This window comes from Nonomuraea indica (genome assembly GCF_002850745.1).
GTDB classification, from domain to species: Bacteria; Actinomycetota; Actinomycetes; order Streptosporangiales; family Streptosporangiaceae; genus Nonomuraea; species Nonomuraea indica.
Genome location: NZ_KZ559472.1, coordinates 159,341 through 270,773 on the forward strand (window position 1 = coordinate 159,341; position 111,433 = coordinate 270,773).

General features: G+C 71.2%; 109 protein-coding genes, 1 tRNA gene and 1 pseudogene (2 of these 111 cut by a window edge). 59 read left to right on the forward strand and 52 right to left on the reverse strand.

Features of this window, described 5'->3' with window-relative positions; translation table 11 throughout:
- Positions 1–432 carry the 3' end of a Dyp-type peroxidase gene (locus tag CXR44_RS19445; RefSeq protein WP_101787497.1) on the forward strand. Its footprint begins 729 nt before the window's first position, so only the last 432 of its 1,161 coding nucleotides appear in the window; the start codon falls outside the window, past its left edge; its stop codon occupies positions 430–432.
- 23 nt (positions 433–455) lie between these two features.
- Here the strand turns inward: CXR44_RS19445 and CXR44_RS19450 are convergent, their stop codons facing one another.
- From CXR44_RS19450 to CXR44_RS19485, 9 genes are all read right to left on the reverse strand, one after another.
- A complete protein-coding gene (locus CXR44_RS19450; protein ID WP_101787498.1) occupies positions 456–962 on the reverse strand; it encodes an MSMEG_6728 family protein in 507 nt (168 codons plus the stop codon).
- Positions 963–1,068: 106 nt separating this feature from the next.
- Positions 1,069–3,831, reverse strand: a complete 2,763-nt coding sequence (locus CXR44_RS19455) for a DUF5682 family protein (protein WP_101787499.1) — start codon at positions 3,829–3,831, stop codon at positions 1,069–1,071.
- Entirely contained in the window at positions 3,828–4,940 is a 1,113-nt protein-coding gene (locus CXR44_RS19460) for an ATP-binding protein (RefSeq protein WP_101787500.1), read from the reverse strand. Before CXR44_RS19460 ends, CXR44_RS19455 begins: the two co-directional genes overlap by 4 nt.
- 22 nt (positions 4,941–4,962) lie before the next feature.
- On the reverse strand, positions 4,963–6,318 hold the full coding sequence (locus CXR44_RS19465) for a VWA domain-containing protein (RefSeq protein WP_101787501.1): 1,356 nt from the start codon (positions 6,316–6,318) through the stop codon (positions 4,963–4,965).
- Positions 6,315–7,700 (reverse strand): hypothetical protein, encoded by a 1,386-nt coding sequence (locus tag CXR44_RS19470; protein ID WP_101787502.1) that lies wholly within the window; start codon positions 7,698–7,700, stop codon positions 6,315–6,317. Before CXR44_RS19470 ends, CXR44_RS19465 begins: the two co-directional genes overlap by 4 nt.
- The gene (locus tag CXR44_RS19475) at positions 7,700–8,188 is read right to left on the reverse strand and encodes a hypothetical protein (protein ID WP_101787503.1); all 489 of its coding nucleotides are present in this window, start codon (positions 8,186–8,188) and stop codon (positions 7,700–7,702) included. Before CXR44_RS19475 ends, CXR44_RS19470 begins: the two co-directional genes overlap by 1 nt.
- Positions 8,189–8,394: 206 nt before the next feature.
- Entirely contained in the window at positions 8,395–10,473 is a 2,079-nt protein-coding gene (locus tag CXR44_RS19480) for a S9 family peptidase (RefSeq protein ID WP_101787504.1), read from the reverse strand.
- Positions 10,474–10,601: 128 nt separating this feature from the next.
- Positions 10,602–10,742, reverse strand: coding sequence for a hypothetical protein (locus CXR44_RS39520; RefSeq protein WP_180903569.1), 141 nt, complete (start codon positions 10,740–10,742; stop codon positions 10,602–10,604).
- 183 nt (positions 10,743–10,925) lie between these two features.
- Positions 10,926–11,759 (reverse strand): NmrA family NAD(P)-binding protein, encoded by an 834-nt coding sequence (locus tag CXR44_RS19485; protein ID WP_101787505.1) that lies wholly within the window; start codon positions 11,757–11,759, stop codon positions 10,926–10,928.
- Positions 11,760–12,003: 244 nt separating this feature from the next.
- On the opposite strand from CXR44_RS19485, the gene CXR44_RS19490 reads away from it, so the two are divergent.
- The 8 genes from CXR44_RS19490 (at position 12,004) to CXR44_RS19525 (ending at position 18,836) form a co-directional block, all read left to right on the forward strand.
- Entirely contained in the window at positions 12,004–12,972 is a 969-nt protein-coding gene (locus tag CXR44_RS19490; RefSeq protein WP_101787506.1) for an AraC family transcriptional regulator, read from the forward strand.
- An 84-nt stretch (positions 12,973–13,056) separates the two neighbouring features.
- Complete coding sequence (locus CXR44_RS19495) at positions 13,057–13,323, forward strand: hypothetical protein (protein WP_101787507.1); 267 nt, start codon at positions 13,057–13,059, stop codon at positions 13,321–13,323.
- 350 nt (positions 13,324–13,673) lie between these two features.
- Positions 13,674–13,961, forward strand: a complete 288-nt coding sequence (locus CXR44_RS19500; protein WP_101787508.1) for a hypothetical protein — start codon at positions 13,674–13,676, stop codon at positions 13,959–13,961.
- Positions 13,961–15,055 carry a bifunctional WXG100 family type VII secretion target/C40 family peptidase gene (locus CXR44_RS19505; protein WP_101787509.1) on the forward strand — a complete coding sequence of 365 codons (1,095 nt, stop codon included), beginning with the start codon at positions 13,961–13,963 and terminating at the stop codon, positions 15,053–15,055. The genes CXR44_RS19500 and CXR44_RS19505 overlap by 1 nt, the downstream gene beginning before the upstream one ends.
- 248 nt (positions 15,056–15,303) lie before the next feature.
- Complete coding sequence (locus CXR44_RS19510; RefSeq protein ID WP_101787510.1) at positions 15,304–16,638, forward strand: lanthionine synthetase LanC family protein; 1,335 nt, start codon at positions 15,304–15,306, stop codon at positions 16,636–16,638.
- A 183-nt stretch (positions 16,639–16,821) separates the two neighbouring features.
- Positions 16,822–17,424 (forward strand): DUF305 domain-containing protein, encoded by a 603-nt coding sequence (locus CXR44_RS19515; RefSeq protein ID WP_144070017.1) that lies wholly within the window; start codon positions 16,822–16,824, stop codon positions 17,422–17,424.
- A gap of 171 nt (positions 17,425–17,595) precedes the next feature.
- Positions 17,596–17,991 (forward strand): pyridoxamine 5'-phosphate oxidase family protein, encoded by a 396-nt coding sequence (locus CXR44_RS19520; protein ID WP_101787512.1) that lies wholly within the window; start codon positions 17,596–17,598, stop codon positions 17,989–17,991.
- Between the two features lie 47 nt (positions 17,992–18,038).
- Positions 18,039–18,836 carry an SAM-dependent methyltransferase gene (locus tag CXR44_RS19525; RefSeq protein WP_101787513.1) on the forward strand — a complete coding sequence of 266 codons (798 nt, stop codon included), beginning with the start codon at positions 18,039–18,041 and terminating at the stop codon, positions 18,834–18,836.
- Here CXR44_RS19525 and CXR44_RS19530 read toward each other — a convergent pair.
- Positions 18,833–19,210, reverse strand: a complete 378-nt coding sequence (locus CXR44_RS19530) for a DUF6223 family protein (protein ID WP_101787514.1) — start codon at positions 19,208–19,210, stop codon at positions 18,833–18,835. The genes CXR44_RS19525 and CXR44_RS19530 overlap by 4 nt on opposite strands.
- Positions 19,211–19,517: 307 nt before the next feature.
- On the opposite strand from CXR44_RS19530, the gene CXR44_RS19535 reads away from it, so the two are divergent.
- Positions 19,518–20,636 (forward strand): sensor histidine kinase, encoded by a 1,119-nt coding sequence (locus CXR44_RS19535; protein ID WP_101787515.1) that lies wholly within the window; start codon positions 19,518–19,520, stop codon positions 20,634–20,636.
- A complete protein-coding gene (locus tag CXR44_RS19540) occupies positions 20,633–21,295 on the forward strand; it encodes a response regulator (protein ID WP_101787516.1) in 663 nt (220 codons plus the stop codon). Before CXR44_RS19535 ends, CXR44_RS19540 begins: the two co-directional genes overlap by 4 nt.
- A 27-nt stretch (positions 21,296–21,322) precedes the next feature.
- On the opposite strand, the gene CXR44_RS19545 is transcribed toward CXR44_RS19540, so the two are convergent.
- Complete coding sequence (locus tag CXR44_RS19545; RefSeq protein ID WP_101787517.1) at positions 21,323–21,589, reverse strand: DUF1876 domain-containing protein; 267 nt, start codon at positions 21,587–21,589, stop codon at positions 21,323–21,325.
- 297 nt (positions 21,590–21,886) lie between these two features.
- Between CXR44_RS19545 and CXR44_RS19550 the strand changes: the two genes are divergently transcribed.
- The gene (locus CXR44_RS19550; protein ID WP_101787518.1) at positions 21,887–22,222 is read left to right on the forward strand and encodes a hypothetical protein; all 336 of its coding nucleotides are present in this window, start codon (positions 21,887–21,889) and stop codon (positions 22,220–22,222) included.
- 106 nt (positions 22,223–22,328) lie between these two features.
- Entirely contained in the window at positions 22,329–22,751 is a 423-nt protein-coding gene (locus tag CXR44_RS19555; RefSeq protein ID WP_101787519.1) for a pyridoxamine 5'-phosphate oxidase family protein, read from the forward strand.
- Between the two features lie 31 nt (positions 22,752–22,782).
- Here the strand turns inward: CXR44_RS19555 and CXR44_RS19560 are convergent, their stop codons facing one another.
- Positions 22,783–23,277, reverse strand: a complete 495-nt coding sequence (locus CXR44_RS19560) for a hypothetical protein (RefSeq protein WP_144070018.1) — start codon at positions 23,275–23,277, stop codon at positions 22,783–22,785.
- 203 nt (positions 23,278–23,480) lie between these two features.
- Here CXR44_RS19560 and CXR44_RS19565 point away from each other — a divergent pair, with 203 nt between their 5' ends.
- A complete protein-coding gene (locus tag CXR44_RS19565; RefSeq protein WP_342748567.1) occupies positions 23,481–24,311 on the forward strand; it encodes a universal stress protein in 831 nt (276 codons plus the stop codon).
- A 101-nt stretch (positions 24,312–24,412) separates the two neighbouring features.
- On the opposite strand, the gene CXR44_RS19570 is transcribed toward CXR44_RS19565, so the two are convergent.
- Entirely contained in the window at positions 24,413–24,853 is a 441-nt protein-coding gene (locus CXR44_RS19570) for a hypothetical protein (protein WP_101787521.1), read from the reverse strand.
- A 429-nt stretch (positions 24,854–25,282) separates the two neighbouring features.
- Between CXR44_RS19570 and CXR44_RS19575 the strand changes: the two genes are divergently transcribed.
- The 4 genes from CXR44_RS19575 to CXR44_RS19585 all read left to right on the forward strand — a co-directional run bounded on the left by CXR44_RS19575 (position 25,283) and on the right by CXR44_RS19585 (position 28,761).
- On the forward strand, positions 25,283–26,122 hold the full coding sequence (locus tag CXR44_RS19575) for a YihY/virulence factor BrkB family protein (protein WP_245899273.1): 840 nt from the start codon (positions 25,283–25,285) through the stop codon (positions 26,120–26,122).
- Between the two features lie 54 nt (positions 26,123–26,176).
- Positions 26,177–27,316 carry a hypothetical protein gene (locus CXR44_RS19580; protein ID WP_144070019.1) on the forward strand — a complete coding sequence of 380 codons (1,140 nt, stop codon included), beginning with the start codon at positions 26,177–26,179 and terminating at the stop codon, positions 27,314–27,316.
- Positions 27,317–27,864: 548 nt separating this feature from the next.
- Positions 27,865–28,041 (forward strand): hypothetical protein, encoded by a 177-nt coding sequence (locus CXR44_RS39525; protein ID WP_180903571.1) that lies wholly within the window; start codon positions 27,865–27,867, stop codon positions 28,039–28,041.
- A 129-nt stretch (positions 28,042–28,170) separates the two neighbouring features.
- On the forward strand, positions 28,171–28,761 hold the full coding sequence (locus CXR44_RS19585) for a DUF4240 domain-containing protein (protein WP_180903573.1): 591 nt from the start codon (positions 28,171–28,173) through the stop codon (positions 28,759–28,761).
- A 45-nt stretch (positions 28,762–28,806) separates the two neighbouring features.
- Here the strand turns inward: CXR44_RS19585 and CXR44_RS19590 are convergent, their stop codons facing one another.
- Positions 28,807–29,166 (reverse strand): hypothetical protein, encoded by a 360-nt coding sequence (locus tag CXR44_RS19590; protein ID WP_101787525.1) that lies wholly within the window; start codon positions 29,164–29,166, stop codon positions 28,807–28,809.
- A 220-nt stretch (positions 29,167–29,386) separates the two neighbouring features.
- On the opposite strand from CXR44_RS19590, the gene CXR44_RS19595 reads away from it, so the two are divergent.
- Positions 29,387–29,584: a hypothetical protein gene (locus CXR44_RS19595; RefSeq protein ID WP_101787526.1), complete on the forward strand. Its 198-nt coding sequence runs from the start codon at positions 29,387–29,389 to the stop codon at positions 29,582–29,584.
- 378 nt (positions 29,585–29,962) lie between these two features.
- Here CXR44_RS19595 and CXR44_RS19600 read toward each other — a convergent pair whose 3' ends face one another.
- The 10 genes from CXR44_RS19600 to dnaA form a co-directional block, all read right to left on the reverse strand.
- Entirely contained in the window at positions 29,963–30,217 is a 255-nt protein-coding gene (locus CXR44_RS19600) for a hypothetical protein (RefSeq protein ID WP_101787527.1), read from the reverse strand.
- 176 nt (positions 30,218–30,393) lie between these two features.
- Positions 30,394–30,467, reverse strand: a tRNA-Ile gene (locus tag CXR44_RS19605).
- 133 nt (positions 30,468–30,600) lie between these two features.
- Positions 30,601–31,272 carry a DUF3566 domain-containing protein gene (locus CXR44_RS19610; protein ID WP_101787528.1) on the reverse strand — a complete coding sequence of 224 codons (672 nt, stop codon included), beginning with the start codon at positions 31,270–31,272 and terminating at the stop codon, positions 30,601–30,603.
- Positions 31,273–31,275: 3 nt separating this feature from the next.
- The gene (gyrA, locus tag CXR44_RS19615) at positions 31,276–33,783 is read right to left on the reverse strand and encodes a DNA gyrase subunit A (protein WP_101787529.1); all 2,508 of its coding nucleotides are present in this window, start codon (positions 33,781–33,783) and stop codon (positions 31,276–31,278) included.
- 33 nt (positions 33,784–33,816) lie between these two features.
- Positions 33,817–35,760 (reverse strand): DNA topoisomerase (ATP-hydrolyzing) subunit B, encoded by a 1,944-nt coding sequence (gene gyrB, locus CXR44_RS19620; RefSeq protein WP_101787530.1) that lies wholly within the window; start codon positions 35,758–35,760, stop codon positions 33,817–33,819.
- Between the two features lie 850 nt (positions 35,761–36,610).
- Positions 36,611–37,108, reverse strand: a complete 498-nt coding sequence (locus tag CXR44_RS19625) for a DciA family protein (protein ID WP_342748568.1) — start codon at positions 37,106–37,108, stop codon at positions 36,611–36,613.
- Positions 37,098–38,330 carry a DNA replication/repair protein RecF gene (recF, locus tag CXR44_RS19630; protein WP_101787531.1) on the reverse strand — a complete coding sequence of 411 codons (1,233 nt, stop codon included), beginning with the start codon at positions 38,328–38,330 and terminating at the stop codon, positions 37,098–37,100. The genes CXR44_RS19625 and recF overlap by 11 nt, the downstream gene beginning before the upstream one ends.
- 184 nt (positions 38,331–38,514) lie before the next feature.
- Positions 38,515–39,456, reverse strand: a complete 942-nt coding sequence (gene gnd / locus CXR44_RS19635) for a phosphogluconate dehydrogenase (NAD(+)-dependent, decarboxylating) (protein ID WP_101787532.1) — start codon at positions 39,454–39,456, stop codon at positions 38,515–38,517.
- 74 nt (positions 39,457–39,530) lie between these two features.
- Positions 39,531–40,670: a DNA polymerase III subunit beta gene (gene dnaN, locus CXR44_RS19640; RefSeq protein WP_101787713.1), complete on the reverse strand. Its 1,140-nt coding sequence runs from the start codon at positions 40,668–40,670 to the stop codon at positions 39,531–39,533.
- Between the two features lie 521 nt (positions 40,671–41,191).
- On the reverse strand, positions 41,192–42,763 hold the full coding sequence (gene dnaA, locus CXR44_RS19645) for a chromosomal replication initiator protein DnaA (protein ID WP_101787533.1): 1,572 nt from the start codon (positions 42,761–42,763) through the stop codon (positions 41,192–41,194).
- A 484-nt stretch (positions 42,764–43,247) separates the two neighbouring features.
- Here dnaA and rpmH point away from each other — a divergent pair, with 484 nt between their 5' ends.
- The 8 genes from rpmH to CXR44_RS19685 all read left to right on the forward strand — a co-directional run bounded on the left by rpmH (position 43,248) and on the right by CXR44_RS19685 (position 49,574).
- Positions 43,248–43,385, forward strand: a complete 138-nt coding sequence (gene rpmH, locus CXR44_RS19650; RefSeq protein WP_043614899.1) for a 50S ribosomal protein L34 — start codon at positions 43,248–43,250, stop codon at positions 43,383–43,385.
- Between the two features lie 95 nt (positions 43,386–43,480).
- Positions 43,481–43,822, forward strand: coding sequence for a ribonuclease P protein component (rnpA, locus tag CXR44_RS19655; RefSeq protein ID WP_245899289.1), 342 nt, complete (start codon positions 43,481–43,483; stop codon positions 43,820–43,822).
- A 17-nt stretch (positions 43,823–43,839) separates the two neighbouring features.
- On the forward strand, positions 43,840–44,097 hold the full coding sequence (gene yidD, locus CXR44_RS19660; RefSeq protein ID WP_101787714.1) for a membrane protein insertion efficiency factor YidD: 258 nt from the start codon (positions 43,840–43,842) through the stop codon (positions 44,095–44,097).
- A gap of 4 nt (positions 44,098–44,101) precedes the next feature.
- Positions 44,102–45,052, forward strand: coding sequence for a membrane protein insertase YidC (gene yidC / locus CXR44_RS19665; protein ID WP_101787535.1), 951 nt, complete (start codon positions 44,102–44,104; stop codon positions 45,050–45,052).
- Positions 45,053–45,072: 20 nt separating this feature from the next.
- Complete coding sequence (locus CXR44_RS19670; protein ID WP_101787536.1) at positions 45,073–45,561, forward strand: Jag family protein; 489 nt, start codon at positions 45,073–45,075, stop codon at positions 45,559–45,561.
- A gap of 792 nt (positions 45,562–46,353) precedes the next feature.
- Positions 46,354–47,025 (forward strand): 16S rRNA (guanine(527)-N(7))-methyltransferase RsmG, encoded by a 672-nt coding sequence (gene rsmG / locus CXR44_RS19675; protein ID WP_101787537.1) that lies wholly within the window; start codon positions 46,354–46,356, stop codon positions 47,023–47,025.
- A 137-nt stretch (positions 47,026–47,162) separates the two neighbouring features.
- Entirely contained in the window at positions 47,163–48,092 is a 930-nt protein-coding gene (locus tag CXR44_RS19680; protein WP_219601917.1) for a ParA family protein, read from the forward strand.
- Positions 48,093–48,611: 519 nt separating this feature from the next.
- Positions 48,612–49,574 carry a ParB/RepB/Spo0J family partition protein gene (locus tag CXR44_RS19685; RefSeq protein ID WP_101787539.1) on the forward strand — a complete coding sequence of 321 codons (963 nt, stop codon included), beginning with the start codon at positions 48,612–48,614 and terminating at the stop codon, positions 49,572–49,574.
- 379 nt (positions 49,575–49,953) lie between these two features.
- Here the strand turns inward: CXR44_RS19685 and CXR44_RS19690 are convergent, their stop codons facing one another.
- The 3 genes from CXR44_RS19690 to CXR44_RS19700 form a co-directional block, all read right to left on the reverse strand.
- Positions 49,954–50,997, reverse strand: a complete 1,044-nt coding sequence (locus CXR44_RS19690) for a threonine aldolase family protein (RefSeq protein ID WP_101787540.1) — start codon at positions 50,995–50,997, stop codon at positions 49,954–49,956.
- A gap of 284 nt (positions 50,998–51,281) precedes the next feature.
- Positions 51,282–52,238: a D-alanine--D-alanine ligase family protein gene (locus CXR44_RS19695; RefSeq protein ID WP_101787541.1), complete on the reverse strand. Its 957-nt coding sequence runs from the start codon at positions 52,236–52,238 to the stop codon at positions 51,282–51,284.
- Between the two features lie 567 nt (positions 52,239–52,805).
- Entirely contained in the window at positions 52,806–54,038 is a 1,233-nt protein-coding gene (locus CXR44_RS19700) for an aminotransferase-like domain-containing protein (RefSeq protein ID WP_245899290.1), read from the reverse strand.
- 267 nt (positions 54,039–54,305) lie between these two features.
- On the opposite strand from CXR44_RS19700, the gene CXR44_RS19705 reads away from it, so the two are divergent.
- Positions 54,306–54,920, forward strand: a complete 615-nt coding sequence (locus CXR44_RS19705; RefSeq protein WP_101787543.1) for a GNAT family N-acetyltransferase — start codon at positions 54,306–54,308, stop codon at positions 54,918–54,920.
- A gap of 21 nt (positions 54,921–54,941) precedes the next feature.
- On the opposite strand, the gene CXR44_RS19710 is transcribed toward CXR44_RS19705, so the two are convergent.
- A complete protein-coding gene (locus CXR44_RS19710; RefSeq protein WP_101787544.1) occupies positions 54,942–55,580 on the reverse strand; it encodes a GNAT family N-acetyltransferase in 639 nt (212 codons plus the stop codon).
- Positions 55,581–55,640: 60 nt separating this feature from the next.
- Between CXR44_RS19710 and CXR44_RS19715 the strand changes: the two genes are divergently transcribed.
- A complete protein-coding gene (locus CXR44_RS19715) occupies positions 55,641–56,390 on the forward strand; it encodes a TetR/AcrR family transcriptional regulator (protein ID WP_101787545.1) in 750 nt (249 codons plus the stop codon).
- A gap of 238 nt (positions 56,391–56,628) precedes the next feature.
- Here the strand turns inward: CXR44_RS19715 and trxA are convergent, their stop codons facing one another.
- The 8 genes from trxA to CXR44_RS19755 all read right to left on the reverse strand — a co-directional run bounded on the left by trxA (position 56,629) and on the right by CXR44_RS19755 (position 65,680).
- Entirely contained in the window at positions 56,629–56,943 is a 315-nt protein-coding gene (gene trxA, locus CXR44_RS19720; RefSeq protein ID WP_101787546.1) for a thioredoxin, read from the reverse strand.
- Positions 56,944–56,952: 9 nt separating this feature from the next.
- Positions 56,953–57,885 carry a thioredoxin-disulfide reductase gene (gene trxB, locus CXR44_RS19725; RefSeq protein WP_101787547.1) on the reverse strand — a complete coding sequence of 311 codons (933 nt, stop codon included), beginning with the start codon at positions 57,883–57,885 and terminating at the stop codon, positions 56,953–56,955.
- Between the two features lie 141 nt (positions 57,886–58,026).
- Entirely contained in the window at positions 58,027–59,001 is a 975-nt protein-coding gene (locus CXR44_RS19730) for an anti-sigma factor family protein (RefSeq protein ID WP_101787548.1), read from the reverse strand.
- The gene (gene sigM, locus CXR44_RS19735) at positions 58,991–59,626 is read right to left on the reverse strand and encodes an RNA polymerase sigma factor SigM (protein ID WP_101787549.1); all 636 of its coding nucleotides are present in this window, start codon (positions 59,624–59,626) and stop codon (positions 58,991–58,993) included. The genes CXR44_RS19730 and sigM overlap by 11 nt, the downstream gene beginning before the upstream one ends.
- Before the next feature lie 17 nt (positions 59,627–59,643).
- Entirely contained in the window at positions 59,644–61,155 is a 1,512-nt protein-coding gene (locus tag CXR44_RS19740) for a protein kinase family protein (RefSeq protein WP_101787550.1), read from the reverse strand.
- 156 nt (positions 61,156–61,311) lie between these two features.
- A complete protein-coding gene (gene murJ, locus CXR44_RS19745; RefSeq protein WP_245899274.1) occupies positions 61,312–62,925 on the reverse strand; it encodes a murein biosynthesis integral membrane protein MurJ in 1,614 nt (537 codons plus the stop codon).
- Positions 62,922–65,111 carry a DUF6049 family protein gene (locus CXR44_RS38945; protein WP_144070020.1) on the reverse strand — a complete coding sequence of 730 codons (2,190 nt, stop codon included), beginning with the start codon at positions 65,109–65,111 and terminating at the stop codon, positions 62,922–62,924. Before CXR44_RS38945 ends, murJ begins: the two co-directional genes overlap by 4 nt.
- Positions 65,112–65,158: 47 nt before the next feature.
- Positions 65,159–65,680 carry an aminoacyl-tRNA deacylase gene (locus tag CXR44_RS19755; RefSeq protein WP_101787551.1) on the reverse strand — a complete coding sequence of 174 codons (522 nt, stop codon included), beginning with the start codon at positions 65,678–65,680 and terminating at the stop codon, positions 65,159–65,161.
- Positions 65,681–65,825: 145 nt separating this feature from the next.
- Here CXR44_RS19755 and CXR44_RS19760 point away from each other — a divergent pair, with 145 nt between their 5' ends.
- Positions 65,826–67,229, forward strand: coding sequence for a CCA tRNA nucleotidyltransferase (locus tag CXR44_RS19760; protein ID WP_101787552.1), 1,404 nt, complete (start codon positions 65,826–65,828; stop codon positions 67,227–67,229).
- A 57-nt stretch (positions 67,230–67,286) separates the two neighbouring features.
- Here CXR44_RS19760 and CXR44_RS19765 read toward each other — a convergent pair whose 3' ends face one another.
- Positions 67,287–68,570, reverse strand: a complete 1,284-nt coding sequence (locus CXR44_RS19765; protein ID WP_101787553.1) for an MFS transporter — start codon at positions 68,568–68,570, stop codon at positions 67,287–67,289.
- A 140-nt stretch (positions 68,571–68,710) separates the two neighbouring features.
- Here CXR44_RS19765 and idi point away from each other — a divergent pair, with 140 nt between their 5' ends.
- Entirely contained in the window at positions 68,711–69,295 is a 585-nt protein-coding gene (gene idi, locus CXR44_RS19770; RefSeq protein WP_101787554.1) for an isopentenyl-diphosphate Delta-isomerase, read from the forward strand.
- 69 nt (positions 69,296–69,364) lie between these two features.
- Here the strand turns inward: idi and CXR44_RS19775 are convergent, their stop codons facing one another.
- Positions 69,365–70,444, reverse strand: a complete 1,080-nt coding sequence (locus CXR44_RS19775) for an inositol-3-phosphate synthase (protein ID WP_101787555.1) — start codon at positions 70,442–70,444, stop codon at positions 69,365–69,367.
- A gap of 13 nt (positions 70,445–70,457) precedes the next feature.
- Entirely contained in the window at positions 70,458–71,042 is a 585-nt protein-coding gene (locus tag CXR44_RS19780; RefSeq protein ID WP_101787556.1) for a PadR family transcriptional regulator, read from the reverse strand.
- A gap of 133 nt (positions 71,043–71,175) precedes the next feature.
- On the opposite strand from CXR44_RS19780, the gene CXR44_RS19785 reads away from it, so the two are divergent.
- The 4 genes from CXR44_RS19785 to CXR44_RS19800 all read left to right on the forward strand — a co-directional run bounded on the left by CXR44_RS19785 (position 71,176) and on the right by CXR44_RS19800 (position 76,748).
- Complete coding sequence (locus CXR44_RS19785; RefSeq protein WP_101787557.1) at positions 71,176–71,589, forward strand: DUF5318 family protein; 414 nt, start codon at positions 71,176–71,178, stop codon at positions 71,587–71,589.
- Between the two features lie 235 nt (positions 71,590–71,824).
- A complete protein-coding gene (locus CXR44_RS19790; protein WP_101787558.1) occupies positions 71,825–74,329 on the forward strand; it encodes a transglycosylase domain-containing protein in 2,505 nt (834 codons plus the stop codon).
- The gene (locus CXR44_RS19795; RefSeq protein WP_180903583.1) at positions 74,326–75,666 is read left to right on the forward strand and encodes a glycosyltransferase family 87 protein; all 1,341 of its coding nucleotides are present in this window, start codon (positions 74,326–74,328) and stop codon (positions 75,664–75,666) included. Before CXR44_RS19790 ends, CXR44_RS19795 begins: the two co-directional genes overlap by 4 nt.
- Positions 75,663–76,748 carry a mannosyltransferase family protein gene (locus tag CXR44_RS19800; protein ID WP_101787559.1) on the forward strand — a complete coding sequence of 362 codons (1,086 nt, stop codon included), beginning with the start codon at positions 75,663–75,665 and terminating at the stop codon, positions 76,746–76,748. Before CXR44_RS19795 ends, CXR44_RS19800 begins: the two co-directional genes overlap by 4 nt.
- A 63-nt stretch (positions 76,749–76,811) precedes the next feature.
- Here CXR44_RS19800 and CXR44_RS19805 read toward each other — a convergent pair whose 3' ends face one another.
- On the reverse strand, positions 76,812–77,555 hold the full coding sequence (locus CXR44_RS19805) for a deoxyribonuclease IV (protein ID WP_180903585.1): 744 nt from the start codon (positions 77,553–77,555) through the stop codon (positions 76,812–76,814).
- A 74-nt stretch (positions 77,556–77,629) separates the two neighbouring features.
- Between CXR44_RS19805 and CXR44_RS39530 the strand changes: the two genes are divergently transcribed.
- Positions 77,630–77,806 (forward strand): hypothetical protein, encoded by a 177-nt coding sequence (locus CXR44_RS39530; protein WP_180903587.1) that lies wholly within the window; start codon positions 77,630–77,632, stop codon positions 77,804–77,806.
- Positions 77,807–77,877: 71 nt separating this feature from the next.
- Here the strand turns inward: CXR44_RS39530 and CXR44_RS19810 are convergent, their stop codons facing one another.
- Positions 77,878–78,096, reverse strand: a complete 219-nt coding sequence (locus CXR44_RS19810; RefSeq protein WP_245899275.1) for a hypothetical protein — start codon at positions 78,094–78,096, stop codon at positions 77,878–77,880.
- Positions 78,097–78,376: 280 nt separating this feature from the next.
- Here CXR44_RS19810 and rpsF point away from each other — a divergent pair, with 280 nt between their 5' ends.
- The 7 genes from rpsF (at position 78,377) to CXR44_RS19845 (ending at position 82,798) form a co-directional block, all read left to right on the forward strand.
- Complete coding sequence (gene rpsF, locus CXR44_RS19815) at positions 78,377–78,667, forward strand: 30S ribosomal protein S6 (protein WP_026214314.1); 291 nt, start codon at positions 78,377–78,379, stop codon at positions 78,665–78,667.
- 88 nt (positions 78,668–78,755) lie between these two features.
- Positions 78,756–79,313 (forward strand): single-stranded DNA-binding protein, encoded by a 558-nt coding sequence (locus CXR44_RS19820; protein WP_101787560.1) that lies wholly within the window; start codon positions 78,756–78,758, stop codon positions 79,311–79,313.
- Positions 79,314–79,375: 62 nt separating this feature from the next.
- On the forward strand, positions 79,376–79,612 hold the full coding sequence (gene rpsR / locus CXR44_RS19825) for a 30S ribosomal protein S18 (RefSeq protein WP_020543048.1): 237 nt from the start codon (positions 79,376–79,378) through the stop codon (positions 79,610–79,612).
- A gap of 14 nt (positions 79,613–79,626) precedes the next feature.
- Positions 79,627–80,073, forward strand: coding sequence for a 50S ribosomal protein L9 (rplI, locus tag CXR44_RS19830; RefSeq protein ID WP_101787561.1), 447 nt, complete (start codon positions 79,627–79,629; stop codon positions 80,071–80,073).
- A 248-nt stretch (positions 80,074–80,321) separates the two neighbouring features.
- Positions 80,322–81,191: an ABC transporter substrate-binding protein gene (locus CXR44_RS19835; protein WP_101787562.1), complete on the forward strand. Its 870-nt coding sequence runs from the start codon at positions 80,322–80,324 to the stop codon at positions 81,189–81,191.
- 9 nt (positions 81,192–81,200) lie between these two features.
- Positions 81,201–82,058, forward strand: coding sequence for an amino acid ABC transporter permease (locus CXR44_RS19840; protein ID WP_245899276.1), 858 nt, complete (start codon positions 81,201–81,203; stop codon positions 82,056–82,058).
- Positions 82,055–82,798 carry an amino acid ABC transporter ATP-binding protein gene (locus CXR44_RS19845; RefSeq protein ID WP_180903589.1) on the forward strand — a complete coding sequence of 248 codons (744 nt, stop codon included), beginning with the start codon at positions 82,055–82,057 and terminating at the stop codon, positions 82,796–82,798. The genes CXR44_RS19840 and CXR44_RS19845 overlap by 4 nt, the downstream gene beginning before the upstream one ends.
- Here CXR44_RS19845 and CXR44_RS19850 read toward each other — a convergent pair.
- Together CXR44_RS19850 and CXR44_RS19855 are read right to left on the reverse strand one after the other, a co-directional pair.
- A complete protein-coding gene (locus CXR44_RS19850) occupies positions 82,795–84,279 on the reverse strand; it encodes an APC family permease (protein WP_101787564.1) in 1,485 nt (494 codons plus the stop codon). The two genes, CXR44_RS19845 and CXR44_RS19850, sit on opposite strands and share 4 nt — an antisense overlap.
- Positions 84,280–84,348: 69 nt before the next feature.
- Positions 84,349–85,650: an MATE family efflux transporter gene (locus CXR44_RS19855; protein ID WP_101787565.1), complete on the reverse strand. Its 1,302-nt coding sequence runs from the start codon at positions 85,648–85,650 to the stop codon at positions 84,349–84,351.
- A gap of 283 nt (positions 85,651–85,933) precedes the next feature.
- Here CXR44_RS19855 and CXR44_RS19860 point away from each other — a divergent pair, with 283 nt between their 5' ends.
- The 3 genes from CXR44_RS19860 to CXR44_RS39535 all read left to right on the forward strand — a co-directional run bounded on the left by CXR44_RS19860 (position 85,934) and on the right by CXR44_RS39535 (position 90,629).
- The gene (locus CXR44_RS19860; protein WP_219601920.1) at positions 85,934–89,518 is read left to right on the forward strand and encodes a replicative DNA helicase; all 3,585 of its coding nucleotides are present in this window, start codon (positions 85,934–85,936) and stop codon (positions 89,516–89,518) included.
- A 72-nt stretch (positions 89,519–89,590) separates the two neighbouring features.
- On the forward strand, positions 89,591–90,499 hold the full coding sequence (locus CXR44_RS19865; RefSeq protein WP_101787567.1) for an aminoglycoside phosphotransferase family protein: 909 nt from the start codon (positions 89,591–89,593) through the stop codon (positions 90,497–90,499).
- Positions 90,480–90,629, forward strand: a complete 150-nt coding sequence (locus CXR44_RS39535) for a hypothetical protein (RefSeq protein ID WP_180903591.1) — start codon at positions 90,480–90,482, stop codon at positions 90,627–90,629. Before CXR44_RS19865 ends, CXR44_RS39535 begins: the two co-directional genes overlap by 20 nt.
- Before the next feature lie 93 nt (positions 90,630–90,722).
- Here CXR44_RS39535 and CXR44_RS19870 read toward each other — a convergent pair whose 3' ends face one another.
- Positions 90,723–91,508: an IclR family transcriptional regulator gene (locus CXR44_RS19870; RefSeq protein ID WP_101787568.1), complete on the reverse strand. Its 786-nt coding sequence runs from the start codon at positions 91,506–91,508 to the stop codon at positions 90,723–90,725.
- A gap of 97 nt (positions 91,509–91,605) precedes the next feature.
- On the opposite strand from CXR44_RS19870, the gene CXR44_RS19875 reads away from it, so the two are divergent.
- The 6 genes from CXR44_RS19875 (at position 91,606) to CXR44_RS19900 (ending at position 98,123) form a co-directional block, all read left to right on the forward strand.
- Positions 91,606–92,535, forward strand: coding sequence for a 5-dehydro-4-deoxyglucarate dehydratase (locus CXR44_RS19875; RefSeq protein ID WP_101787569.1), 930 nt, complete (start codon positions 91,606–91,608; stop codon positions 92,533–92,535).
- Between the two features lie 64 nt (positions 92,536–92,599).
- Positions 92,600–94,159, forward strand: coding sequence for an ABC transporter substrate-binding protein (locus CXR44_RS19880; RefSeq protein WP_245899277.1), 1,560 nt, complete (start codon positions 92,600–92,602; stop codon positions 94,157–94,159).
- Between the two features lie 11 nt (positions 94,160–94,170).
- A complete protein-coding gene (locus CXR44_RS19885) occupies positions 94,171–95,097 on the forward strand; it encodes an ABC transporter permease (RefSeq protein WP_101787571.1) in 927 nt (308 codons plus the stop codon).
- A gap of 14 nt (positions 95,098–95,111) precedes the next feature.
- Entirely contained in the window at positions 95,112–96,080 is a 969-nt protein-coding gene (locus CXR44_RS19890; RefSeq protein ID WP_101787572.1) for an ABC transporter permease, read from the forward strand.
- The gene (locus CXR44_RS19895) at positions 96,077–97,096 is read left to right on the forward strand and encodes an ABC transporter ATP-binding protein (RefSeq protein WP_101787573.1); all 1,020 of its coding nucleotides are present in this window, start codon (positions 96,077–96,079) and stop codon (positions 97,094–97,096) included. Before CXR44_RS19890 ends, CXR44_RS19895 begins: the two co-directional genes overlap by 4 nt.
- A complete protein-coding gene (locus CXR44_RS19900; RefSeq protein ID WP_219601921.1) occupies positions 97,089–98,123 on the forward strand; it encodes an ABC transporter ATP-binding protein in 1,035 nt (344 codons plus the stop codon). Before CXR44_RS19895 ends, CXR44_RS19900 begins: the two co-directional genes overlap by 8 nt.
- Before the next feature lie 45 nt (positions 98,124–98,168).
- Here the strand turns inward: CXR44_RS19900 and CXR44_RS42210 are convergent.
- Positions 98,169–98,298, reverse strand: a pseudogene (locus tag CXR44_RS42210) (IS5-like element ISMra2 family transposase); the annotation flags it as partial.
- A gap of 445 nt (positions 98,299–98,743) precedes the next feature.
- Here CXR44_RS42210 and CXR44_RS19905 point away from each other — a divergent pair.
- A complete protein-coding gene (locus tag CXR44_RS19905; RefSeq protein ID WP_219601922.1) occupies positions 98,744–100,213 on the forward strand; it encodes an alpha/beta hydrolase in 1,470 nt (489 codons plus the stop codon).
- A gap of 457 nt (positions 100,214–100,670) precedes the next feature.
- Here CXR44_RS19905 and soxR read toward each other — a convergent pair whose 3' ends face one another.
- Together soxR and CXR44_RS19915 are read right to left on the reverse strand one after the other, a co-directional pair.
- Positions 100,671–101,156 (reverse strand): redox-sensitive transcriptional activator SoxR, encoded by a 486-nt coding sequence (soxR, locus tag CXR44_RS19910; RefSeq protein ID WP_101787576.1) that lies wholly within the window; start codon positions 101,154–101,156, stop codon positions 100,671–100,673.
- Complete coding sequence (locus CXR44_RS19915) at positions 101,153–101,605, reverse strand: Lrp/AsnC family transcriptional regulator (protein ID WP_101787720.1); 453 nt, start codon at positions 101,603–101,605, stop codon at positions 101,153–101,155. The genes soxR and CXR44_RS19915 overlap by 4 nt, the downstream gene beginning before the upstream one ends.
- 65 nt (positions 101,606–101,670) lie before the next feature.
- Between CXR44_RS19915 and CXR44_RS19920 the strand changes: the two genes are divergently transcribed.
- A complete protein-coding gene (locus CXR44_RS19920) occupies positions 101,671–102,576 on the forward strand; it encodes an SMP-30/gluconolactonase/LRE family protein (protein ID WP_101787577.1) in 906 nt (301 codons plus the stop codon).
- On the opposite strand, the gene CXR44_RS19925 is transcribed toward CXR44_RS19920, so the two are convergent.
- Positions 102,577–103,311: an ABC transporter permease gene (locus tag CXR44_RS19925; protein ID WP_101787578.1), complete on the reverse strand. Its 735-nt coding sequence runs from the start codon at positions 103,309–103,311 to the stop codon at positions 102,577–102,579.
- Positions 103,308–104,213 (reverse strand): ABC transporter ATP-binding protein, encoded by a 906-nt coding sequence (locus CXR44_RS19930; protein WP_101787579.1) that lies wholly within the window; start codon positions 104,211–104,213, stop codon positions 103,308–103,310. The genes CXR44_RS19925 and CXR44_RS19930 overlap by 4 nt, the downstream gene beginning before the upstream one ends.
- 110 nt (positions 104,214–104,323) lie before the next feature.
- Here CXR44_RS19930 and CXR44_RS19935 point away from each other — a divergent pair, with 110 nt between their 5' ends.
- The 3 genes from CXR44_RS19935 (at position 104,324) to dnaN (CXR44_RS19945) (ending at position 107,566) form a co-directional block, all read left to right on the forward strand.
- Complete coding sequence (locus tag CXR44_RS19935; protein WP_101787580.1) at positions 104,324–105,757, forward strand: sensor histidine kinase; 1,434 nt, start codon at positions 104,324–104,326, stop codon at positions 105,755–105,757.
- A complete protein-coding gene (locus CXR44_RS19940; RefSeq protein ID WP_101787721.1) occupies positions 105,754–106,404 on the forward strand; it encodes a response regulator transcription factor in 651 nt (216 codons plus the stop codon). The genes CXR44_RS19935 and CXR44_RS19940 overlap by 4 nt, the downstream gene beginning before the upstream one ends.
- Before the next feature lie 61 nt (positions 106,405–106,465).
- Positions 106,466–107,566, forward strand: a complete 1,101-nt coding sequence (gene dnaN / locus CXR44_RS19945) for a DNA polymerase III subunit beta (protein ID WP_101787581.1) — start codon at positions 106,466–106,468, stop codon at positions 107,564–107,566.
- A 21-nt stretch (positions 107,567–107,587) separates the two neighbouring features.
- On the opposite strand, the gene CXR44_RS19950 is transcribed toward dnaN (CXR44_RS19945), so the two are convergent.
- Positions 107,588–108,046, reverse strand: coding sequence for a MarR family winged helix-turn-helix transcriptional regulator (locus CXR44_RS19950; protein ID WP_245899278.1), 459 nt, complete (start codon positions 108,044–108,046; stop codon positions 107,588–107,590).
- A 56-nt stretch (positions 108,047–108,102) separates the two neighbouring features.
- On the opposite strand from CXR44_RS19950, the gene CXR44_RS19955 reads away from it, so the two are divergent.
- Complete coding sequence (locus CXR44_RS19955; protein ID WP_101787582.1) at positions 108,103–108,408, forward strand: antibiotic biosynthesis monooxygenase; 306 nt, start codon at positions 108,103–108,105, stop codon at positions 108,406–108,408.
- Positions 108,405–109,250, forward strand: coding sequence for an SDR family oxidoreductase (locus CXR44_RS19960; RefSeq protein WP_101787583.1), 846 nt, complete (start codon positions 108,405–108,407; stop codon positions 109,248–109,250). Before CXR44_RS19955 ends, CXR44_RS19960 begins: the two co-directional genes overlap by 4 nt.
- A 264-nt stretch (positions 109,251–109,514) precedes the next feature.
- Here the strand turns inward: CXR44_RS19960 and CXR44_RS19965 are convergent, their stop codons facing one another.
- Together CXR44_RS19965 and CXR44_RS19970 are read right to left on the reverse strand one after the other, a co-directional pair.
- Entirely contained in the window at positions 109,515–110,189 is a 675-nt protein-coding gene (locus tag CXR44_RS19965; protein WP_101787584.1) for a FadR/GntR family transcriptional regulator, read from the reverse strand.
- A gap of 107 nt (positions 110,190–110,296) precedes the next feature.
- Positions 110,297–111,433, reverse strand: partial view of a helix-turn-helix domain-containing protein gene (locus CXR44_RS19970; protein WP_101787585.1) — the 3' portion only. 207 nt of this gene lie beyond the right edge of the window; only the last 1,137 of its 1,344 coding nucleotides appear in the window; the start codon falls outside the window, past its right edge; its stop codon occupies positions 110,297–110,299.

Consider the following 111,433-nt stretch of genomic DNA (forward strand, 5'->3'; position numbering starts at 1 on the left):
CTGGAGACCTGGGACGCCGCCGACCGGCCGGCCAGGGAGTTCACCATCGGCCGCCGCCTGGACACGGGTGCCCCGCTGACCGGGAGGGCCGAGCGTGACGAGCCCGACTTCGCCCGGCTCAACACGCTGGGCTTCCCCGTCATCCCCGAGTACGCCCACATCAGGCGGGCGCGGGTGGAGGATCCGGGGCAGCGCATCCTGCGAAGGCCGTACAACTACGACGACGGACTGACGGCCGGCGGGACGTCCGACTCGGGGCTGCTCTTCGCCTCCTACCAGGCGGACGTCGAGCGGCAGTTCGTCCCGGTGCAGCGCAGGATCGCCGACGGCGACCTGCTCAACGAGTGGATCACGCCGATCGGCTCGGCGGTCTTCGCCGTCCCGCCGGGCTGCGCGGCCGACGGCTGGATCGGCGACCGGCTGCTCGGCTGACAGTCAGGACCGGCGCCTTCGGCTCACCCGAACCGCCGGTCCGGCAGGCAGGCCGGCGGCCGGTCCGAGGGCGGCCAGACGTACGGGAGGTCGTCAGGCTCGGGGCCGAACAGGGGGGTGAAGAGGGGACCGTAGAAGTCGGGAGCCTTGCGCAGGAGGGCGGAGCGGTGGCTGCGGTGGAGGGCGGCGTCGCCGAGCCAGGGAGGCAGCTCGCCGGCCGCCGCCAGCGCGGGCTGGGTGCGGACGGTGTGCCGGTCGCAGCGGGCGGCCAGGTCGCGGGTGATGGTGTCGGCGCAGGTGTCGGTGCGGCCGGTGGAGCACCAGTGGTGGCACACGTCGAGGCCGTAGCGGGCCAGGGCCTCCTCGTAGCCCGCCCACATGCGGACGGCCGGGTGGTGGCGCCAGCCGTAGCCGGGGACGGTGAGGGCGCGCAGGATCTGCAGGGCCTCGACCCGCTGCTTGCCGAGGCGCAGCGGGTCGAGGGACTCGGCGCAGCGGGTGAAGTCGGGGAAGGGCAGGAATGTTTGCATCGGCTCGCCGTCTCGCCGTCGTGGGGCCGTCCGCCGGCAGGTCTCATCCGGGCCCTTCCCGCAGGCCGGGCCCGGATAACGTCCCTGCTCACGGACGCCGCGACCGTCAGGCGAGCAGGGCCGCGACGGCGGTGGCCGTGCTCGGGTGGCGGCTCAGCAGCTCGCCGGCCGCGCCGGAGGCGGGCGCCGCGCCGACGGCGCCCCAGCCCCCCTCGCAGCCGAGAAGCGCGGCGACGGCGTCGCACGCGGCCGGATGGGCGGCCAGCAGCGTGTTCGCCGGCCCGGCTGTCACGGGTCGCGCCGGGGCGGCCACCGTCGCCGGCCCGGCCGTCCAGGGCGGGGTCCAGGCGTCGAGGTCGGCCAGCGCGGCCGGGAACGTCCGGCCCGCCTCGCGCACCAGGACCGGCACCAGCTCCGCCGCCTCCTTGCGGAGGGTGGTGATGAGCTTGGGCAGCCAGGGCAGCAGCACGGAGTCGGGCAGCCGCGCGAACGCCTTGGAGATCACCTCCACCACGAACGGCCCCAGGGACGGCACCGACTCCAGCGCCTGCACGAAACCCGTGATGTAGAGCGGGAACGACGGGATGACGAGCGGGTTGGCGAGCAGGTCGTCGCAGCGGGCGCGCAGCTCGGCGAGCGGGAGCAGGCCGAGCTGCGAACGGGCCGCCCACAGCAGCGCCACCTTGGCGGGCGACTCGGGGTGCGACTGCTGGACGGCCAGCTCGAGCTGGGCCCGGTCGCAGCCGAGCGAGAGCGCCAGACTCTCCATCGAGAACAGGAACCCGAGCATGGCGCCCACCTGCCGGACCCCGGTGTCGTCGGCCACGAACGCGGACGGCAGCAGGGTGCAGTAGTGGGCGTAGCCGCCGGTCACGAACGCCTCGCACCAGCCGGGCAGCTCCGGCTCGGTGGCGCGGTAGTGGGCGAGCAGCCGCCGGATGCGGCGCAGCACCTCGGGCGCGTCGTCCACGCTCCGCTCGGCCGACAGCAGCTCCACGGCCCGCGCGCCCAGCTCGTCGGTGAACCGGCGGCTGCCGAGGAACAGGATCGAGTCCTCGACGGCCGACAGGGTGGTGGCCGCGGTCGCCTTCGGGTCCCAGACGGCGCGGCGCAGCCGCTGCTCCAGCACCTGCTCGACGGTGACGCCCTCGTAGCCCAGCTCGATGACGGCCCGCTGGTGCTGACCGATCGTCAGGTCCCAGCTCTCCTGGATGGAGCGCTCACCGAGCCGCCGCGACCCCATGATGGGCCGCACGGCCCCGTCGGGCAGCAGGTAGCGCAGCATCCACAGCAGCTGGGAGCAGGGCTGGAGGTGGGGGTCGGCGTCGAGGTTGAGCAACGCCCGCTGGACGGTGCGCTTGCTCAGGTCGAGGCCGAGCGGCTCGAGCCGGTCGTAGACGTCGCGGGCCAGCGGCGGCAGCGCGTCGTAGCCGACCTGGCCGATCCGGTCGCCGCCCAGCAGGATCTCGCACAGGTGGCGCACGTCGCGGCGGCCGGGGACGCTGTCCTTCTCGATGCAGGTGACGGCCGCGTCCTGGAAGTCGTACGGCGTGGGCCGGACCCGGTTGCGCATGCCGGCGAGCAGGATGGACGTCTCGTACACGGCGATGGCGTCGGCGGTGCTGGCCAGGTAGCCGTTGCGGCGGGCCAGCCGGACGATGTCCACGCACCAGCCGAGCAGCTCGGCCTCGTCGACGCCGTCCAGCTCGGGTGGGCTGGACAGGAAGCCCGTCAGCTTGTCGGTGACGGGCTGTGCCGCCGGGGCGGGCGGCGCGGCCTTGGCCTTCTTCTTGCGCGCGCCCTTCTGCCCGTCCAGCCGGTACGGCTGGACGCCGCCGCGTGAGACGGCCTTGGCCCAGGTGGCGGCGGCGATCGACACCGAGCCGGGAGCCAGCCCGAACTGGGCCTCGATGGCCGATTGGCTGGACGGGATGAGCCCGTACAGCCAGCGGGTGGCCGTGCGGGGGGTGATCTCGTAGTCCGTGCCGCCCGCCAGCCCGAACTCCTCGACCCGGCTGGCGGCGTGGAAGGCGCCGCACACGTACAGGCAGTCGGCGGGGTCGGCGCCGGTGGCGGCGAGGTGCTCGCGCATGCGGGTCCACATGTGGCGCTCGCGTTCCTCGTCGCGCGCCAGCCGGTCGCCCCGTTCGGGCGTCAGGCGGCGGAACAGGCTGCCGATCAGCACCATGACCTGGCGGTAGGTGTCGTAGTCGGCGCCGGCGAGCGGCTGCTCGACGTACTGGTCCCACCATTCGGACCAGTGGCGCACCTTGCCGTGGTGGAGCAGGTGCTCCTCCAGCTCGGCGAAGCGCGGGCGCAGGTCGCCGATCTCGATGCCGACGGCGTCGCCGTGCAGGCCGGCCTCCTCGCCGGCGGCGTGGCCGGCGGCGGCCTCCTCCTCGCGCGGCTGCCACTGGAAGACGTGGTCGGACGAGCGGTCGACCAGCACCAGCTCGACGTCCGGCGTCTCGAGGGCGTACGCGATGGCCTGGTACTCGGCCGACGCCTCCGTGATGGGCGCCACCACGCTGAGCGGCCCCCATCCGGCGGGGAAGCCGTCGAGGTCGGTCGCGAACGCCTGCAACGCCACCGGCAGGCGGCAGTTGCGCAGCTCGCCGAGCAGCGGCCCGAGGTCCTCGCACAGCTCCAGGTAGATGACCTTCGGCTGCTTGTCGCGCAGCCGCCTGGCCATGGCCAGGGCCGAGGCGGGCGAGTGGTGGCAGACCGGGAAGATCTCCAGCTCCTCGCGCAGCGCCCGGTCGACGTCGTCCACCAGGCCGGAGAGGATCTCCGGCACGGCGGCGGGGGCGTCGGCGAAGGCGTCCGCCGCGCCGAGGAGCTGTTCGCGCAGGGCGCCGAACGGGCTCATGACAGCGTCGAGATCGCCTGGCGGCCGCCTTCGAGGAAGTCGGGCCACTCGCCGCCGTCCTTCTTGCTGCGCGGCTCGACGACGCCGTGCCAGTACTTGTTGAGGATGGCCAGGTCCTCGGGGGTGCGCCGGGCCAGCGAGCCGATCAGGGAGCCGCCGAGGGTGTGGGCGGTCAGCGCGCGGTCGCCGAAGAACTGGCTGTGCAGGATGGCGTCCTCCAGCACGCCGATCTGCTCGGCGGTGGACAGCGCCGACTCCAGCCGCTCGTCGTCGCTGGAGGCCGAGGCGGAGGCGGCGCGCAGGTCGGCGAAGCTCTGCAGCAGGATGTCGAGCAGCGTCGGCGGGACGTCGAGCTCGATGCGGTGGCGGCGCAGCAGCTCGGTGGTGCGGAAGCGGACGATCTCCGCCTCGCTGCGCTTGTTCGTCACGACGGGGATGCGGACGAAGTTGAAGCGTCGCTTCAGGGCCGAGGACAGGTCGTTGACGCCGCGGTCACGGCTGTTGGCGGTGGCGATGATGGAGAAGCCGGGCTGGGCGAAGACGATGTTGTCGTCGTCGAGCTCGGGGATGGAGACGTACTTCTCCGACAGGATGGAGATGAGGGCGTCCTGCACGTCGCTGGTGGAGCGGGTCAGCTCCTCGAAGCGGCCGATCACGCCCTTCTCCATGGCCGTCATGATGGGCGAGGGGATCATCGACTGGCGCGACTGCCCCTTGGCGATCACCATGGAGACGTTCCACGAGTACTTGATGTGGTCCTCGGTGGTGCCGGCCGTGCCCTGGACGACCAGGGTGGAGTTGCGGCAGATGGCGGCGGCGAGCAGCTCGGCGAGCCAGCTCTTGCCGGTGCCCGGGTCGCCGATCAGCAGCAGGCCGCGGTCGGAGGCGAGGGTGACGATGCTGCGCTCGACGAAGCTGCGGTCACCGAACCACTTCTGCGGGATCTCCCGGTCGAGCCCGTCGGCACGCTCGGACCCGAGGATGAACAGCCGCACCATGCGGGGGCTGAGCCGCCACGAGAACGGCTTGGGGCCGTCGTCGATCGACTCCAGCCAGTCGAGCTCGTCGGCGTACTTCACCTCTGCGGGTGCGCGCAGCATCTCGGTCATTTCGCGGGTTCTCCTGGAGTGGTTAGGCGAGGAAGCTCTTGAGCTCGAACACGAGTTTGCGGATGTGGCCGGAGATCACGGGGGTGCCCAGGTCCTTCAGCTTCTGCCGGAACCAGGGGTCCACGCTGGCGTTGCCTGAACTGTTGACCGAGCCGACCGGGATGAACTTCACCCCTGAGCGGTGCACCGCCTCGAAGTCGGTGAGCAGCTCACGGTTGTCGTAGAAGTCGGAGATCCAGACCAGCACGGTGTTGCGCGGCTCGGCGATCTTGGGCCGGGCGAGCGCCATGGCGACGGTGCCGTCGGTGCCGCCGCCGAGCGTCGTGCGCAGCAGCACCTCGAACGGGTCGCTCACCCACGGGGTCAGGTCGAGCGCCCTGGTGTCGTAGGCGATCAGGTGCACGTCGACCTTGGGCAGGCCGGTGAAGATGGAGGCGAGGATGGTGCAGTTGACCATCGCGTCCACCATCGAGCCCGACTGGTCGACGACCACGATGAGCCGCTGCGGGGTGGTCTTGCGCGCCGTGTGCCGGTAGTAGAGGCGGTCGACGTAGAGCCGCTGGTCGTCGGCGTTCCAGTTGGTGAGGTTCTTCCAGATGGTGCGCTGGACGTCGAGGTTGCGGAAGACGCGTTTGGGCGGCACCGACCGGTCGAGCTTGCCGACGCTGGTCTTCTCGACCTGGGTGCGCAGCACCTCGGCGACCTCGTCGACGAACCGGCGGATCAGCGCCTTGGCGTTGGCCAGCGCGATGCCCGACAGGTTGGCCTTGTCGCGCAGGAGCTGCTCGATGAGCGACATGCTCGGGGTGAGCTGCCTGGCCAGGGCGGGGTCGGCGAGCACCTCACGCAGCCGCATGCGGCGCACGAGGTCGCCTTCGAGGCCGGCCAGGACGCCGCCCAGCTCGCTGTCGCCGGGCCGGCCGCGCAGCGCGCCGCGCTCGCAGCCGAGTGCCTCCTCGAACCAGCCGGCGTCCTGCTGCCAGCGGGCCAGGTCGGTCGCGGTGACGTTGCCGGAGCCGGTGGAGAAGACGTTGAGCAGGAGCTTGGAGACCAGAGCCGCCCGGCGCACCTCGTCGGCGCCGACCTCCGCCGGCCCCTGCCCGGTCTCCTCGCTCTCCTCCTCGGCGAGCAGGCCCTTCAGCTCGGCGCCCAGATCGGGGAAGCGCTGCACGAGGTTGTCGACGGACACGCCCGGGTCGAGCAGTGCGGGCGGCAGGCCCAGGTCGTCGACGACGGCGACGCTGGCCGCCTCCAGGGTGGGCTGCTCATCGGCGCTGAACAGCCGGGCCATGAGGCGCCAGTAGAGGACCTGGCGGCGGTTGGCGTCGGCGGAGACGGCGGGGCCCGTGCTCGGGTCGGTGCGGGAGTCGTCGGTCATTTGCGCAGCAGCCGTCCGGCTCGCTCCCGCAGCACGGCCACCACGTCACCGGCCTTGGCCTCGGCCTTGACCACCTTGGGGTCGGTGGGGCCGAGCGCCCAGTCGCCGGCGTGGGCGGTGACGGGCTTGCGCTTGACCGTCGCCTGCACGGCGAGCGGCTGCACCGACCAGCGGCCGGCGTCCCAGCGCACCAGGCCGATGCAGGCCGTGGAGGCCGCCACCAGCTCGGGGGTGAGCGGGCCGCACCGCGGCAGGCGGTCCAGCTCGACGGCGAGCGGGTGGCCGTCGAGGACCAGCGCCTCACCGTCGACCGTGTAGCCCTCCAGCAGGACGGGCTCGGCGATGCGCACCGGGTGGCGGTCGAGCGGCGTCACGGCGGGGGCGAGGGCGTCGGCGAGCTGCACGCGGGCCACGGCGAACGGGTCGGCCGGCTCGCCGGCCGCCGCCCGGTCGTCGTGCCACAGCAGGTCGCCGCTCGCGAGCAGCGGCATGCCGGTGAGGTCGAGGCTGCGGTGCTCGGCCAGCGCGCCGAGCAGGACGGGATGCGCCTGCAGCAGCCGCCACACGGCCGGGCCGGTGATGGTGTCGACCTTGGCGGCGGAGACGCTCGCGCGCACCAGCCGGGCGGCGCCTCCGCCGGCCGGCTCCAGGAGGCCGTGCACCTGCGCCTGGACGGCGGTGCCGTGCTCGTGCACGTCCACGCCGAGGACGAGCAGCCGGCCGGACACCTGCTCGGGGTCGGGATCGGCGGGCAGGCCCTGCGCCAGCAGGACGGCGCGGGCCCACAGGTCGGCCCAGCGGCGGGCCGGCACGCGGGGCGCCGTGGCGATCGGGCAGCACGCGGCCAGCTCGGCGGCCAGGCCGTCGAGCAGGACCGCGACGCGGCGCAGGCGGGGCTCGGCGAGCAGCGCCTCCACGGTCTGGCTGGAGGCGGAGACGAGGTCGTGGTCCACGCCGCGCCAGCCGGTGATGGCCAGCTCGTGCAGCCAGGAGCGGGCGGCGGCGAGCAGGTGGTCGGCGGCGGGCGCCGGGGCGGCCGCCGCCTCCCAGGCCGCCCTGGTGCGGCCGAGCGCGGTGTCGAGCCGGGCGAGGAGGGCGTCGTGCACGGCGCCGAGCAGGGCGGTGCGCGCCCCGGCCAGCGCGGTCAGGTGGTCTCCGGCGACGGACCCGGCGGTGATCTTGTCGACGGCCTCGCCGGCCCGGTCGCCCAGGGGGGAGGCGGACACCGCGCCGGCCAGGGCGGCCAGCGCGGCGGCCCGGTCGCCGCCGAGCCGGCCGAGCCCGTGGGTGAGCGCGTCGTCGAATCCGGTGACGAGGTCCAGCGTCTCGGTGACGCCCGGCGTCTCGCCGTCAAGCAGGGCGGACAGCTGCACGGCGAGCATCAGCGCGCCACCCCCGCCGGGAACCAGTGGAGCTCGGGCACCGGCGTGGTCGCGCCGGGCAGCTCCAGGTAGGTCAGGTGGCGCAGGAACCTGCTGAACACCATGGCCGCCGGCGTGCGCTCGACCCCGCCGCCGAGGGCGCCGATCAGGTCGCCGTCGTCTCCGACCTCGGCCCGCAGGTAGCCGGCGACCCGGTCGAGGCCGTACTGGATGACCGCCTCGTCCACGAGCAGGCGCAGGTGCTTGCACGGGGCGCCGTAAAGGCCGCCGCACGGGCGGTTGTTGTTGGTGCTGCAGTCATAGGTGTGGGTGCCGGCGGCGACGGACGAGACGTAGACCCGCCCGATGTCCGATCCGCTCGACACGACGCCCTGCAGCCGCCCGTCCGCCAGCTCGACGAAGGGCACCTTCGCCAGCTTGCGCGGCTGGACGGGCGACACGACCCGTGCCGTGCTGCGCTGCTCCCACGCGGGTGCGTCCGCGCTCACAACTCTCGACCTCCCCGGCCGGACGGCTCGCGGGACGCCGGAAAAAAGGAGGTGGCACCAACGCGAACGGCTGATCAATGAGTCGGTAATGTACCCCATCGCCCCGACAGAATCGGGGGCATCGACGATCTTGCCGACGCCGGCCGGACAGCGCGGGGAGCCGTGCGGGAAGGCCCGGACGCCCGAGGCCGAAGACCGCCTGACCGTCAGGGGGCCGAAGGCAGGCCGAGGGCGCGGCGCAGGAAGCCGAGCTGGTGCAGCAGGAGGTTCTCGGCCACCGACTCCTGCGACGGCAGGTGCGTGGTGCGGGACAGCGGCAGCACCTCGTGCGGGCGGCCCGCTTCCAGGAGCGCCTGCGAGAACCTCAGGGTGTGCGCCGGGACCACGTTGTCGTCGGCCAGGCCGTGGACGAGCAGCAGCGGGCGGGTGAGCGACGCGGCCTCCAGGATCGGGGAGCAGCGGTCGTACGCCTCCGGGTGCTCGTCGGGGTGGCCGAGGTGACGCTCGCGCCAGTGGGTGTCGTACAGGCGCTGGTCCATGACGGGCGCGCCGGCCACGGCGGCGTGGAAGACGTCGGGACGCCGGAGCACCGCGAGCGCGGCCAGGTAGCCGCCGAACGACCAGCCGCGGATGCCCACCCTGGCCAGGTCGAGCTCCGGACGGCGCGCCGCGGCCTCGCGCAGGCCGTCCACCTGGTCGGCCAGCACCGGGCCGGCCAGGTCGAGGTGGATCGCGCGTTCCCAGGCGGGGCCGCGGCCGGGGGTGCCGCGGCCGTCCACCGCGAGCACGGCGAAGCCCTCCTCGGCGAACCACTGCGAGACGTACGTCCACCACCCCTGCTCGGCGGTCACCTTGCGCAGGGCCGGACCGGCGTACGGGTCCATGAGCACCGGCAGCGGGCCGTGGCCGGGAGTGTGCCAGGACGGCAGGAACAGCGCGGCGCGCAGCGCGCGGGGGCCGAGCGTGAGCAGCTCCATACGGAGGTCGAGGACGGGACGTTCGGCGTACGAGGCGATCTCCACCGAACCGGCGCGGACCTTCGTGCCGGGCCGGGCCGGCGAGCGCGACTGGAGGATCGTGGTGCCGCCGCGGCCGGTGCCGGTGTGGACGCCGGGCTCGTCGCTCAGCCGCCGGACCCCGCCGGCCGGGTCGTAGGCCCACAGGTGGGCCTGCGTCGGCTCGTCGGAGGCGGTGAAGAGGACCGTCTCGCCGTCCACGGCGACGACCGCGTGCAGCTGGAGGCCAGGGGGAGTGACGGGGTCGCCGGCCACCAGGAGCCGGCGCGTGTCGTCCAGGTCGGCGCTGGTCAGCAGCCTGCCGGCCGCGTCGCGGGCGGGCAGCCCCGGGACCAGCTCCACCCAGGCGTCGTCGCGCTGCTCGGCCAGCACGCGGGTGGCGCCGGTGGCCGGATCGACGCCGAGGACGAGCAGGCGCCGCTGGTCGCGGCTCTGCACCGCGGCGTACGGCCCGGCGGCGTCCCAGCCGGCGCCGGTGAGGTACTCGAACGACGCGGCGTCCCAGTCGACCCGGACCGCCGGGGCGCCGGGTGCGGTGATCCACAGGCTGACCTCGGCGTTCGGGGTGCCGGCGGCGGGATAGGGGAAGCTCACCGGCGGGCGGGCCGGGTCGGACGGGTCGGCCAGGTGCCAGCGCCGCACCCGCGCCGTGTCCACCCGGGCGACCAGCAGCCGCCGCCCGTCGGGAGACCACCAGTAGCCGCGGTGGCGGCCCATCGACTCGGCGGCGACGTGCTCGGCGAGCCCGTACGTGACCTCGGGGCCGTCGGGCTCGGCCACCACCTCGTCCGTGACGCCGTCGGCGGTCACCACGCGCAGCGCGCCGCCGCTGACGTAGGCGACACGCCGGCCGGTCGGATCGGGGCGAGGGTCGAGCACCGGCCCGGCCGTGGGGATCAGGCGCACGGCCCCGTCGGCGGGCCGTACCGTCCACAGGCGGCCGGACAGGGTGAAGGCGAGCAGCTCGCAGGTGTCGTCGGCGGCGTGGCCGACGATGCCGGTGGACATCTCACCGGCGCGCAGGCGACGGGTCCGCTCCTCGGCCGGCAGTTCCTCCTCCGCCCCGGCCAGGAGGGCGAGCGGGTCGGCGAGCAGGCGTTCGCGGCCGGTGGCGACGTCCAGCGACCACAGGCAGGAGACGGGGTCGTCGCCGGCGCGGCTGCGCAGGAAGAAGACGGTCGCGCCGTCGGGAGAGAGGGTGAACGCGCCGGGCGCGCCGAGGGTGAAGCGCCGGGTGCGGGCGAGCTGGCGGGGAAGTGACGTGGTCAAGGCTGCTCCTTGGATGAAACGACTCCACCGAGCAGCGTGGCCGCCTCCGGTATCGGAGCGCGGCCTTGTCGAGGGACACTACAGCATCCGCGGCGCACCCGGCGCGCGCCACGGATGCCCGGCTCGTGTCACTCCTCGTCGGGGCGGGTCAGGTCCTCCACCGTCCGGCCGGACCGCGACAGTGCCTCTTCCATGGCGGCCTGGCCGGCGGTCTTCGGCTCGTCCCGGTCCTCGCCGGGCCCGGGCGTGTTCTCGTCGGGTGTGCTCATGAGGCGGTCGGTACCCCGCGTGGGCGGGTGAACACCTTGCGGCGCTCGCCGTACGGGAGCGCCGCCGTACGGGGAGCGCCGCCGACCGGCGTCGCGGGCCGACCGGTGTCGCGGGCCGACCGGTGTCGCGGGCCGACCGGTGTCGTGGGCGGGCGGCGGCGCCCTGGCCGGGTGCCGGTGGTGTCAGGACCAGGCGCCCGCTTCGGCGGCGCGGGCCGCGTAGGTCTCGAAGGCCAGCGGGTCCCGGCCGAGCACCCGGCGGACGCCGTCGACCGGTTCGGCGGTGTGGCCGGCACGGTGCAGGGCGAACAGGACGTTGAGCGCGTCGGCCGCGACCTCCGGGTACCCGGCGGCGAGCAGCTCGGCCCGGTACGCCTCGGGCGTCAGCTCCTCGTACCGGACGGCGCGGCCCGCCGCCCGGGCGATCGTCTCCACGGCCTCGGCGAAGGTCAGCCCGCGCGGGCCGGACAGCTCGTACACCTGCCCGGCGTGCCCGTCGCCGGTGAGGACGGCCGCCGCCACCTCGGCCACGTCCTCGACGTCGACGAAAGCCTCCGGCACGTCGCCGATGGGCAGCGCCAGCCGGCCCGACATCAGCGGCTGGTGCCACAGGTCCTCGTCGAAGTTCTGGTTGAAGTTGTTGGCCCGGAGGATCGTCCACTCCGCTCCCGAGCCGCGCACGGCCTCCTCGGCGGCCACCATGCCCTCGCCGAAACCGCCGCGGACGTGCTCGATGCCACGCCCGGACAGGACCGCGAACCGGCCCACGCCCGCCTCCACCGCCTGCTTGACGAAGTCGTTCACCGGCGCGGGGTCGTCCGGTGCCACGAGGTACACCGCCGAGGCGCCCGTCACGGCCGCCTGCCAGCTGTCCGGCCGGGTCCAGTCGAAGCGCGCCTCGCCCGTACGGGAGGCGGCCCGCACCGTCTCACCCGCCGCGCGCAGCCGCCGCACCAGCCGGCGGCCCGTCTTGCCCGTCGCCGCGAGGACCAGGATCTCGTTCGCATGTGTCGTCATGGCTTCGAGTCAACCGGCGGCCCGGCCGCGCGGCCATGGCCGTCCGTTCGCGCTCCATGTCCGATCGTCCGGGCACCGGCCGCCCAGGAACCGTCCGGAGACCGACCGTCCGGCGACCGGCCGACCGGAGACCGACCGACCGGAGACCGACCGACCGGAGACCGGCCGACCGGAGGGACCGCCCCGGCGTCCTGGGGTCGGCGGCTTTCGATGGGCCGGGAGGCGGCGCGCCTATCGTGGGGGCATGGACCCGTTCGACGATCTGTTGCGTGGTGTGCGGGCCGACGGCGCGATCTTCGGCCGGTCGGTGCTGACGCCGCCGTGGGCTCTGCGGTTCGCCGACGAGGCGTCGCTGACGCTGCTCGTGCTGCTGCGCGGCGAGGGCTGGATCGCCGGGGAGGCGGGCGGGGAGCCCCGGCGGCTGCGTACGGGTGAGGCGGCGATCGTGCGCGGGCCCGAGCCGTTCGTCTTCGCCACCGAGCCGCCCGGGGCGGGCTCGCCGGTGCGGGAGGTCCGCGCCGGCCGGACGCCAGGCGACGGCGGCGGACCTGGCGGCCACGGCACGGACCTGGTGGGACCCACCGTGCTGCTGGCCGGGGCCTACCACATGCGTGGACAGGTGCCGCGGCGGCTGCTCGGCGTGCTGCCGCCGCTGCTCCTCGTGCCGGACGAGCACGACTGCGCGTCCATGAACGACTACCTGGAGTCCCAGCTCATCGGGGCGCGGCCGGGCCGGCAGGTCGTGCTGGACCGGCTGCTCGACTGGCTGCTGGTGTGCACGCTGCGCGACTGGTTCGACCGGCCGGAGGCGGTGCGTCCGGGGTGGTACCACGCGCTGGGCGACGACGTGGTCGGCCCGGTGCTGCGGGCCATGCACCGGGCCCCCGACCGGCCGTGGACGCTCGCCTCGCTGGCCGCCGAGGCGGGGGTGTCACGCACCACGCTGGCCAAGCGGTTCGCCGAGCTGGTGGGCGAGCCGCCGCTCGCCTACCTGACGGAGTGGCGGATGGCGCTGGCCGCCGACATGCTGGCGGACTCGGCGGAGACGGTGGCGACGGTGGCGCGCCGGATGGGCTACGCCGACGCGTTCGGTTTCAGCTCGGCCTTCAAACGAGTCCAGGGGGTGAGCCCGAGCGAGTACCGGCGGCAGCGGGAAGGCCGGCCGGCGGCCCTGGGCTCCGGGCCGGAAGACGGGAGATCGGCCTCGGGCTGACGGCCGGCGGCGGAGGATCAAAGGCGGCGGCGATGGGTAGAGGGTGGGATGCCGCCCCGATCGCCACTGAAGGGGACCACGTACATGGTTGCCGCCGATCCCTCCGACACGTCGCCCAGGACGCTCCGGTCAGGTCGTACGGACCGGCTGGAGGAGGCACTGGAGACGCTGAGCCGCGCTTACACCGAGGCCGTCGCCGCCGTCACCTCGGCGACCGACCCGCAGGCCGTCTTCGCGGGCGCCGCCCGGGTGGGCGAGGTGCTGCGGGAGCTGGACGAGGACCTCGCCGCCAGACGGGCCAAGCTGTCCGCTGAGGTCCGGATGGGGCTGATCCAGTCGGCGGTGCGCTGATCGGCACGTTTTCGGGCGGCGCACCCAGGGGACACTGCATTCAGTGACAACTCGTCACTGTCCGTGATGCAGTGGGAAGTGCACCATGATCAAGGTAATACTCGTCCTCGGGGCCCTCGTCGCGGCCGCGACGGCGGTGACGTTCGGCGTCATGACGTTCCGCGAGGGCCCGCGACCGGCCCACGCGAGGGGGCGCCGCTCCTGACGGCGTCGCCCGGGAGGCGACCGCCAGGAGATCCACAGCCTTTCGATCACACCGGCACGGGCGCGCGGCTTTCGAGTATGGTGACGCTTGCGTGCCCGCGCGGATCTTCACGCGGGCGCCACGACGACTTCGGTGGACGGGTGTGATGGCAGGGCTTTCTCTCCAGTACCGAGCGCTAGAAGACGGCGAGGCCGCCGCCAACAGGCTGTCGAAGCACTTCAGGGAACTCGGGACCGGCTACCCGGCCGGCACCACGGCTTCCTCGATCTTCGGCGATCTCGACGACTCCTCCGCGCTGGCGGGACTCGTCAACGAGCTGGAGACCGAGGCGGGCGACGAGATGGGGGCGGCGCAGAGCAAGCTCTCCAGCGTCGGGTCCGCCCTGGACAAGGTGTGGACGTACGTCCGCAGAGCGGACACAGCGGACGTCTGATGGGTGTGAGTGAGGACCTCGCGACGTTACCCGGCGGCGGCGAGCTGGCCGGCATCCTGAAAAGCGTCAACGGCGATCCGGGCGCCATCCGCGGCATCGCGAAACGGTGGCGGGGCACGGCGAAGAGCGTCGGCGAGTACACCGGCACCCTGCGCAAAGCCGTCAAGGCCATCGACGCCGCCTGGGAGGGCGGCTCCGCCGACGACTTCGTGGGGCACATGGAGGGCTACCACACGGCCGGTGACGGGCTGCATGACGCGCTGACCAACTCCGCCACCGCTCTCGAGGCGGCGGCCACGGCGCTGGAGACGGCCGAGTCCGAGGTGCGCGGCCTGTGCAACGACGTCATCAGCCAGGCCAACGCCTTCCGCCTGAACAACCCCAAGGCGACGCAGAAACAGTTCGACGACGCCATGGCGCCGCTGGTGCGCCAGGCTGTCTCCGCCGCCAAGACCTATCTCAAGTCCGCGAACACGATGGTCGGCAACGCCAGGACGACGATCAGGTCCCAGCTCGACGGCAGGCGCAAGACCTTCGTGACCCTGACGCCACCGCAGGCCGGCCGCGACTGGCAGCCGACGCCCATCCCCGACTGGTCGAAGACCACGCTGGCGAGCACGAACGGCGGCGGCGGCCGCACCGGCGTCACCGCCGCGCCGGCCGGTTTCAGCGGCTACTCGGGCTCCGCACCCGCCGGCGGTCCCGGTGGCGACGGCGGCGCGCAGGCCATCCCGTACGTACAGGGCAACGGCACGGGCGCCGACATCATCGCGGCCGCCCGCAAGCACATCGGCAAGCCGTACATCTGGGGCGCCAACGGGCCGTCGGCCTTCGACTGCAGCGGCCTGGTCTACTACGCCCTGAACCAGGCGGGCATCGAGATCGGCGACACGACGGCGGCGGGCTACCAGAAGAGCGGCCAGCCCGTCACGGACCCGCAGCCGGGCGACATCGTCTTCTTCGGCCAGCCGGCCACCCACGTCGGCATCTACGTGGGCGATGGGCAGATGATCCACGCGCCGCGTCCGGGTGCCACCGTGACACAGGGCCAGGTGTCCGGCAACGCGCCGATCACATTCCGCCGCTTCACCTGACCCACCGTCCCACCCGACCCGCCGTCCCGCAGGACCCGTTCACCCGACCCGCCGTTTCACCCGACCAGCCGTCCGGTGCCGCCGGGGTCGCCTCCGGGGGCCGGCGCGCGGCCTTGCGCCTCGCCGTGGTGGCGGGCCTGCGGAAAGGCGCCCCGCCGCCTGTCCCCTGCCGGATACGCTCGAGTGAGGCCGCGTTCGACACGCGCCATAACCTTATTTCCCTACCAAATATGTGGGACAATCAGGTCATGAGTCGGGACGAGAACCGCCCGCGAGGCGCGGGCGCCGAGTCACCGCTGTCGGCGGCGATCCTGGCCGGCCGGTGGATCAGGTCCGCCGCGGTCGACGACGAGCGGGGCCGGTGGTGGCAGGCCAACCCGGATACGCGCGGCAGGTCCGCCGTCACCGCGGAGCCCTGGTCGCTGTACTCGGGGGCCGCCGGGATCGTGCTGTTCTTCCTGGAGCTGGCCACCGCGACCGGCCACGAGGCGTACCTCGACGACGCGCGGGCGGGCGCGCGCCGGCTGGCCGCGACCTGGCGGGAGCAGCACGACCTCTCCCTCTACCACGGCCTGACCGGCGTCATGATCGCACTGATGGAGGCCGGCTGGGCGCTCGGCGACGAGTCGTTCGAGGTCGAGGCACGGGCGATCGCGGACGCGATCGTCGCACGCGGGCGGGCGGCCGACGGCGGCATCGGCTGGTCGCCCGACCCGGCGCAGCGCGGCGACGGCGGCATCGTGCTCGGCCTGCTGCGCGCCGCCGCCCACCTGGGCGTGCCCGCCTACGAGGAGACCGCCGTGGAGGCGGGCCTGCGCATCGCGCGGCTGCCCGTGCCCGGCCATCGTTTCGGCGACTGCGCCGACCTGCCCGTCGACGCGGTCACGCCGGGCTTCCTGGCCGGTACGGCCGGCACGGCGTTCCTGCTCGCCCGCCTGTACGGTCTCACCGGCGAGCCGCTCTTCCTGCGGGCCGCGCGCAGCGGCGCCGACTTCGTACGCGAGGTCAGCACCGTCGCCGGCGGGTGCGCCGTCGTCCCGCACCACGTGCCGCAGGCGCGCACCCTGCACTACCTGGGCTTCTGCTCCGGTTCGGCCGGGGTCGCCCGGATGTTCTACGAACTGCACCAGGTGGCCGGCGATCCGGGCGACCGCGACTGGGTCGAACGGCTGGCCCGCGGCATCGTCCGGGCGGGCGTGCCGCACCGCAACAGCGAGGGCTTCTGGAACACCGCCTGCCAGTGCTGCGGCACCGCCGGCCTGATCGAGCTGTTCGTCGGCCTGTGGGCGGCCACCGGCCGTGAGAGCCACCTCGACTTCGCCCGGGTGCTGGCCGGGCACCTGACCGGCCGGGCCAGCGGCCACGACGGGCGGGGCTACCGCTGGTACCAGGCCTACCGGCGGCTGCGGCCCGAGGAGGTCAGCGCCGACACCGGCTACATGGTCGGCGCCGCCGGCATCGGTGCCGCGCTGCTCCACCTCGACGCCGCCGGCCAGGCCGACCGGCCCCGTCGCGTCATCCTGCTGCCCGACAACCCGTTCCCCGTCATCCCGCTGCCGACGTCGTCACCGCTCAGCCGGTAGCCGGGCGGGTTGCGCTGTCGCCCACCGGCGACCGAGGCTGGACGGGCGCCGTCACGCGGGCTTTCCGCCGGCGCCGTCACGCGGGCGTTCCCCTGGCGGCCGAACCGCACGGCGGGACGCCGCGTATCTCCCAGGAAGCGGCCGGTCCTGCGAGAGGCCGGCCCTCGGGTGGAAGGGGCCGACATGCTGGGAGTCTCCTGGCGATCGAGAAGGGTGAGCGTGGCGGTGGCCGGCGCCGCGCTGTGCCTGCCGCTGGCCGCGGGCTGCGCCACGGCGTCCGGCGAGTCCTCGCCCGCCGCGCGGACGACCACGGCCGTGGGTGCGGGAGGGACGGTCGGCTACCTGGAGGAGGACGTCCAGTTCTCCCTGCAGATGATCCCGCACCACCGGCAGACCATCGAGCTGGCCGAGCTGTCCGACGGCCGCACGTCCAACGCCTACGTCCGGCGGCTCAGCGAGGAGCTCATCGAGGACGAGCGGGCCGACATCACGCTGATGACGTCGTGGCTGACGTCCTGGAACGTGAGCCCGCCGCCGGAGCACGCGGCGGGGCACGACATGCCGGGGATGCTCGGCAAGACGCAGATCGCGGAGCTGAGGCGGCGTTCGGGAGCGCCGTTCGACCGCATGTGGCTGACCCTGCTGGCCAAGCACCTCGACAGCGGCGTGCAGATGGCCGAGGCGGTCCAGGGCAAGGGCATGCACGGCCCCACCGCCGAGCTCGCCGGAAAGATCATCACCAACCAGCGCGAGCTGATCGGCGAGATCGTCAAGCAGGTGGCATGACGTGCCGCAGCAGGGAGGTGTCCGTGACCCGGCCCCAGGCACGCGGTTCGGCCGCCTCGGGAGCGGGCCGGACTCCAGGCCCTCCGGCCGGGGTGACCAGGTAGGAGCCGCTTCCCGCGCGAGTGTGTGCCGGAGCATACGATATTGCCGCGCGAGTCCCCGAGGAGGCATGTGAATCTCGTCGATCGCGGTGACGGTTTTGCCGAGTTCTGGCGGGAGCGGCACCTGTGCACGCTGGCCACCGCCCGGCCCGACGGCCCCCCGCACGTGGTGCCGGTCGGCGCCACGCTGGACCTGGCCGCCGGCATCGCCCGCGTGATCACCTCCGGCACGTCGAAGAAGGCCCGGCTCGTCGCGGCGGCGGGGCCCGAAGGGGCGGAGGTGGCGCTCTGCCAGGTGGACGGGCGCAGATGGTCGACGCTGGAGGGCCGGGCCGTGCTGCGCGCGGGGGCCGACCAGGTCGCCGACGCCGAGCGCCGCTACGCCGGACGCTACCGCGAGCCCCGGCCGAACCCCTCGCGGGTGGTCCTGGAGATCCGGGTCACGCGCGTCCTGGGCAACGCGTGACCACCGACGTCGCCTAGAGTGATCACCGACGTGTCGAGGAGGCTGTCATGCGCGACCCCCTGAGCCCCGCGGTGAACCCGAACGTGCCCAGCGTCGCCCGGGTCTACGACTACCTGCTCGGCGGCAAGGACAACTTCGCCGCCGACCGGGCGGTGGGCGACCAGATCCTCGCGCTCAGCGCGCAGTCCCGGTGGGCGACGCTGGAGAACAGGTACGTCCTGGCCCGGGCGGTGCGTCACCTCGCCGCCGAGGCGGGCATCGACCAGTTCCTCGACCTCGGCTCCGGCCTGCCCACCCAGCGCAACGTCCACCAGGTCGCGCAGGAGGTCAACCGCGACGCCAGGGTGGTGTACGTCGACAACGACCCGATCGTGCTGGCGCACGGCCGCGCCCTGCTGGCCGAGAACGACCGGACCGCGGTCGTCCAGGCCGACATGCGCGACCCGGACGAGGTCCTCGCCCGCGACGAGGTCACCGCGCTCCTCGACCTGTCGCGTCCCGTCGGCGTCATCATGTGCGGGGTGTTGCACCACCTGGACGACGAGGAGGACCCGGCGGGCCTGGTCGCCTCCTACATGGCACGCGTGCCGTCAGGAAGCCGCGTGTTCGTCACCCACTTCGCCCGGTCGGGCCCGAACAGCGCCGAGGCCGAGCGCATCCTCATCGCGGGCATCGGCTCCGGCCGTTTCCGCACCGCCGCCGAGATCGAGGCCCTGTTCGGCGGCCTGGACCTGGTCGAGCCCGGCGTCGTCTTCGTGCCGCGCTGGCGTCCCGACGAGCCCCTCGGCGAGGAGCTCGAAGAGTGGCAGATGCTCCTCATGGGCGGCGTGGCGGTCAAGCCCTAGCGTCGCGGTCGGCCGGCGCGGCGCGAGCGGGCCAGGGCCAGGCCGCCGAGGACCACGGCGAGCAGCCCCACCGCCAGGGCCACGTAGCCGCCGACTATGCCGTAACCGGTGCCGGGACCGCCTTCGGCCGCGGCCACGACCAGCCCGCCGCCGACCGCGGCGGCCAGCCCCACCGCGAGCGCCACGAGCGCCCCTCGCCGCCCCGAGCCGGTGCCCGTACGACGGGATCGGGCCAGCGCCCACCCGCCGACGACCACGCCGGCGATCCCGACCAGCGCGGCCACCGCGGACCAGAGACGCCCGGAGGTCATGGCGTAGGCGCCGACGTCGGCCGGCTGGACCGAGGCGGCGGCGATCAGGTGGCGGACGGACATGAGACGCTCCTTCTGCTGCGACTTCTGTTACGGCTTCTGGTACGGCTTCTGGTACGGCTTCTGCTACGACATGTGACAGCTTCTGCTACGACGCGTGACGAGTTCCGCTGCGGCGGGACGTCGCCCGATCATGTCCGCCGGGCCCGTCGCCGGTCGTCGTGCGGGCGCAGGCAGTTCGTGCTGCCGCCGATGCCGTAACCGGCTGCCACGGGCGTCGCAGGAATTCCGTCGGTACCGCGGGCGCGGTAGGCGGCGGATGGTCCGTGTGCGGGATTCGCCCGCGTGAGCGTCCGGCTAGGGTGCACGCATGGCAAGGGGACGGATCGGTGTCGGGGACTGGGCGATCGCCGTCGGCGTGGCGACGGTCCTGCTGGTGACCGGGCTGTCCGGGCATCATCCCGTCACGGATCTCGGCCCGCTGGGCTACGCGCTGCTGCTGGCCGGCGCCCTGTCGCTGGCGGCGCACCGCCTGGCTCCGGTCGCGGTGCTGGCCGTGACCGGAGTGTCCGTGCTGGGCCACCAGGCCGTCGGCCTGGACGTGCCGGCCGTCGCGTACCTGGTCGCGGTGTACGCCACGGTCCGGGCCGGGCACCGCATCGTCGCGGTGGCGGGCTCGCTGGGCATGATCCTCGCTCTTCCGGTCGTGCTGCTGGCCTCCGCCCAGGACAGGCTCTTGGGGGAGGCGTTCACGCACAGCCGGGACATCCTCCAGGTGGCCTGGCTGGTCGCCGCCGGGGCGGCCGGGGAAGCGCTGCGGCAGGCCGAGCGCCGGGCCGACGAGGCCGAACGTACCCGGGAGGAGACCGCGCGGCGCCGCGCCGACGAGGAGCGGCTGCACATCGCGCGGGAGTTGCACGATTCGCTCACCCACCAGATCTCCGTCATCAAGGTGCAGGCCGAGGTCGCCGTCCACGTCGCCCGCAGGCGGGGCGAACAGGTGCCGGAGGCTCTGCTGGCGATCCGGGAGGCCGGTCGTGAGGCGGCCCGGGAGCTGCGCGCGACGCTGGAGGCGCTGCGCGACGACACCGGGAGCCCGCCGCATGGGGTCGAGCAGGTCCCGGCGCTGGTGGAACGCGCCCGGACGACCGGCCTGGACGCGACGCTGACGATCGGGGGCCACCGCGACGACGTGCCGGTCGCGGTGGACCGGACCGCTTACCGGATCGTTCAGGAGTCGCTGACCAACATCGCCCGGCACGCCGCCGCCACCACCGCGTCGGTCCGGATCGACTACCGTCCCGACGCCGTCGTCATCCGGGTCGACGACGACGGCAAGGCCAGACCGGACACCGCCCTGGTGCCCGGCGTCGGGCTGCTCGGGATGCGCGAACGGGTCACCGCGCTCGGCGGTCGCCTGCGGGCGGAACCACGCGGCGAGGGCGGCTTCACCGTCCAGGCCGAACTTCCCGTGGAGCGCCCGTCATGATCCGCGTCCTGCTGGCCGACGACCAGCCGCTCATCCGCAGCGGATTCCGCGCGCTCCTCGACCTCGAAAGCGACATCCAGGTGGTGGCCCAGGCCTCCAACGGCGCCGAGGCCCTCGCCCTGGCCCGCGAACACCTGCCCGACATCGCGCTCATCGACATCCAGATGCCCGTCGTGGACGGCATCGAGGCGACCCGGCGCATCGCCGCCGACCCAGCCCTGGCAGGGGTGCACGTCGTCATCCTGACCAACTACGGCCTGGACGAGTACGTGCTCAACGCGCTGCGCGCCGGCGCCGCCGGGTTCCTCGTCAAGGACATCGTGCCGGAGGACTTCCTGCACGCCGTACGCGTCGCCGCGCGCGGCGACGCCCTGCTCGCCCCGTCGATCACCCGGCAGCTGATCAACCGGTACGTCACCCAGTCGCCCGACATCGGCACCCGGGCGGTGCTGGAGGAGCTGACCAACCGCGAACGCGAGGCCGTCGCCCTGGTCGCGCGGGGCCTGTCCAACGACGAGATCGCCGCTCACATGGTGATCAGCCCGCTGACCGCGAAAACCCACGTCAACCGGGCCATGGCGAAGCTCCACGCCCGCGACCGCGCCCAGCTCGTGGTCATCGCCTACGAGTCCGGGCTGGTGAGCCCGCGCGACTCCTGACGCGTCACCAGCCGGAAGGAGGTCGCGTCACCGTTCGTCGACGGGCCCGCCCAGCCGGGCGACGTCGTCCACGGCGTCGCCGATCAGCTTGTCGGCCAGGTCCATCAGCGCCCGACCGGCCGCCAGCTCGTCGCCGATCTCCGGCACCGGGCGGTCGTGCGGGTTGCGCCGGGCGACCCCCACGCTCTCGTGCCACTTGCTGCCCAGGGCGTACAGGACGGCGCGCGCCTGCGTGCGCTCGTCGCCGTCGTCCTCGCTGATGTAGATCTGCACGGTCCACTGCTTGGCCTGCATGACTCCCCCTCGCTGCTCCCCTGACACCAGCATCCGCCGAGGGACGGGCCCTTGACCACCCCGGTGTGACGGACCGGCGGCCCGCCGAACCCGGAGAGGTGGACGGCGCCACCCGGGCCGTCCACGATCTCGTAGCCGCGCGCCGGCCCAGCCGCGTGGGCGGCTGCGGAGCCCGCGGCAAGGGTCGAAGGTCCCGGCTGCCGGGGACCTGAGCGGGTGCCGCCCCGCCCCCTGTCTCCCCTAACGTCATCCCGGGGAACCCCGGCCCCTGCCTCCGCCACCCGAAGGGAGTGCCTCGTGCCCTCACGGACCACGCCGCCTCCGCTCCCGGCGCCCTACGACAGGATGCTGTCGGCGTACGCCGCCGCGCTGGCCGGCTCCCGGCTGGCCGGGTCCAGCCGGGTCACGTACCTGTCCCGCACCCGGCGCTTCCTCGCCTGGACGGCCGGAACTGCGGCCGGCGACCCGCGCCCGCTCGCCGAGATGGCCGCGGCCGCGCGGACGGCCCGCGCCTACCGTCTCCACCTGGAGGGAGGCGGTTACGCCCGGGGCACGATCGCCAACCATCTCATCGCGATCGAGGACTTCTTCGCCCGCACGGGGCTCGGCTCGACCGGCCTGCGCCGGAGCTGACGAGCCGCCCCGGCTCCGGTGGAAAGGACTTTGGTCCCTGTTCCGGGCACCGCACCCGCCACCATCATGTTGGAGTGAACTCGACCTACATGGGCGGATCGTCGAGATGACGTCCCGCGATCTCGAAGAACTGTCAACGGCGGAGGCGCTGCGCCTGCTGGCCGGGGTGCCGATCGGCCGCATCGTGTTCACCCGGCACGCGCTCCCCGCGATCCGGCCGGTGAACTACCTCGTCGCCGACGGTCAGATCGTCATCCGGTCCAATCCGGGCACCGTGCTGAGCACGGAGGTGGCGCCGTCGGGCTCGGTGGTGGCGTTCGAGGCCGACGAACTGGACGCCGAACGCCGCCTGGGCTGGAGCGTGATCGTCACCGGCGTGGCCCGGCTGGTGGACGACCCGGAGGAGGCGGCGCGCTACAAGGCGAGGCTGCGCCCGTGGGTGGCGGGGGAGATGGACCAGGTGGTCCGCATCAGCCCCGAGATCGTCACAGGTTTCCGCCTGCGCCCCGCCTCACCCGCACTCACCTGACCCCCGCCGCCGCACCCCCCACCACGCTCGCTCACGCCCGGCGGCCGTCCCCGTCGGCGAGCAGCCAGGCCGCCGTGGCCGTCAGCGCCGCGCCCGATCCGGTCAGCAGCGTTCCAAGGCCGATGACCAGCGTCGTGACCTCCCACGCCTGGTAGGCGTTCAGCAGCGAGGCGCGCAGCATCTGACCGGTGAACGCGGTCTGCCGCAGCGCCGCGAGCTTCTCGTCCGTGCCCCCGGCGGCCATCAGGTCGGCGCTGACCTGGGCGTAGGTCCGGCCGCCCGTCGCCGTCCGCACGTTGCCCTCGATCATCTGCGCGTACCGGCGGGCCTCGGGCCCCGTCAGCACCTCCCTGCCCGCGTCGGCGTCGTGTCCCTTGTCCGGAAAGGTGATCGACTGCGCGCGCAGCTCGGCCTGGATCTCGGCCCGCCCCTTCCGGCCTCGGACCACCATGACCGGGCCCGCGGCCAGCATCGACGCACCGGCGGCACCCAGCAGCGCCACCGCCGTCCTCCGGACAACACTCATCTCCCACTCCTTCCGGCGGCCGCTCTTCGGGGCCGCTCTACGAGTCTTGGAGCAGCGGCCGCCCGGCGTGAGGGCCACTGGTCCCGGCGAAACGGCCCGAAGGTCCCGCGTGAGCGCACGGGAAGGCTCCGACGCGGCTGCCCGGCGACATGCGCTACTGAGCCGGTGCCCTTCGGGTAGTGGTCGTGGTGGGAGGCGAATGCATGATGGCTGGTCAGATCGTGGTGGGTGTGGACGGGTCCGCGCCGGCGACCGCTGCCGTGGAGTGGGCGGCGGCCGACGCCGGGAGACGCCGGCTCGGCCTGAGGCTGGTGCACGTGTGCGAGCAGTGGACGCCCGAACGGGGGGAGCCGGAGCACTGCGCCGGGGCGTTGGAGGCCGCCGCCGGCAGGGCGCGCACGCTCGCCCCGGGGGTGGACGTGGGCACCGAGATGCTGACGGGCCGGGTGATCAACACCCTGGTGGCGGCGTCGGCCGCGGCCGACAGCCTGGTCGTGGGGAGCCGGGGTCTCGGCGGGTTCGCCCAGCTGATCCTCGGCTCGACCAGCCTGGCCCTGGCCGGGCACGCCGCCGGGCCGGTGGTGATCGTACGCGAGGGGGAGATGGCCCGCCACGGGGAGATCGTGGTCGGCGACGACGGGTCGGAGCCCGCGAAGGCGGCCGTGGAGTACGCCGTCGAGCAGGCCCGCGCCCGCGACGCGCGACTGCGCGTGGTGTACGCCTGGCAGGCGCCGCTGCTGGCGCCGTACGCCGCCGCCTACAGCGTGCTGGACGACGAGGACTACCGGCAGGCGTCCCAGGCGGCGGCGCAGCGCGTGCTCGCCTGGCGGGAGCGGGCCCCGGACGTGTCGATCGCCGACGACCAGGTGTGCGACCATCCCGTCGCCGCGCTGATGAAGGCGGCGGCCACGGCGGACCTGGTGGTGGTCGGCGCACGCGGGCTCGGCGGGTTCGCCTCCACCGTGCTGGGGTCGGTCAGTCACGGCGTGCTGCACCACGTGACGTGCCCGGTCGCGGTGGTACGGCCGCGCTAGCACGTACGCACTCACCCGGCCGGCCGCCCGATACGCACGTACTCACCCGGCCGGCCGGCGGGCACGTACGCGCTCACCCGGCAGCGCTCACCCGGGAACGCTCACCTCTCCTCGTCCTCAGGCGGCGGACGGCCCGGTTCGCGGAACTCGGGCACCTCCGGCTCGGACGCGGCCGGCGTCGGGTTCAGCGCCTCCAGGGGAGTGTCGTCCCACGCGGCCCGCGCCGCCTCGGCGGTGCTCTCCACCGCCTCGATCGGCGGAGGCCTCTCCAGCAGGCCCAGCGTGTCCTGCCGGCCCCGGCCGCGGACGACGCCGTTGATCGCCTCGGCCATCTCGCGCCGGGTGTAGGCGCCCTCCGGCACTTCGTTGAGCTGCGCCAGCATGTCGGCGGTCAGGTGGACGTGGGCGGACGCGCAGGAGTAGACCTCGCGTACCGCGGCCCTGTCACGATCACGGTAGACCTCGTCGAGGACCTGCCGCATCTCCTCCAGCCAGACCTGGTCGGCCATCTCGTCCCCCTCCCAGCCGTTCGGACCGGTCACTGTCCCGTTCCGGCCTCATGATGCTCGACGGGGGAGTGCCGAAACCTGGCTCCGCGCCGTCGGTCCCGCCGGGCGGGTTCCTTCCCCAGCAGGTACGGGCTCGCCGGTGGCGCTGCCGGGAAGGGGATCGGCCCCTTGGCGCCGACCGTGACCGGCGGCGCCCATGACCTCGGCCCCGCCCTTTCGTGCTTCGTGCCGGGAAACCGGTGGAGGGATCGGATCCGCGTCTCGGGTAGTGTCGTTGCGCCCCGCCAACTTTCTCCCGACGGCACGGTGAGCCATCTTCTGCGAAACGACCGCGGCGTGCGACCACGGCCGCGTTCCGCCGACGTACCGGCCCCGGCCATGAGCGTCGCCCGGCGCTGGGCCGGCCGGATGTCCACAGGCTGGAGGCGAGCGCGAAGCCGGCACGGCTGGTTGGACCACACGGTGCGGGCCCTGGTCCGCTACGACAAGGCCGACGCCGGCCGGCTCTCGGCGGCCCTCACCTACTACTCCTTCTTCGCCACCTTCGCCCTGGCCCTGCTGGGGTTCGCGATCCTCAGCCGCATCCTCGACTACCCGCCGGCGCTGGCCGAGGTGCAGCGCTACCTGAGCGACACCTTCCCGCGCCTGGACGTCCAGGCGCTTCGCGACGCCGGCGGGACGGCCGGGCTGGTGGCCTGCGTGGCTCTGCCGCTGACGGGCCTGTTCTGGATGGACACCCTGCGCTCGGCGACCAGGGCGATCTGGCGGCTCGAGGAGTACCCGGGCAACTTCTTCCTGCGCCAGCTCATCGACCTGGGCGTGGTGGCCGGGCTCGGGCTGCTGCTCTCCCTGTCGCTCACCGTCGTCTTCGCCGCCGAGTCGGCCCTGACCTGGCTCGCGGTGCACACCGTGGGCGTGGACGCCACCCCCGCCCGGTGGGTGCTGTCAGCCGCGGCGTTCGTGCTCGGCATCGCCGTCAACACCCTGCTGGCCATGGCGCTGCTGACCGCGCCACCGCGGCTGCACCTGCCGCTGCGCCGGGTGATCGGCCCGGCGCTCGTCATCACGACCGGCCTGGAGATCCTCAAGACCCTGGGTCAGGCCGTGCTCAACCTCACCGCCGCCAACCCCGCCTACCAGGTCGTCACGGGAGCGGTGGCGATGCTGCTGTTCCTCAAGATGCTCAACCAGCTCATCCTGTTCGCCACCGCGCTGGCGGCCACCAGCCTCACCGGCGGCGTCACCGACCTGGCCACCCCGTCGAGCCGGCCACGTCCGGCCTCGACGAACGCCAGGTCATGATGGTGGTATACACGGGCGATGAACGAGCCGAATGCCGATGTGCTTCAACCTGCGATGCTCGAACGTCGAGTCGAGCCAAGCCGCTACGGGGGCGTGGTCCGGCCGGACAAGACCGTACGGTGGGCGAGGGACGAGCTCGATCAGGTCAGGCGGATGCGTGGGCGGTCCCCCGACGCGTGGCCCACGCCGACCGCCTTGCCCGAGTCGCTGGACCGGCTCGCCCAGCTGCTGACAGAGCTGGGATGGGACGACCTCGCCTGTCTGGCTCGCCGGGAAGAACTGGCGGTCTGTCGCACACTGTCCGCCGGCCGACCGGGCCTGTTCACCGACCGGGTCGTCCGTGCCCTGGTCGCGTTACGCGACAACCTCCTGGACTGCAAGCGGTACGAGGAAGCACTCGAGGTCGTCGAGGAGCTCCTGCGGCTGTCGGAGACCGACCGATCCGCGCGGGAAGAAGCCCCGCGGGCCCGCTACTGGCGGACGAAGTTCCTGACCAGGCTCGGCCGTGACCGCGAGGCGGTGGAGTCCGCGGCCGAGGCGGTGACCGAGATCCGCGAACGGCTCCAGCACGCCCGGGCCGCATCGGCCGGCGTCGAGCTCATCCACGCGTTGACGGCCTACGCGGACGGCCTGGACAGGACCGGCCGTGCCGCCGAGGCCGCCGAGGTGAGCGCCGAGATCACGGCGGCCTGGTGGCAACAGGACGACTGCACGTTCCAGTTCCTCGACGCGCTGGACCTGCGCAGCGAACGGCTCGTCCGCAGCGGGCAGCCCGAACAGGCGCACGCGTGCATCGTCGAGGGGATCGAGAAGATGCGGCGCCGCAAGCGCGAGACCTCCCAGGCAGAGGGCTGGCGCAGCCTCGGCGTCCGCCTGCTCGACCTGGGTGCGCCGGAAGCGGCGCTGACCGCCGTCGAGGAAGCGGTACAGCTCTACCGCCTCAGAGCGCGTGCTCGTCAGGAGGGGCACCGGCGGCTGGAGGCGGAGGACGACTGGGACGACGATCACCGCTTCTCCGAGGCCTACCTGCTGGAGCGGCGAAGCAAGGAGCTGAAGGCCACGCGGAAGGAGGTCCGTCGAGCCGAACGGGACCTGCGTGACGCCCTGCTCGCCTTGAGCGCCTGCCTGCGGCGGCTCGGCCGCGTCGACGAGGCTTCGGCGGCCGACGCCGAAGCCGCCACTCTTCCCGGTTAGGGTCGCTCCGAACGGCGACCTCCTGACGGACGGCGAGCCTGTCGTCCCTGATCGCTGTGACCGTCGGCGTCCTCTTGCGGCATTCTGGACCGAGCTCGGCGGCTCAGCCACGATGAGGGCATGACGAAGAACGGATCAACGCGGCCGCCGGCGGCTGCCGGGGGAGCAGGCTCACGCCCGAACTGGCCGGCCGTGAGCGCTCTTGCGGGGGCGATCGCCGCCCTGATCGCGCTGATCGCCTACCTGAGGCCGCCTGTCCCGCCCCACTCCAACACGACACTCCCCACCCCGGCCCCGCAGTCCTCGTCACCGGACCCGGGCAGCACCCCGTCCGCACCGCCGACCCCACTCCATCGCCCGAGTCCAGCACGCCCGAGCCACCGCCGCCAAGTTCCACGCGACCGGTTCCGGTTTCCCCCGCGCCGCTGCCGGCGATCCGTCCCGGCGGCTGCGACGAGGCGGCGGCGGCGCTGACCGCGTACCACCGGAACGCCGGGACCGTCCGCAGCAGCCAGGCAGCCGCGGCTCAGCAGACGTACCAGGACCTGATGGGCGCTGTCCTCGACGCGCAAGGAGTGGTGGGGGCGAAGATCAGCCGACTGGCCCGCGAGTTCCAGGAACTGAGCTTCCGCTTGTCCGGCATGGTCAACGCCGACCCCGAACAGGTGCTCGCGGATATCAACACCGACGCCGCGGAGCTCAGGAGGCTCTGCGAAGCCACCTGACCTGACGACACGTCACAACCGCACCGCCACTGTCGAGCGGGAGATCCACACGCACGAACGGGCCGTCACGGCACCCTCAACCGGGCGAAGAGCCGGCATTGTCGTCGGTCCATGCCAAGATCGGCCGTCATGGACATCGACGAGTTCTGGCACCTGATCGAGGAGTCCGCACGTGAAACCACCGGGAAGGTGGCACGCGCGCAATGGCTCCATGAGCGATTGGTGACCCGTCCAGCGGAGGACATCATCGATTACGCCTCATGGATGGAGGTCGCCCGACGCAGGGTGGACACACATCTGATGGGGGGCGCTGCGTCCGCCTTACACCTGGTGGGCGGTATGGACAGCGTCTGGTACTTCTACTCGTGGGTCATCAGCCTGGGCCGGGAGACCTTCGAACGGGTCACGAGCGACCCCGACACCCTCATGGACGTTCCAGAGATCCGCCGCTTCAACCTCATACAACGAGACCGCGCCCCGCGCACGGACGAGGACCTGCCGGAGTTCGAGGCGTTCGGCTACGTGGCAGGCATGGCGTGGGAGCAAGCGACAGGCAGGGACCGGGGCGCCCTTGACGCTGCCCTTGAGGCCCGCGGTCATGAGCTCCACGCCTTGCCCGATCCCACTGATGAGGAGTGGGATTCGGACGACGAGGAGGAGTCGGCACGCAGATTGCCCCGCACCAACCGCTACATCCGCGAGCTGTATGGCCGTGCCTAGATCACCGTTGCAGTACTCGCTGCAGTACGCGTCCGCCGGAACCCCTCACTGCCCGAAGGAGAACCGGAGCTGAGCGTTGATCAGGAAGTTGAGCCGGTGACGCAGACGACCGATCACGGCCTGTTCCGGAGCTTCCGCAGGTGTGAGCAGCGTCCAGCGCAGTGAGCACCCGCCATCATCGGCCGGCCGGAGGTCGTACCGGATCTCGTCATCGGGCCTTTCCGGCCACAGTGACGACCAGACCACGAGCTCCGGCTCCACCGCCCTCAGAATGCGTGGGCTGACTTCGTCGGGGTTCAGGTCCAGCCACTGCCGTCCGCCAGGTCGCCAGGGGTCGGTCAGGCTCTCCCACACGATGCGAGGGGGCGGCGGCTGCCTACGCTCTCGCGCACCCAGTTCGATCATTTCCGCAGTCTAGAAGGCAGCCGTCACACGGCCGTTGTCCACCAGGCACATGACCTCTGGACCTGCTGCGGCACAGATCAGCGTGACAGCCATCCTGCCCGCGCTTCCCCGCCACCCCGTCGTTGACCACCCTGACAGGCACGACCGCGACATCGACAGAAGTCAGTCTCAGGGCTTCGAGAGGATGGCCACATCCCGCCGACAGGGCAGACTCGAAACCATGACCCGGCACGGCATCGACCACAACAGGCTCAAGGTCACCTCCCGGCGGCAGATCGCCCACCTGCGCGCTCGACGCGCCCATGAACGTCAATGGCGCGACGTGCGCAAATTGGCCCGCCTCTATCGGCAGGTACGGCTCGCCGCGATCCTGATCGGCATCACCGCGACGATCGTCGTAGCCCTGCTGCGTACGTAGGACGTCCTGCCGCCGCGTCACATCGGGTCACGATGGAGATCTACACCCACATTGACGGCGCGAGCCAGGAGGACGCGATCGATAAGCTCGTGGGCCGTCCGCTGGTGGGGCTCCCAGACTCGAACCTGGGACCTCTGCCTTATCAGCACGATCGTTCACCGCGTCGTACGACTCCCGCCACGAAACCCCTGGTGTGGCGGACTGAATTCATGCGTGCTCGTTCGGCAGAGTTGCTGTCTTCGTTGCCGTCAACGTCCCCGGCCAGAACCCCGTGATCGCCTCTTACTTCCTCCCGTGCCAGGGCTTACGCCAGCCACTCGACCACTCGCCGTCACTCCGATTCCGCGATCATCCCGGAGCTGAGTCCCCACCGGAGGCTCACTCTTGCTTTAGTTTGCCGGCACGCCATGGATGATCCTTGTAGCGGAGAGCGTCAATCAGAAACCGGCTGTAACCGCTGGCCTGCACAACTTCGTCAATCTTCTCGGTGCGAGCATGCGGCGGTAACAGCTGCTGAATGAGGCGGGCGATCTGAGCGCGAGTCTGCTGGAGTTCGCCGGCCATGTAGCGCTCTTCTTCTCCTAGTCGGCGCAGCTCGGCATACCGCCCGTCGGTCTGTGTGCTGTCGGACATGCCGTCACTGTAAGGCCACGGTGGTTTGTCTCCTTGCGCGTGGCTCGCGCGAGACCGGCCACAGGCCGCATGCTCGCGTCTTTCCCGGCGAGGACTGAGAGGCATAGTCACTCACTTGGTCACCCAGAAGATCAAAAAGGCCACTTCCCGCGATGGGAAATGGCCTCTGAGCTGGGTGGGGCTACCAGGACTTGAACCTGGGACCTCTTCCTTATCAGGGAAGCGCTCTAACCGACTGAGCTATAGCCCCGCGCACACCGAACGTATCGCATCCCGCTCAGGGGCGCGAACCGGTTGCTCGGACGAGGAAAAGCTTACAGCCTTCCGGACCGTGCTTGCGCCGCACTCCGAGGGAATGCGGCGCAAGCTCGCGAATCCGGCCGCTACTCGGCCTCGCTGAAGGTCACCTCGACGCCGCCCACGAGGTCGGAGGCGACGTTGTAGATGACGGCCCCCAGCGTGGCGAGGGCCGTGATGAGCACCACGTTCACGGCGCCGATGAGCGCCGTGTAGCCCAGGATGCGGACCGGCTCGAACCAGGAGGCGATGTCGAGGGGCAGCGCCTGCTGCCCCTGCTCGCCCTTGCCGAGCTGGTTGACCAGGTCCACGAGCGAGTCGAACACGCCCAGAGCGGACAGCACGCCGTACAGGACGGCCACTGCCACGAACAGCACCACGAAGCAGACCAGTGACACCACGAAGCTGAACTTCATGGCCGACCACGGCTCGATGCGGCGCAGGACCAGATGGGCCTTGCGGGGGAGTCGGGCCCCCGACGAGTTGGAGCTCTTCTTCTTCGGCAGCTCGATCTTCGGGGGAGCCTCGGAGGTCAGGGAGGGGCGGATGCGGCCGCCGTCCTTGCCGTCCTTGGCTTCCTCCCTCGACGGGCCCTGCGAGGGAGGCGCCGGAGCGGCCGGCACGGGGTGCACGGCCGTGGCGTTGTCCTCGTCGGGCTTGTCGAAGATCTCCGTTTCGCTGGACTTCTTAGGCTGCTGCTTCCCGTTTTCCCGAGCCGCCTTGGTCCTGGCGCTGGCGCTGCCGCCCTGGGCGCTCATGACTTACTCTCCTCCCCCGTCTTCCTCGGTGTCCACCGCAGTCTCCATAGACTCGGCGTTGCGGGCGAGGGCCACCACACTGTCGCCATCGGCGAGATTCATCAATCGCACTCCCATGGTCTGGCGGCCGGACTGCTTGATCTCGCCGGCACTCGTCCGGATCACCCCACCGGCGGATGTGATCGCGAAGACCTCATCCTCTGGGTTGACCATGACGGCTCCGACCAGCTTGCCACGGGAACTCACGATTTTCGCAGTCAGCACGCCCTTACCGCCCCGACCTTGAACCGGATACTGCTCAACTGGGGTCCGCTTGGCGTACCCAGCCTTCGTGGCGATAAGCACATCTTGTCCGTCTGCGATCCTATTCATGGCGAGAAGTTCGTCGCCGTCCAAGAACCGCATTCCGATGACGCCGCTGGTCGCGCGGCCCATCGGGCGCAGCGCCTCGTCCGAGGCGGTGAACCGGATCGCCTGCGCCCCCTTGGAGACGAGCAGCAGATCGTCCTCCTCGGAGACGAGCCGGGCCCCGATGACCTCGTCGTCGTCACGCAGGTTGATCGCGATGAGACCGCCGGACCTGGGGGAGTCGTACTCCGACAGGCGGGTCTTCTTGACCAGACCGCTGCGGGTGGCGAGCACCAGGTAGGGGGCGACGTCGTAGTCGCGCAGGTCGAGGACCTCCATGACCGTCTCGTCGGGCTGCATCGCCAGCAGGTTGGCCAGGTGCATGCCGCGCGCGTCACGCCCCGAGTCGGGCAGTTCGTACGCCTTGACCCGGTAGACGCGGCCCTTGTTCGTGAAGAACAGCAGCCAGTGGTGGGTCGTGGTGACGAAGAAGTGGTCGACGATGTCGTCCTGGCGCAGCTGCGCCCCGCGCACGCCCTTGCCGCCGCGCTTCTGCGCCCGGTAGTGGTCGGTGCGGGTGCGCTTGGCGTAGCCGCCGCGCGTGATGGTGACGACGACGTCCTCTTCAGCGATGAGGTCCTCGATCGACATGTCGCCGTCGTAGGCGGTGATCTCGGTACGGCGGTCCTCGCCGTAGCGGTTGACCACCTCGGTCAGCTCGTCGCCGACGATCTGCCGCTGCCGGGACTCCGAGGACAGGATGTCCTGGTAGTCGGCGATCTGCGCCATGAGCTGGTCGTACTCGTCCTGGATCGCCTGGCGCTCCAGGGCGGCCAGCTTGCGCAGCTGCATGTCGAGGATGGCCTGCGCCTGCACCTCGTCGATGTCGAGCAACCCCATGAGGCCCTGCTGGGCCGCGGCGGCCGACTCGGAGGCGCGGATGAGGGCGATGACGTCGTCGAGCCGGTCGAGCGCCTTGAGCAGCGCGCGCAGGATGTGGGCGCGCTCCTCCGCCTTGCGCAGCAGGTAGCGCGTACGGCGGACGATGACCTCGATCTGGTGGGTCACGTAGTGCGAGATGAACTGGTCGAGCCGCAGCGTCCGCGGCACCCCGTCGACCAGGGCCAGCATGTTGGCGCCGAACGTGTCCTGGAGCTGGGTGTGCTTGTAGAGGTTGTTCAGCACGACCTTGGCGACGGCGTCGCGCTTGAGCACGATCACCAGGCGCTGGCCGACCCGGGAGGACGACTCCTCGCGCACGTCGGCGATGCCGGAGATCTTGCCCTGCTTGACCAGCTCGGCGATCTTGAGCGCGAGGTTGTCCGGGTTGACCTGGTAGGGCAGCTCGGTGACCACGAGGGCGTGGCGGCCCTTGTTGTCCTCCTCGACCTCGACGACCGCCCGCATCGTGATCGAGCCACGGCCCGTGCGGTAGGCGTCCTCGATGCCCCGGCGGCCCACGATCAGCGCGTGGGTGGGGAAGTCGGGGCCCTTGACCCGGGCCATGGCGGCCTCGAGGAGCTCCTCCTCGGTCGCCTCCGGGTGCTCCAGCGCCCACTTGACGGCCTCGGCCACCTCACGCAGGTTGTGCGGCGGGATGTTGGTGGCCATGCCGACGGCGATGCCGCCCGAGCCGTTGACCAGCAGGTTGGGGAAGCGCGCCGGCAGGACGACCGGCTCCTGGGAGCGCCCGTCGTAGTTGGGCTGGAAGTCGACGGTGTCCTTGTCGATGTCGCGCAGCATCTCCATGGCGATGGGCGCGAGCTTGCACTCGGTGTAGCGCATCGCCGCGGGCGCGTCGTTGCCGGGGGAGCCGAAGTTGCCCTGACCGTCCACCAGCGGATGGCGCAGCGACCAGGTCTGCGCCAGGCGCACCAGCGTGTCGTAGATCGACGTGTCGCCATGGGGGTGGTAGGACCCCATGACGTCACCGACGACGCGCGAGCACTTGAAGTAACCGCGGTCGGGACGGTAGCCGCCGTCGTACATCGCGTAGAGGACGCGGCGGTGCACCGGCTTGAGGCCGTCACGCACATCAGGCAGCGCACGCGAGACGATGACCGACATCGCGTAGTCCATGTAGCTGCGCTGCATCTCGGTCTGGATGTCGACCGGTTCGATGCGATCCGGCGACGGTGGAGGCGGAGTGTTCACTTCCGTCACGTGTGTAGATCCTTTTCTGATGTACGGCTGTCGCTACACGTCCAGGAAACGGACATCTCGCGCATTGCGGATGATGAAGGCCCTGCGTGCCTCGACGTCCTCACCCATCAGCACGCTGAACATCTCGTCGGCCTGGGCGGCGTCGTCGAGCGTGGCCTGCAGCAGGATGCGGGTGTCGGGGTTCATGGTGGTCTCCCACAGCTGGTTGGCGTTCATCTCGCCGAGACCCTTGAACCGCTGGACACCGTCGTGGGCGCGCGGGTCACGCTTGCCGCGGGCGATGCCCTCCTGGATGATCGCGTCACGCTCGCGGTCGGAGTAGGCGTAGGAGGCGTCCTCGCCCTTCCGGTCCCACTTGATCTTGTAGAGGGGCGGCTGCGAAAGGTAGACGTGGCCGCCCTCGATCAGCGGACGCATGAACCTGAACAGCAGCGTCAGCAGCAGCGTGGTGATGTGCTGGCCGTCGACGTCGGCGTCGGCCATGAGGATCAGCTTGTTGTAGCGCAGCTTGCCGATGTCGAACTCGTCGTGCACGCCGGTGCCGAGCGCCGTGATCAGCGACTGGACCTCGACGTTCTGCAGGACCTTGTCGACGCGGGCCTTCTCGACGTTGAGGATCTTGCCCCGGATGGGCAGGATCGCCTGGAACCGGGAGTCGCGCCCGCCCTTGGCCGAGCCGCCGGCCGAGTTGCCCTCGACGATGAACAGCTCGCACTTGTCGGGGTCGTTCCACTGACAGTCGGCCAGCTTGCCGGGCAGGCCGCTGCCCGACTCCAGCAGCGACTTGCGCCGCGTCAGGTCACGGGCCTGACGGGCGGCGAGGCGCGCCCTGGCGGCCTGCAGCGACTTGTTGATGATGTCCTTGGCCTCGCCGGGGTTGCGCTCGAACCAGGCGCGCAGATGGTCGTTGCAGGCCTTCTGCACGAACGACTTGGCCTCGGTGTTGCCCAGCTTGGTCTTGGTCTGCCCCTCGAACTGGGGGTCGGCCAGCTTGATCGACACGATCGCGGTCAGGCCCTCGCGGACGTCCTCACCGGAGAGGTTGTCGTCCTTGCCCTCCTTGAGGAACTTCTGCTCGCGCGCGTAGCGGTTGACGATCGAGGTCAGCGCAGCCCGGAAGCCCTCCTCGTGGGTGCCGCCCTCGGCCGTGTTGATCGTGTTGGCGAACGTGTAGACCGACTCGGTGTAGGAGTTGTTCCACTGCATGGCGATCTCGACCGAGATGCCGTCACCGTGCTCCTCGAAGTCGATGACCGACGCGTGGGCCGGCTCCTTCTTCGAGTTGAGATGGGTGACGAAGTCGGACAGGCCGCCCTCGTAGTGGTACTCGACCTTGACCGGCTCGCCGTTGACGTGGTCGGGCCGCTCGTCGGCCAGCGTGATCGTCAGGCCCTTGTTGAGGAAGGCCATCTCCTGGAACCGGCGCGAGAGCGTCTCGAAGTTCCAGGTGGTGGTCTCGAAGATCTCGGGGTCGGCCCAGAACGTGATCGAGGTGCCCGTCTCGTCGGTCTCCTCGCCCTGGGCGAGCGGCGCGGTGGGCTTGGAGTGCTCGTAGCGCTGACGCCAGTAGTGGCCGTTCTGCTTGACCTCCACGTCCATGGCGGTCGACAGCGCGTTGACCACGGCGGAGCCGACGCCGTGCAGGCCGCCGGAGACCGCGTAGGACTTGCTGTCGAACTTGCCGCCGGCGTGCAGCGTGGTGAGGACGACCTCGACGGCGGAGCGCTTCTCCACGGGGTGGATGCCCGTGGGGATGCCGCGCCCGTTGTCGACGACGCGCACGCCGTTGTCGGCGAGCAGCGTCACGTCGATGCGGTCGGCATGGCCGGCGAGGGCCTCGTCGACCGCGTTGTCCACGATCTCGTAGACGAGGTGGTGCAGACCGCGCTCACCGGTCGAGCCGATATACATACCCGGGCGCTTGCGAACCGCCTCAAGCCCTTCGAGTACGGTGATTGAGCTAGCGTCGTAGGACAAGTGCCAAATCCTCCTGCCGCGGACACGCGGCAGGGAGCGCGTGTGCCGGCTGCCCCTGCCGTGCCCGTCACCGTCGTGAGTGCCCCGTTGCGTGCGTCACCCAGGGGAGTCGGCGTCGCGCTGCGCGCCGGGGGTGACACGCAAGCGGACGTGTCCGGAATCCGGTTTCATTCTACCGGCTCTCAGGCGCCGTGGTGGCATTGAACGCGCCTGAAATGGCCTGTCGCTTGTTTTCCCCCCATGCGAGCCTTCCCCCACGCGGGTGGAGGGTCATCGCGTCTGCGGCTGTCTGATCGGTCCTCGTGCAGTGCGGCCGTCGGAAGCGTACGCCGCCCGACCGACAGAACGGCCCGCTCGGGAGGCGGCGAAACGGGATCCCGCCGCGTCCGGAATCGCGCCCTCGCCACGACGCCCGCGGCGTCCCCGGCCCGGCCCGGCGCCCATGGGGCGGCGGCGCGTGAGGATGGGCTCGTACGTGGGGCGCGAGCCGCCCCGGCACGGCCCGCGCCCGGCGCCCACCGCACAGGCCGTGAACGGCTCGGGCCGTCACCGCGCCTCGCCGTGCGAATCATCACCGCGCCTCGCCGTGCGGGCCATCACCGCTTCTCACCGTGCGGATCACCACCGCGCCTCGCCGTGCGGGCGGGCGCACGGGTCTCGCCGTGCGGGCGGGCGCTGGTCAGGTCCGGCGGCCACCGAGGTCCGCGGGCAGGGGCTGTGGCCTGCCGGGTGGGCGGGCGCACAGGTCGCTCCTGGGGCGTGCGGGTGGCACTCCGCGTGCTTGGGCGGCGCTCGACGGGTTCGTACGAGGGCTGCCGACAGCCGACCCGGGCCCGGAACGGCACGGGGATCAGCCGTAGGTGTCGCCGGGGCCCTTGCTGCCCCGCACCCGCAGGCCGCCCGAGCGGGGCCCGTGCTGGGGACCCCGCACCTTGACCCGGGTCACCGTGCCGTCGCCGAGCTCCTCGTTGAGGCGGCGGACGAGGGTGCGGGCGAGCAGGCGCACCTGCGTGGCCCACGCCGTGGAGTCGGCCGAGACGATCACCTCGCCGTCCTCGAACGTCTCCGGCTTGGTGTGGGCGGCCAGGTCGGGACCGACGATGTCGGCCCACCGGCCGAACACGCCGCCCACGGCCGCCGACCGCTGCCAGCCCCGGTCGGCCAGCAGGTCCATGATGGCGCGCCCGAACAGCTGGGGATCGCCGCCCTCACGACGCGGACCCGCCGCCCTGCGTCTCGGCTCGCGGCGGGGGAGCTGCCCGCGCCGGGCGGCGTCGGCCTTGGCCTGGGCGAGCTTCTCCCTGGCCATGGCCGCCCCGCGGGCCGTGGGGTTGTCGTCAGCGGACACGGGTCACTCTCCCCTCTGCGACGTCGAACCTGGCCCCGGCCAGCTCGGGGGGCACGTCGTCGGGCACGGCGGCGGTGATGAGCACCTGCTCGGCCGGCGCCACGATCTCGGCGAGGCGGCGTCGGCGCTGGCTGTCGAGCTCGGCGAAGACGTCGTCGAGGATGAGCACCGGGTCGCCGCCGTCGGCGCGCAGCAGGTCGTAGGCCGCGAGGCGCAACGCCAGGGCGAACGACCACGACTCACCGTGACTGGCGTAGCCACGGGCGGGCAGGTCGCCGAGGCCGAGGATCAGGTCGTCGCGGTGCGGGCCGACGAGCGTGACGCCACGTTCGAGCTCGGCCGAGCGCATCTCCAATAGCCGCTCGCGCAGACGTTCTTCAAGGGTTTTCCCCAAGTCTGTGGATAACGTCTGCGCATCGGAAGATCCCGTCTCACCGGGGGTTTCTTCCTCAGCCGTGTCCCCGCCTGTGGACAACGTGCTCCGATAGGCGAGGCTCGCGGGGGCGCTCGTGGGGGCCAGGGCGGCGTAGGCTCCGGCGACCAGCGGCCGCAGCGCCTCGACGAGATCGAGGCGGGCCCGCAACAGCTCGGCGCCGTGCCGCGCCAGATGGGCGTCCCAGACCTCCAGAGTGCTCGTCACGTCGCCCGCGCCCGCCGCCGCGAACCCGGAGTCACCCTCGGCCCTACGGGCGCTCCTGGAGCCTCTACGGGCCTGCGCGGCGGTGCGCAGCAGGGCGCTGCGTTGTTTGAGCACCCGGTCGTAGTCGGCCCGCACGCCGGCGAACCGCGGCGTCCTGGCCACCAGCAGGTCGTCGAGGAAGCGCCGCCGCTCCGACGGGTCGCCCTTGGCCAGCGACAGGTCCTCGGGGGCGAACAGGACCGTGCGCAGCAGGCCGATGACGTCGCGGGGCCGGGAGACGGGGGAGCGGTTGAGCCGCGCGCGGTTGGCCCGGCCGGGGTTGATCTCAAGCTCGACCAGGGCCCGCCGGTCGTCCCTGTGGACGGCGCAGCGCACGATCGCCCGGCTCGCGCCCTGCCGCACGAGCGGCGCGTCGGTCGCCACCCGGTGGCTGGACTGCGTCGCGACGTAGCCGAGGGCCTCGACCAGGTTGGTCTTGCCCTGGCCGTTGGGCCCCACGAACGCCGTGACACCCGGCTCCAGGCCGAGCTCCACGGAGGCGTAGGACCGGAAGTCGGTCAGCGACAGGTGGGCGACATGCACCCCACGAAGGTTAGTCGGCCACGCAGGTCACTGGCACAACCGGCGGGCCGCCTGTGGAAAACGAGACGGGTCCGCCGCCGGCTTGTGCACAACCGCGCCCGCGCCGGTGGCGTTCCCGTCCTCCACAACCCCGTCCGCAGGGGCTGTGGACACGCGAAGGGGGACGCGCGGCGCCGTCCCGGTGCTACTCGGCCTCGCGCGGCGGGGTGACGTCCGCGCCGGGGGAGTCGGCGCCCTTGGCCACGGAGCCCTCGGCCGCGGCCGTCGCGTGCCCGCCGAACTGGTTGCGCAGCGCCGCGACCACCTTCATCGCGGGCGAGTCGTCCTGGCGTGAGGCGAACCTGGCGTACAGCGCGGCGGTGATCACCGGCAGCGGGACGGCGTGGTCCACGGCCGCCTGGACGGTCCACCGGCCCTCGCCGGAGTCCTGGGCGTAGCCGCGCAGCCGCTCCAGGTGCTCGTCGTCGTCCAGCGCGCGCACCAGCAGGTCGAGCAGCCACGACCGGATCACCGTGCCGGTGCGCCAGCTGCTGAACGACCCCTTGACGTCCTTGACGACGTCGGAGGCCTCCAGCAGCTCCCAGCCCTCGGCGAAGGCCTGCATCATGCCGTACTCGATGCCGTTGTGGACCATCTTCGCGAAGTGCCCGGCGCCGACGTCGCCGGCGTGGACGAAGCCGTCCTCGCCCTCGGGCTTGAGCGTCTCGAAGATCGGCATCAGACGGTCCACGGTGGCCTTGTCGCCGCCGCACATGAGCGCGTAGCCGTTCTCCAGGCCCCAGACGCCGCCGCTCACCCCGCAGTCGACGAAGGAGATCCCCTTGTCGGCCAGCTCGGCGGCGTGCCGCTGGTCGTCCACGTAGTGCGAGTTTCCGCCGTCGACGACGACGTCACCCTCGCCCAGCAACCGCCCGAGCTCGTCAATCGTGTGCTGGGTGGGCTCGCCGGCCGGCACCATCACCCACACCGCGCGCGGCGTCTCCAGCCGTTCGACCAGCTCTTTCAGGCTGCCCACGTCGCTGAGCGCCGGGTCGCGGTCGTAGCCCACCACCTCGTGGCCGCCGCGGCGCAGCCGCTCGGCCATGTTGCCGCCCATCTTGCCGAGCCCGATCATGCCGATCTGCATGCTGATCTACCCCCTTGAGAGCTGCAAGGTGATCTACCCCCCTTGTCAGGGTTCCATCATCTCCGATGGCTTTTTCAGCCTGACAGACGGATCGGCATGATCAGGTAGCGGTAGTCAGGGGCTCCGCCGTCCTCCACAGGCTTGCCTCCGGTGAGGATGGCCGGCTTGGTGGAGGTCGTCATCTGCAGCCGGGCGACGTCGGAGTCGATGGCCCCCAGCCCTTCGAGCAGGAACTGGTGGTTGAAGGCGATGTTCATCTCCTCGCCGTCGTAGTCCACCGGCAGCACCTCGACGGCCTGCGCCTCGTCGCCGCTGCCGGCCTCGAGGACGACCTCACCGTTGCGGAACGCCAGCCGTACGGGGGTGTTGCGCTCGGCGACCAGGGCGACGCGCTTGACGGCCTCGACGAACGGGCCTGTGGACAGGTCGGCCCGGGCGGAGAACTCGGTGGGGAGCAGCGAGCGGTACTTGGGGAACTCGGGGTCGAGCAGCCGCGTGGTGGTGCGCCGCCCGGCGCTGGAGAAACCGATCATGCCTTCGCCGGTGCCTCCGACGGAGCTGAGGGCGATCTCCACCTCGGCTCCGGTCGAGCCGAGGGCCTTGGCCGTGTCGGCGAGCGTCTTGCCGGGGATCATGGCGACGGCCGAGAAGTCGGCCTGGCCGGGCTGCCAGCGCAGCTCGCGCACGGCCAGGCGGTAGCGGTCGGTCGCGGCGAGGGTGACCACGTCGCCCTCGATCTCCATGCGTACGCCGGTGAGCATGGGCAGCGTGTCGTCGCGGCCCGCGGCGACGGCGACCTGGCCGACGGCGGAGGCGAAGACGTCGCTGCCGACCCGTCCGGCGGCGGGCGGCATGGCGGGCAGCGACGGGTAGTCCTCCACGGGCATGGTCAGGAGGGTGAACCGGGCGCTGCCACAGGTGACGACCGCCTTGGCGCCCTCGACGACGACATCCACAGGCTGTGCGGGAAGCGCGCGCGTGATCTCGGCGAGCAGCTTGCCCGAGACGAGGACGACTCCGGGCTCGCCGGTGTGGAGCTCGAGCGTCACCTCGGCGGAGACCTCGTAGTCGAAGCCGGACAGCTTCAGCCGCTGCTCGTCGGTGACCTCCAGGCGCATGCCGGCGAGGACGGGCACGGACGGACGGGCGGGCAGGCTGCGTGCCGTCCATGCCACCGCCTCAGCGAGGACGTCTCGCTCGATTCGGAACATCACGGTCATCAGCCTCCTGAGCTCGTTGTCGATTCAAGTTTCGCCCCTCCCGAGCCTCGGGTCCGGGCGAACCCCTCTATGGGTCTTGAGTTCTTTGTAAGAGAGATAAGTGGTCATCACACTAGGTTCTGTGGATACTGTGGAAAACCTGTGTTTCCGCAGCTCAGACCGCCTGTTTTTATCCACTGCCCGTGTGGGTGACGCCTGGGGAGAACTTCGCCGCCTGGGGATGACGATCCGTTGCCCACAGGCCGTCCCCAGATCATGGGCCGTTCATCCACCGGTTATCCACTGGGTTTCAACAGGTTATCCACGGGGTAAACGCCCTCTCCGGCCGCCCTCTGACGACTGTGCACAGGGCATCCACAAGTCATCCACCGGATGTCCCCAGGTTGTCCGCAGGATGTCCCCACCTTTATCCCCAGGCCTTGTGGGCGAAATATCCGGGCATTGTGGGGCGCGAATCGGCCGTCCACGCGCGTTTCCCCTGGTCCACAGTGTTATCCACAGGCTGTGCATGACGGCTACGACCCGCGAGTTGTCTGCTTGATGCGCATTGTTAGCTCGTTGACCTGGTTGTACATCGACCTGCGCTCGGCGATGAGTGACCGGATCTTGCGCTCGGCGTGCATGACCGTCGTGTGGTCGCGTCCGCCGAACTGCTGGCCGATCTTCGGCAGTGACAGCTCGGTCAGCTCCCTCGCGAGGTACATCGCGATCTGCCGGGCGTTGACGAGCGCCCGGCTGCGCGAGCTGCCGCACAGGTCGTCGATGCTGATGCCGAAGTACTCGGCCGTCTTGGCCATGATCGTGGCGATCGTGATCTCCGCGCCCGACTCCGACGTGATCAGGTCCTTGAGCACGACCTCGGCGAGCTGCAGGTCGACGCCCTGCCTGTTGAGGCTGGCGAACGCCGTCACCCTGATCAGGGCGCCCTCCAGCTCGCGGATGTTGGTGGAGATGCGGCTGGCGATGTACTCGAGCACCTCGGGCGGCGCGGCCAGGCCCTCCTGGATGGCCTTCTTGCGCAGGATCGCGATGCGGGTCTCCAGCTCGGGCGGCTGGACGTCGGTGATCAACCCCCACTCGAACCGGTTGCGCAGCCGGTCCTCCAGCGTGATCAGCTGCTTGGGCGCGCGGTCGCTGGAGATGACGATCTGCTTGTTGGCGTTGTGGAGGGTGTTGAAGGTGTGGAAGAACTCCTCCTGCGTCTGCTCCTTGCCCTCCAGGAACTGGATGTCGTCCACGAGCAGGATGTCGATCGCGCGGTAGCGGCCGCGGAACCCGTCGGCCTTGTGGTCGCGGATGCTGTTGATGAAGTCGTTGGTGAACTCCTCGGAGCTCACGTATCTCACCCGTGCGCCGTCGTACAGACTCTGCGCGTAGTGCCCGATGGCATGCAGCAGGTGCGTCTTGCCCAACCCCGAGTCGCCGTAGATGAAGAGTGGGTTGTACGCCTTCGCGGGGGATTCGGCCACGGCCACGGCCGCCGCGTGCGCGAAGCGGTTGCTGGCCCCGATGACGAATGTCTCAAATGTGTACTTTTGGTTGAGACGTGCCGGTTCGCTCGGTTTATTGCTCTTGGCTTCCCACCGGTTCGGCGCCGACTCCGGCGCTTTCTCCACAGCCGGCTGGGCCTGTTCAAAAGAGAATCCGGGCTGTGGATATTCGGTGGACGACGGGCCCGGCTCCGCCTGTGGAGAGTAGAACTGCGGGGGCTCCGAAGCCTGGAAATGCTGGGGTGACGCGGGCTGTGCATAACGTGGCTGCTGCTCCGGACCCTGGGGATAACCTTGACCCACAGGCTGTGGATGAACATCCGGAGCGGGCTGCTCGGGGGCCGTCGTGTCGATCATCACGGCCAGCCGCATGGCCTTGCCGAGCTCCTGTGACAGCGCGTGGGCCACGAGCGGGCGCAGCTTGCCCTCGATGAGGTCCTTGAGGAAGTCGTTGGGGACGCCCAGCACGATCGTGTCGCCGGCCAGCGCGATCGGCCGGACCATGGACAGCCATGTGCGCTGCTGGATGGGCACGTTCTCGTTGAGGAAGTTGCCCAGCGCCCTCGACCAGACGGCGGCGAGGTCGACAGCGTTCATGGCGCGGCTCCCTTTCCCTTCTTTTCGCGGCCCCCCGCGATCGTTTATCCACACCGGGCACTGCCCGTGTGCCGATCGGCCCCGCCCGTCCACAGCGTGCTGCCGGGGCTTCGCCCCCACGGCATCCACAGGAGATCCACAGGATGTCCACAGCCCGGGGGTGGCCCCGAAGAGGCCGACAGTAGCCATGTGCACACCTGTGTACAAGACGTTGTCCACAGCCTAGTGGTAGCCGCGTGCACATACTGTGGACACGGCGGGGGCGGTGGAAAACCCGCATGTGGATACGTGGATAACCTCGCGGGCGGCCGGCCGGGACGGCGGGCGGGAAGTGCGCCGGTTTGACCTCGGCGGTGGTTGACCCGTAACGTACGACGGTCGGCTTGCCACGCGACGGCTATTTCGCGTGCCCTCGCTCCCCTGGCAGGCCAGCCATGTGTGTTGAAGCGCCCCCGTGGCGCACCATCAAGCCTGGAGCCCACCCGTGAGCAAGCGTACTTTCCAGCCGAACAACCGTCGCCGCGCGAAGACCCACGGCTTCCGGCTGCGGATGCGCACCCGGGCCGGTCGCGCCATCCTGGCCGCTCGTCGCCGCAAGGGCCGCGAGAAGCTGTCGGCCTGATCGCCCTGCGCCAGATAGCCCCGCCCGTCGGTGACATCCACCGGCGGGCAATAGGCGCATGAGGTGCAATTGCTGTGCTGTCCCGACATTCCCGCATGCGGCGCGGGGAGGAATTTCAGGCGGCCATCAAGCGCGGCAAACGCGCAGGCCGTCCCACTTTGGTGGCACATCTCAGCGTTTCCGGGGATGAGGCGCCACGGGTCGGATTCGTGGTCAGCCGGGCCGTAGGGGGCGCCGTGGTCCGCAACAAGGTCAAGCGTCGGCTTCGACACCTGATGCGAGACCGTCTCGACCGGCTGCCGCGAGGTAGCCTGCTTGTGGTACGCGCCAATCCACCGGCCGCGTCAGCGCGATCCGAGCACCTTGCCGCCGAGCTCGACCTCGCATTGGATCGTCTGCTGAGGCGGCGCGAGTCCGCGACGGATGGACACAGATGACGGAGCAGCCGCAGGGGATGCCGAGCCTCGCCGCTCGGGCACTCATCGTCCCCATCCGGTTCTACCGGGCGTTCATCAGCCCGATGCTCGGTCCACGCTGCCGGTTCTACCCGTCGTGCAGCGCCTACGGGCTCGAGGCGATCGCCGTACACGGAGCATTGCGCGGCACATGGCTGACTGCCCGGCGTATCGGGCGGTGCCACCCATTCCATCCCGGAGGTATAGACCCGGTGCCCCCACGCCCGGTTCGGTCCCACGAATTGCAAGGGAGATAGCTCGGTGGAGCTGTCCTGGCTCAGCTGGCTCTATGCAGCCGTCGCCCAAGTCATCATCTGGATCCATACCGGATTCAGCACGTTCCTGAACCCGGACGGCGGCCTGACCTGGGCGCTGACGATCATCACGCTGACCGTGTTCATGCGGGTGCTCATCTTCCCGCTGTTCCTCAAGCAGATGCGCTCGTCGCGGAAGATGCAGGAGCTCGCCCCCAAGGTCGCGGAGCTGCGCAAGCGCTACAAGAACGACAAGCAGCGCATGAACCAGGAGGTCATGGCGCTGTACCAGGGCGCGGGCGCCAACCCCCTCGGCGGGTGCCTGCCCATTCTGGCACAGTTCCCGATCTTCATCTCGATGTTCACCGTGCTGCAGGCGATGGCCAACGGCGAGCCCAAGTGGGGGATGACGCAGGAGCTCGTCGACAGCGCCCGCAAGGCCCACATCTTCGGCGCGCCGCTGCCGGCCAACTTCTTCATGTCGTCGGCCGACATCGAGGGCTTCGACGCCGGCGTCGTGCAGACGAAGGTCGTGCTCGCCATCTTCGTGGCCATCAGCTCGCTGACCACGTTCCTCACCGTCCGGCAGAGCGTCACGCGCTCCATGGCCCAGATGCCGGACAACCCCATGGCGCAGCAGCAGAAGATCCTCATGTACATCTCTCCGCTGTTCGCCTTCTTCAGCCTGAACTTCCCGCTCGGTCTGATCCTCTACTGGGTGACCACCAACGTGTGGACGCTCGGCCAGCAGCACTGGTTCTACAGCCGTCACCCGATGCCCGAGTTCGACGCCAAGGGCAACGTGGTCCCCGCCAAGCCCAAGCCCGGCCTGCTGGGCAAGATTCGCGGCACCACCCCCGAGGAGCAGGCGCCTCCCCCGCCGCCGGAGCCTAAGATCATCAGGCAGCAGCCCAGCCGCCAGCCCCGCAGCAAGCGCACCGGCAGCAAGAAGTCGTGAACACGAAGGAGAGGCCGGCCATGACCGAGGCCGAGCAGGACAAGGCTCCTGATCTCACCGCACTCGAGCAGGAGGGTGAGATCGCGGCCGACTACGTCGAGGGGCTTCTCGACATCGCCGACATCGACGGCGACATCGACATGGACGTCGAGGGCGACCGCGCGCTCGTCTCCGTCGTCGGCGTCAAGGGCAACGAACTGGTCGGGCCCGGTGGCGAGGTGCTGGAGGCCCTGCAGGAGCTGACCCGGCTGGCCGTCCACCGGCAGACGGGGGAGCGGTCGCGGCTCATGCTCGACGTCGCGGGTTATCGCGAACGGCGGCGCGCCGAGCTGACCAAGCTCGGCACCGAGGTCGCGGAGCAGGTCCGGGACAAGGGCGAACCCAAGTCGCTCAAGCCCATGACCCCCTTCGAGCGCAAGATCGTCCACGACGCGGTGGCCGCCGCCGGGCTCCGGAGCGAGTCCGAGGGTGAGGAGCCGCAGCGTTACGTGGTGGTCTTCCCCGCCTGACCACCTGCTCGGTACTCCCACGAACGGCCGTCAGCCCCGGTGCCCGGGACTGACGGCCGTTCGCGTACGACCCTTGAGGACCGGCGATGCCCGGCGTGCGATCCCTGTGACCGGCGGTGGCTGGCGTGCGATCCCTGGGGCCGCGTCGGCTCGCGGACGGCCCCAAGGACCGGCGGCGACCGGTGTGCGACCCCTGCGACGGACGGTGGTTCGCGTGCGACCTGGGACCGGCGGCGGCTCGCGTGCGGCCTCAGGGCCCAGGGGCGTTCGCGCACGACCTGGGACCGGTGGCGGCTCGCGTGCGGCCTCAGGGCCCAGCGGGCTTTCGCGCACGACCTCCGGCGCGGGCGTCGGTTGGCGTACGACCTCCGGCATGGGGCGTCGGTTGACGTACGGCTCTCAGGGCCGGCGTCGGCCGGCGTACGGCGATGGGGTCGGCGTCGGTTGGCGTGTGGCCGTCAACTTTGGCAGTCGTACGCGTACGGCACGAATGGGGAGGGTCGCGACGCCGCCGTACGCCCCCCACTCGGACAGCCGACCGCGGGTGTCCCGGCGGGAGCGGGAGTGCCCCGCCGGGCGGGGGCGGGGAGCCCCGGCGGTACGCGCGAGTGGGTGGCACCCGCTGGTCGTCCGGCGCGGTCCCACGCCCTAGCCTTGAGTGGGACACCGTCCCGGACCGCCCCCGGCGCGGCCCTTGACAGCCCGGCACCGGGGCCGCCCGGACACCGGTCAGTCAGCCTGTGCCGGCGAGCGTCATTCAGCGACCACGAACCCGAGAAAGGCCATCGACCAGTGAGCGAAGAGCTGCCTGCTCCGCCCGACATCGCCAGGGACGTCTTCACCGGCGAGGCGTGGGAGCGAGCGAACGCCTTCGCCGAGCTCCTGGCGGGAGCCGGGGTCGTCCGCGGACTGCTCGGCCCGCGGGAGGTGCCGCGCATCTGGGACCGCCACCTTCTCAACTGTGCCGTCGTCGCCGAGGCCGTTCCCCCGGACGTGCACCTCGTCGACATCGGCTCGGGTGCCGGTCTGCCCGGGCTCGTGCTGGCGATCGTCCGGCCGGATATCACGGTCACGCTGCTGGAGCCGCTGCTTCGCCGTACCGTATATCTGGAGGAGTGCGTGGACGCGCTCAAGCTGGACAACGTCGAGGTGCTGCGCGGCAGGGCGGAGGAGCTGGCCGGCAAGCGGGAGTTCGACGTCGCCAGCGCGCGTGCCGTCGCCCCGCTCGACCGGTTGCTGAAGTGGGCCATGCCGTTGCTCCGCGAGGGCGGCGAGCTGATCGCCATGAAGGGGGAACGCGCCGCGGAGGAGCTGGCCGAGGCCGGGCCCCAGCTACGGGCGAGCGGAGCCAAGACGGCCGAGCTTGTCACCGTCGGGCGCGGTAAGGTCGAGCCGCCCGCAACATTGGTTCGGGTGGTAGCGGGTCGCGCGCCGGAGACCGGTAGGCGGCGACGAAGGAGGTGACGGTTGTGCCAGTCGCGTCAAGCGGTCTTGGCTGGCCTGGCGAGCCTCCGTCCGAGAGTCCCTCGGGGGTCGGCTGGCCTGAAAAGGGCGTGTCGCGACGGCCACTTCCCGACCCCGGCATGCCTCTGGTTGAAAGGATGGCGATCGTGACCCAGACCCCACTGAACCCCGGCGATTCACCCCTGGTACGAGAGGCACTCAGCTCTGTGGTTTCACGTGAAACATCTGCGACTCAGGCGGCTGATCCGGCGGGGGAGACCTCCAGGGTCGTCGAGGGGGGCTGGCCGAGGCCGGCCAAGTGCAGAGTGATCGCCGTGGCCAACCAGAAGGGCGGCGTGGGCAAGACCACCACCTCCGTCAACATCGCCGCCGCCCTCTCGATGAACGGCCAGCGGGTGCTCGTTGTGGACCTCGACCCGCAGGGCAACGCTTCCACTGCGCTGGCCACCGAGCACCGTGGCGACGTGCCGGACGTCTACCAGGTGCTGGTCGACGATCTCCCCTTGGCGGACATCGTCAAGCAGGTGCCCGACATGCCGGGCCTCTACTGCGCACCGGCCACGATCGACCTGGCCGGTGCGGAGATCGAGCTGGTCTCGCTCGTCGCCCGCGAGGCGAGGCTGCGCCGGGCCCTCACCGCCTACAGCGCCGAGCTCGACTACATCATCATCGACTGCCCCCCGTCGCTCGGGCTGCTCACCGTGAACGCGCTGGTGGCGGCGGACGAGGTCATGATCCCCATCCAGTGCGAGTACTACGCGCTGGAGGGCCTCGGTCAGCTCCTGCGCAACGTCGATCTCATCAAGGTGCACCTCAACCCGACGCTTCGCCTGTCCACGATCGTCCTCACCATGTACGACGGTCGCACCCGGCTGGCGTCCCAGGTTGCCGAGGAGGTCCGAGCACATTTCGGTGAGACCGTGCTGAAGACGGTGATCCCACGCAGCGTCCGTCTGTCGGAGGCGCCCAGCTACGGGCAGTCGGTCATGACGTACGACCCGGGTTCGAGTGGCGCGATGGCGTACATGGACGCGGCCCGCGAAATCGCGCACCGCGCTCTCGTCTGAGGGAGACGGCCAGCCAGTCAGGTGGCTTCCGCTCAGGGGATGACCCCGGCTGGAGCGGACGGTCGTGACTGCCTGCTCCCACGGGCGAGGGCCGACTTCACCGCCACCACCGCCGATGATCAGATCCGCTCGGAAGGCGAGCGGACTTTTCGGCTCTGTGCTGTCGCGAGGCTCGCGTCCGCAGTGGACCGGGCGACCTGCTGTCAGCGCGTGCCCGCCACCGGATCTCCCGGTCGCGCAGCACTGCCAAGGCCTCGTCGACCCGCCGCGCGCGTCTCTGGCTTCTTCGCGCTGTCGATGGCGAGCAGCTGTTCGCGCTTGCGGCTGTGGGCCAGGCGGTCGTACGCGCGGCGCGGCCGGGGCGGATGGCTCACCTCGGAAGCGGGCGGGACGGGGTGTGCGGGGCCGTCGTGGTGTAAATCCGACACGCGCCCGTGTGGCGAGGCGGCACCCGGCTGCGTTCACGACGGTAACCTTCCCTGGAGTGACCGGAATCGGCCGGGTGGATGAGGAGACGCAGTGAGTCAGCAGCGGCGGGGATTGGGCAAGGGGCTCGGAGCACTCATCCCGACCGGTCCCACTGACGGCACGGGCTCGGCTGCCCCCGCCGAGGGGGCCACGGCGGAGACCGGCCCCAAGCCGATCGCCGGCGCGTACTTCAAGGAGATCCCGCTCGCCGCCATCGTGCCGAACCCGCGCCAGCCGCGTGACATCTTCGACGGTGAGCGCCTGGACGACCTCGCGGCCTCCATCCGCGAGGTGGGCCTGCTGCAGCCGATCGTGGTACGCCCCGTCGGTGGCGGCAGCTACGAGCTGATCATGGGGGAGCGGCGCTGGCGGGCGTGCAAGCAGGTCGGGCTCGACGCCGTTCCGGCGATCGTCCGCAACACCCAGGACGATGCCCTCCTCCTTGACGCCCTCATCGAGAACCTGCAGCGCGAGCAGCTCAACCCGCTGGAAGAGGCCGCCGCCTACCAGCAACTGCTGGACGACTTCCAGGCCACACACGACCAGCTCGCCAAGAAGGTCGGCCGCTCCCGGTCCCACATCACCAACACCCTCCGGTTGCTCAACCTCCCGCCCGAGGTTCAGACCTCCGTCGCCGCCGGCACCGTGAGCGCCGGTCACGCCCGCGCCATCCTCCGGCTGGACGACCCCGAAGAGCAGATCCAGCTCGCCAAGCGAATCGTCGCCGAGCTGCTGTCGGTCAGGGCCGTCGAGGAGATCGTCGCCCTCGGCAGCGCCCAGGCGGCGGCTGCCCCGAAGCCGCCCCGCGAACGCCGGCTCAACAGGCCGACCGCTCCCGGCCTCACCCATCTGGCGGACCGCCTGTCGGATCACTTCGAGACGAAGGTGAAGGTGGATCTGGGTCGGCGCAAGGGGCGGATCGTGGTCGAGTTCGCCACCATCGACGATCTCGAGCGCATCATCGGCACCATGGCGCCCGAGGCCGCCCGCGCCATGCGGGAGCGGGTGGAGTGACCGGCCGATGTTTCACGTGAAACCGCCGCGCCACGCCGGCCACGAGTGTTTCACGTGAAACATCGCCTGCGGAGGCGTCCGGCCGGGCCCTGTGGTTCAGTGCCCCCGCCGCCCGCCGCCCGCCGCCCGCCGCCCGCCGCCCGCCGCCCGCCGTCGGCTCTGCCCTCATCTCTGACCCGTGACCCGTGACCCGTGACCCGTGACCCGTGACCCGGGGCCGTGACCCGTGACCCGGTCATGCGCCGCCTGTCGCCTGTCGCCTGTCGTCGCTCGTTCGCCCGTAGTCCGTCGCCCGTCAGTTGGCTGGCCATCGCCGTCGGTGTGTTGTGCCTCGTTGTGGGACGGCGATGTTTCACGTGAAACCGTGCTCGGGCCAGTGTCAGGCGACGGCTTTGCGGAGGGCGTCCAGCAGGTCGTCCACCTCCTCTGGTGTCGTGTCGAAGGCAGTCATCCACCGGACCACGCAGGCGGCCTCGTCCCAGTAGTGGAAGAGGAAGCGTTCCTTGAGCGCGGCCGCCACGGCGGGCGGCAGGGCGACGAACACGGCGTTCGACTCGACGGGCTGGACGATCCGCGCGCCCGGCACGTCGGCGATACCCGCCGCCAGGCGCGCGGCCATGGCGTTGGCATGAGTGGCATTGCGTCTCCAGAGGTCGTCGGTGAGCAGTACGGTGAGCTGCGCCGAGATGAAGCGCATCTTCGAGGCCAGCTGGAGGGACTGCCTGCGCAGGAATGGCACGCCGGGCACGAGGGAGGCGTCCAGGACGACCACGGCCTCCGCGGCGAGCGCGCCGTTCTTGGTGCCGCCGAAGCTGAACACGTCCACGCCCACGTCCGTGGTGATCGCCCTCAGGTCACAGGACAGGTGCGCGGCAGCGTTGGCCAGGCGCGCGCCGTCCACGTGCAGCCGCATCCCGGAGCTGTGGGCCGCCTCGGCGAGGGCGGCCAGCTCGGCGGGGGAGTAGCAGGTTCCGAGCTCGGTCACCTGTGAGACCGAGACGACGCGAGGCTGTGACTCGTGGTGGACGCCCAGGACGCCACTGCGGCTGGTGATGTCGCCAGGCCGCAACTTCCCGTCAGCGGTGGGGACGGTGATGAGTTTGACGCCGAGCAGCCGCTCCGCCGCTCCGGTCTCGTGGGTGGCGATGTGTGCGCTGTCAGGGCAGATGACAGCGTCGTACCGGCCGAGCATGAGCGCCAGGCCGACCATGTTCGCCCCCGCTCCGTTGAGCACCGCGAAGCCTTCCGCCGCGTCCCCGAAGGCCTCCTTGGTTCGGCGCTCGAAGTCCGCCGTCCACCTGTCGTCCCCGTACGCCGGGGCGTCGCCGCGGTTGGCCGCCGTCATGGCGTCGAGGACGTCAGGGTGCACGCCGGCGTGGTTGTCGCTGGCGAAGCTCTTGGGGTACATGGAATCGGTCAGCACACGGCCAGGCTACTGAGCCGGCGTGCGAGCGCGGTCGTGGGCGTCCGGCGTTCTCGTACCGAGCCAAGCGGCGACGGAGGAGGCACGGGACGCCAGACGCGTGTGACGCAGGCCTACGCGTGAGGGCAGGCGCACGTGTGACGGGGCTACGCATGAAAGGGGGCCCGCGTATGACAGCGAGGCTGTGTGGGCGCGGGCCCGCGTATGACGGCGAAGTAGGGCCCAGGTGTGAAGGTGGGCTTCGCTCGCGGTGAGGGGCGTGGTCGGGGGAGGAGCGCGGGGCGTCAGTGGGTGGCGCGGGAGGCGGCGTTGCGGAGGAGGGCGCGGCAGACGTCGCCGAGGTCCTGGCCGGCAGACTCCACCGCCATCGGCAGCAGGCTCGTCTCAGTCATGCCCGGCGCCACGTTCACCTCCAGGAAGTGCGGCTGCCCGTCGGCGTCCACGATGAGGTCGGTGCGGGAGACGTCGCGCAACCCCAACGCGGTGTGCGCCTTCACCGCGGTCTCCGCGCAGGCGGCGGCGGTCTCGGGGGAGAGGCGGGCCGGTGCGAAGAACTCGGTGTGTCCGGCCGTGTAACGGGCGGCGTAGTCGTACACGCCCTCGTCGGGCACGATCTCGACGGCGGGCAGGGCGACCGGCCCGTTGCCGAGGTCGACGACGGAGACCGCCACCTCGACGCCTTCGACATACCGCTCGATCAGCGCCGTGTCGCCGTACGCGAAGCAGCCCACCATGGCGGCCGGCAGTTCCTCGGCGGTGCGGACGATGGAGGCGCCCAGCGCGGAGCCGCCCCGGGCCGGCTTGACGAACAGGGGAAGCCCGAGGCGCTCCACGATCCGCCCGAGCACCACGGTGGCCCCGAGGTCGTGGAAGGTCTCCTTGGGCAGCGTCACGGAACGCGGGGTGCGCAGGCCGACCGACCGCACCACCGCCTTGGCGGTGGGCTTGTCGAAGGCCACTCGGCAGGCGTCGGGGTCGGCGCCGACGTAGGGCACGTCGAGCAGCTCCAGCACCGACCGGATCGCTCCGTCCTCACCGGCGCCGCCATGGAGGGTGACGAACACGGCGTCCGGCGGGTCGGCCAGGATCGACGGCACGAGCGACGCGTCCGTGTCGCGGGTCTCCACGTCGATGCCCGCCGCCCGAAGCACCTCGCTCACCCGGCGGCCGGAGCGCAGGGACACCTCCCGCTCGTAGGAGAGACCCCCCGCCAGCACGAGCACGTGCCCCACATCGCTCATCACATCTCCTCAGCCGATCGAACGCTGTCCAACGGTACCGGCGTGCGGGGGCGAGGGTGTACGCCAGCCCTGCGTCAGGGGGTCGCGAGTCGAGCTCGGGCCGCCTGCCGCTCGGCGGTGTCGCGCGTCCGGCGGTGGCGTCGTCTGTCGTCCGGCGGTGTCGCGCGTCCGGCGGTGGCGGTCGCCTGCCGCTCGGCGGTCTCGCGCATTCGGCGGTAGTGGCGCCTGTCGCTTGAAGGCGCGGCGCGTCCGGCGGTAGTGGCGCCTGTCGCTCGAAGGCACGGCGCGTCGGTCCACTGGATGACGGTTCGCAGGATGATGGCCCGTCGCGCCGACGGGCCGGCGGTCGTCAGCCTTGTGCCGACGGGCCGGGCGGACGGCAGTGCAGGAGAGCGCCGGCGTCCGACCCGGACGGCCAGCTCCAACGCACGGCGTCCAACGCACGGCGTCCAGCGGACGGTGTCCAGCGGACGGTGTCCAACGCACGGTGTCCAGCGGACGTGGGCAACGCAGGCGGCCGGCGTTCCCTGAGGAGGGGACGCCGGCCGTTCTGGTGGAGATTGACGGTCAGGCCAGGTCGGGGCCCGGTGTGTCGACTCCGATGTGGCCACGCGTGCTGCCCGTGCCGAACGTGTCGCGGAGCTGGATCTCCTGCTCGATGACCCCGGCCAGCCGGCGCACGCCCTCGCGGATGCGGTCCGGCTCCGGGTAGCAGTAGGACAGCCGCATCTGCCGGGCCCCGCTCCCGTCGGAGAAGAACCCTGTGCCGGGCACGAACGCCACCCGCTCGGCCACCGCGCGCGGCAGGATGGCCTTGGAGTCGAGCCCCTCGGGCAGGGTGGCCCACACGAAGAACCCGCCACCCGGGCGGGTCCAGGTGACCTCGGGCGGCATGAGCGCGCCCAGGGCCTCCAGCATCGCGTCGCGGCGCTCGCGATAGAGCTCCCGGAACGTCTTGATCTGCTCCTGCCACGGCTGCGTGGCGAGGTACGCGCCCACGGCCAGCTGCGTGAAGGACGAGTGCGACAGCACGGCCGACTCCATGGCCAGCACGAGCTTGTCGCGGACGGCGTGCGGGGCCAGCGCCCACCCGACGCGGAACCCGGGAGCGAGCGTCTTGGAGAACGACCCCAGGTAGACGACGCCTTCGGGGTTGTCGGCCCGCAGGGCGCGCATCGGCTCGCCGTCGAAGCCGAGCAGCCCGTACGGGTTGTCCTCGACGATGAGCACCCCGGCGCGCTGGCAGATGTCGAGCACCTGCTGGCGGCGGGCGACGTTGAGCGTCACGCCGGCGGGGTTCTGGAAGGTCGGGATCGTGTAGAGGAACTTGATCGGCGCCCCGGCGGTCTCCAGGGCGTAGATGGTCTGGGCCAGGGACTCGGGCACGATGCCCTGGTCGTCCATGGCGATATGCACGACTTTGGCCTGATAGGCGGAGAAGGTGCCCAAGGCGCCCACGTAGGAGGGCCCCTCGGCCAGCACCACGTCACCGGGGTCGATGAAGATCCGGGTGATGAGGTCGAGCGCCTGCTGGGATCCCACCGTGACGACGACGTCGTTGGCCCCGGCGTTGATCCCCTCCATTCGCATGACCTCGCAGATCTGCTCGCGCAGGTGCGGATCACCCTGCCCTGAGCCGTACTGGAGCGCGACCGGGCCGCGCCTGGTCACCAGGTCGGAGACGAGCTCGCCGACCATGTCGAGGGGAAGGGCGGTGACGTACGGCATGCCGCCCGCGAGCGAGACCACCTCGGGCCTCGACGCGACGGCGAACAGAGCTCGGACCTCGGAGGCGACCATCCCGGTAGCTCGTGCGGCGTACCGATCGACGTAGGCGTCGATGCGCGACCCGTGGGTCGCGGGCGTCTGACCGTGATCCTGCTCATCCGTCACGGTCCACCTCCTAGGTGTCATGGAGACCTGGAATATCAGGTTACGCCAGTCGGACATGTCGCCCGTGACCGGGCTGGCGGCCGTGGTGCCCGCTGGCGGCGCCGTCACTGGGCTACGATGCCAGCTGGGGACGCGGTTTTCCCGCGCTTTTCGGGTCGACGATAGGGGCCGTAGTTGTCGCGCCGGCTGGTCAATATCACCCTGGACAACCTTGACGATCTTCCGCGCCGCTGCCGCCGGTGCGTCTTCTGGGAGCTCGACCCCGTCAACGGGGAGCGGGCCGTCCAGTCGGGCGACCCGGGCCTGGAGAAGGAGGCGTGGATCTCCGCCACGCTGCTCGAATGGGGGAGCTGCGGCAAGATCGTATACGTCGACGGGGTGCCGGCCGGGTTCGTCCTGTACGCGCCGCCGCTCTACACGCCGCGGTCGGTGGCGTTCCCGACCTCGCCGGTCAGCGCCGACGCGGTGCTGCTCATGACGGCCCACGTGATCCCGGAGTTCTCCGGCGGCGGCCTGGGGCGCATGCTCATCCAGGGGGTGGCCAAGGACCTCACGCGGCGCGGGGTCAAGGCGATCGAGGCGTTCGGGGACCTCAAGTGGGAGGAGCCGAGCTGCGTGGTGCCGGCCGAGTACCTCCTTTCGGTCGGGTTCAAGACCGTACGACCGCATCTGCGCTTCCCGCGGTTGCGGCTGGAGCTCAAGACGGCCGTGTCGTGGCGTGAGGTCGAGGTGGCCCTGGAACGCCTCCTGGGCTCCATGAGCCCCGAGCGCGCCCTGCGTCCCGTCTAGCCGTCCTGGGGCCGCGCGAGGTCACGGGCTCCAGACCATCGTCCGCTGGTGCGTCCGCCTGCCCTCGTGCCGGATGCCGGGGACCAGCGGTGTCGGGCCGTACGAGGTGAAGCCCATGCGGGCGAAGAACCGCACCGCCCGGGTGTTCTCGACCAGGGTCTGCAGGTGGCAGCCTGGCGACCCGGCCGTCCTCAGCCGGTCGAGCCAGCCACGCATCAGCGCGTCGGCGGCACCGGTGCCCCGTGCTTCGCGTGCGACGTTGATGTGCAGGTGCGCGGGCCATCGGGGGTCGTCGAAGTCTCCCGCGGTGGGCTCCTTCCTGAGCCCGGCCCACACCGCGTCGGCCAGGGCGCGGGCGAAGAAGGCCACCGGGCGGGCCCGGAACATCAGCCGGTGCCTCCTGATCGCCCGTTCCATGCGCTCGCTCTCGCGGGGGAACGCCGAGGTGTCGAGGCATCCCGCCAGGTAGCCGACCAGCGCCCCGTCGGCCACGGCGAGGAAGAGCGAATCTGGGGCCAGGTCCATGTACGGCTCCAGGTACACCGCCGCCTCCGACTCCACGTGCCCCCACAGCGACGCGGTCGGCGCTCCTTCGCCCGCGCGGGCGAACAGCTCACGCAACGCGGCGCGGTCGCTCTCCTCGAACGTCCGGATCTCCATCGACTCCCCTTACTGTGTATGATCTACTGTGTAGAACGTACAGTATTAGTGGGGAGTCCGATGACCGAGCTGCCGCCGGTGGTGGCACGGATGTGGGGGCGCGAGCCCGGGACGCGCCGGGGTCCGCGACCGCGCCTCGACCTGGCGACGATCACGGCCGCGGCGATCGAGATCGCCGACGCCGACGGGCTGGCCGGGGTCTCCATGAGCGGGGTCGCCGCCCGCGTGGGCGTCGCGCCGATGGCGCTGTACCGGTACGTCGGCAGCAAGGACGAGCTGCTGACCGTCATGGCCGACGGCGCCGTCCCGCCGCCGCCCGAGCGGGACGGCCGGTCCTGGCGCGACTACCTGGTCGCCTGGACCCGGGCGAACCGCGACCTGCTGCTGCGGCGCCCGTGGCTGCTGTCCCTGCCGGGCCTCGATCCGCCGATGGGGCCGCGGCGGCTGCGCTGGCTCGACCGGGCCCTGGACGCGCTCGGCGACACCCCGCTCGACGACGGCGAGAGGTTCAACGTCGTCACCGCCCTCACCGGGTACGCGCTGACCGACGCCACGCTCACGCACCGGATGAGCAGCGGCGGCCGGGGGCTCGACGACGCGGGGATCACCGGGGCCGCCGACTACGGCGAGGTGCTCGCCGAGGTGCTCGACCCGCAGGCCTATCCCGCGCTGACGGCCATGATGCGGGCCGGGCTGCTCCGGGAGTCCGAGGGGTGGACGGAGGACGCCGACTTCCGGTTCGGCCTCGATCTGCTGCTCGACGGCGTCGAGGCGCTGATCGCCCGGCGGGCGACCAACGCCGGCGCCTGAGCACGTCGGGCGACCAACGCCGGCGCCTGAGCACGTCGGGCGACCAGCCCCGGCGCTTGAGCGCGCCGGGCGGCGTCCGGACACGCGCAGAGCCCCCCGCGCGTACGCGGAGGGCTCTCGTGGACGCCTGGCGACTCAGGCCCGCTCGCTCACGGCCCGGTGCTCAGTGGTGGTCGCTCAGCCCGGCCGAACGAGCCCGGGTGAACGACCCCGGCCGAGCGGGCCCGGGTGAACGGGTCTAGATGATGCCGTCGAGCTCGCGCAGCAGCATCGCCTTCGGCTTGGCGCCGATGATCTGCTTGACGACCTCGCCGCCCTTGTAGACGTTCATCGTCGGGATCTGCAGGACGCCGTAGTCGCGCGGGACCTGAGGGTTCTCGTCGATGTTGAGCTTGACGATCTCCAGCTTGTCGCCGTGGTCGCGGGCGATCTCCTCGAGGATGGGCGCGACCTGACGGCACGGGCCGCACCACTCGGCCCAGAAGTCGACCAGAACGGGCTTGTCGCTCTTGAGGACCTCAGCCTCGAACGTGGCGTCGGTTACTGCCTTCACGGTGCGCTCCTAACTTTCCTGTGCGGCCAGCCAGCGCTCGGAGTCGAGCGACGCCGAGCAGCCGGTGCCGGCCGCGGTGATGGCCTGACGGTAGGTGTGGTCGACGACGTCGCCGGCGGCGAACACGCCCGGGATGTTGGTGGCGGTCGAGGGGGAGGTGACCTTGATGTAGCCCTCGTCGTCCAGCTCGATCTGCCCCTTGACCAGCTCGGTGCGCGGGTCGTGGCCGATCGCGAGGAACAGGGCGTCGGTGGCCAGCTCGCACTCCTCGCCCGACTTGACGTTGCGCAGCCTGACGGCCTCGACCCGGTTCTCGCCGAGGACGTCGACCACTTCGCTGTCCCAGACGAAGCGGATCTTGTCGTTGGCGAACGCCCGCTCCTGCATGATCTTGCTGGCCCGGAGCTCGTCACGCCGGTGCACCACGGTGACCATGCGCGCGAACCGGGTCAGGAAGGTGGCCTCCTCCATCGCCGTGTCGCCGCCGCCGACGACCACGATGTCCTTGTTGCGGAAGAAGAAGCCGTCACACGTGGCGCACCACGACACGCCGCGGCCGGAGAGCCGCTTCTCGTTCTCCAGGCCGAGCTCGCGGTAACCGGAGCCCATCGCCAGGATGACGGACTTGGCGTAGTAGGTGTCGGTGTAGGTCTTGACGACCTTGGGGTCGGCCGCGAGGTCCACCTCGACGACGTCGTCGGCGACCAGCTCGGCGCCGAAGCGCTCGGCCTGCTTGCGCAGGTTGTCCATCAGGTCGGGGCCCATGATGCCGTCGGGGAACCCGGGGAAGTTCTCCACGTCGGTGGTGTTCATCAGCGCACCACCCGCCGTGACGGAGCCCTCGAAGACCAGCGGCTTCAGCTCGGCGCGGGCGGAGTAGACGGCCGCGGTGTAGCCAGCGGGTCCGGACCCGATAATGATCACGTTACGAACGTCGCTCAACGCTCCCACGCTGCCTTCCTCGTCTGCTGTTGCCAGTGGCGTCAACAGATCCTAGGCCGCCGCCATTCCCTGCTCCCACCCGCGACACCGCCGCAAACCGAAAGAGCCCGCCGAAGCGGGCTCTGACGTGGGAGAACGATGCTACCAGCGGCCGATCGTCGGCTTGCGGAGGTTCTTGCAGCGGAACGGATCGACGATGTCGAGCCGGATCTTCTTGGCGTTCTCGCTCTTGCGCGAGGCCAGGATGACCGCCTCCTGGCCGTTGTACTGGCCCTGGTCCACCGCGAAGATGGTGAGCTTCGTCCGGCTGGACACCCGGTCCACGCACTTGGCCACCTGGGCGGCGTCCTCGGAGGCCCCCTTGAAGATGGGGGCCGGGCCGAAGAAGCCTTCGAGAGGCTGGCGCAGCTCGGCGTCGCTGTAGTTGTGGCCGCTGTCGGTCAGCGCGTACGGCCTGGCCCGCAGCGAGTCCTTGGCCGGCGTGGACGACTTGGCGGGCGTGGACGGCTGGGCGACGACCTGCCGCCCCGCGCCGTCCGTACCCGTGCCCGAAGCGAGCATCCCCGTCGAGACCACCGCCGTGCCGACCACGGCGGCAGCGGCGGCCGCGGCCACGGCGGGCATCGCCCACCGGCGCCGCCGGGACGCGCGCCGCTCGGTCAGCGCGGCCGGGACGATGGAGCCGTCGTCGGCCACCACCCCCAGGCGCACCGGCTCGGAGACCCGCTCGGCCGCGGGCTCCTCGACGGAGGGCTGCCCGGCGGCGGGCTCGGAAACGCGCCGGAACGCCGGCTCGTACACGGCCGCCGTCCGCTCCCACGGGGCGTCCCGCATGAGCTCGTCCCAGTCAGGTGTTTCCGCGAGGCCCACACCTCCCTTCCGGGACTCGGCCTCGGCGGCGAGCGCCTTGTCGATGCGCAGTGCGACCCCCATCGGCATGGCCGGGGTGGGAGTCGCCGCGAGCACCTCGCGAACCGCCGCAAGGTCGGCCAGGAGCTCCCCACATGGGTCGCATACCGCGAGATGGTCGCGGACCTGGCGGGCCTTGCCGGCGTCCAGGAGACCCTCGGCCAGATCGGCCAGGGTGTCCAGATCGTAGTGCGTATCACCCGTCACGAAGTTCTGCTCCCTTCGCGGATGAGACGCGAGTGAAGTCGGAACGGTTCCGTAGATGCGAAAGAATTGGGGCGAGTTTGGCTCTTCCCCGAGCGCAGCGGCTCTTCACCGTCCCGCTCGGCACCTGCAGCACCTGAGCTGCGTCTTCGACCGAATAACCCATCATGTCGACCAGGACGAGGGCGGCGCGCTGGTCGGCGGGCAGGAGTTTCAACGCGGCGGAGACCTCCATGGAGACTTCGCGCTCGCCCGTCTGGTCGGGCAGCGGCGTGTCGCGCTCGGCGGCCTCGATCAGCTCGTCGTCGGCGACCGGCCGGATGGACTTGCGGCGCATCCGGTCGAGGCAGGCGTTGACGACGATCCGGTGCAGCCAGGTGGTTACGGCCGCCTCACCCCGGAAGGTGGCGGCCTTGCGGTAGGCGGAGACGAAGGCGTCCTGCACGGCGTCGGCGGCCTCGTCGGGGTCGCCCAGCGTGCGCAGGGCGACGGCCCACATGCGGTCGCGGTGCCTCTTGACGATCTCGCTGAACGCGTGTGGATCCCCGTTGATGTGCGCGGTCAGCAGCTCGGCGTCGCTGACCGCCGGCCGTTCCGCGGATGAGGGTGTCTCGGGTGGGGAGTTCACAAGAGGGGTTCCTGAAATTATGCCGATCCGGGGGAGTGCACCACTACTTCATAGATGGTGCCACGGTACCCGTCCGAGTCGGCCGGAAGTTTCGTAAACCAGATCAAAACGTACTGGCCGCTTGCGGCTTCCTCGGGCGTCAGTGTGATCTTGCCAGAAGCGTCCTTGGCGCGGGCGACGGTTTTCAACGACGACAGCTCCGGCCTGTCGCCGACCTTGAGCTCGACCGTGGCCCCCGACGCCTTCGACAGCGTCGCCACCACGTCGCTGATCTGCATGGACTTGCCCATGTCGAGCATCAGGCCGACGCCGTCCTTGAGATTGCCGAACTCGGCGTTGGCGTAGGTGTCGGTCTTCCACAACGTGCTCGGCTTGCCGTCGAGGGTCAGCTCGGCGCCTTCGTTCTCCTCGTTGTCGCCGGGCGGGGGGTCGAAGGCCGCGGCCTTCTTCGGCTTGACCGCGTGCGGCGCCGCCTTGGGGGTGGCGGAGCCGGCCGTCGGCGAGGTCTGCGCCTCCGGCGTGTTCGGGCTGCCGAGGCTGCGCCCGATCGTCCAGGCGCCGACGCCCACCGCGGCGATGACGAGCAGCACCACGACGGTCATCAGCACCCGGTTGACCGTGCCGCCGTGCTGGACGGGCGCCGGTCGCTGCATGGTGGGGCGGGGCTGCGGAATCGCGGTGTGCCGGTCGGTGCCGGGCCCCTCGGAGGGGGACGCCGACGTCACCGAGGGCGGCGACGAGTGGTAGGGCAGCGGGATCGGCATGGGCCTGGCCACGCCCGCCAGCGACTCCGCGACTTCGGCCGGGCTGGCGAGCGCCGGCTGCCCCCTGCGCGACTCGGGCAGGCAGGCCCGCACGGTGACCGTGTCGAGATAGCTCGGCACCCCGGCGGTGACCTGGCGCGGGGTGCAGAAATGCCCGTCGTCCATGGGGGCGGCGGGCAGGCTGTCGTCCTCCTCGTCGCCGGGCCAGTGGCCGGTCAGCCCCGCGTAGAGGAGCCGGCCGAGGCCCTCGGCGTCGTCGAGCGCGGGCTGGTCGGTGGTGAGCCCGGACAGGGCGGCGTCGACGGCCACACCGAGCACCTTGACCGTGTTGCCGGTCGTCCAGATCAGATGGGACGGCCGCAGGCACAGGTGGTGGAGGTTGGCCTCGTGGGCGTGGGCGAGGGCCTCGGCCGCCTCGGCGACCAGCCCGGCGGCCCGCTCCGGGTCCAGCGGGCCGGAGGCCACCAGGTCGGCGAGCGTGTCACCGGTCACCCACTCGCTGACCACGTACGAGTGGTCGTCGTCCTCGGCCGCGTCGAACACCTGGGTCAGGCGCGGGTCGGTGAGCCGGCTGGCGGCCCGCGCGGCCGTGACGACCTCGTGGACGCGGGGGAAGTCGGGGGAGAAGGTGAGGACGGCGACGGGACGGGCGAGGATCTCGTCGATGGCCTTCCACAGGGTGGCGCCGTCGGACTCCGCGACGCGGTCTTCGAGCCGGAAGCGCTCGGCGAGACGGGTGCCGGGTTCGACCGCCGACGTGCTCACTGACTTACTCCGCTCGTGGGCGTGCTCATGACTCGTCTCACCTGCGTGGTGTCCCACGTAGGCACGCTATGCCGGGTGGATCCGCCCACGCCCCTCCTGCTTCCATTCGCGCGTGTGGGCACCATGCTAGTGCCGTGTCGGTTCCGCCCGTGTTCTTTACCGGCCTACCCGCCCGGCAACCGTCCCGACGATCGAGTTGACCTCCGGGATGCGCATCCGGTGGGCGACCCCCAGGTACAGCAGCATGCCGAGCCCGCCGCCGACCGCCAGGACGATCAGCGAGCTGACGAACCCGAGCCCGCCGAAGATCAGTTGTACCGCCCAGACCGAGGCCAGCGCCAGCGCGGCCGTGGGCAGCGCGGCGAGGTACATCCGGGTCAGCGCCCAGCCGATCTGCCAGCCGCCGAGCCCGCGGACGCGGCGGCTCGCCAGCCACCAGGCGCCCACAGCGCCGAGAGCATAGGCGACCGCGTAGGCGAAAGCCAGCCCCATCACGGTGTAGGCGAACGGCAGCAGCTGGTACATGATCCACATGAGCAGCGCGTTCACCGCCGTCGTGGCCGCTCCGATGTACACCGGGGTACGCGTGTCGCCGAAGGCGTAGAAGACCCGCAGCAGCAACTGGAAGATCGCGAACGGCACCAGCGCCAGGCCGTACACCTGGAGGACGTTGCCGATGTAGACGGCGTCCTGCACGGTGGTGACGCCGTGGGCGTAGATCGGCACGGTGATCGCCGGCCCGAGCACCATGAGCAGCAGCGACACCGGCACCATGATCGATGCGATCAGCCGCACGCTCGACCCGAACTCGCCGCGCACGTCGCCGAAGCGCTGCTCCGTCACCGCCCGGCTCATCCGCGGCAGCATGGCCGTGATCACCGAGACGCCGATGACGCCGTACGGGAGCTGGAAGAGCTGGAAGGCGAACGTGTACGGCGTGATGCCGTGGTTGGGCACCGCGTCACCCGCCGCGCTGGCCAGGTTGGTGGTCAGCATGAAGCCGAGCTGGGTGACGATCACGTAGCCGATCGTCCACACGCCGGCCTTGCCCATCTCGCCGAGCCGCGCGTTGCGCACGTCGAAGCGGGGGGTGAAGACGAACCCGGTCCGCTTCAGAGCGGCGACCAGGACGGCGGCCTGGGCCACGATGCCGGCGGTGGTGCCGAGGCCGAGCAGGGCGAGCTGGCCGTCGGTGACGCGGGAGACGTCGCCGTCCAGGTCGCCGGCCACCATCGCGAAGAGGAGCAGCACGCCGATGACCACGATGTTGTTGAGCACCGGCGCCCACATGGGCGCGGCGAAGCGGTCGCGGGTGTTGAGGATGGCTCCGGCGACCGCGCCGACGCCGAAGAACGCGAGCTGGGGCAGGATCAGCCTGGCCAGCAGCACCGCGACCTCGTACTTGCGGCTGCCCGGCTCCCAGCCGGTGGTGTAGAGGTCGATGAGCAGCGGGGCGGCGATCACCGCGAGCAGGGCGACGACGGCCAGCGCCACCGTGGAGAGCGTGAGCAGGCGCTGCTCGTAGGCCCGGCCGCCGTCGGGGTCCTCCTTCTGCGCCCGCACGATCATCGGCACCACGACGCTGCTGAGCACGCCGAGCAGGAGCAGGTCGAGGATGCTGTAGGGGATGGCGTAGGCCACGTTGTAGGCGTCGCCCAGCACGGCGGTGCCGACCGCGTACGCCAGCACCATGGTCCGCACGAAGCCGGTGACCCTCGACACCATGGTGCCCGCGGCCATGACGGCACTGGCCCGCAGCATGCGGCTCATACGGTCTCACTTTCCCGTGTCCTGGCGGCCCGCGCGAGCCGTCGCTGCGATCTGCGCCTGAGCACCCGCGTGACCACCGCGGCCAGCATCACCGTCAGCGCCGCCCCCACGATCACCAGGGCGATGCCGGTGTAGCCCGTGGTCCGGATGGTCAGTTTGACGGGCTTGCCGTACGCCTGGCCGTCGGACGTCCTGAGCTGCACGGTCACCGTGGCGTCTCCGCTGCCGCTCGGCGAGGCCGTCAGCGGGACCTGCAGGGTGCCGCTCTGCCCGTCGCCGCCGATCACCAGCCGGTTGGACGGCAGGCGCTCCACCCGCAGCAGCCGGGGGTTGTTGGAGGTGACCTCGACGTCGACCGTGACCTCGTCGGACATGGTGTTCTTGACACTGACGGGGACCACGCCGTTGGACCCCGCCAGGGTGAGGAGCCGGTCGGGGTCGGCTCCGGTGATCGACACCTTGTTCATGATGGCCTGCACCTTGCCGTCGACCGTACGGGTCACCGCGCGCCCGGCGCGCGTCTGGTTGCGCCAGGCCGACGAGGCCAGCCGCAGGACGGCGGCGTCGAAGGAGGACACCCGCTTGTCGGTCGTGATGAGCGAGGTGAGCTGCGCCTTCTCCCAGGCGGTCTTGATCGGGTCGAGGTACTTGCCGCCGAGCTCCTCCTTGCGGTCGGCGTCGGTGTAGGTCAGGCCGGCCCGCGGCGTCCGCGTCTTGGCGGGCTTGATCGAGTCGAGCGGGGTGAGGGTCAGCCACGGCAGGCTGCCCGCCGTCTTGAGCAGGGAGGAGACGAGCGTGGGGTTGGGGTCCCAGCGGCGTGACGGCGCCACCACGAGGGATCGCGGCCTCGTCTGGCCGGGCTCCGCCGCGATCGTCGCGGTCTCGGCGATGAAGCGCTGCCTGCTGAGCACCGTCGAGGTCGATCCGCCGGGCTCGAACGTGCGGCTCAGCCCGGCGTCGGCGACGAGCGCGGTGACGGGGCCGTTGACGGTGTCGAGCGTCGTGGCGGCGTCGGGGGTGACCGCGGGAATCGTGGCGGGCGTGCCGGCGGTGGCGGGCGTGGAGGTGGTGGTCGAGGTGGCGCTCTGGAGCGGCAGATTGGTCGCGTTGAGGAGCACCTTGCGCACCTGGGCGGAGCCCTTGCCCACGGCGAGCGCGTCGAGCGCGTCGGCGTCGATCAGGCCGTTCGGCGGCCAGTTGACGGACGTCTGCACGCCGGGCCTGAGCAGCTCGCTCGCCTTCTGGGCGCCGAGTTCGAGAGCCCTGCCGGTCAGCGCGTCGAGTCCCTGGTGCACGAGGCCGGTGACGTCGGGGTCGGCGTACGGCGTGGCCACGACCGGCGGCGCGGCCAGGGCCGAGCGCATGTCGGCCAGCCACTGCGCCGCCTCGGCGTTGGCGGGCCTGGTCTCCTCGCCGCTCTTGGCGGTGGCGACGCGGTAGCCCTTGACCATGGCGTTGACGTCGTCGAGCAGCGCCGGATCGACGAACCAGGTGACGGTCGGGGGCGCCGTCCTGGCGATGCGCGCCAGGTCGGCGAGCCGTCCCTTGCCGGTCAGCGCGGCGCCCAGCTTGTCGTCGGCGAAGGTGCCGTCGTCGGCGCGGTGCGGCTGGTCGATGACCGGCAGGACGACGGCCAGGCGGTTGCGCGGGAGCTTGGGCTGGGTCGGCGGCGCGTAGGTGAGGAGCGTGCGCTGCACCGCGAGCCGGGGCCAGCTCTGCTGCATGACCTCGACGGCGATGGGGTAGGCGCCGAACGAGGAGAGCAGCAACTGCGCCGGGGTGAGGGTGAACTCCCACGGCATGGAGGCTCCGGCGGCGAGCGTCGCGACGGACACGCTCGACTGGCTGGACACCTGGCCCGGGAGCGTCGCGTCGGTCTGGTCGGCGAGGTAGGTCTCGATCGCGGCCCGGTCGGGGAGCCGCTGGGACGAGTAGCGCAGCCGTACCGAAAGCTGGGAAAGGGCGGCGCCGGTGTCGTTGCGGATCGTGCCCGAGATTTTGATCACGTCGGCGCGGCTCTTGGCCCACTCGGGCGTGACGGCCGACACCGTGAGGCTGAGCCCCTGGCGGGCGCTCGCGGCGGTGCTCGTACGGGTCGTGGCGGCAGCCGTGCCAGGCGTCGTCGCGACCATGGGCGCGAGCAACGCGGTGGACAGAACGGCGAGCAGCGTGGCCTTCCGGATCACGCGTCCGCCCGGGCAGGAGTACGGCGCACGCCCGCAATGGTACGGGCTCAGTGCCGCGACGCGACCGCCACGCGGGGTCCTTCGGGGCGCGGGATCGTCAGGTCCACGGTCTTGCCGGGGAGGACGGACAGCAGGTCGAGGGCACGGATGCGGAGCGCGGTGTGTCGTTCGCCGGTGGCCGTGAAGATCGGCTCGGTGTCGGGCCGGAGGCGGTCGTCGATCAGGATCCTGAGCCCGGCGGGCAGCAGGAGCGGGCAGACCAGGCCGGCGGCGTAGTCGGTGGCGGCGTTGACCGTGAAGGCGGAGGCCGGGCGTACCCGGCGCACGCCCAGGAGTCCCCCCACGACGCCGGGCAGCGGCGGCGCCGCCACGGAGGAGACGACGGCGACGACCTCCTCCTCCATCCGCGTGGCGACCTCGAACGTCGTCACGGCCACGCACCTGCCGGGGGGTGCGGAGACGGCCCCGGGCAGTTCGTCCGCGCCTGTGATGGGACGGGGAAGGCGTACGATCTCATGGTGGACCTGGTGTGCGAGGAGCCAGCGGTGGATCGCGAGGGCGTCCTTCATAACACGCTCCTTCGTTCCTTGGCCCCCGACGGTCCTGTTGACCGACGGTAACCCGGACCTCAGGTGGCCCGGGGGATATGTTCCGGAATCGAAGGACCTACCCAGCTTGTCCGATTCAAATCTGACCGACAACCAGCAGCGGGCCATGACTGACCTGTTCCGAAAGATCGCCCCGGTGGCCGACGAGCTCGGCCGGCTCTTCGCCGACCACGGCCACGAGCTCGCCCTCGTCGGCGGCCCCGTGCGCGACATCCTCCTCGGCCGCGTCGGCAACGACCTCGACCTGACGACCGACGCCCACCCCGAGCGGGTCCTCGAACTCGTCCGCGACTGGGCCGACTCGGTGTGGACGATAGGCATCGACTTCGGCACGGTCGGGGTGCGCAAGGGAAGCTGGCAGATCGAGATCACCACCTACCGGAGCGAGTCCTACGACCCCAAGTCGCGCAAGCCCGAGGTGATGTACGGCGAGACGCTGGAGGCCGACCTGGAACGGCGCGACTTCGCGGTCAACGCGATGGCCGTGCGCCTGCCCGGACACGAGTTCGCCGACCCCTACGGCGGCCTGCAGGACCTCGCGGCCCGGCGGCTGCGCACGCCCGGCACCCCCGAGCAGTCCTTCGGCGACGACCCCCTCCGCATGCTGCGCGCCGCCCGGTTCGCCTCCCAGCTCGGGTTCTCGGTGGACCCGGCCGTGGTCGACGCGATGACCGCGATGGCCGAGCGCATCGAGATCGTCTCGGCCGAGCGCATCCGCGACGAGCTCGACAAGCTGGTCTGCGGCGCCAACCCCCGCGAGGGCCTGAGCCTGCTCGTCGACACCGGCCTGGCCGCCCACGTGCTGCCCGAGCTGCCCAAGCTGCGCCTGGAGATCGACGAGCACCACCGGCACAAGGACGTCTACGAGCACACCCTGACCGTGCTCGACCAGGCCATCGCCCAGGAGGAGGACGGCACCGCCGACCGGGTCCTGCGCTGGGCCGCGCTCATGCACGACATCGGCAAGCCCAAGACGCGGCGGCACGAGCCGGGCGGGCGCGTCTCCTTCCACCACCACGAGGTGGTCGGCGCCCAGATGACCAAGAAGCGCATGACGGAGCTGCGCTTCCCCAAGGACGTCGTGGCCGACGTGTCACGGCTGGTGGAGCTCCACCTGCGCTTCCACGGCTACGGCACGGGCGAGTGGACCGACAGCGCGGTGCGCCGCTACGTGCGCGACGCCGGCCACCTGCTCAGCCGCCTGCACAAGCTCACCCGGGCCGACTGCACGACCCGCAACAAGCGCAAGGCCGCCGCCCTGTCGCGCACGTACGACCAGCTGGAGCAGCGCATCGCCCGGCTGGCCGACGAGGAGGAGCTGGCCAAGATCCGGCCGGAGCTCGACGGCAACGACATCCAGCGGATCCTCGGCGTCGGGCCGGGCCCCGTCGTCGGCAAGGCGTACAAGTTCCTGCTCGACCTGCGCCTCGACAAGGGCGTCATCGGCAAGGAGGCCGCCACGGAGGCGCTGCTCGACTGGGCCCGCGACAACGGCGTCCCGGTCGCCTGACAGGCGGCCGGCGCCCCGATCCTCGGGCCCGGCGCCGCGAGTGCCCGGGAGGGCGGGTCAGGCCGAGGGCACCGAGGGCTTGGCGATCATCCGGTAGGCCAGCGCGGCCACCGGGTAGCCCACCGCGATGATCGCCACGGCCGGGTAGGACTTGCCGTCGGCCGGCAGGATCGCCGCCGCGACCGCCGCCGCGAGCACGTACATGCCGTTGAACAGCATGTCGTAGATCGAGAAGGCCCGGCCCAGGTAGGCGTCCTCGACGTCGCGCTGCACGGTGGTGTCGGCGCAGATCTTCACGCTCTGCCCGGCGACCCCCAGCACGAAGCCCGCCGCGGGCAGCCCCCACTCCTGGAACGGCATCACCAGCACGCCGGTCAGCACGCCGGCCGAGACGAGCGCCATCGGCACCCAGCGCTCGATCGTGAACCGCTCCGTGGCCCAGGGCGTCACGAGCACCGCGAGGAAGTAGCCGACCCCGGAGGTGGCCACCACCACGCCGATCCCGCGCAGCGCCGCGTCGGCGTCGCCGTCGGTGAAGTAGTAGCGGTAGAGGAGGATGCCCAGGGCCGTCGCCATGCCGTACAGGAACCGGTGCGCGGCCATCGCGCCCATCGTGGCGGCGGCGACACGGTGGCCGGCCAGGTGCCTGGCGCCGTCGAGCAGGCCGGCCACCACGTTGCGCACCGCCTCGCGGGCCTGCGGCCGGTCGGGGTCGTGGGACGGGCCGAGCAGCGAACGCTCCATCGTGCGGGCGATCAGCGCGCTCAGGCCGAACACCACGCCTGAGATGACGAGCAGCAGCGCCGTGCCCGAGTCGCCGCCGCCGAACACCTCGCGCAGCGCGAACCCGAGGCCCACCCCCACGAACGTCACCACCGTGCCCGAGGTCGGCGTGACCGCGTTGGCGGCCATCAACCGGTCGGCCGGCACCACGTGCGGCAGCGAGGCGCCCAGCGCGGCCAGGAAGAACCTGTTGACCCCCAGCACGCCGAGCGCGGCGCCGTAGAACAGCGCGTCGGGCGTGTCGGCCGCCACGAGCGCGGCGGCCACGAGCAGCAGCGTGCCGCGCACGACCGGCGCGATCACCAGGATCTGCCGCCGCGACCAGCGGTCGATGAACACCCCGACGAACGGGCCCAGCACGCTGTAGGGCAGCAGCAGCACGGCCAGCCCGGTCGCCACCGCGAGGGCGGTCGTCTGCTGCTCGGGGCTGAAGAACGCGAACCCCGTCACACCGAACTGGAAGATCCCGTCGGAGAACTGGGACACCAGCCGGGTGCCGAACAGCCGGCGGAAGTCCCGGCCTTGCAGGACAACGCGGAGATCGGCGACGAACGACACGCAGTCAGCCTAGCCGGGCGTCCGGGCGCGGGGCCCGCCCCGAGGCCGGCGCCGGGCGGGAACCGGGCAGGGGAGAGGTTGGCGCCGCAGGTTGCCGATCGGGGCCCTGAGCACCTACATGATCACGTACGCTTCGAAGCGTGACGTCTGATGAACTCGTGGTACTCGTCGACGACGACGGCCACGCGATCGGCACCGCGCCCAAGGCATCGGTGCACGGTCAGGAGACTCCGCTCCACCTGGCGTTCTCCAGCTATGTCTTCGACCGCGACGGGCGCGTCCTGCTGACCAGGCGGGCCGCCCACAAGGTCACCTGGCCCGGCGTGCTCACCAACAGCTGCTGCGGCCACCCGCTGCCCGGCGAGCCGCTCGACCACGCGGTCAGCCGCCGGCTCTCCTACGAGCTGGGCCTGCCGCCGGCTCCCACCGACCTGATCCTGCCGACCTTCGCCTACCGCGCGGTCATGGGCAACGGCATCGTCGAGCACGAGCTGTGCCCCGTCTACCGCGTCATCGTGGAGGCCCCGGCGGTGCCCAACCCGGAGGAGGTGGGGGAGGCGCTGTGGATGCCGTGGAAGGAGTTCGCCGACGGGGTGCTCAGCGGTGAGCTGGCCATCTCGCCGTGGTGCGCGGAGCAGGTGCCGCTCCTCGTGGCGCTGGGCCCCGACCCCATGGACTGGGCCCCGGCCCGGACGTCGGACCTGCCGCCGGCCGCCCGCGCCTGACCGGCACGCCGGACCGGCCCCCGGGGAGGGGGCCGGTCGCGGGAGGGAGCCGTCGCGGGCGGGAGCCGGTCAGCGCTCGACTTCGCCGCGGATGAACTTCTCCACGTACTCGCGGGCCTCGTCGTCGGAGTGCTGGACGGGCGGCGACTTCATGAAGTAGGACGACGCGCTGAGGATCGGGCCGCCGACGCCCCGGTCGAGGGCGATCTTGGCGGCGCGGACGGCGTCGATGATGATGCCGGCCGAGTTGGGCGAGTCCCACACCTCGAGCTTGTACTCCAGGTTGAGCGGGGTGTCGCCGAACGAGCGCCCCTCCAGGCGGACGTAGGCCCACTTGCGGTCGTCGAGCCACGGCACGTGGTCCGACGGGCCGATGTGCACGTCGGCCTTGCGCATCTCGTGCGGGATCTGCGAGGTGACCGACTGCGTCTTGGAGATCTTCTTCGACTGGAGGCGGGTGCGCTCCAGCATGTTCATGAAGTCCATGTTGCCGCCGAAGTTGAGCTGGTAGGTGCGCAGCAGCTCCACCCCGCGGTCCTCGAACAGCTTGGCCAGCACGCGGTGCGTGATCGTGGCGCCGACCTGCGACTTGATGTCGTCGCCGACGATCGGCACGCCGGCCTCGGTGAACTTCTCGGCCCACTCGGGGTCGGAGGCGATGAAGACCGGCAGCGCGTTGACGAACGCCACCTTGGCGTCGATGGCGCACTGGGCGTAGAAGCGGTCGGCCTCCTCCGAGCCCACCGGCAGGTAGGAGACGAGGACGTCGGCGCCGCTCTCGCGCAGCACCTTGACGACGTCGACGGGCTGCTCGTCGGACTCCTCGATGATCTCGCGGTAGTACTCGCCCAGACCGTCGAAGGTGTGTCCGCGCTGGACGGTCACCCCGGTCGGCGGCACATCGGTGATCTTGATGGTGTTGTTCTCGCTGGCGACGATCGCCTCCGAGAGGTCACGGCCGACCTTCTTGGCGTCCACGTCGAAGGCGGCGACGAACTCGACGTCCCCCACGTGGTAGTCACCGAACCGCACGTGCATCAGGCCCGGCACCCGTACGTCCGGGTCGGCGTCCTTGTAGTAGTGCACGCCCTGGACCAGCGACGCCGCGCAGTTGCCGACACCGACAATGGCCACGCGAACCGAACCCATCGCACTAGCTCCCTTACTCATCAGTTGACGTGGTCTCTTGCTCGGGCTCTTGCGAGGCCCGTCTCTCCGTCGCGATCAGCTCGTTCAGCCAACGCACCTCGCGTTCGACCGATTCGAGACCGTGACGCTGCAGCTCGAGCGTGTAGCTGTCGAGGCGCTCCCGGGTGCGCGCCAGCGCGGTGCGCACGCTGTCGAGCCGCTCTTCCAGACGGCTGCGGCGGCCTTCGAGGATGCGCAGGCGCACCTCTGCCTCCGTGTGCCTGAAGAACGCGAAGTGGACGCCGAAGCTCTCGTCCTCCCAGGCCGACGGCCCGGCCTGGGTGAGCAGCTCCTGCAGGCGCTCCTTGCCTTCGGCGGTCAGCTTGTAGACGATCTTCGATCGGCCGCCGACGATCGTCGTGGGAGCCGGCTGTTCCTCGGCGATGAGGCCCTGCGCGAGCAGGGACCGCAGACAGGGATACAGCGACCCGTACGAGAACGCGCGGAACATCCCCAGCAGGGCGTTGAGCCGTTTGCGCAGCTCGTAGCCGTGAAGCGGCGTCTCGTGCAACGACCCGAGCACGGCCAGCTCCAGCACTCTGCCCTGCCCGCTGGCCACGGGAACCGCCTCCTCTCGCGTCGATGTATCGCGCCGATACATCCTGAGGATACGTCCGCTCGCTATATCACCGCAATCAGCGACTTCACCGAGTCGTTGGGAGGACTGGGCAAAAAGCCGTAGTCTGGCGCTCATGTGGTCACAGAGAAAGGTGGTGGACGTCGGCCTCGCGAGGATCGCGACGGTCCGCATCCCGCGTGCCCGGCACGCGGACGTCTGTGACGCACAGCCCTTCCTTCCTGGGGGCCTTACCGGGGCATTTCCGGGGGTGGGTCTCGGGGCACGGCGCCCCGTCGGCACGCCGCACGCACGCCCCTGCCCCACGCGCGCACACGCGAACGCCCCGGACGCCGCCAATGTCCGCGGGCCACGGTCAGCACGCCATGCCGGTCCGGCAAAGGTCGCGTCAGAAGCCGTCAAGATGGTTCATGATTACGACGAGCACCGTGTGTGCGCCGTCGAGGTCTGCCAGGGTCGCTCCAGCGACCACCTGACGGTTTCGTTCGTCCTCGGCAACGGACCGCCGGACCTCGCCGGCCGAGTGTGAAGACCCGAGGACGGCGGGGCGTCTCACGCCCAATCCGCCGTGCTATCCGACGACGATGCGAGGACGTGTGAGTTACAGCAGCAGCGAGGGGACGGCCCGCCCGGGGAGGCGCCGTCGCTCCGGCTCATCCCGTTCCGTTCCCTACGGGGACGCACCGCAAACCGCCGACACCGGCTGGAGCCAGTCGGCCGGCCCGCCGCGTCGTCCGGAGGCCGCCTACGAGGAGACCGGCGCGATGGCCGCGCAGGCGTACGAGCCGGAGCCCGCCCCGCCCACCGCCCCGGCCCCGCCCACCGCCCCGGCCGCCGCGCCGGCCCCGCCCACCGGACGCCAGCGCCCCCAGCGGCGGCGCGGCGAGCAGGACCCGCGCGCCCGGGGCGAGCAGGAGACCGTGGTCAGCGAGATGCCGCGCCGGGCTCGCGGGCGCAACCCGGGCAGTGGCCCCGGCGGCCCCGCCGGCCCCGGCGGTCCCGACCGGCCGCGCGGCCGGGGAGGGAACGACGGCGACGGCGACAAGCCGAAGTGGCGCCGGTTCCTGCCGAGCTGGAAGCTCGTCGTGGCCGGTTTCGTGGTCTTCTCGGCCGGCATCTTCGGCATGATCGCCGTGGCCTACACCAACATGCAGGTGCCGACGCAGGACCAGGCCCAGGACTCCGTGGACGACCAGGGCAGCGTCATCTACTACGACAACAAGAAGGTGCTGGCCAAGCTGGGTGTGAAGCGCACCCTGGTGGAGTACAAGCAGATCCCCCGGCACGTCCAGGACGCGGTGGTCGCCGCCGAGAACGGCTCCTTCTGGGAGGACTCCGGCATCTCGTTCCCCGGCATGGTGCGGTCGGTGTGGAGCACGGTCTCCGGCACGCAGGTGCAGGGCGCCTCCACCATCACCCAGCAGATGGCCCGCAACTACTACGACGGGCTGTCCCAGGAGCGCACCGTCGAGCGCAAGATCAGGGAGATCTTCGTCGCGGTCAAGCTGAACAAGCAGCTGAGCAAAGATCAGATCCTCACCCAGTACCTCAACACCATCTACTTCGGCCGGGGCGCCAACGGCATCGGCGCGGCGGCCGAGGCCTTCTTCAAGAAGAAGGTGGAGAACCTCACGCCCGAGGAGGGCGCCTACCTCGCCGGTCGCATCCAGAACCCCGACGCCTTCGACCGGGCCGAGGCCAAGGGCGACCTGGGGCCCACGGAGTACCGCTACGACTACGTGCTCCGCGAGATGGCCAAGCTCGACCCCGCCAAGTACGGGAACCTGGCCGCCAAGTCGCCGACGGCCCCCAAGCTGAAGAAGGTCAGCAACCGCGACTACTTCGCCGGCCTGTCCGGCTACATGGTCGAGGCCGTGCTCAACGAGCTGAAGACCCGCGGGATCAGCCGCGAGGACATCGACAAGAACGGCTACAAGATCTACACCTCGCTGAACAAGCGACTCATGTTCGCCGCGAGGAACGCGGTGAACCAGCACACCAAGAGCATGAACCCGGAGATCCAGGTCACCCTGGCCGCCGTCGACCCGCGCACCGGCCGCATCCGCGCCTTCTACGGGGGCGACGACTACGCCAAGGACTCCTGGAACGACGCCTTCCTGTCGCGTAAGCAGGCGGCCTCGGCGTTCAAGCCGTACGTGCTGGCCGCGTGGCTCGACGCGGGCTACAGCCTGCGCAGCTACGTGCCGGCCAAGGGACCGGTCAAGCTGGAGGGCACCACCCCCATCGACAACGACCACGCCTCCAGGGCGTCGGCCGTCGACGTGCTCACCGCCACGGCCGACTCCATCAACACCGCGTACGCGAAGATGGGCGAGAAGGTCGGCCTCGACAAGGTGATCGACATCGCCGCCAAGGCCGGCCTCGACAAGAGCTGGCTGGAGAAGACCCGCAACAACCAGCACTACCTGCTCACCATCGGCTCCAGCGAGGTGACCGCGGTCGAGCAGGCCGGCGGCTACTCGATCTTCGCCAACGAGGGCAAGCACATCCCCAACCACCTCATCACCCGGATCGAGGACAAGAACGGCAAGCTCAAGTTCCCCGAGCTGAGGACGGCCACCAAGGTCATCTCGCCCGAGGCCGCCGCAGACGCCACAGCGGCCCTGCAGGCCGTGGTCAAGCAGGGCACCGGCACCGGCGCCGCGCTCTACGACCGGCCCGTCGCCGGCAAGACCGGCACGAACAACAACAACAAGGAAGCCTGGTTCGTCGGCTTCACCCCGCAGCTCTCGACCTCCGTCGGCATGTTCCGCCAGGAGTGCCGCACCAAGACCGGGAAGGTCGTGCAGCCGAAGAACGACATCTGCCCGGTGACCAGGGGCAAGAGCACCCGCTACAACGACCAGAACCCCTACAGCACGCCGTACGAGGTGCCGCTCGGCACCGGCTTCCAGGGCGGCAGCTACTCCGCGGCCATCTGGAAGACCTTCATGACCGAGGCGATGAGGAACGTGCCCGTCGAGCAGTTCCCCGAGCGGGTGGACTCCGGCGTCAACGAGGACCTCGCGCCCAAGCCGATCCCCACCCCGACGGCCACCAAGGACCCGCTCGACGAGGAGAACCTCGGGGAGGACTGCGAGATCGGCCCGTGCGACGACGGTGAGATCATCACGATCGACCCCAACGAGATGGGCACCATCACCGACGACGACGGCAGCGTGCTCGGCGGCGGCACCCTCGGCGGCGACGAGCACGTCTATCTCCAGTCGGCTCCGCCGACCGCGCCCACGCGGCGCGAAACCCGGTGAAGGCGGTTACGGAGGTGCGCCCGCCGCTGACCGCGCGGGTCGTGCCCTACCTGCCCCTGGGGCTGCTCGCAGCCCTGGGGGCGAGCCTCGCCTACGTCTTCCGGCTGCCCTGCCGGACGGGCGGCTGGAACGACCAGACCACCGTCTACACCAACTTCTGCTACACCGACATCTACCCGCTCTACTTCGACCGGCAGCTCGCGGTGGAGAACCCCTACTTCGCGCAGGTGCCGTTCGACAAGCACGTCGAGTACCCGGTGGTGCTCGGCGAGGTCATGCAGGCGTTCGCCTGGGTCGCCCGCCTGCTCAAGCCGGGCCCCCGCCCCCTGGTCGAGACGGCGCAGGCGACCCTGTTCTACGACGTCACCGTCGTCTTCCTCGGCCTCTGCCTGGTCGCCGGCGTGCTGCTGATGGCGGCGGTGGCCGGGCCGACCCGGCGCTGGGACGCCCTGTGGTACGCGCTGGCCCCCTCGGTGATCCTGGCCGCGTACATCAACTGGGACCTCGTCGCCGGCGCGCTGTCCATGGGCGTGCTGCTGGCCTGGGCGCGCAAGCGGCAGGTGCTGGCCGGCGTGCTGCTCGGGCTGGCGATCGCGACCAAGTTCTACCCGCTGATGTTCGTCGGGGCGCTGTTCCTGCTCACGTTGCGCACCGCGCGCTGGCGGCCGTTCCTCGTGACGATGGGCGCGGCCGCGGCCGCCTGGCTGGTGGTGAACGTCCCCTTCATGGTGTTCGCCTGGGACGGCTGGCGGCGGTTCTACGTGTTCTCGCAGGAACGCGGCGTCGACTGGGGCTCACCCTGGCTGTTCTTCCAGAACAAGGGCTGGCCGGTGCTCGGCGAGATGGACGTCAGCACGCTCGGCATGGCGTCGCTGATCGTGCTGTGCGCGGGCATCGCCGTGCTCACGCTGGTCGCCCCGCGCCGGCCGAGGCTCGCGCAGATCTGCTTCCTCGCGCTGGCGGCGTTCATGATGACGAACAAGGTGTGGTCACCTCAGTTCGTGCTCTGGCTGGTGCCGCTCGCCGTGCTGGCCAGGCCCAACTGGAAGCCGCTGGCGCTGTGGCAGGTCGCCGAGGTGTGGTACTTCTTCGCGATCTGGCTCTACCTGGTCGGCCAGTCGCCGCTCGACCGCGACGACCTGGGCATCGGTGACGACACCTACTTCACCGCCGTCTGGGGCCGGGTCATCACGATCGGCATCATGATGGCGTTCGTGGTCCGCGACATCCTGCGCCCGCACAAGGACGTCGTCCGGCAGGACGACGTCGACGACCAGGGCGGCGGCGTCTTCGACGGAGCCCCCGACCGGTTCACGCTGGTCACCGCCTCGCGGTGATCACCCGCTCGGCCGGCCGCGACGCCCTGTTGCTGTGGCTCGCCTCGCGGGCCGGGCTGCTGGTCGCGACGCTGCTCGGGGCCGCGCTGCACGACTACGTCGGCAGATGGAAGCAGTGGGACGCGGGGCTGTTCGTCACCATCGCCCAGTACGGCTACGACGGCGACCCCGCCGGGCCGCCCGATGCGGGGCTGCCCGCCTTCTTCCCCGGCTTCCCCATGATGCTGCGGCTGGCGCGCCTGGTGGTGCCCGACTGGACGGCGGCCGGGCTGGTCGTCTCGCTGGTGGCCGGGGCCGTCGCCATGGTGGCCCTGGCCCGGCTGGCCGAGTTCGAGGGCGCCTCCGGCTGGATCGCCGTGCTGGGGCTGCTGCTCTGCCCGACGGCCGTGTTCCTGGCCGCCGGATACAGCGAGTCGCTCTTCCTGGCGTTCGCGGTCCCCGCGTGGCTGGCCGCCCGGCAGGGCCGCTGGCCGCAGGCCGTGGTGCTCGCCGCCGGGGCCTCCTGCGTGCGGATCACGGGGCTGTTCCTGGCGGTCGCGCTGGTCGTGGAGTTCGTCGCCGGCCGGTCGCGGGGCGCCGTCGCCGGGCCGTCGTGGCGGCGGGCGCCGTGGCTGCTCGTACCGTTCCTGCCGCTGGTCGCGTACTCGGCCTACCATCACGCCCGGTCCGGCAACTGGTTCGCGTGGAAGGACGCCCAGGAGGCCGGGTGGGGGCGCGAACTGGTGTGGCCGTGGAAGTCCTGGAGCACGACCTGGAACGCGGCCCAGGGTGGCGGTGACTTCGCCGTGGCCTTCCGCATGGAGATCGCCGGAGCGGTCGTCGCCGTGCTGGTGCTGGTCTGGCTGGTGGCGCTGGGCCGGTGGAGCGAGGCCGTCTACACCGGGTCACAGGCCGCGGCGTTGATGACCTCGGCGTACTACCTGTCGATCCCGCGCTCGCTGCTGCTGTGGTTTCCGTTGTGGGTGGCGCTCGCCCGGCTGGCCACCGGGAGGCGGTGGGTGATCGTGGTGTACGGCATGGTGGCGGGGCCGCTCATGCTGCTGGGCACGCTGCGCTTCCTGAGCGGCGCCTGGGCCGGCTGATCTTCTTACCCACTTCCGGGGATCGGTAATCCAGGGAAGTTATCCACAGGCTGTGTGTTTTGCCTACAGGTTCTTCCGCAGGAAGGCGATGTCCTCGGCCTGCCCCTCGCCCGGCGTCTCCACCACGATCGGCGCCCCGGCCGTCCGGCACACCGCGAGGAGCAGCTCCGGGTCGATCCGCCCCTTGCCGAGGTTGGCGTGCCTGTCGGCGCCCGAGTCGAAGGCGTCACGCGAGTCGTTGCAGTGCACCAGGTCGATGCGTCCGGTGATCGCCTTGACCCGGTCGACCAGGTCGACCAGCTCCTCGCCGCCCGCGTGCGCGTGGCAGGTGTCGAGACAGAAGCCCACGTCGAACCCGTCGAGCGCGTCCCACAGGCGGGCGATGCGCTCCAGCTTGCGCGCCATCGCGTTGCCGCCGCCCGCGGTGTTCTCGATCAGCACCGGGATCGGGCACTCCAGCCGCTCGAACACCTTGCGCCAGTTGTCGAAGCCCGCCTGCGGGTCGTCGTTCTTGTTGACGTGGCCGCCGTGCACGATCAGGCCCTTGGCGCCGAGCCCGGCCGCCGCCTCCAGGTGCTGGGCGAGCAGCTTGCGGCTGGGGATCCTGATGCGGTTGTTGGTCGTCGCGACGTTGATCAGGTAGGGCGCGTGGATGTAGACGTCGACGCCCTCCACCGGCTTGGCCGGCAGCACGGGCTTGTCGTAGCCCTGGGGATCGCCGAGGAAGAACTGCACCACCTCGGCGCCGACCGCGGCGGCGTGGGCGGCGGGGTCGTCCTGGCCGACATGAGCTCCGATGGGCACCATGCACCGAGCCTATCCGTTTGGCGGGGCCGTACCCGGGCAGTCGCAGGGCACCCCCCGAACGAGGAGAACGAGAGATGTCCCGCTGGCGCGTGCGCTCCTTAGTCTTCCTGGTCTACGTCGCGATCGGCGTCTACGTGGCGTGGGTGTACGACTACATCACCCCGGCCGTCCTCAGGGACGTCGCCGAGGCGTTGCTCGCCGTCTTCCTGTGGTTCCTCGTCCTGCTGGGCGTGGACCTGAACATCGGCTGACGACCCGTGCGGTGGCTCGCAGGGGGCGGGCCACCGTACGGGTCGTCCCCGGCGACGGGCGCCGGGTGAGGTCAGGGCAGGAAGCCGCCGCGGGCGATGCCGAGCGCCACGCCGACGAACGCCGCCACCAGCCCGACGATGTTGACCGCGCGCTGCGCCGTGGTCGCCGAGACGTACTGGGAGTAGAGGCCGGTGCCGAAGCCGAGCGCGCCCGCCCACGACGCGACCACGTGACCGCCGGGGAAGAAGGTGGCGACGAACGCCACGAGGCCCAGGGAGAGTGTGGCCACCGCCAGGGTGTTCTCGACCGGGTGGGGTCGCCCGTCGGTGTTGAGCGTGGGCCTGAACCGCTCGTTTTCGGAAGGTTGAAGGATGTGTGGCACAACTATCACCCCCTTGTTTCTTGAGGCCTTCCCACCTGCGCACGGCTGGTAACCTGGTCAGGCTGCGCTGTGATGGGTGACCCGTCACCCCGGGGCCCGAAAGGGGCGCTCCGGGTCCAGCGTCAGCGTCCTCCTGTCACGGCAGAGCGTCGTGACCGCAAGAGTCCAGAGGAGGTTGGAGTCCCGCATGCGTCGTTACGAAGTAATGGTCATTCTGGACCCTTCGCTCGATGAGCGCACCGTCGCGCCGTCCCTCGACCAGTTCCTCACCGTGGTCCGCAACGACGGCGGCACCGTGGAGAAGGTCGACGTCTGGGGCCGTCGCCGTCTCGCCTACGACATCGACAAGAAGTCCGAGGGCATCTACGCCGTCATCGACCTGTCCGCGGAGCCCGCGACGGTCAAGGAGCTCGACCGCCAGATGAACCTCAACGAGGGCATCCTGCGCACCAAGGTTCTCCGCCCCGACGTGCACTAAGCAGTTCGTCACCCGGCTTTTTGTCGGGCGACGGCCGTACTCTGAGCCGTAACCAAAGCGAAGGCGTGCAGGAAGGCGAGCGCTGGCCATGGCAGCAGGCGACACCGTAATCACCATCGTCGGCAACCTTGTCGACGACCCGGAGCTGCGCTTCACCCCGACGGGGCAAGCGGTGGCCCGGTTCCGCATCGCGTCCACTCCGCGGTTCATGGACCGCCAGACCAATGAGTGGAAGGACGGCGAAAGCCTGTTCCTGACCTGCAACGTGTGGCGACAGGCGGCGGAGAACGCCGCCGAGAGCCTCCAGCGCGGCATGCGGGTCATCGTGCAGGGGCGGCTCAAGCAGAGGTCTTACGAGACCAAGGAAGGCGAGAAGCGCACGGTCTACGAGGTCGAGGTCGACGAGGTCGGCCCGTCCCTGCGCAACGCCACCGCCAAGGTCAACCGCACCTCCCGTCAGGGCGGCGGCGGTGGCGGCGGCTTCGGCGGCGGCCCCGCCGACGACCCGTGGGCGTCCGCGTCGCCCGCCCCGCCCCAGGGGGGCGGCGGCTTCGGCGGCGGCGGTGGCGGCTACCAGGGCGGCGGCGGCCAGCAGGGCGGCGGCTTCGGCGGCGGCAACGACTTCAGCGACGAACCGCCTTTCTAATTCCAGTTCACCAGCCCGAGTCCATTCCCGCTTGACGGCGGGGCTCTGAAAGGAGCACCACGATGGCTAAGCCGGCACTGCGCAAGCCCAAGAAGAAGGTTTGCCTGTTCTGCCACGACAAGATCTCCTACGTCGACTACAAGGACACGGCCCTGCTGCGGAAGTTCATCTCCGACCGTGGCAAGATCCGTGCGCGCCGGGTGACGGGCAACTGCACCCAGCACCAGCGCGACGTGGCGACCGCGATCAAGAACGCCCGTGAGGTGGCCCTGCTGCCTTACACGAGCACCGCGCGCTAAGGAGGTCTGTCGACATGAAGCTCATCCTCACCAACGAGGTCTCCGGCCTCGGCGCCCCCGGCGACGTCGTCGAGGTCAAGGACGGCTACGGCCGCAACTACCTCATCCCGCGCGGCTACGCCATGCGCTGGACGCGTGGCGCGGAGAAGCAGATCGAGTCCATCAAGAAGGCTCGTGACGCCCGCGAGATCCGCGACCTGGGCACGGCCAAGGAGGTCGCCGGCCAGCTCGGCGCCCTGCGCGTCCGGCTCACCACCCGGGCGGGCGACTCCGGCCGCCTGTTCGGCTCGGTCACCACGGGCGACATCGCCGACGCGGTCAAGGCCGCCGGTGGCCCCGCCCTCGACCGCCGCCGCATCGAGATCATCAACCCGATCAAGAGCGTCGGCTCGCACAAGGTCAGCGTCAAGCTGCACCCCGAGGTCTCGGCCTCGGTCGACGTCGAGGTCGTCGCCGGCTGACACCGGCACCGCCTGGCAAACGGCCTCCGTTCCCACCGAACGGGGGCCGTTTCCGTGTGCGGCGTGCGGCAGGCCGGTCTCGCTGCCCGCGGCGGCAGACGACCGGGAACCTGGCGTCCCCGGTCGTAGGGAGCGGCCATGACACGAGTCAAGATGGGTGGTATAGCCCCAGGTGGGGCGTATAGCCGATCGTGGCGGCCGTAGAATCAGGCTCGTTCTTCCCCGCGTTCCTTCTGGAGGCACCACCCATGGTCCGTCCCTCGACGCTGCTCGCGCTCGGCGCGCTGGCGGCGGCGGCCGTCGCGTGCGCACCCGCCGACAACACGGCGAGCCCCGCCGGCACCGCCAGCCCCGCCACGTCCACCGCGTGCGGCAAGGACCAGCTCAAGCTCGTCAACGCCGGCAAGCTGACGATCGGCACCGACAAGCCCGCCTTCGAGCCGTGGTTCAAGGACGACGACCCCGCCAACGGGCAGGGGTTCGAGAGCGCCGTGGCCTTCGCGGTGGCGGGGGAGCTGGGCTTCGACCGTGACGAGGTGCAGTGGACCACGGTCAAGTTCGACACGGCGTACGCCCCGGGGCCCAAGCAGTTCGACTTCGACATCAACCAGGTCTCCATCACCCCGAAGCGGGCGGAGGCGGTCGACTTCAGCAAGGGCTACTACACCGTCAAGCAGGCAGTGGTCGCGATCGACGGCGGCAAGTTCGCCGGCGCGAAGAGCCTCGCCGAGCTGAAGGACGCCAAGATCGGCGTGCAGGTCGGCACGACCTCGCTCGCCGCGGTCAAGGAGGTCATCAAGCCCTCCGCCGACCCCAACGTCTACAACGACCAGATCGACGCGGTCACCGCCCTGAAGAACAAGCAGGTGGACGCGATCGTCGTCGACCTGCCCACCGCCTTCTACGTGACCGCCGCGCAGGTCGAGAAGTCCAAGATCGTCGGCCAGTTCAGCGCGACGGGCGGCGCTCCGGAGGAGTTCGGGCTGGTCATGCAGAAGGGGAGCCCGCTGAAGTCCTGCGTCGACAAGGCCGTCGACGCGCTGAAGTCCAAGGGCGAGCTGGCCAAGATCGAGCAGCAGTGGCTCGGCTCGGCGGCCGGCGCGCCCGAGCTCGGCTAGCCGGTGCCGATGAGCGACATGCCCGCCGGCGTGGCCTGGGTCAAGAGCGACCGGCAGCGGGAGCGCGAGCGGGTCCGCAGGTCGCGGGCCCGCCGCTCGGCCTCGATCGCGACCGCCTCCACGTTCGTGTTCGCCGTGCTCGTCGCGGTGGTCGTGACCAACGCGCCGGGCTGGCCCCGGGTGCGGGAGAAGTTCTTCAACGGCGAGGTGTTCGCCGACGCGCTCCCCGACGTGGCGGCGGGCTTCCTGCTCAACATCAAGATCTTCCTGATCGCCGAGCCGTGCATCCTCGTCGTGGGCCTGCTGGTGGCGCTCGCCCGGGGCGTCAGGACGCCCGCCTTCTTCCCGATCCGGGCGCTGGCCACGCTCTACACCGACGTCTTCCGTGGCGTTCCGACGATCCTGGTGATCTTCCTCATCGGGTTCGGGCTGCCGGGGCTGAACCTGCAGGGCGTCCCCACCGACCTGGTCACCCTCGGCATCATCGCGCTCACGCTCTCCTACGGCGCGTACGTGGCCGAGGTGTTCCGGTCGGGCATCGACTCCATCCACCCCAGCCAGGTGGCCGCCAGCCGCTCCCTGGGCCTCAGCCACGCCAAGACCCTGCGCCACGTCGTCCTGCCCCAGGCCACCCGCCGGGTGGTTCCCCCGCTGCTGAACGACTTCGTCTCGCTGCAGAAGGACACCGCGCTGGTGGCCACGCTCGGCCCGCTGGAGGCGCTGCGCCAGGCGCAGATCCACGTCGCCGAGAGCTTCAACTACACGCCCTACCTGGTGGCGGCCCTGCTGTTCATCCTGCTCACCATCCCCATGGCCAGGTTCACCGACCACCTGGCCGAGCGCACCAGGAGGAGGCGGGGAGCATGAGCCTGCTGACCATCGACGGCGTGTGGAAGCACTTCCGCGGCAACAGCGTGCTGCGCGGCATCGACCTGGAGGTGCGCCCGCACGAGGTCGTCAGCCTGATCGGCGCGTCCGGCTCCGGCAAGTCCACGCTGCTGCGCTGCGTCAACCTGCTGGAGACCGTCGACGACGGGGTGATCCTGCTCGACGGCCGGGACATCACCGATCCGCGGGTGGACGTCGACGACGTGCGCAAGCGGCTCGGCATCGTGTTCCAGGCGTTCAACCTCTTCCCGCACATGACGGTGCTCGACAACGTCACGCTCGCGCCGCGCCGGGTGCACGGCGTGCCGCGGGCGCAGGCGGAGGAGCGGGCGCACGACCTGCTGACCAGGTTCGGGCTGGCGGCCAAGGCCCGTGCCTACCCCGACCAGCTCTCCGGCGGCCAGCAGCAGCGGGTGGCGATCGTCCGCGCGCTGGCCACCGAGCCGATGCTCATGCTGCTGGACGAGGTCACCTCCGCGCTCGACCCGGCGCTGGTGGCCGAGGTGCTGGAGATCATCAGAGAGCTCAAGCAGTCGGGCATGACGATGATCCTGACCACGCACGAGATGGGCTTCTGCCGCGACATCTCCGACACCGTGTGCTTCCTCGACGACGGGGTGGTGCTGGAGCAGGGCCCGCCGGAGAAGATCTTCGGTGATCCGGAGCACGCCCGTACCCGCGACTTCCTGCGCGTGGTGCTCGAAGCGCGCCGGCTCTAGCGTCGGTGCCGGCCCCGGCCCGGGGCCGGTTCGGGAGGCGGAGCCGGGCGCGGCGCGGCCAGCAGGCTGTGGCGCCGGCCGTACCCGAGGTAGACCACCAGGCCGAACACCATCCACAGGGCGAACCACACCCACGTGATGACGTGCAGGTTCACCATCAGCCAGAGCGTCGCGAGCAGCGACAGGCCGGGGAGCACCGGTGACAGCGGCACGCTGAAGCCGCGGTCGAGATGCGGCATCCGGTGACGCATCACGATCACCCCGGCCGCCACGAACACGAACGCGAACAACGCCCCCATGACGACGAGCTGCTCCAGCGTGAACACCGGCGCGAGCTCCGCCAGCAGGATCGCGATCCCGCCGATCACCAGCGTCACCCGCGACGGGGTGTGGTAGCGGCGGCTGATCGTCGCCAGCCTGCGCGGCATGAGCCCGTCGCGGGCCATCGAGAACATGACCCGGGTCTGCCCGACGAGCAGCACGAGGATCACCGTCGTCAGGCCCAGCACCGCGCCGATGTCGATGACGTGCACCATCCAGTCGACGCCCACGCCGCGGAAGGCGCTGGACAGCGGCGCGTCCACGGAGATCCGGGTGTACGGGATCATGCCCACCATGACCACGGCCACCGCGATGTAGATCACCGTGGCGAGGACGAGGCTGCGGATCATGCCCTTCGGCACCGCCCGGGGCGCGTTGACGGTCTCCTCGGCGGCGGTGGCCACGATGTCGAAGCCGATGTAGGCGAACGCGATGGCCGGAGCCGCGGCGAAGATGCCGAACCAGCCGAAGGCGTGGCTCTGCCCCACGAAGAGGTCGAGCACGGTCGTGGACGGCTCGGCCAGCGGCTTGGGGTCGGCGTGGAAGTCGTCGAAGTTGGCCGGGACGACGTGCACGGCGCCCACGACGATGACGGCGGCGATGGCCAGCAGCTTGGCCGCCACCATGACCCACAGCGCGCGCAGCCCGATCCGCGCGTTGAGCGCGACGACGCCGGTGAGCAGCACCAGGATGGACAGCACGAGCAGGCTCACGACCAGGTCGGGCGCGGGCAGGCGGACGCCGAAGTTGGCGATGGCCCGCACGGCCAGCTCGCCCCACGCCCGGGCGACGACGGCCGCGGCGAGCTGGAGTTCCAGGATCAGGGCCCAGCCGATGATCCACGCCCACACCTCGCCGAAGATCACGTACGTGAAGGTGTAGGCGCTGCCCGACGTCGGCATCGTGGACGACAGCTCGGCGTAGCACAGGCAGGCGAGCAGGGACGCGATGCCCGCGATCATGAAGGAGAGGATCACGCCGGGGCCCGCCATGGTGGCGGCCTGCCGGCCCGCGATGCTGAAGATGCCCGCGCCGATCGTCACGCCGAGGCCGAGCACCACGAGGTCGGCCGGCCGGTAGAGCTCGGCGAGACTGTGCCGGGCGCCCGTGCGCAGCCCTGTCGCCTCGCTCGGGGGAAGACGTCGGAGGATCGTGGACACCAGGCACTCTCCGCTTGTGGAATTCGCCCACAGTGCCTCACCACCCGTGCCACGGCAAGCACAGGACGGTTACGCCCCGGTCACCAGCCAGGCAGTGCCGGCGGCCCGCCGTACCAGTGTGATCAAACGTGCGAACATCCACAGGCCGAGCGCGCACCAAAGCGCAACGATGCCCAGATCGGCCGCCAGGAGAGCGGCCGGCAGGTAGGCGAGCGTCGTCCACACGCCCGCCCACGCGAGGTAGCGCTGGTCTCCCGCGCCGATGAGCACCCCGTCGAGCACGAACACCACGCCGCACAGCGGCTGGAGCAGAGCCACGGGCCACAGCACGGCCAGCAGCTGCTCCGTGACCTGCGCGTCCGCGTCGAACAGCCCCGGCAGCAGCGGCCTGGCGGCGACGACGAGCACGGCCAGCGCGACGCCCGACCAGACGCCCCAGCGCACCATGCGGCGGGTGGCCTCCCTGGTGGCCTCCGCGTCGCCCGCGCCGAGCGAGCGGCCGGTGATGGCCTGCCCGGCGATCGCGATGGCGTCCAGGGCGAGGGCCAGCAGCGTCCACACCTGCGTCGCGATGGCGTACGCGGCCAGCTCCGCCTCGCCCATCCTGGTGGCCACCACGGTGGCGACGACGAGGACGACCCGGAGGCAGAGGGTCCGGACGAGCAGCGCGACCCCGGCCGTGCCCGCCCGCCGGACCCCGGCCAGGTCGGGCAGCAGCCGCGTGCCGAGCCGTCGCGCCCCCTTGACGACCACGGCCACGTACACGACGGCGCCGAGCGTCTGCGCCAGCACCGTCCCCCAGGCGGACCCGGCGATGCCCCAGCCCATCCCGAGGACGAACCAGGCGTTCAGCAGCGCGTTGAGCGCGAACGAGCCGATCGCCACGACCAGCGGGGTCGCGGTGTCCTGCAGCCCGCGCAGCACGCCGGTGCCCGCCAGCACGACCAGCATGGCCGGCGCGCCGAGCAGGCTGATGCGCAGGTAGGTCACGGCCTCGGCGGCCTGGCCCGGCGGTGCGCCGAACATCCCGACGATGGCGGGGGCGGCGGGCCAGCAGACCACGACGAGCGCGATCCCGATGGCCAGCGCGAGCCAGATGCCGTCCACGCCGCCGCGCATGGCCTGTCCGTGGTTGCCGGCCCCGGTCTGTCTCGCCACGGAGGCCGTGGTGCCGTAGGCCAGGAAGACGCAGAGGTTGACCATCGTGGCCAGCACCGTGCCCGCCACGCCGAGCGCGCCCACGGCCGTGGTCCCGAGCCCGTGGCCGACGATCGCGTAGTCGGCCAGCAGGAACAGCGGCTCGGCGACGAGCGCGCCGAACGCGGGCACCGCAAGGCGGAGGATCTCCTTGTCCTGGCGTGTAATGGGCATTTGGCTATTATGCCCATTACTGGACATCTGGGGCCAACTTTCTTTTCTCCACAGCCGGTGGATGAAGTCGTGCCTGCTCAGAGGGGGTGCGGTGGATGATCTTCAGGGTTATCCACAGGTTTCGTCCACAGTGCTTTCACACCCTGGGGACAGTCATGCACAGGCTGTCCACAAGGTTATCCACAGGCCGCGTTGCCGACACCCGGCGAACCCGCGAAACTGTCAGCCGGGTCGACTACAAGTGGGGGTGGTGCGACCGCCGCAAGGTTGTCGAGGGGGCGCGGTGAGCATTGACGAAGAGACCAGTGCGGGTCCCGGCTTCGAGCGCACGCCGCCCAGCAACATCGAGGCGGAGCAGTCGGTCCTGGGCGGCATGCTGCTGTCCAAGGACGCGATCGCCGACGTCGTCGAGATCATCAAGGCCGACGACTTCTACCGGCCCGCCCACCAGATGATCTACGACGTCATCACCGACCTCTACGGCCGCGGCGAGCCCGCGGACGCCGTCACCGTCTTCGACGAGCTGCAGAAGCGCGGCGAGATGGCCCGGGTCGGCGGCGCCGCCTACCTCCACACCCTGACGGCCGTCGTCCCCACGGCGGCCAACGCCGGCTACTACGCCAAGATCGTCCGTGAGCAGGCCATCCTCCGCCGGCTCATCGAGGCCGGCACCCGCATCGTCTCCTTCGGCTACGGCGGCAACAACGAAGAGGTCGACGACCTCGTCGACCGCGCCCAGGCCGAGATCTACAAGGTCACCGAGCGCCGCACCTCCGAGGACTACGCCCCGCTGGCCGACATCATGCCCGGCGCCCTCGACGAGCTGGAGGCCATCGGCAGCCGCGGCGGCCAGATGGTCGGCGTCCCCACCGGCTTCCAGGACCTCGACCAGCTCACCAACGGCCTCCACGCCGGCCAGATGATCGTCGTCGCCGCCCGCCCGGCCATCGGCAAGGCGCTCGCGCTCGACACCCCCCTTCCCACGCCGGCGGGCTGGACGACCATGGGCGAGGTGCGGGTCGGCGACGAGCTCATCGGCGCCGACGGCAGGCCCACCCGCGTCGTCGCGGCCACCGAGGTCATGCACGGCCGGCCGTGCTACGAGGTGGAGTTCGACGACGGCACCGTGATCGTCGCCGACGCGCAGCACCAGTGGCGGGTCGCCGCGCCGGAGCACACCGCCACGACGGTCGCGCACGACGACGTGGTCACCACCGAGGAGATCGCCGCGGCGCTGCGGTGCGCCACGGGCGGCCGGCGCTCCGGCCACGCCGTCGCGGTCCCGGCGGCCTTCGAGCTCGACGAGCGCGACCTGCCGCTCTCGCCGTACGCGCTCGGTGTCTGGCTGGGTCGCGGGGAGACCTCCGCCCGCCCGGCCACGGTCGAGCCCGAGATCATCGCCGGCCTGGAGGACGAAGACCTCGGGGAGGGCGGCGTCGAGGGCGTCCTGCGCACCCTCGGCGTGCTCGGTGACAGGCACGTCCCACAGCCCTACCTGCGCGCGTCCAGGCGCCAGCGCCAGGACCTGCTGGCGGGCCTGCTCGACACCGGCGGTCACGTCGAGCGCTCCGGCCGGATCCGGTTCGCCGTGACCGGCCGGCGGCTCGCGTCCGACGTGCATGAGCTGATCCTCAGCCTCGGCCACAGGGCGACGATGAGCACCCGGCCGGTCGAGGGCCCGGCGGAGTCGCCCTCCACCTGCTACGAGATCAGTTTCACCACGGCGGAGCAGGTGTTCCGCCTGCCCTCCAAGGCGGAGCTGCAGGCGCGCACCGCGGACCCCGCCGCGTGCGTCCGTCACGTCGTGGACGTCCGCCCCGTCGAGTCGCGGCCGGTGCGCTGTGTCGAGGTGGACAACGCCGACCACCTCTACCTCGCGAGCAGAAGCTGCATCCCCACGCACAACAGCACCCTCGGGCTCGACTTCGCCCGGTCGGCCGCGATCAAGCACGGGATGACCACGGTCATCTTCTCGCTGGAGATGTCGCGCAACGAGATCACCATGCGTCTGCTGTCGGCCGAGGCGCGGGTGTCGCTGCAGTCGATGCGCTCCGGCATGATGAGCGACGACGACTGGACCCGGCTGGCGCGCCGGATGAGCGAGGTGGCCGAGGCGCCGCTGTTCATCGACGACTCGCCCAACATGTCGATGATGGAGATCCGGGCCAAGTGCCGGCGGCTCAAGCAGCGCAACGACCTGCGCTTCGTGGTCATCGACTACCTCCAGCTGATGAGCTCGCCGAAGAAGACCGAGAGCCGCCAGAACGAGGTCTCGGAGATCTCCCGAGCCATCAAGCTGCTCGCCAAGGAGCTCGAGGTCCCGGTCATCGCCATCTCCCAGCTCAACCGTGGCCCCGAGCAACGCACGGACAAACGCCCCCAGGTGAGCGACCTGCGTGAGTCGGGCTGCTTGACGGCGGATGCCCGGGTCCTGCGAGCCGACACGGGAGCCGAGGTGTCGATGGGCGAACTCCTGGAGTCGGGAGCGCGCGACATCCCCGTGTGGTCCCTGGACGCGAACCTGCGGCTCGTGCGGCGCACCATGACACATGTCTTCCCCAGCGGTACGAAAGAGGTCTTCAGGCTCCGGCTGGCCTCAGGCCGGGAGGTCAAGGCGACGGCCAACCACCCCTTCATGACCTACGACGGCTGGCGTCCCCTGGGAGAGATCGGCCCCGGCACCCGTCTTGCTGTTCCGCGGCATGTGCCGTCACCCAGGGACCCTCAGGAGTGGCCGGAGGAGGAGCTGATCCTCCTGGGGCACATGATCGGAGATGGTTCCTTCGTCAAGAACCAGCCGATTCGGTACGCGAGCAGGGACGAGGCGTGCCTGGAGGCGGTCACGAAGGCCGCTCTGCATTTCGGGATCAACGCGATCCGGGACGAGTATGCAGCCGCGCGGGTCACCACGCTGCGGCTACCCGCCCCTTACCGGCTCACCCACGGCAAGCGCAACCCCATCGCCGCCTGGCTCGATGACCTGGGGTTGTTCGGCCTTCGTAGTCACGAGAAATTCGTCCCTGAGCGGGTCTTCTCCTTGCCCAAGGAGCAGATCGCCCTCTTCCTGCGCCACCTGTGGGCGACCGACGGATGCGTCTGGTGGGACGACGATCTGGGCCAGTCACGCGTCTACTACAGCTCGACGAGTCGACGGCTGATCGAGGACGTCGCGCAACTGCTCCTCCGGTTCAATGTGATGACTCGCGTCAAGACGACGCAGAAGGGCGCCTACCGGCCGGGATATCAGCTGCACGTCTACGGCGCGGACAACCAGCTGCGGTTCCTGAGCAAGGTGGGCGTGCACGGTGCACGGGCCGAGCATGCCACGCGTTGCATCGCGGCTTTGCAGGCGGTCACGGGCAACACGAACCTCGACACGGTTCCGCGTGAGGTCTGGGACCGCGTACGTCACACGCTGGCGGAGAAGGGCATGACCCCCCGGGCATTCGCCGCCGAGTCGGGAACGCAGTTCTGTGGCAGCAGCCTGTGGAAGCATGCGCCCAGCCGTGAGCGCCTCGCCCGGGTGGCTGCGATCCTCGACGACGCCGGGCTGGAGATGCTGGCGACGAACGACGTCTTCTGGGACGAGGTGGCCTCCATCGAGAGCATGGGCCAGCAGCCGGTCTACGACGCCACGGTTCTGGACAGCCACAACTTCGTCGCCAACGGCATATCCGTGCACAACAGCATCGAGCAGGACGCCGACATGGTCATCCTGCTGCACCGGGAGGACGCCTACGAGCGGGAGTCGCCGCGGGCCGGTGAGGCCGACCTGATCGTGGCCAAGCACCGTAACGGTCCCACGGCGACCGTGACCGTGGCCTTCCAGGGCCACTACAGCCGCTTCGTCGACATGGCCCAGCACTAGTCCGCCGGGCCGGCTGCGGTCGATCGGATATTCACTCGCCTGTCAGGTCGTCCGGCGCGAAGATGCCTGGGTGTGACGCTTCATGAGAACGAAGTCCCCATCGACGAGGTGGTGGTCAGGTCGCTGCTGGCGGCGCAGTGCCCGGAGTGGGCCGGCCTGTCGTTGTCGCCGGCGGGCGCGGGCACGGACAACGTCATGTACCGGCTGGGTGACGACCTGCTCGTACGACTGCCGCGAACGGCCGACAACGCGCGGTCCGTACGGAAGGAGCAGGAATGGCTTCCCCGCCTGGCGCCGCTGCTCCCGCGTCCGGTCCCGGAGCCGATCCACACCGGTGCACCCACCCCCGCCTTCCCGCTCTCCTGGTCGGTCTACCGGTGGATCGACGGGCACGAAGCCCGGCGCGGCACCGTCCAGGACTGGGCCGCGTTCGGAGGCGACCTGGCGGAGTTCGTGCGCGAGCTCCACGGCGTCGACCTGATGGGAGCGGCCCGCGTGGGCGACCTCAGCTGGTACCGCGGCGGACACCTGCGGGAGTGCGAGCCATGGATCGGCGCCTGCTTCGAAGCCTGCCGGACCACCCTCGGCGCGAAGCTCGACGTCGAGACCCTGGAACGGCTGTGGAACGCCGCGCTCGCCCTGCCCGAGCCTCGCGGAGCGCATGTGTGGCTGCACGGGGACCTCAGACCCGCCAACCTCCTGGTGCGGGAGGGCAAGCTGCACGCGGTCATCGACTTCGGGAGCCTGTCAGTGGGTTTCCCCGACGCCGAGCACTCCACCGTCTGGGATCTGCCGCCCCAGGCACGACAGGCTTACTGGAGCGCCCTGGACCTTGACGAACTGACCTGGGCCCGCGCCAGGGCGTGGGCCATCGCGGTGGCCGTCAGCGGGATCTCGTACTACTGGCACACTTATCCCGCTTTCGTCGCCGAATGCCGAGCACGACTGCGAGCGATCCTCGATGACGTCGCAGCACGCTGAGCGGAGGCTGCGGGCGGCCGGAGACCAGAGTTCACCGGCCGCCGCGGGCGAGGCCGCCTCGGCGCCGTCACCGCAGGACAAGCCGCGGGTGGCGAGCAGGGCCCGGCTCGGCGGCCTCGGCCTGTCCTGAGCGCCGCACCGGACCTGCCCGGCCTGTCTTCGTCCACCGGGCTGCGCCGAACGCCGGATGCGCTCAGCCTGCCGCGCAAGGCCCGAGTGCCGCTCAGCGGACGATGCGGTCGCGCGCCCGGCGCAGGGCGGCCACGATCACCTCCTCGCGCTGGGGATCGAGGCGGACCATGGGGATGGAGCAGCTCAGCGCCTCGTTGGGGCCGGCTCCGAAGTCGAGGGCGACGGCGAAGCAGCGCAGGCCGATGGTCGACTCCTGCTCGTCCACGGCGTGGCCGCGGCGCCGGATCTCCTCCAGTTCGGCGCGGAACGCCGCCCGGTCGGTGATCGTGTGGACGGTCCGCGCCTCCAGGGTCTCCGGCAGGAGGGCGTCGACCTCCTCCCAGGGGCGTCCGGCGAGGATGGCCTTGCCGAGCCCGGTCGCCCAGCAGGGCAGGCGCCGGCCGGGACGGGAGACGACGGCGAGGGAGTGCCGGGAGATGTGGGTGGCCAGGTAGACGACCTCGGCGCCGTCGAGGCGGGCGAGGTGGATGGTCTCCCCGAGGTCGGCGTGCAGGGCGTCCATCACCGGCTGCACCCGCTTGACGACGTCGTCACGCTCGACGTACGACTCGCCGGCGCGCAGCGCGCGGATGCCCAGCCGGTAGCGGCCGGTCCCGTCGGTCTCGACCCAGCCCGTCTGCACCAGGGTGGTGAGCAGGGCGTAGCCGCTGGCGCGGGGCAGCCCTAAGGCGGTGGTCACCTCGCGGAGCGTGCACGGGTCCTTGGTCGCGCTGAGGTGTTCGAGAACGGCGATGGTTCGCTCGGCGGACTTCACGCTCCGGACACCGCCGGCCTCGACCGGGTCGGGGCCGGCCGACTGATCCGGGACGTATTGCACCAAATGTCACCTCTTGACGTCTGCGGAAACAGCGACTTAATGTCTCGGGCTACAAGCATAGACAGTGTCTCCATATGTAGACAAGAGGTTTCCGTTGATGTCCGCTGCCGTTTCGCGAGCCCCCTCCCTCTCCGGTCTGCTCGCGTTCCCCGTCACGCCGTTCACGGAGACGGGGGACCTGGATCTGCCCCGCTTCAAGGACCACCTCGGCGACATGCTCACCGCGAAGCCCGGCGCGATCTTCGTCGCCTGCGGCACCGGGGAGCTCGCCTCGCTGACCGCCGCCGAGCACGGCGACGTGGTCCGGGCCGCCGTCGAGCACGTCGCCGGGGCGACCCCGGTGTTCGCGGGAGTGGGCGGCGGCACGCGGACGGCCGTGGAGTTCGCCCGCGCGGCGCAGGCGGCCGGAGCCGACGGACTGCTGGCGCTCCCGCCGTACCTGCAGGTCGGCCCGCCGAGCGGGCTCGTCTCCCACTACCGGGAGGTGGCCGCGGCCACGGACCTCGACGTCATCCTCTACCAGCGCGGCACGGCGATCTTCTCGCCCGGCGCGGTGGCCGAGCTCGCCGAGATCAGCAACATCGTCGCCCTCAAGGACGGGTACGGCGACATGGAGCTGCTCCAGCGCATCCGCACCGCCACCGGCGGCCGGCTGGCCCTGCTCAACGGCATGCCGACTGCCGAGATCTTCGCCCGCGCCTACGCCGGCCTCGGCGCCCGCGCGTACTCCTCGGCGGTGCTGGCCTTCCTGCCCGAAGTCGCCGGCGCCTTCTTCACCGCGTTCGAGAACGGCGACGAGGCGACGCAGGACCTGCTGCTGCGCGAGTTCTACGCCCCGCTCGCCGAGCTGCGCGACACGACCCCCGGGTACGCCGTCGCCCTGGTCAAGGCCGGCCTGGAGATCCGCGGCCGCTCCGCCGGTCCCGTCCGCCCGCCGCTGGGCGACGTCGCTCCGGAGCACCGCGAGCGGCTCGCCCGCCTCATCGACCGTGGCCTCGCCGCCATCAGCGCGACACCGGTCGCCTAGCACGTGGCCTTTCCCGGCACCGGGAGCAGGCGATTTCGGAGGAATAATGATCAAAATCACGCGAGTGCCGAGCACCCCTCGCCGGCGGCAGGCGGCCTCCGCCTTGCTGGCGCTCGGCGCCATGCTGTCCGCCGGCGCGTGCTCGGTCGCCAACAGCGGCCCGGAGGCCCCGGGCGGCGGTGCGGCGGCGAACACCGTCCGCATCGTGCTCCCGGAGGAGCCGCCCACGCTGGAGCCGTGCGACGCGTCCCTCACCGCCACCGGACGCGTCACCCGGGCCAACATCACCGAGGCCCTCACCGAGCGTGACCCGAGCACCGGCAAGCTCCAGCCGGCGCTGGCGACCGAGTGGAAGCAGGACTCGCCCACCGAGTGGACCTTCACCCTGCGGCCGGGTGTGAAGTTCCACGACGGCACGGCCTTCGACGCCAAGGCGGCCGCCTTCTCCATCGACCGCACCGTCGGCTCCACGATCGACTGCAACGTCGACGGCTACGTCTTCGGCGGCATCGAGCTCACGGCCACGGCCGTGGACGACACGACGCTCAAGGTCAAGACGGCCAAGGCGGACCCGATCCTCCCGCTCCGGCTGTCGTTCGTCGAGATCGTCCCGACCACCACGAACAAGACCGGCAAGGTCCGCGAGCCCGTCGGCACCGGGCCGTACAAGATCGCGAAGTGGGACACCGGCCGCAGCCTGCGCCTGGAACGCTTCGCCGGCTACTGGGGCAAGGCCCCCGAGTTCGCCGCGGCCGAGTACGTCTGGCGTGCCGAGGGCAGCATCCGGGCGGCCATGGTCAAGAGCGACGAGGCGGACGTGGCCATCGGCCTCGCCCCCGAGGACGGCGCCGGCGACGCGGCCGTGCAGTACCCCAACAACGAGACCTCCTATCTGCGGATCGACGCCACCAAGGCGCCGCTGAACGACATCCGCGTCCGCCAGGCGATCAACTACGCCATCGACCGCAACGGCCTCGTCGCCTCCGTCTTCGCCGGGCTCGGCAAGCCGGCCGGCCAGCTCGTGCCCGAGGGCGTGACCGGGCACAGCACCGCCATCCAGGCCTGGCCGTTCGACATGGCGCAGGCCAAGAAGCTGGTCGCCGAGGCGAAGGCGGACGGCGTCCCCACCGACACCCCCATCAAGATCATCGGCCGGAACGGGATCTATCCCAAGGCCGCCGAGGCGATGGAGGTCGTGCAGAACGCCCTGATCGAGGCCGGGCTCAAGGTGGAGATCGAGATGCTCGACGTGAACGCCTGGCTGGAGTACCTGCTGCGCCCGTTCCCCAAGAACCTCGGTCCGACGCTGCTCCAGGCCCAGCACGGCAACCAGGCCGGTGACGCGGCCTTCACGATGGGCCAGATCTACGGCAGCAAGGGGGCGCAGAGCAGCTACGGCACCCCCGAGCTGGACGACTTGATCGGCAAGGCCGAGCAGGCCTCCGGCGAGGAGCGCCAGACGGCGTTCGCCGCGGCACTGGAGCACCAGAACAAGCAGGTCGTGCGGGACGCGGTCCTGGCGCACATGACCGGCATCCTCGCCCTGTCGCCGAAGGTCACCTACCAGCCCAACGCCGCCACGAACGACGAGATGCGCCTCGCCGACATGCACCCGGCCGGCTGAGAGGAACCAGTGTGCTGACCTTCCTGCGGCGTCGCATCACCTCCAGCGCGATTCCGCTGGTCGTGGTGATCCTCGGGGTGTTCGGCCTGGCGCGCCTCACCGGCGACCCGGCGAACCTCTACCTGCCCCTCAGCGCCACGCCGGAGATGCGCGCCGAGTTCGCCGCCCGGCACGGCTTCGACCAGCCCCTGTACGTCCAGTTCGTGGACTACCTGGCCCAGGTCGTCCGGCTGGACTTCGGCGAGTCGCTGCGGACGGCGGAGCCGGCGGCCGAGGCGGTGCTGCGGGCGTTCCCGGCCACGCTGCAACTGGCCGGCGCGACGATGATCCTGGCGACCCTCGGCGCGATCGTCGTCGGGAGCTGGGCGGCCTACCGGCCCAACTCGGCGGCCGACCGGATCGCCAGCTTCACCTCCACGACCGCGGCCAGCATGCCGGACTTCTGGTTCGCGATCATGGGCGTCCTGGTCTTCGCCGTGGCGCTCGGCTGGCTGCCCACCTCCGGCACGGTCGGCGCGCCGGCCTGGGTGCTGCCGGTGCTCACCCTGCTCATCCGGCCGTTCGGCGTGCTCGTGCAGGTGGTCCGCGGCGCCATGGTCAGCGCCCTGTCCGCGCCCTACATCAAGGTCGCCCGGAGCAAGGGCGCGGGAGAGGTGCGGGTGGTCTTCGGCCACGCGCTGCGCAACGCCGCCCCTCCCGCGCTCACCGTGGCCGGCGACCTCACGGTCGGCCTGGTCAACGGGGCCGTGGTCGTCGAGACCATCTTCGGCTGGCCGGGCATCGGCAAGCTGATGATCACCTCGATCCTGCAGCGGGACTTCGCGGTGCTGCAGGCCGCCGTCCTGGTGACCGCCATCACCATCTTCGCGCTCAACATCGTCATCGACGCCTGCTACGCGCTTCTGGACTCCCGGGTCCGCCAGGGCGTGACGACGTGACGAACGGAGATCTCATGTCCACTCAGGCCAAGGTCGAACGCCCCGCCGACACCCCCGCGGCGAGCCCGGCCGCCCGCCGGGCCACCTGGTGGCGGCTGCTGCTGCGGGACCGGTTCGCCTGCCTCGCGGTGCTGATCCTGCTGGTCGTGGCGGCCGGCGCCGTCCTCGGGCCGCTGCTGCTCGACGATCTGGCCACCCGGCAGAACCTGCGGGCGGTCAACCGGCCGCCCTTCAGCCTCGACGACGGCTGGGCGTTCGTGCTCGGCAGCGACTCGCTCGGCCGCAGCCTGCTGGCCAGGCTCGTCGTGGCGAGCGGCACGACGCTGTCCGTGGCGGTTCCGGCCGTCCTCATCTCCCTCGTCATCGGGTCGGTCTGGGGGATGTGGGCCGGATACCACCGAGGGTGGCGGGAGAGCATCTCGATGCGGATCGCCGACATCATCCTCAGCTTCCCGTCGCTGCTGCTGGCCGTGGTCGTGCTGTACGTCTTCTCGCCGAGCGCCGGGAACATCGTCCTCGTCCTCGCCATCGCGAGAATCCCCATCTACCTGCGTGCCGCGCGGGCCGAGTCGGCCGAGCTGCAGAGCCGGCTGTTCGTCGACGCGGCACGGACGTTCGGCACCGGAAGCTGGGCGATCATCGCCAGGCACGTGGCGCCGACCGTGCTCCCCACCCTGTTCACCGTCGCAACCCTGGACTTCTGTTTCGTGATGCTGACCGAGTCGTCACTGAGCTTCCTGGGAATCGGCATCCAGCCGCCGGACATGAGCTGGGGCCTGATGGTCGCCCAGGGCCGGCAGGTGCTGCAGAGCGCCTGGTGGATCGCCGTCTTCCCCGGCCTCGCCATCGTCGTGACCACCGTCTCGGCGACCGTGCTCGCCTCCTGGGCGCGCCTGGCGATGGACCCCGGCCAGCGGTGGCGGCTCACCCTCCCCCGCTCGCGGCGCAGTGACAAGGCCCTGGTCAAGGGGGTACGGGCATGACCGAGCGAGCCGAGACGAAGGTCGCGGCCGGCGCGTCCGGCCGGCCGGTGCTGGAGGTCGACGGGCTGGCGGTCGACATCCGGACCCCCGCCGGGACGGTCCGCGCCGTGCGCGAGGTCAGCTTCTCCGTCCGCTCCGGCGAGACGCTGGCGCTGCTGGGGGAGTCCGGCTGCGGCAAGAGCATGACCGCACAGGCCATCGCCGGCCTGCTCGACCCGGTGGCGCACGTCGCCGGCGGAGAGGTGCGCCTGGACGGGACCGACATCCTCAGCCTGCCGCCGGCCCGGCGCCGGAAGCTGGCCGGTCCCGGCCTGTCCATCGTCTTCCAGGACGCGTTGACCGCGCTGAACCCCGTGCAGACGGTCGGCGCCCAGCTCGCCGAGCCGTTCCGGATCCACGAGAAGCTGTCGCGCCGCGCCGCCAGGGAACGCGCCGTCGAGCTGATGGAACGGGTGGGCATCCCCGAGCCGCGCTCCCGCGTCGGGGCCTACCCGCACCAGTTCTCCGGCGGCATGCGCCAGCGGCTGCTCATCGCGCTGGCGGTGGCGCTGCACCCCAAGGTGCTGCTGGCGGACGAGCCCACCACCGCGCTGGACGTCACCGTGCAGGCGCAGATCATGGAACTGCTGCGCGAGCTGCGCACCGAGCAGCAGACGGCGCTGATCCTGATCACGCACGACCTCGCGGTCGTGGCCGAGCAGGCCGACCACGTGGCCGTCATGTACGCCGGATCGGTCGTCGAGACCGGGCGGGTGGCGGACGTGTTCGCCAGGCCCCGGCACCCGTACACGCGGGGGCTGCTCGACTCGGTGCCGGCGGAGGTGGCCCGCGGCGCCGCCCTGCGGTCCATCCCGGGCACCCCGCCGGAGCTGCACGCGGTGCCCTCGGGCTGCGCCTTCAGGACCCGCTGCGCGACGGCCGGCGACGTGTGCGCCGAGCGCCGCCCGCTCCTCGTCGAGTCCGGACCCGGACGCCTGTCCGCGTGTCACCACTGGAGGGAACTGGCCGATGACTGAGGCTGCCATGCCGGCGCTCGCGGCGGGGGAGACGGACGTCGCCCTGCTGGACGTGTCGGGGGTGACGAAGACCTTCCACGTGCCCCGCGGCGCCTCAGGCCGCAACCGCCTGCGCGCGCTGGACGGAGTCGACCTGCGCCTCGGGCACGGCGAGACGCTGGGACTGGTGGGCGAGTCCGGCTGCGGCAAGTCCACCCTCGCCCGGGTGCTGCTCATGCTGGAACGCCCGGACCAGGGCTCGGTCCGGTTCGAGGGCGTGGACCCGTTCGCGCTGCGCGGGAAGGAACTGCTCAGGTGGCGCCGCCGGGTGCAGATGGTGTTCCAGGATCCTTTCGCGTCGCTGAACGCCCGGCTGTGCGCCGAGGACATCGTGGGCGAGCCGTGGCGGACGCACCGTGACCTGGTGCCGGTGAAGGAGCGCGGCAGGCGGGTGGCCGAGCTCCTCGACATGGTGGGGCTGCGCGCGAGCGACGCGCGCCGCTACCCGCAGGAGCTCTCGGGAGGCCAGCGCCAGCGGCTCGGCATCGCCCGCGCGCTCGCCCTCGAACCGGACGTCATCGTCTGCGACGAGCCCGTGTCGGCGCTGGACCTCTCGGTGCAGGCGCAGGTGCTCAACCTGCTCACCGACCTGCAGGAGCGGCTCGGCGTGTCGTACGTGTTCATCTCGCACGACCTGTCCGTCGTCCGCCACGTCGCCGACCGGGTCTCGGTCATGTACCTGGGCAAGGTGGTCGAGACCGGGCCAACGCGGCAGGTGTTCGACCATCCGCGGCACCCGTACACGGCCGCGCTGATGTCCGCCGCGCCCGTGCTCGACGTCACCGGGGGAGCCCGCCGCGAGCGCATCCTGCTCAAGGGCGAGGTGCCCTCTCCGCTCGACCCGCCGTCGGGGTGCAGGTTCCGGACCCGCTGCTGGCGGGCCCAGGACGTCTGTGCCGAGGTCGTGCCGCCCCTGGAGTCGTCCGGCGACGAGCCGCTGCACGGCGCCGCGTGCCACTTCCCCCTCCAGGAGGTGCGAGGAGCCTAGGGCGCGTATCGAGTCGTGATCGACTGGTGATTCGGGTGAGGTCCTCACCCAGATCATTGAGGCGCGCAGGTGGAGGCCGGCGAGGTAGCCGTCCGGGTCGTGTCGTATCGGGTGCGACGCCTCGCCAAACCTTGAACCTGTTGAGCAGCCGCTCGACGGTGTTCCTCTCCTTGTGCTCGGGATACGGGCCGTAGTCGCCGATCGGCAGGTATGGCTCGATGAACTCCCACTCCGCGTCCGTCAGTTGCACTCGCGTCACGGAACAAGACCTGCCGGTCCACACGCGGTTGAACCGGCCGGTGCGCAGGGCGTCGGCGGGACTGAGCGGCAGGACAGGGGTCCCGGAGACGGGCCGGGGCTCGTTGAAGGGGCCGTACGCCTTCAGCAGGGACGCGCTCGGGACACGGCGCAGGCACGCCGCCACGTCCGCCTCCCCGTCGCAGCCGACCGCCTTGACCACGCGGTCGCTGTCGGCCTTCAATCGCCGGTGCCCCTCGTGCGCCCAGCGCCCGGATCTCCGCCGGGGCTCGAGTCGCGCGTCCGCGCGCGCTTCGTGACGATCCGACGCCCGCCACGGTGGTTACGCCAAGGTTATGACCGCCGGGCGAGGATCTGCGACCGTGAAAAGGATCAATCCACGTCGCCTAGTCTCGCTCTCGCTCGTGCTGGCGGTGACGACGGCGTCGCTTCCACTCGGCGCGGCGGAGGCCGCCGACGCCTCCATCGCCTGGAGCCCCTGCGCTCAGGACGCCACCGCTGAGTGCGGCACCCTGACCGTTCCCGTCGACTGGGACGACCGTGACGGGCCGACCATCGAACTCGCGCTGGCCAGGCGCAAGGCCACCGAACCCGCGGCCAGGATCGGCTCCCTCGTGATCAACCCCGGCGGTCCCGGCGTCTCCGGCGTGGACTACGCCCTCGCCGCGACGAACTACCTCAGTCCCGAGCTGACGAGGCGCTTCGACATCGTCGGCTTCGATCCGCGTGGCGTCGGCCGCAGTCACCCCGTCGTCTGCTCCTCCGCGCTGCTGCGCGAGATGCCGGGACCTGTCATGAAGAGCCAGGCCGACCTCGACGCCCGGCTCGCCTACAACAGGCGGCTCCGCCAGGACTGCAGGAACCGTACCGGCCCGCTGTTCGACCATGTCAGCACGCTGAGCGTGGTGCGCGACGTGGACGCGCTGCGCGCCGCGCTGGGCGACGACAGGCTGACCTACTACGGCGTCTCCTACGGCACGCTGATCGGCCAGCAGTACGCCGAGCGCTACCCGCGGCGGGTCAGGGCGGTGGCGCTGGACAGCAACTTCGACCACAGCCTCGGCACCGCCGCCTACCTCGAAACCGCGGCCGCCGGCGCCCAGCGGGCCTTCGAGCAGTTCACCGCCTGGTGTGCCCGCACGGCGAGCTGCGCCCTCCACGGCACGGACGTGCCCGCCTTCTGGGCACGCCTGCTGGCCAGGGCCGAGCGGGGCGAGCTGCACCAGCCTGGGCAGCCGGACACGCCGCTGACCGCCTATGACCTGATCGACTATGCGTTCGCCACCTTCTACGGCCCCAACTGGGCGGAACTGGCCCAGTGGCTCGTCGCCGTGGACCGCCGCGACGAGCAGCCCTCCGCCGCCGCCTCCCCGGAGACGGATCACTCCCAGGACGTGCGCCCGTTCCCGCGGCAGGTGTTCTGCTCGGACTTCCACCTGCCCGTCCGCGACCACCGGGAGTACGCCGCCCTGCTGCGCCGGCAGGCTGCCGTGGCCACAGACATGCGTTACAGCCCGGCCGCGCTCCACGCGGTCGCCGCCTGCCTGGGACGACCGGCACCCGTCCCCAACCCGCAGCATCGGCTGCAGGTGGACGGCACCCCGCCGATCCTGCTGGCCAACGCGCTCTACGATCCGACCACGGGACACCGTTGGGCAGCTGGCGTGGCCGCGCAGATCGGTGCCGAGGCCCGGCTCCTCACCTACGAGGGCTGGGGTCACGGCACGTACGGCCGCAGCGACTGCCTCACTGATGCGGTGGACCGCTATCTGGTCTCCCTCACCCCTCCGGCGAAGGACGCCCGCTGCGCCGCCGTGCCGCCGCCTGGCTAGAAGATTGATTTTTGGCTGCGGTCACGCAGCAGCAGGTGATCGAGAGGATCTGCGCTGGTGTGGCGCCCGCCGATGTGCTGGTTCAGTGCGCGCCCCGGGAGTTCGACGGGGTGCAGGTGCGGACGACCAAGGACGGAGCCGGCGGACTGAGCGGGGGGTGGGCGCTCCATCAGCGGATGGCACGCCGACTGGCCCGGGCTGGGTGGCACGTCGAGGCTGACTCTCACCAGGTGCTCGCCCGGCTGGAGCGCGTGGTCCCTGACCCACCGTATCCGCCTCCTGCAGGCGGCGCTGCGGGGGCGGCTGGCGGACTTCACGACCACGGCCGCCGATGCCGTCGCTGACGCGGCGCAGTCCGTGGTTGCCCACGTGCTCTACGGCTGGTGGAGGCTCGTCAGCCGCTCGGCGCGCGCGTTCTGGCGCCTCACCGACGGGTTCACGATCGAGGCGATGCCCGCTAGGCGGGCCGGCAGGCCTGGGGCGGGCAGACGCGGGTGTCCATGCGGCGGGCGCCCGGCCCCTCCTCGCCGAGGCGGTCGCGGGGGTTGGCCAGGGCGCACCGGTCGAGCGACAGGCACCCGCAGCCGATGCAGTCGGTCAGGTCGTCGCGCAACCGCTGCAGCTGCTCGATGCGGTCGTCCAGCTCGGCGCGCCAGGTGGCCGACAGCCGCGCCCAGTCGCCCCGCGTCGGCGTGCGCTCCTCCGGCAGCGTCGACAGGGCGTCCTTGATGGTCTTCAACGGGATGCCGAGCCGCTGGGCGAGCCGGATGAACGCCACCCGGCGCAGCGTGTCGCGGGTGTAGCGCCGCTGGTTGCCGGCGGTGCGGCGGCTGCTGATGAGGCCCTTGGCCTCGTAGAAGTGGAGCGCCGACACGGCCACTCCGCTGCGCTCGGCGAGCTGCCCGACGGTCAGCTCCCGGGTGTTCCACGCGGCCCTGGTCATAACCTCGACTCTACTTGAGGATCACTCGGCCGCTCGAAGAACGTCTCCAGCACCACGACCGTCTGCGTGCTGGTGACCCCCTCCACCTCGAACACCTGCCGCAGCACCTCCTGGACCTGGCGGGTGCCCGCCGTACGGACCTTGAGCAGGAGCGAGGCCGGGCCGGCGATGACGTGCGCCTCCTCGACGGCCGGGATCGCGGCGAGCCTGTCGGCCGCGTCGCCCATCCACGTGCTGCCGTCGACCAGCACGTACGCCACCACGTCGCGGCCGATCGCCGCCGGGTCCACCTCGATCGTGGTGCGCCTGATCACCCCGCGCTCGCGCAGCTTGCGCACCCGCTCGTGCGCGGCTCCGCCGGACAGCCCCACCTCCTTGCCGAGCGAGGCGTACGACCGGGTCGCGTCCTCCTGGAGCAGGCCGATCAACTTCCTGTCAATCTCGTCCATCGCCATATCGTATCCGGCGTTTACTGTGCTTGACCAAACAGCATCCTGTGCTGTTGGCTGCAGGCATGATGGACACCATCCCGACACGTTTCGAGGTGCTGGACGAGCGCTTCGCCGGGGTCGCCGGCGACGACGTCGTCGAGCGGCTCCACTTCGGCACCCGCTGGGCCGAGGGCCCGGTCTACTTCCCGGCCGGCCGGTTCCTGGTGTGGAGCGACATCCCCAACGACCGGATGCTGCGCTGGGACGAGCTGACCGGCGCCGTGGGCCCCTTCCGGCAGCCCGCCGGCTACGTCAACGGCAACACCCTCGACGGCCAGGGCCGCCTCGTCTCCTGCGAGCAGGGCAACCGGCGGGTCACCCGCACCGAGCACGACGGCTCCGTCACCGTGATCGCCGACCGGTGGCGGGGCAGGCGGCTCAACAGCCCCAACGACGCCGTGGTGCGCTCCGACGGCTCCGTCTGGTTCACCGACCCGTCCTACGGCATCACCAGCGACTACGAGGGGGTCAGGGCCGAGCCGGAGATCGACGGCTGCCACGTCTACCGCGCCGACCCGGTGACCGGCCGGGTCGAGATCGTCGCCGACGACTTCGAGCGGCCCAACGGCCTGGCGTTCTCCCTGGACGAGAGCCGCCTGTACGTGGCCGACACGCGGCGCAGGCACCTGCGGGTCTTCGACGTGGACGCGGGCGGCAAGCTGTCGGGCGGGGCGGTGCTCGCCGAGACGGAGGGCGGCAAGCCCGACGGGCTGCGTCTCGACGACGCCGGCCGCATCTGGGCGGCGGTCGGCCAGGCGGTGCACTGCCACGCCCCCGACGGCACCCTGATCGGCAGGCTGCACCTGCCCGACCACGTCGCCAACCTGGTCTTCGGCGGGCCCAAGCGCAACCGGCTGTTCATCGCGGCCTCGACCTCGCTCTACTCGCTCATGCTGAACGTGACGGGCGCCCGCCCGGTCTGGGCCTGATCACTCCCAGCGGAAGAACCGCACCGCAAGGACGCTGCACACCACGAGCCCGGCCCCCATGACGACCAGGTTCGCCGGCTCCGGCCACTGCCCGGCCCAGGTGGCGCGCAGCGCCTGCGCGAACGGCCCGGCCACCGAGTAGTCGCTGACCACCCGCAGCGCGTCCGGCATGACCTCGCGCGGGACCCACATGCCGGCCACGAACATCAGCGGGAACATCACCGACGTCCCGATGAGTGGCGCCGCCTTCCCCGAAGGCGCCAGGGCCGCGATCAGCAGCCCCATGGCCAGCAGCGCGGCGGCCCCGAGCAGGAACACCAGGACGAACCCGACCGGCAGCCGCGGCAGCGCCGTGCCCAGCACCAGCCGGCCGGCCACCACCAGCAGGACGACCGCCCCGACCCCCAGCACCAGGTTGATCACGAGCTGCGCCGCCAGCATCCGGCCGGGGTGCATCGGCGTGGTGGACATCCGCCTGAGCACCCCCTGCTCGCGGTAGGTGGCGAGGACGGCCGGCAGCACGGTGAACGCCAGGGTCAGCAGCGCGAGCAGCGTCATCATCGACGGCAGCTGCGTGTCGATCAGGCGCTCGCCGCCGAAGGCCGGATCCGGCTCCGACATCTGCGGGATGCTGCCGATGACCAGCAGCAGCGCCACCGGCAGCACGACGCTGAACACCACGGTCCCCACGTCCCGCAGGTGCAGCTTGGCCTCGACGAGGAGGATCTTCTTCACGAGAGCTTCCTTCCGGTGAGCGCGAGGAACGCGTCGTCCAGCGTCGCCTGCTCGATGCGCAGGTCGGCCGGGACGATGTGGTGTCCGGCCAGCGCCAGGGTGACGGAGGCGGCGAGGTCGCCGGTGCCGGAGACGGTGACGTGGTCGCCGCTCCGGGAGACCTCCCGCACCTGCGGCAGCGCGAGGAGCAGGGCGTCGTCCACGGGAGCCGACGGCCTGAACCGCACCCGCTGCTCGGCGTCCACGCGGGCGACGAGCCCGGCCGGGGTGTCGACGGCCACGACGCGACCCCGGTCGATGAGCGCGATCCGGTCGCAGAGCCGTTCGGCCTCCTCCATGAAGTGCGTGACGAGCACGATCGTCACGCCGGAGTCACGCACCTGCTCGACCAGCTCCCACGTGTCGCGGCGGGCCTGCGGGTCGAGGCCGGTGGTCAGCTCGTCCAGCACCGCCACGCGCGGCCGGCCCACCAGGGCCAGCGCGACCGACAGCCGCTGCCGCTGCCCGCCGGACAGCTTGGCGAACGCGGTGTCCCGCTTTTCGGCCAGCCCGACCCGCTCCATCAGCTCCCTCCAGTCGGCCGGGTCGGGATAGAAGGAGGCGTACAGGTCGAGCGCCTCCCACACCTTGATCTTCTCGGGCAGCGCGGCGCTCTGGAGCTGCACGCCGAGCACCCGGTGCAGCGCCTTGCGCTCGTGCCGCGGGTCCAATCCGGCCACCTGGACGGTGCCGCCGTCGGGGACGCGCAACCCCGCGACGCACTCGACGGTGGTCGTCTTGCCGGCGCCGTTCGGGCCGAGGATTCCGAAGATCTCCCCCTCGGCGACCTCGAACGACACGTCGTCCACCGCCACGTGGCCGGGGTAGCGTTTGTGGAGGTTCCTGACTTCGATCACCTTCATGCCATCGACGGTAGGAACGATGCCTTCTCCGGGGAATGCGGCTGGATGTCGGGCAAGGGTGTATCTAGGTGCAATGTCCGGGGCAGCCCGGCTCCCGCAGACTGGGAGGCATGCTGAGAAGGTACGGCCGGGTCCTGACCCTGCTCGGGCTGAGCGTCGTGCAGCTGGCCGTGACGCTGGTGGCCGCGACCTGCCTGCTGCTGTCGTTCGCGCTGGGCATGGTCTTCCTCTATCCGCCGCAGGTGCGGCTGGTGCGCGGGCTCGCGCAGGACGTCCGGCGGCGGGTCGCCACCTGGACCGGGATCTCGATCGACCCGCCGTACCTGCCGGAGCCGCCGCCTCCGCAGCCGGGGCCCGACGGCATGTACCTGTCCGAGCGGACGCTCTACCGAACGCCGCGCATCCCCGCCTGGAACGCCAGGTGGAAGTGGATGATGACCGATCCGGCTTCTTGGCGCGACTCGCTGTGGCTGCTGCTCGACCCGCTGATCAAGATCTGCCTGCTGCCGCTGCTGCTCGTCCTCCCCGGCCGCGGCCTGCGCGTGTACGCCCTGTGGTGCGAGCTGTTGCTCTCCCCCACCACGACCAGCCGGCTGGCCCGGCAGCTCACCCGGCTCAACCGGGTGCGCAACCTCGCGGCCGACTCCCAGGCCGCCGAGATGCGCCGCATCGAGCGTGACCTGCACGACGGCACCCAGGCGAGGCTGGTGGCGATCGGCATGACCCTCGGCGCCGTCGAGGAGCTGATCGACCGCGACCCCGCCTCGGCCCGGGCGCTGCTCGCCAAGGCCAGGGAGGCGTCCGCCGACACCCTGACGGAGCTGCGCCGGGTCATCCGCGGCATCCACCCGCCCGTGCTCGCCGAGCGCGGGCTCGCCGACGCCGTGCGGGCGCTCGCCATGGACAGCCCGCTCGGGGTGAGCGTGGAGGTGGACCTGCCGCATCGCCCGGAACCCCCGGTGGAGGCCGCGGTCTACTTCGCGGTCAGCGAGCTGCTGGCCAACGCCGCCCGGCACGGCGACGCCCGCACCGCGACGATCGACATCCGTGGCGACGACGCCGACCTGCGGGTGAGCGTGACCGACGACGGGTTCGGCGGCGCCGACCCGAGCAGGGGCAGCGGCCTGACCGGCATCGAACGCCGGCTCGCCGCCTTCGACGGCTTGATGGCGATCACCAGCCCGCCCGGCGGGCCGACCTCCGTGACCATGGTGCTGCCGCGCGCGCTGCCGCAGCACTGGGCGGGAAACCTGCCCACGATGCCGCGCTGGAAGGCCGCCCTGGTCGCCCTCCTCTGGCTGACGGCCTGGTGCCCCCTCTTTCCGCAGGGCATCGTCGCCGCCATCTTCAAGATCATCGACTTCGGGCACCGGTCGTGGTTCCTGGCGTTGTACCTGCCCGGACCCTGGCAGTGGCCGGCCATCCTGTTCATGATCGTTCTAGGGGTGGCCATGTACGTCCTGGCGATCACGATCCCCGCCGCCCACGCCAGGGAACGCTGGATGGTCCAGACGGCGCCGCCCCGTCTATGGTTCCGCCCATGAGCCGCGTACTCATCGCCGAGGACCTCTACCTGCTCCGCGACGGTCTGGTGCACCTGCTGCAGGCCCACGGCTTCACCGTCGTGGCGGCCGTGGAGAGCGGGCCCGAGCTGCTCGACGGGCTGGTCGAGCTGCGTCCCGACGTGTCCATCGTGGACGTGCGGCTGCCGCCCACGTTCACCGACGAGGGACTGCAGGCGGCGCTCGCCGCCCGCCGGCAGGTGCCGGGCCTGCCCGTCCTCGTGCTGTCGCAGCACGTCGAGCAGCTCTACGCCCGCGAGCTGCTGGCCGACGGCTCCGGCGGCATCGGCTACCTGCTCAAGGACCGGGTGCTCAACGCCGAGCAGTTCGTCGACGCCGTACGCCGGGTGGCCGGGGGCGGCACGGCCATGGACCCCGAGGTGATCGCCAAGCTGCTGGCCAGCAACGCCCGCCACGAGCCGCTCGCCGCCCTGACGCCCCGCGAGCGCGAGGTGCTGGAGGCCATGGCCGAGGGCCGGTCCAACGCCGCGATCTCCCAGCGCCTCTACCTCAGCGAGAGCGCGGTGGCCAAGCACACCGCCGGCATCTTCGCCAAGCTCGGCCTCGCCCCCTCCGACGACGACAACCGGCGGGTGCTGGCCGTCCTCGCCTACCTCAACAGTCGCTGACCGGAATGTCGGTGTCACCGGATACCTTCGGAGGAGTCGGGCGAGAGGAAGGGCCGATCAGGTGAAGATCCGGGTCAACCGCGATGTACTGGCTGACGCCGTGGCGTGGGCCGCCAGGGTTCTGCCCAGCCGTCCTGTGACACCCGTGCTGTCCGGGTTGCTGATCGAGGCGGGTGACGAGCTGGCCGTGTCCGCGTTCGACTACGACGTCTCGGCGCAGGCCCGGATCGACGCCGACGTCGCCGAGGCGGGCCGCGTCCTCGTCCCCGGCCGGCTGCTCGCCGAGATCAGCCGCAGCCTGCCCGGCGAGCACGTGGAGATCGTCACCGAGGGCGCCGAGGCCGTGCTGACCTGCGGCACGGCCGAGTTCGGGCTGGTCACCATGCCTGTCGAGGACTTCCCGACCATGCCGACGATGCCGCCGGGCGTCGGCGCGGTCGGCGGCGGGGTGTTCGCCTCCGCCGTGGGCCAGGTCGCCCCGGCCGCGAGCCGTGACGACACGCTGCCCATGCTCACCGGCATCCGGGTGGACATCGAGGGTGAGACGGTCACGATGGCCGCCACCGACCGCTACCGGATCGCCGCGCGCGAGTTCGCCTGGCGGCCCACCACGCCCGACGTCGCCGTCTCGGCCATGGTGCCCGCCCGGGTGCTGGTCGAGGTGGCCAAGTCGCTGCGCGGCGGCGAGGTGCTGGTCGCGATGGGCGACGGGGTGGCGGGGTTCGAGAGCGTCGGCCGCAGCACCACCGTGCGGCTGCTCGACGAGCAGTTCATCGACTACCGCACCCGGCTGACCGCCGACTGGTCCATCAGGGCCGACGTGCGGGTCGGGCCGTTCGTCGACGCGATCAGGCGGGTGGCGCTGGTGGCCGAGCGCAACACCGCGATCCGGCTGTCGTTCACGCAGGGCCAGGTGCTGATCCAGGCGGGCGGCGGCGACGTCGGCCGCGGGTCGGAGGTGGTCGAGTGCGAGCTGCGCGGTGACGACATCCAGATCGCCTTCCAGTCCCACTTCCTGCTCGACGGCCTCACCGGCATCGAGAGCGAGCTGGCCCGCATCAACATGGAGTCGTCCACCCGGCCGGCCCTGATCCAGGACGTGCCGGGCGACGCCGAGCCCGCCTTCCGCTACCTCGTCATGTCCCTGCGCCAGGGCAGCTGACGGGCCGGCCGTCCCCGGCGGTCAGCCGAGGTCCGAGCGGTGCCCGGCCACGAGCCTGAAGACCCGCTTGAACTCCGCGTACGCCTCCTCACCCACCGCCTCGGCGTGCCGCGCCTCGATCGCGGCCACGGCCGCGTCCGCCTTGACCATCTGGTCGAGCCCCTTGGCGGTCGGCATGATGAGCTTGGCGCGCCGGTCGGCCGGGTCCGGCCGGCGCTCCACGTAGCCCAGCGCGACCAGCTCGTCCACGAGGGTGCCGATGACCTGCTTGTGCTGGCCCGACTGGGCGGCCAGATCGGTGGCCCGGCTGCCTTCCTCGTCCAGGTAGGCCAGCACCGCGCCGTGCCGTGGCCTGAGGTCCGGATGCCCCTGCTCGGCCACGGTGGCGAACAGCTCCCGTTGCAGCCCGAACAACGTGCGGCCGGTCAGGACACCCAGATCGGGGTCCCGCAGCTTGCGCTCGCTCCTGCGCACGGTCACGCCTCCAATTAGTCACTAATCTTGATTGTCACTGATTCTTACTATATCGTCTGGGCATGACCACAACAGTGGAACTCACCCGGTTCCGCGTGCGCCCCGAGCATGCCGACCGGCTGCCGGCCGCCCGTTCCGGCATGCTCGCGGACTTCCGTGCCGACCGCTCCGGCTTCCTCGGGGCACGCCTGGTGCGCCTGCCCGGCGACGAGTGGCTCGACATCGTGGAATGGCGCTCGCCCGGCGACTTCGCCGCCTCCCGCGCCAAGGGCGCGAACCTGCCCGGCATCCGGGCCTTCTTCGACCTGATCGACGAACTGGTGTCCGCGGAAGAGGGCACCACGGACGAGAGCGAGAACCCGGCATGACCATCCTCGTCACCGGAGCGAACGGCACCGTCTCCGGCGCTGTCCTGCGGTCGCTGCCCACCAAGGACGACGTCCGCGTGCTGGTACGCGACCCCGGCAAGGCGCCGCCCGGATACGAGGTGGCCGTCGGCGACCTCGACGACCCGGCGACGCTCGGCGAGGCGTTCGCCGGCGTGGACACGCTCTGGCTGCTCACCGCCATGGGCCCGCAAGCGCCGCATGCCAGCATGAACGCCGTCTGGGCGGCCCGCGAAGCCGGCGTGCGGCACGTCGTCCGCCTGTCGGCCATCGGCGCGGCACACGACGCCCCCACACGCAACGGCCGGCTGCACGCCCTCTCCGACGCGGAGCTCCAGGCTTCCGGCCTGAACTGGACGATCATCCGCCCGGCGTTCTTCATGCAGAACCTCTTCGGCGCGCTGAACGGCAGCATCCTGTACGGCGCCACCGGACACGGCAGGCTCGGCCTCATCGACGTCAGGGACATCGGCGACTTCGCCGCCGAGCTCCTCACCAACCCCCGACCGCACACAGGCAAGGTCTACACCCTCACGGGCCCGGCCAGCATCTCCCTGGACGAGGCCGCCGCGGACCTGGAGGCGGTCTACGGCCGGCCGGTCACCTACCAGCCGCTGTCGCCTGACCAGGTCCACGCCGCCATGCTGGACGCCGGTGCCCCGGAGTGGATCGCCGCGGTCAGCGTCGAGTACGCCGTCGCCTACGCGCGTGGCTGGGGCGACTACACCACCCCCGACTTCGCCGCGGTCACGGGCCGCGCCCCGCGTTCGTTCCTCGACTTCGCCCGCGCCCACGCCGAGCACCTCGCCACCACCCCGTCCTGACCCGCCACCGCGCTCGGCGACCACGAACCGGACGCGACTGACCGGCGCCCCGGATGCCCTCGAATGCATGGGACCGTGAAGGGAGGGGCGGCTGCCGGATGCGGGGCCGTAGGGGGCGGTGATGGGGGAGGCCGGGGGCCGGCTGGACGCCGTTACGGCGGCCGGCCACCAGCCGGTCAGCGGGCGTCTTCCTGGAGGTCCGCAACCCCGTGCGGAGGGTGGCGGCCCAGCCGGCTGTGCCGTAAAGGAAGAAACAGACGCCCGCTACGCCTCGGTGAGGGCGATGAGGATGTGCTCCATGCACGCGTGGCTGGCGCGCTCGGCGGCGCTGGCGTCGCCGGCGGCGATGGCGCGGGCGATAGCGTCGTGCGGGATGTAGCTCTTGTTCAGCGACGTGCCGGCGGCCGTGATGCTGGCCCGGAGCGCGGCCGAGAAGTCCTCGAACAGGTCGATGAGCACGAGATTGTGCGTGGCGTGCGCGACGGCCATGTGGAAGGCGAGGTCGGCCTCGACGAAGTAGTCGGGGTCGTCGAGCTCCCAGGCCCGGTCACGCTCGGCGAGGGCGGCCTCGATGCGCTTGATGTCGTCGTCGGTGCGCCGGGCGGCGGCCAGGCGGGCCGACTCGACCTCCAGCGCGCGCCGCACCTCGAGGATCTCGAGCTGCTCCGCCTGCTTGAGCCGGCGGAGCATGGCCCCCGAAAGCTCGCTGGTGGCGCGGACGTAGGTGCCGTCACCCTGGCGGCACTCCAGCAGCCCGGCGTGCGTCAGCGCGCGCACGGCCTCGCGAACGGTGTTGCGGCCGACCCCGAGCTGCTCCGCGAGCACGGTCTCGGTCGGAATCTTGCCGTTCATCTGCCACGACCCTGAAGTGATCTGCTCCTTGAGCTGGTCGATCACCTGGTCCACGAGCGAAGCCCGCTGCGCCGTACGCAGACTCACAGTCCGCCTCCTCCGGGGAAACCAATCATCCTATGAGTCAATGACTGGTAGACCCTAATTATTCCAGACCGTTCAGCACAAATCTGGAACTTCCCCGGAGTCCTTCGTCAGCGGGAAACCGAGGCGTCCACCGTCAGGCCTGCCAGCGCGGAGCGCACTCCCGCCGCTTCCAGGGCCTTACGATACGCGCCGGTCTGGTGCGCCTGGTCACCGACCCGGCCGTAGAGGTCGCCCAGCTCGCGCCAGCAACGGGCCGCCTGCCTGTCGGCGCCGAACACCGGCCTGTCGAGCGTCTCCAGCAGCCCGCGGGCGGTGCCGAGATGCCGGCCGGCCTCGCCCCCGAGATCGAGCGCGACGGTCGCGAGGACCAGGTGGGCCTCCGCCGGAACCGTGCGCGGCGTGGCGTGCGCCAGGCTGAGCGCCGCCGTCGCCAGCTCGGCCGCCCGTGCCGGATCGGCCGCGCGGAGCCTGACGCGCGCGTGCGCGATGAGCGCCGCGCCGTGCTCGCCCGCGACGTCTGGCGTCGCGGCGAACGCCCTGACCGCCTCCCCCGCCAGGTGCTCGGCCTCGTCGAGCGGCGTGCCGGCCAGCATGGCCCAGTGCATGGCGATCCGGGCGAGCTGCAGTGCCAGCCTGGCGGACCGTCCCGCGGTGATGGCGTCGTCGGCCAGTCGTACGGCCAGCGCCGAGTCGTCGCCGGCCGCGGCGGCGGAGCTCGCCTGCCACAGGGTCCGGATCTCGGCGGAACGGTCCATAATCACCGGCACGCCGTTGGTGTCCAGCACCCGCTTGACGAACGCCGGGGCGGCGGTGCCCTCCTCCAGCTCGCCGCGGGCCTCGACGATCGCGGCGGCCAGGTCGATGGCGATCTCACCCTGTGTGATCGCCAGCTTGAGCGCCTGCTCCAGCGCGTGGGCGGCCAGGTCGCGGGCGCGCAGCCGGTCGCCGGCCCGCTGGTAGCAGCGGCTCAGCGCGACGGTCAGCGGCAGGTCGGCCAGCCGCTCGGGGTGCGCGGACGCCTCCCGGCGCAGCCGCTCGAACGCCTCGACCGCCTGGCCCAGCCGGCCCTGCGCCTCCAGGGCGCGGGCCCGGCCGAAGCGGGCGTGCGCCGTGAGCATGGCGTTCTCCTCGTCGGCGGCCTTCACGATCTCCGTGAAGCGCTCGGCGGCCACGGCCGGATCGCCGTGCTGAAGCTCCAGCTCGGCATGGCGCAGCCCGAGCTCGGTGTCGATGCGCTGCCGAGG

What these genes read in the sequence shown, in the direction of transcription:
- CXR44_RS19450 (WP_101787498.1), bottom strand. Translation starts at nt 962, where the DNA reads ATGCAAACATTCCTGCCCTTCCCCGACTTCACCCGCTGCGCCGAGTCC.
- CXR44_RS19455 (WP_101787499.1), bottom strand. Translation starts at nt 3,831, where the DNA reads ATGAGCCCGTTCGGCGCCCTGCGCGAACAGCTCCTCGGCGCGGCGGAC.
- CXR44_RS19460 (WP_101787500.1), bottom strand. Translation starts at nt 4,940, where the DNA reads ATGACCGAGATGCTGCGCGCACCCGCAGAGGTGAAGTACGCCGACGAG.
- CXR44_RS19465 (WP_101787501.1), bottom strand. Translation starts at nt 6,318, where the DNA reads ATGACCGACGACTCCCGCACCGACCCGAGCACGGGCCCCGCCGTCTCC.
- CXR44_RS19470 (WP_101787502.1), bottom strand. Translation starts at nt 7,700, where the DNA reads ATGCTCGCCGTGCAGCTGTCCGCCCTGCTTGACGGCGAGACGCCGGGC.
- CXR44_RS39520 (WP_180903569.1), bottom strand. Translation starts at nt 10,742, where the DNA reads ATGAGCACACCCGACGAGAACACGCCCGGGCCCGGCGAGGACCGGGAC.
- CXR44_RS19485 (WP_101787505.1), bottom strand. Translation starts at nt 11,759, where the DNA reads ATGACGACACATGCGAACGAGATCCTGGTCCTCGCGGCGACGGGCAAG.
- CXR44_RS19490 (WP_101787506.1), top strand. Translation starts at nt 12,004, where the DNA reads ATGGACCCGTTCGACGATCTGTTGCGTGGTGTGCGGGCCGACGGCGCG.
- CXR44_RS19495 (WP_101787507.1), top strand. Translation starts at nt 13,057, where the DNA reads ATGGTTGCCGCCGATCCCTCCGACACGTCGCCCAGGACGCTCCGGTCA.
- CXR44_RS19500 (WP_101787508.1), top strand. Translation starts at nt 13,674, where the DNA reads ATGGCAGGGCTTTCTCTCCAGTACCGAGCGCTAGAAGACGGCGAGGCC.
- CXR44_RS19505 (WP_101787509.1), top strand. Translation starts at nt 13,961, where the DNA reads ATGGGTGTGAGTGAGGACCTCGCGACGTTACCCGGCGGCGGCGAGCTG.
- CXR44_RS19510 (WP_101787510.1), top strand. Translation starts at nt 15,304, where the DNA reads ATGAGTCGGGACGAGAACCGCCCGCGAGGCGCGGGCGCCGAGTCACCG.
- CXR44_RS19515 (WP_144070017.1), top strand. Translation starts at nt 16,822, where the DNA reads ATGCTGGGAGTCTCCTGGCGATCGAGAAGGGTGAGCGTGGCGGTGGCC.
- CXR44_RS19525 (WP_101787513.1), top strand. Translation starts at nt 18,039, where the DNA reads ATGCGCGACCCCCTGAGCCCCGCGGTGAACCCGAACGTGCCCAGCGTC.
- CXR44_RS19530 (WP_101787514.1), bottom strand. Translation starts at nt 19,210, where the DNA reads ATGTCCGTCCGCCACCTGATCGCCGCCGCCTCGGTCCAGCCGGCCGAC.
- CXR44_RS19535 (WP_101787515.1), top strand. Translation starts at nt 19,518, where the DNA reads ATGGCAAGGGGACGGATCGGTGTCGGGGACTGGGCGATCGCCGTCGGC.
- CXR44_RS19540 (WP_101787516.1), top strand. Translation starts at nt 20,633, where the DNA reads ATGATCCGCGTCCTGCTGGCCGACGACCAGCCGCTCATCCGCAGCGGA.
- CXR44_RS19545 (WP_101787517.1), bottom strand. Translation starts at nt 21,589, where the DNA reads ATGCAGGCCAAGCAGTGGACCGTGCAGATCTACATCAGCGAGGACGAC.
- CXR44_RS19555 (WP_101787519.1), top strand. Translation starts at nt 22,329, where the DNA reads ATGACGTCCCGCGATCTCGAAGAACTGTCAACGGCGGAGGCGCTGCGC.
- CXR44_RS19560 (WP_144070018.1), bottom strand. Translation starts at nt 23,277, where the DNA reads ATGAGTGTTGTCCGGAGGACGGCGGTGGCGCTGCTGGGTGCCGCCGGT.
- CXR44_RS19565 (WP_342748567.1), top strand. Translation starts at nt 23,481, where the DNA reads ATGATGGCTGGTCAGATCGTGGTGGGTGTGGACGGGTCCGCGCCGGCG.
- CXR44_RS19580 (WP_144070019.1), top strand. Translation starts at nt 26,177, where the DNA reads ATGCTCGAACGTCGAGTCGAGCCAAGCCGCTACGGGGGCGTGGTCCGG.
- CXR44_RS39525 (WP_180903571.1), top strand. Translation starts at nt 27,865, where the DNA reads ATGGGCGCTGTCCTCGACGCGCAAGGAGTGGTGGGGGCGAAGATCAGC.
- CXR44_RS19585 (WP_180903573.1), top strand. Translation starts at nt 28,171, where the DNA reads ATGGACATCGACGAGTTCTGGCACCTGATCGAGGAGTCCGCACGTGAA.
- CXR44_RS19590 (WP_101787525.1), bottom strand. Translation starts at nt 29,166, where the DNA reads ATGATCGAACTGGGTGCGCGAGAGCGTAGGCAGCCGCCGCCCCCTCGC.
- CXR44_RS19595 (WP_101787526.1), top strand. Translation starts at nt 29,387, where the DNA reads ATGACCCGGCACGGCATCGACCACAACAGGCTCAAGGTCACCTCCCGG.
- CXR44_RS19600 (WP_101787527.1), bottom strand. Translation starts at nt 30,217, where the DNA reads ATGTCCGACAGCACACAGACCGACGGGCGGTATGCCGAGCTGCGCCGA.
- CXR44_RS19610 (WP_101787528.1), bottom strand. Translation starts at nt 31,272, where the DNA reads ATGAGCGCCCAGGGCGGCAGCGCCAGCGCCAGGACCAAGGCGGCTCGG.
- gnd (WP_101787532.1), bottom strand. Translation starts at nt 39,456, where the DNA reads ATGCAGATCGGCATGATCGGGCTCGGCAAGATGGGCGGCAACATGGCC.
- dnaA (WP_101787533.1), bottom strand. Translation starts at nt 42,763, where the DNA reads ATGAACGCTGTCGACCTCGCCGCCGTCTGGTCGAGGGCGCTGGGCAAC.
- rnpA (WP_245899289.1), top strand. Translation starts at nt 43,481, where the DNA reads ATGCGGCGCGGGGAGGAATTTCAGGCGGCCATCAAGCGCGGCAAACGC.
- yidD (WP_101787714.1), top strand. Translation starts at nt 43,840, where the DNA reads ATGCCGAGCCTCGCCGCTCGGGCACTCATCGTCCCCATCCGGTTCTAC.
- CXR44_RS19670 (WP_101787536.1), top strand. Translation starts at nt 45,073, where the DNA reads ATGACCGAGGCCGAGCAGGACAAGGCTCCTGATCTCACCGCACTCGAG.
- CXR44_RS19680 (WP_219601917.1), top strand. Translation starts at nt 47,163, where the DNA reads ATGGCGATCGTGACCCAGACCCCACTGAACCCCGGCGATTCACCCCTG.
- CXR44_RS19695 (WP_101787541.1), bottom strand. Translation starts at nt 52,238, where the DNA reads ATGAGCGATGTGGGGCACGTGCTCGTGCTGGCGGGGGGTCTCTCCTAC.
- CXR44_RS19700 (WP_245899290.1), bottom strand. Translation starts at nt 54,038, where the DNA reads ATGGTCGCCTCCGAGGTCCGAGCTCTGTTCGCCGTCGCGTCGAGGCCC.
- CXR44_RS19710 (WP_101787544.1), bottom strand. Translation starts at nt 55,580, where the DNA reads ATGGAGATCCGGACGTTCGAGGAGAGCGACCGCGCCGCGTTGCGTGAG.
- CXR44_RS19715 (WP_101787545.1), top strand. Translation starts at nt 55,641, where the DNA reads ATGACCGAGCTGCCGCCGGTGGTGGCACGGATGTGGGGGCGCGAGCCC.
- murJ (WP_245899274.1), bottom strand. Translation starts at nt 62,925, where the DNA reads ATGAGCCGCATGCTGCGGGCCAGTGCCGTCATGGCCGCGGGCACCATG.
- CXR44_RS19755 (WP_101787551.1), bottom strand. Translation starts at nt 65,680, where the DNA reads ATGAAGGACGCCCTCGCGATCCACCGCTGGCTCCTCGCACACCAGGTC.
- CXR44_RS19760 (WP_101787552.1), top strand. Translation starts at nt 65,826, where the DNA reads ATGACTGACCTGTTCCGAAAGATCGCCCCGGTGGCCGACGAGCTCGGC.
- CXR44_RS19775 (WP_101787555.1), bottom strand. Translation starts at nt 70,444, where the DNA reads ATGGGTTCGGTTCGCGTGGCCATTGTCGGTGTCGGCAACTGCGCGGCG.
- CXR44_RS19785 (WP_101787557.1), top strand. Translation starts at nt 71,176, where the DNA reads ATGTGGTCACAGAGAAAGGTGGTGGACGTCGGCCTCGCGAGGATCGCG.
- CXR44_RS19790 (WP_101787558.1), top strand. Translation starts at nt 71,825, where the DNA reads ATGGCCGCGCAGGCGTACGAGCCGGAGCCCGCCCCGCCCACCGCCCCG.
- CXR44_RS19805 (WP_180903585.1), bottom strand. Translation starts at nt 77,555, where the DNA reads ATGGTGCCCATCGGAGCTCATGTCGGCCAGGACGACCCCGCCGCCCAC.
- CXR44_RS39530 (WP_180903587.1), top strand. Translation starts at nt 77,630, where the DNA reads ATGTCCCGCTGGCGCGTGCGCTCCTTAGTCTTCCTGGTCTACGTCGCG.
- rpsF (WP_026214314.1), top strand. Translation starts at nt 78,377, where the DNA reads ATGCGTCGTTACGAAGTAATGGTCATTCTGGACCCTTCGCTCGATGAG.
- CXR44_RS19820 (WP_101787560.1), top strand. Translation starts at nt 78,756, where the DNA reads ATGGCAGCAGGCGACACCGTAATCACCATCGTCGGCAACCTTGTCGAC.
- rpsR (WP_020543048.1), top strand. Translation starts at nt 79,376, where the DNA reads ATGGCTAAGCCGGCACTGCGCAAGCCCAAGAAGAAGGTTTGCCTGTTC.
- rplI (WP_101787561.1), top strand. Translation starts at nt 79,627, where the DNA reads ATGAAGCTCATCCTCACCAACGAGGTCTCCGGCCTCGGCGCCCCCGGC.
- CXR44_RS19835 (WP_101787562.1), top strand. Translation starts at nt 80,322, where the DNA reads ATGGTCCGTCCCTCGACGCTGCTCGCGCTCGGCGCGCTGGCGGCGGCG.
- CXR44_RS19840 (WP_245899276.1), top strand. Translation starts at nt 81,201, where the DNA reads ATGAGCGACATGCCCGCCGGCGTGGCCTGGGTCAAGAGCGACCGGCAG.
- CXR44_RS19845 (WP_180903589.1), top strand. Translation starts at nt 82,055, where the DNA reads ATGAGCCTGCTGACCATCGACGGCGTGTGGAAGCACTTCCGCGGCAAC.
- CXR44_RS19855 (WP_101787565.1), bottom strand. Translation starts at nt 85,650, where the DNA reads ATGCCCATTACACGCCAGGACAAGGAGATCCTCCGCCTTGCGGTGCCC.
- CXR44_RS39535 (WP_180903591.1), top strand. Translation starts at nt 90,480, where the DNA reads ATGACGTCGCAGCACGCTGAGCGGAGGCTGCGGGCGGCCGGAGACCAG.
- CXR44_RS19875 (WP_101787569.1), top strand. Translation starts at nt 91,606, where the DNA reads ATGTCCGCTGCCGTTTCGCGAGCCCCCTCCCTCTCCGGTCTGCTCGCG.
- CXR44_RS19890 (WP_101787572.1), top strand. Translation starts at nt 95,112, where the DNA reads ATGTCCACTCAGGCCAAGGTCGAACGCCCCGCCGACACCCCCGCGGCG.
- CXR44_RS19895 (WP_101787573.1), top strand. Translation starts at nt 96,077, where the DNA reads ATGACCGAGCGAGCCGAGACGAAGGTCGCGGCCGGCGCGTCCGGCCGG.
- CXR44_RS19900 (WP_219601921.1), top strand. Translation starts at nt 97,089, where the DNA reads ATGACTGAGGCTGCCATGCCGGCGCTCGCGGCGGGGGAGACGGACGTC.
- soxR (WP_101787576.1), bottom strand. Translation starts at nt 101,156, where the DNA reads ATGACCAGGGCCGCGTGGAACACCCGGGAGCTGACCGTCGGGCAGCTC.
- CXR44_RS19915 (WP_101787720.1), bottom strand. Translation starts at nt 101,605, where the DNA reads ATGGACGAGATTGACAGGAAGTTGATCGGCCTGCTCCAGGAGGACGCG.
- CXR44_RS19920 (WP_101787577.1), top strand. Translation starts at nt 101,671, where the DNA reads ATGATGGACACCATCCCGACACGTTTCGAGGTGCTGGACGAGCGCTTC.
- CXR44_RS19930 (WP_101787579.1), bottom strand. Translation starts at nt 104,213, where the DNA reads ATGAAGGTGATCGAAGTCAGGAACCTCCACAAACGCTACCCCGGCCAC.
- CXR44_RS19935 (WP_101787580.1), top strand. Translation starts at nt 104,324, where the DNA reads ATGCTGAGAAGGTACGGCCGGGTCCTGACCCTGCTCGGGCTGAGCGTC.
- CXR44_RS19940 (WP_101787721.1), top strand. Translation starts at nt 105,754, where the DNA reads ATGAGCCGCGTACTCATCGCCGAGGACCTCTACCTGCTCCGCGACGGT.
- CXR44_RS19955 (WP_101787582.1), top strand. Translation starts at nt 108,103, where the DNA reads ATGACCACAACAGTGGAACTCACCCGGTTCCGCGTGCGCCCCGAGCAT.
- CXR44_RS19960 (WP_101787583.1), top strand. Translation starts at nt 108,405, where the DNA reads ATGACCATCCTCGTCACCGGAGCGAACGGCACCGTCTCCGGCGCTGTC.